Source organism: Brevibacillus sp. DP1.3A (genome assembly GCF_013284245.2).
Classification (GTDB): Bacteria; Bacillota; Bacilli; order Brevibacillales; family Brevibacillaceae; genus Brevibacillus.
In genome coordinates this window covers 4,547,672-4,660,644 of the sequence record NZ_CP085876.1, presented here as the reverse complement: position 1 = coordinate 4,660,644, position 112,973 = coordinate 4,547,672, and the positions used below count along the sequence as shown (strand labels likewise).

The window sequence follows — 112,973 nt, the reverse complement described above, 5'->3', positions numbered from 1 at the left end:
GGGAACGAGTATGTTGCAGACCTTTTACAGAGAGGACGCTCCATGGTTGAGAGGGCGACCAAAAGAAGAGCAGCAGAAGGCTACTCCTAAGACCGGGCAAAACCCGGCGGCTTGGCACCGTTAGACGCCACTTAAGCGACAGGCCTTGGCTCAGATACGTGTAGCGAGCCTGTAAGCAGGGTGGTACCGCGAGAAAATCAGTTCTCGTCCCTGAGGGGATGGGGACTTTTTTTATTTTTAGATGAGGAGAATGTAGATGAAGAAACTGACAGGCAATCAAATCCGCCAGATGTTCCTCGACTTTTTTGTAGAAAAAGGACATCGCATTGAGCCTAGCGCTCCATTGGTTCCAATCGACGATCCTTCCCTTCTGTGGATCAACAGTGGTGTGGCGACTCTCAAGAAATATTTTGACGGCCGAATCATCCCGGACAACCCGCGCATCACGAACTCACAAAAGTCTATTCGTACGAACGATATTGAAAATGTGGGACGTACTGCTCGCCATCATACCTTTTTTGAAATGTTGGGTAACTTCTCTATCGGTGAGTACTTCAAGGAAGAAGCGATTGAATGGGCATGGGAGTTTTTGACGAGCCCAAAATGGATGGGCTTTGATCCAGAATTGCTTTCCGTTACCATTCACCCAGAGGACGAAGAGGCATTTGAGCTGTGGAGCAAGAAAATCGGTGTTCCAGAAGAGCGAATCATCCGACTGGAGGGCAACTTCTGGGATATCGGAGAAGGCCCGAGCGGACCGAACACGGAGATTTTCTATGACCGTGGAGAAGCGTTCGGAAACGACCCGAGCGACCCTGAGCTGTACCCAGGTGGGGAGAACGAGCGTTACCTGGAAGTATGGAACCTGGTATTCTCCCAGTTCAACCACAATCCAGACGGTACCTACACGCCGCTGCCTAAGAAGAACATTGATACGGGGATGGGTCTTGAGCGCATGGCGTCTGTCATCCAAGGCGTAGACAACAACTTTGAGACAGACTTGCTGTTCCCGCTGATCGAAAAGACCACAGAAATCTCCGGAGTGAAGTATAAAACAAGCCCTGAGATGGATGTAGCATTGAAGGTTATCGCTGACCATGCACGTACGGTTGTGTTTGCGATCGGTGACGGTGCGCTTCCATCCAATGAAGGACGTGGCTATGTCATTCGCCGTCTGCTTCGCCGTGCCGTACGTATGGGGAAAAAGCTGGGCGTGGAGAAGCCATTCTTGTACAGCTTGACTGAGACAGTAGGCACGATGATGGGCGAATTCTACCCAGAGGTTGTCCAAAAGCGTGCGTTTATCGAAAAAGTTATTCGTGCCGAGGAAGAGCGTTTCCACGAGACACTGAACGACGGTCTGGCGATCCTGTCTGACATGGTAAAGGCAGCAAAAGAAAGCGGAAAGACACAACTGTCTGGTCAAGATGTCTTCAAAATGTACGATACGTACGGATTCCCTGTTGACTTGACAGAAGACTTCGCAGACGAGCAAGGGCTGACGGTCGATCGCGATGGCTTTGATCAAGCGATGGAAGAACAGCGTGAGCGCGCACGTGCAGCACGTCAAGATGTAGACAGCATGCAAATCCAAGGTGGTCCATTGTCTGATTTGACGGTTACGAGCCAATTTGTTGGTTATACTGAATTGGTAGCAACAGGTAAAGTTGAAGCGATTATTTTGGACAACCAGCTGGTAGAAGAAGCAGAAGAAGGTCAAACTGTACAAATCGTTCTGAGCCAAACTCCTTTCTATGCAGAAAGCGGCGGTCAGATCAATGACGAAGGTTTCCTGATTTCTGATATCGTGAAAGCACGTGTGACAGATGTACAAAAAGGACCAATGGGTCAAAATGTACATTCCGTCATCGTCGAAGCAGGTACCCTGCGCAAAGGCGATGAGGTTCGCGCGGAAGTGAACCGTGAAGCACGTCTGGCTATCACCCAAAACCATACAGCGACTCACTTGCTGCATCAAGCACTCAAGGATGTCCTGGGAACGCATGTCAATCAGGCAGGTTCCTTGGTAGCACCGGAGCGTCTCCGCTTTGACTTCACTCACATTAGCTCCATTACTCCAGAAGAGCTGGAGCGTATCGAAGCCATCGTGAATGAAAAAGTGTGGGCAAACCTGAGTGTCGAGATTTCCAACAAAGCATTGGCTGAAGCAAAAGCGATGGGCGCGATGGCGTTGTTCGGTGAAAAATACGGCGACGTTGTACGCGTTGTAAAAGTGGGCGAGTACAGCCTGGAGCTGTGCGGCGGATGCCATGTGAACAATACCGCTGAAATCGGTCTGTTCAAGCTGGTTAGCGAGAGCGGTATCGGTGCAGGTACACGCCGGATCGAAGCAGTAACAGGACGCGGCGCTTACCAGTTCTTGAACCAGCAGTTCACTACGCTCAAAGAAGTGGCGCAAGCACTCAAAGCACCGGTACTGGCAGAAGCACCTGCACGTGTAGAAGGTCTGCAACAACAATTGAAAGAAGTACAGCGCGAAAACGAGTCCCTGCGTGCAAAACTGGGGAACATCGAGGCAGCGTCGTTGACGGATAAACTCCAACAAGTAGACGGCATGAATGTACTCGCTGCACGTGTTTCCGCTGTCGATATGGACAACCTGCGCGGCATGGTAGATGAGCTGAAAAACAAACTCGGCTCCGCTGTCATTGTGTTGGGTGCGGTCGATGGCGACAAGGTGAACCTCGTTGCAGGTGTAACCAAAGATCTCATGGATCAAGGCATTCACGCTGGCAAGATCATCAAAGAAGTCGCAACTCGTTGCGGTGGCGGCGGTGGTGGACGTCCTGATATGGCACAAGCCGGTGGTAAGGATCCATCCAAGCTGCAAGAAGCACTGGATGCAGTGGTTGACTTCGTGAAGAGTCAAGCAGTAGCGAAATAGTGCGATTGCACGAGAAATTTGTATAATCGACAGGAGTAAACGAAATCCGAGTCGAATACAAAAAAGAGTAGGTAATCAAAAGAGTCTCAAAGGAAATCGAGGTGTTGATTGTGAGTTCGTTGGATAATACCATGAAATTCACGGTGCCCAAGGAAGCGAATGCGGCGGATGTGCAAGAAACATTGACAGAGGTGTACAAAGCCCTGCAGGAAAAAGGATACAACCCGATCACCCAGATCGTAGGTTACTTGCTTTCTGGCGACCCGGCGTTTATCCCACGCCACAACAACGCGCGGAGCCTGATCGGCAAATTGGAACGGGACAAAATCATAGAAGAGTTGGTGACCGTTTACTTGTCAGAGCGCAAGTAGACCTTAACGATGACACGATTGATGGGGTTGGATGTAGGCGACAAGACGATTGGAGTGGCTGTCAGCGATGAGCTGGGATGGACTGCGCAAGGAGTAGAGACCATCAAGCGACAATCCAAGGAAAAGGATTTTGCCCGCCTGAGCGAATTAGTTTCGCAGTATCAAATTGGGGCTTTCGTCGTTGGTTTGCCCAAAAACATGAACGGAACTATAGGCCCGCGTGCTGAAATGTGCCAAGCATTTGGCAAGCTTTTGGAGGAACGCACGTCTCTTCCTGTCCACATGTGGGACGAACGCTTGACGACGATGGCGGCAGAGCGTATGCTGATCTCTGCTGATGTCAGCCGTCAAAAGCGAAAGACAGTGATAGATAAAATGGCGGCCACTTTAATCCTCCAAGGATATATGGACGCGAAATCGAGGTGACCACAATGAGTGAAGAGATGATGGAAGAGTTCGAAGTGGGCGATGTGATCGCGCTAACGGAAGAAGGTACCGAGGAACCGCGAGATTTTCGTATCATGTACATTTTTGACATTGAAGACCGCAGCTATTTGGTGCTCGTACCAGTAGATCAGGAAGAGGAAGAAGAGTACGAGGTTCACTTCCTGCGTTATGATGGTACAGATATGCTCATGCCAATCGAAGATGATGAAGAGTGGGAGCAAGTAGAAGCTACCTTCGAAACTTTGATTGCTGATTTGGAGAAAGACGGAATTTAATAGATTCGTGAGAAAAGGGTCCGCAACTGGCGGGCTCTTTTTTTATGACTTTTTTCGCCAAAATCACCCATGAAGTGACAGTTGGATAAGCCTCTTGTATAATGAATGGGATGGAGATAAAGAGACCCTAAAGGGAGGATTTCTAGCTTGAAACCAATGTCAGCGAAGCCTGATTTTAACCCTGGCCGCCCTATGACGCATCGACGCAGACGCGGCGGACGAATTGTGATGTGGCTGGTTGCCTTATTGTTGTTGATTATTTTGGCTGCGGGGGGAGCAGCGTGGTACGTGTACCAGCAATTACAGCCGGTTGCAGGTGAACAGACGGTGAAAAACGTGGCGATTCCGTCCGGTTCATCCGTACAAAAAATCGGTCGATTACTGGAAGAACAAGGCCTGATCCGAAATGCCGATGTATTTAATTACTACGTGAAGTATAAAGGCGTGGCCCCTGATCTTAAGGCGGGAGAATACCAATTTACGACCGGCCAAGCCATTGACGAGATACTAACTGCCATGGTGGAAGGAAACACGGTGATCAACGCGAACCGATTTACGATCCCAGAAGGATGGAATGTCGAACAGATCGCAGATCATCTCGATAAAGAAGGCATTGTAGAGAAAGCGGCATTCTTAAAAGAAGTAAATGAAGGTGCATTCCCCGACTATCCTTTTGTCGCAGCCATTCCGAAGCATGCAGACCGAAAACACCGTCTGGAAGGGTATCTATTCCCGGAAACATATGAGGTAGACAAAGACGCTACGGCACATGATGTCGTCTCGCGTATGCTGGCTCAATTCCAAAAGGAATGGAAGCCAGAGTGGACAGAGCAGCTGAAGCAGCACGATTTAACACTGGATAAAGCGGTTAATCTCGCATCGATCGTTGAGCGTGAAGTAACAGTAGACAAGGAGCGTCCGCTTGTAGCAGGCGTGTACTACAATCGGATTCGCGATAAGTGGCCGTTGCAGGCTGATGCTACCGTCCAATTTGTTCTCGGCAAACAACGAGACCGTCTGACCTTCGAGGACCTAAAAGTAAAAAGCCCGTACAACACGTACACAAATCCTGGATTGCCACCGGGGCCGATTGCCAGCCCAGGCAGAGCTTCACTTGAAGCAGTCGTCAATCCGGCGAAACACGATTACTTTTTCTACGTGACGAAAAAAGATGGAACGTCCGAGCATTACTTTTCCAAAACACTGCAAGAGCATGAAGCAAACGATAAGAAAAGCAGGGGAAACTAACCAAGTTTCCTCTTTTTTTTTTGCATGCGATCAACAACGCTTGACGTAGCCAAGCTTTCTCAAGGTGTGCTATAATAATTCGGTTGTAACGAAAGAGGAGTGAAATCATGATTACCAATCCGGCAATTGACGACTACGTGTCAAGCCTGGTTCCCGAGCGTTCTCCGCTGCTCAAGCGACTGGAGCAGGAGGCGGCAGAGGAAAACATTCCGATTGTGCAGCTCCCGTCCGCTCAAGTCATGCGGATGTTGTTATTGCTGCATCGTCCCAAAGCGATTCTTGAAGTGGGTACCGCAATTGGCTATTCCACCATTTGGCTTGCAGAAGCTGCACCGGAAGCGCGAATTGTCACGATGGACATAGATGAAGATCGATTGGTGAGAGCACGGGAAAATATAAAAGAAGCAGGATGTGCAGAGCGTGTGGAAATACTCTCACGTGACGCCACTTTAGGGCTGCCGGAGTCGTATCAATTTGACTGCTTGTTTATCGATGCAGCCAAAGGTCAGTATCGAGTATTCCTCGATTTGTATCTACCGCTTCTTCGTGAAGGCGGTTTGGTAATCAGCGACAACGTCCTGTTCCGAGGACTGGTGGCGACCCCTGAAGAAGCGGGCAAGCGCCAGCGCCCGATGGTGGACAAGCTGCTTTCTTATAATTCACATCTGATGGAGCGGCCTGATTTAGAAACGACATTTATTCCGGTCGGAGACGGGTTGGCCATCAGTATGAAAAAGAAGTAAAAACATAGGGTCGTACATGTGTAAAGCATCATGAGGAAGGGGACATGAAGCATGGGTAACCCCGTATTGATTGGGGTAGCGGGAGGCAGTGGTTCTGGAAAAACGACTGTAGCAAAGGAGCTGTACCGCCAGTTCCAAAATGACAGTGTAACGATGATTGAGCAGGATTCCTACTACAAGGATCAAAGTCATTTGAGCCCAGAAGAGCGGGCGTTGACGAACTACGACCATCCCTTCGCTTTTGACAATGATTTGTTGCTTGCGCATTTGCAAGAGCTGATGCAAGGAAAAGCGATCCAAAAACCGATCTACGACTTCAAGGAGCACAACCGCAAGCCGGAGCAAATCCAGGTCGACCCGAAGGATGTCATCATTCTGGAAGGAATGCTAATTCTAGAGGATGAGCGGATTCGTGATTTGATGGATATCAAGGTATTCGTCGATACCGATGCGGACGTGCGTATTGTACGCCGAATCGTACGTGACATCGAAGAGCGCGGTCGTTCCCTCGATTCTGTGGTGTCACAGTACCTAAACGTCGTTCGACCGATGCATTTGCAGTTTATTGAGCCGACCAAGCGATATGCAGACGTCATCATGCCAGAGGGCGGCTACAACCGAGTAGCATTGGATCTGTTGTCCACGAAGATCAGCAATATTTTATTGGAGAAGCAACAATTCGCCAATCAATCATAAACACCTAAAAGCGCACCGTGACATACGGTGTGCTTTTTTCTTTGTTCGTTGTTTCTGTCGCGTACATTCCGGCAATACTGGTGAAAAAAGCCAGGGAGGGAATTCGATGCAGCTGGATCGACGAATCAAAAGACGTCACTTTCTTGTATTGCTGTCCATGTCGTTGTTATGGCTCGGTTTGGTCGCGCGTTTGTGGTGGATTCAACTCGGATCGCCCCATCGATTTTCTCGGCATGGCGTTGATTTGGTAAAGGCATCAGTAAAGCAAAGACAGCAAAGCATCGTGCTGCATAGCGGGCGTGGCGATATCGTGGATCGAAATGGGTATGCCTTTACCGGAGAAGAGCATCTCGCCTTGATTTTGTTCCCGTTGGCGCGTGGGAGCCTGCAAGGTACAGATGGCTTGCAGCGATTGGCTCACATAACCGGAGAATCCAAGGAACGGCTGTCGGAGACGATGGAAAAGGCAAAAGTACCGCTGCTCATGCGAGAGGATTCCGGCAAGCTGGTGATGCTCACCGAGAAGCAGGCTGAGGAAATTAATGCACTTGCCATCCCAGGAGTTGTGGCATTGGCGGTGACAGAGCGATACCGCGCGGATGAAGTAGCCAAGCATCTGATTGGTTTTATCCATAAAAATCCAGACATGGTGCAGAAGCTGTATCCAGATGAATGGACCAGCGGCAAAATGAATGCCGAGAGCACGCTGGGAGCATCGGGTCTGGAGCGAAGCTTTGACCGATTTTTACAGGGGGTAGAGCCGTCTGTCTTGTCCTATTATGTAGATGGGCACGGACAACCGCTCCGAGGGTTGGATATTCGCTATACGAAGCAGTCGAATCAATACTATCCGTTGTCATTAACGACTACCTTGGATGCAGCACTCCAAAGAAGCATGGAGGCAACAGCCGATCAAGTAGGGTTAAAAGAGGGCAGTATCGTCGTTTTGGACGTACAAACAGCCGATGTTCTTGCAGCTGTGAGCCGCCCTACCTATGATCAAACGAATGTCACGGGAAACGCAAGCGACTGGAAGAATCGCGCATTCAAACAACTCCCGCCAGGTTCTGTCTATAAAACAGTGGTAGCAGCAGCAGCCTTGGCAGAAGGAATCGTTTCACCAATTGACCGTTTCACATGTACAGGGGAGTACGGGAAGTACCAATTCTCCTGCTGGAAAAAAGAAGGTCACGGCAGTGTGACACTGGAAGAAGCGTATGCCCAGTCCTGCAACATTGCGATTGCCCATATCGCCAAGATGGTGGGCGGAGAAAAGTTGGAGGAATATGCAAAAAAGCTGGGCTTGACCACTCAAGTGGGGCATGTTACGCCCAATCTGTATAAACTGAAAAACTTCAAGCAGCTGGATGGTGAAGAGCCGGGTAGAGTCTTTGCAGAGGGAGTATCCCGCGACGATGAAGGTGTCCTGATTCAAAGCGCCATCGGTCAGCGGGATGTACGAATATCCCCTTTGCAAGCGGCCAACATGATGGTAACGATTTTGCGTGGCGGTCAAAGCTCTCAAGTAAGGCTGGTAAAAGAGATCGCATACCGAAATGGTCAGTCGTTCCATACATTCCCCGAGCAGGAGCTCTCTTTGGACGGAATTGACTACGTCACAGCCAATAAATTGCGAAAAATGATGCGCAAAGTCGTCACAGAGGGAACAGGAAAGATGCTCATGAATTCCGCTTGGCAGGTGGCAGGTAAGAGCGGAACTGCGCAAATCGGGGATGCGAATGGAAACAACCACCTGTGGTTTCTCGGGTACGCCCCGTTAGAAGAGCCGCGTTACGCCATTTGTGTCGTGGCAGAAAATCAGCCGAGCTGGGGAAAAAACCAGGCTATGGAGCTTTTTCACCGAGCTGTTGCTGAGCTTGCCGATCATACAGCTCAATCTTCCCAACCTCGCGAAGAGTATTTCCGAGGATGAATCCTCTTGCGTTAATTTGATTGTTTTTACTTAGCCCGACGATCAGCATGAGGGGAGAGGAGGACATGTACATGGATTGCGACGCTTTTGCCCAAATGGTTCTCTTGTCACCTTTGCTGGGAGAAAGACGTTTTACCGTATGGCTATGCCAATCACCAATGTATTTCCATTGTCGATGTCTGCTTAATTTGCGGACGAGCTTATTGAGATGCGTGTCATCGAAAAAAATAGAATGTGGCTGGTGAATCGCATTTGGGCCTGGTTCACTTGCATACGTAACGACCCATCTATCCTCACCAAGTGGGTATCCCATCATGACCCCTCCTGTTTCCAGCGAGGGTTTTTTTCGTACGGCTTGCTCAATCTGTTTCCACGCTTTTGGTGTGATGTACAGCGTCGTCATGAGACGTTCGTCCCTCCTTGATAAAACCACTGACATTTGCTTGATATCATATGTATGCGAATTATGAAATGTCCCGGCGTCCAGCAAAGTTATGAATTGTCGAAAAAAAGATTGTAACTCACCTTCTTCCTTTCTATAATTTGAGTAAAAGTGTGAGTTCAAAAAGTCGGCTTTTTGAACAACCTCTAAAAAGACGGAGACTGGAAAGGTTGATTGTATGCCTTTGGCACCTGTTGATCTCTCACTGATTGGACAAGTTTTAGCGGCTGATTTGTACACCGAACAAGGCATTTTGCTGCTGGGACAAAACACGACGATCACGCCTGCCCATGTGATCCTATTGCAAAAGCAACGAGTCCGTGAGGTTGACATTATACAGAGTCTGACGGAGGGAACCGGTGAGGAAGTTACTTCTCAACTATTCCAACTAGAGGCAGATTCTGAGACCGTTGCTGCTTATGTACAAGCTCTCGACAAAACGAGACTACTCTTCGATGGACTGACAGTTGGTGTGGCACCGAGCCTTGATCATTTTTCCAACATCTTTTATGAGGTAGCAGAAAAATCGACGAAGCATTTGGGTTTGTTCCGGAACTTGTACGTACTAGAAGGGGCAGACAGCTATACATACCGACATTCATTAAATGTAGGCATTCTCTGTTCGCTCATTGCTCGCTTGATGAAATGGGATGAAGAGCGAGTAGCATTCATGGGGACAGCGGGATTTTTGCATGATATTGGAAAAATGAGGGTACCCAAGGAAATATTGCTTAAGCCAGGCAAGCTAAGTGAAGAGGAATTTGCGATCATGAAGAAGCATACCGTCTACGGCTATGAAATGATCCGTGAGATGAAGGGTGGGTCTGAGTTGTTGGCATTGTGTGCCTTGCTTCATCACGAGCGACTCGACGGATCTGGCTATCCGGAGCAAAGAATAGGCGAGAGCATTCCGATCGAATGTCAGGTGCTCGCCGTTGCCGACATGTTTGATGCGATCTGTTCTGATCGAGTGTACAAAGGGAGAACGTCCCCATTCGAGGCGGCACAGCTCCTGTGGAAGGAAGCCTGTAATGGAATATTGAACGTTGAGATCGTTGCACAGTTTGTCCGCTACATTGCCTTGCTGTACGTAGGCGCGAAGGCGAGGTTGAGCAGCGGGGAAGAAGTCGAAGTGATTCTTATCCATCAGGATGAACCAATGCGCCCGTTGGTACGAAGAAAGGGTGAATTCCTCGATTTGCGGCATGATCGCAAGCTGACGATTGAAAAAATGATTGGGTAGGAAAGGCAACGCGAAAAAGGTGAAACCGCTCTTGGAAAATGAGAGCGGTTTCATTGTTGCTGATCTGTGAACGATCGTCGGAAAGCTCGATCCGCTTGGCAGATTGTGACACAATGAAAGTGTGCATGATAGACAAAGAATCAAAAAGAGTCGTGTCGTGCGAATGCTCGAAACGCAAGGAGGAAACACATGATACGCAAAGCGGAACCTACAGATGCAGCTTTTGCTGCGCCATTGATTTATGATGCCATTGGAGATATCGCGCATACGCTGACAGGTGCAACGGAGGCAGCGGATGCGATTCGCATGATGGAAGAGTTTTTTGCGAAGGAAAATAACCGACTCAGCTACGAAAACGCGGTGATTGCCATGGATGGAGATGTACCGGTAGGACTGGCGCTCTTTTATCATGGGAGCCAAACAGAGGTGCTCGATCGTCCTTTCGTTGAGCATGTCCAACGTTTGACTGGCGGGACGATTACGCTTGTAAAAGAAGCAAAGGATGACGAATTTTATTTGGATTCTGTCGCGGTTGATTCCTCATGTAGAGGGAAGGGGATCGGATCACTTCTGCTGGATGCCTTTGAAAAAGAAGCGATTCAGCGCGGGCATGACCGAATCGCTTTGCTCGTTGACGAGGAAAAACCACGTGCACGCAAGCTGTATGAATCACTCGGCTATCGTGAGGATGGGACAGTGATCGTAAGCGGGCATAAATTGAGCCATATGGTGAAGGCCCTATCGGAAAAGGCATAAGAGAACTCTATCGAGGCGGATACAAGAACAAAAAACGTTTCCCGTTGGACGTAGTACTAAAAGTCCGAGGGAAACGTTTTTTCGTACGCTTAGCTGCTAAAAGAGGGCACGCTTTCTACTTGAGGTGAGGACAGGTAAGGTGTGAGATCAAACTTCCAGTCAAATTCACGGATCGGGCTGTACTTACCCGTCAGGAGCTTCAAAATATGAGCTTCGGTTGCTTTACTCGTATTTTTGGACGCGCCTGCTTCGTCGTATAGATTGCCGCATGCATACGCAAATAAATACTCTTCCCAGCTCGAATAAGCGAGTTGGATTCGCTTGGCTACGTCCAGCATGCTTTCTACGGCATCTGCCTTGGGAAGATAGGACTGCTGGGCGCCTGCTTTGCAAATAATGAGATACCAAGCGTAATCAAAAGCGGCAATGCCTGCATGTGGGAGTCTGTTCATGTACGAGTACACGATCAACTGCCGGGCTGACTCCAGGTCGCCTTTTTTTAAGGAAGCGATGTAGTTGGGACGATTGGCAGCACTGAGTGCGGATAATACGTGGCGATGCTGATCAAACTCAGCTCTTCGCCCATGTTCCAAAAACCAAGTCAATCTCTCTTGTGTTTTCGCAGCATCTCCCGTGTCCCATCTGTTATCAATTCGAAGCCGCAGAAACGTATCGCGCAGGCGGTTGTATTCGTGGATTGCCAAATAATAAGCGAGCTGCTTCTGATTTAAGCAAACAGAGGAAAGAGCATGCAAGTAGCGGCTTAACTTTGGGTCGATCTCTTTTTCGTTTTCTGCTTCTTTTGTCATGGAATTCCTCTCTGCCTCCTTTAGTGGAATGTCAATGCTTTGCGAGTTTTGGGAATCTCGCGAATGATGCGGATGTAATACAACATGGAAATCATCGCGAGAATGCCCAGAAGCCATGATCCCGTCCAACCTTTTTCTTCCAAGTCAGGCTTGGCATTGATATACGTATCGGTCAAGAGAACCGCAGTGTGCGGATGCTTGCGTTTGTCCAAAGCATTCACAATGACAGGCAACATCTCACCATCCGGTATCGCCTTGAGCGTTCCTCGCATCGTAATGGAATGTTTGTCATGAATTTCTTTGGCATGGTCATAGTCCGTAATGACAATGATCGCTTGTTGATCCAGATAACCCACATTTACATAACCAGTGTCAGAGTTTAATAGATCTCGCTCTTCGGCATTAGCAGCAGGAATGAACTCGGCTTTTGGCTCGGGATGCTTCTCTTTGTCATAGACGCGGAGCATATTGATATAGGAAGCTTTGGTCAATGTAAATTCCACTTGGTAGCCAAGCGGAGTTTGTTTCAACTCGTCCATCGTCTTAACTTGGACAGGCTTAAAGTGATTGACCAAAGAGTCAAACATCTGCTCCGAAGTCATCTCCAGCTTCATGGATACAACAGCAAACATAGCGTAATGCAGCAGAAGGAGAAAAATAATCGTCCAAATGTTACGTCTCGTGTAAATAGCAAAAAATTGCTTGAACCTTGATAACTTGCCAGGAAGCCCGAGTGCGCGTAAGTTTTTTCTCCTAGCGGCTTTGGCTTGCTTGTTTGCAGTTGGTTCGGCCCTCTTGTTAAACGGAGACTGTATTTGTGTCAGGCATATCTTCGCATCGATATCGGAGGAATTATGCGAAAGCATCTCCTGAAAAACCTCTTGAGCCTTCTCCCATTCCCCTAGCTGAAGATAACTTTTCCCCAGCAAGCTACGAGCGTCCCACAGTTCTGGCATGCGAGTGAGGATTTCCTCGCAATCTTTGATCGCATCGGCGGCATCCCCTTTTTCAAAGAAAAGCCGAGCACGATACAAATACGCATCGATGTTATCTGGATCAAGACGTATTAATTGATCAAAGGTATGAAAGGCACGATTCTTATTCCCGGTTCGCAAAAAATATTCGCCCTGTAAACGGATCAAATCGGGGTCAAGCGCGTACAGGGCATGGGCTTTTGCCAAATAGCTCTGAGCCGTTTCCCAATCATTTTCCATGAGGGCAAATAACGCATCGCTGCGCCATTCTAGAAACGCTTCAATATCCAAGTCCTCGCGATTCTCAAAAGAGTGGTAACGCAGCGTGAAGGTCTGATTGAGCTGGCCGTTCAGGTAAGCGACAAAACGTCCTGAGAGCTGGCTTGCGAGCTTTTCCGATTTCTCCCGCCATTGAAAATGGGAATCGAGCAGCTTCCACACCTCGTGAGGCAAGTGATAGTGTTCTTCTAAAAAGTGGAGAAATTGCGTATCGATGAGTTGATGGCAGCCGACATTCCACATGGCCTCGTCATTCAGCAACTCACGCCAGTTTTCAAGCTGGATTCGTTCGTGATAGTTATCGTACAACTCTTGTGTACGGTGGAAAAAACGCTCCACCATATCATCGGGGTTCATGGAGCGTTCGGAATGATCGTAGCTCTCCGTGAAATCGTACCGCTTGGGAATGGGGATTTCTTCTTGCAAGAGTACTTCTTGCGTTGTTTCCTCTAAAAACCTGTCAAACAGTGTGAGCCGCTGCGGTGGATCGAAGTTAGGCTGCTCTTCTTCTACTGGTTCAGAATGCCACAGCTCGTAAAGACGTCTCGGCGGCTGGAGGTGAATCGCCTCTTCTTCGGAATCGGTATTCGCCAGCTCATAGCGCTGCCGTGGCGGTTGAAGGGGAACCGATTCTTCTTCCGATTCATGATTCTCGCCTTCATCCAGTTGTCTCGTCTGTCTTCTTTCAGGTAGGGGCGTTTCTTCGAACATACGATTCCGCTTGGTATTGCGTGTGTACTTTAGGGCGAGGTCATACGCCTCTCGCAATCGCTGAAAGCCTTCAGGATCAACTTCCGGATTGTGCACCTTCAACTTTTTGGCATAAGCTTTTTTTATCTGGGCAGGATTGTCCGTCGGTTCAATCCCGAGAATCTCCCAAATCCCCATTAATACTCATTCCACCCTTCAAACATGTCCAGCTGCTGCTTCAATTCCTCTGCTGCTTTGGCGATGTCTCTTTCATTTTGGGTAGAGAGGACACTTTCGAAGCGGCGTAAGTAATTCGCAATGATCATACGGTCTTCGCCCAACGCTTCCTCATACATACGCTCGCCTTTTGCCAGAAGCAATCGATTTTCGGTTCGCTCTCTGGGGTGGATCTTAATATTTTGAAGGGCCTGAAAACGCTCCTCAATTTCTTTTTTTGATAGGCTGCCCGGATTTTTTTCGATGACGGCTGTGCTTTTGACTCCTGTAGAGACGACAGTCACTTCGACTTCCAGAATCCCGTTGATGTCATATGTATAACGAACATCGATAGATTCCTCGCCTTTTTTGGCAGGGGGAACTTTTACATTCAATTCGCCAAGCTTGAGGTTATGTTCGACGCGTCGGCTTTCCCCTTGATACACGTCAACGAGAATGGAGCGTTGATAATCGACTACGGTGTATAGCCGTTCTACCCGGCTAACCGGGATTGGCGTATTGCGCTCGATGATCGGAAAGAAGTAGCCATCCTCGTGTTTGCCGTTTGCCATGGTTTGTACAATACCCGTACCGAGTGTGTATGGGCAAACATCGGTCAAAACAAGCTCGTTTAACGCCTCGTTGCGTTCCTTGAGTGCTGCTTGAATCGCTGTTCCCAATGCAACAGCCTCATCGGGATTAATATGGGAATAGGGCAGTCGCCCAAATATTTTGCTCACGATGGATTTGATAAGCGGCATCCGTGTCGCACCGCCAATAAGCACGATTGCGTCCAGTTCCTGAGGGGAGATGGATGCGTCTCGCAAAGCACGCTCGATGGGCTGACGCAGTCGTTGAAGCAGAGGAAACGCGAGATCTTCCAGCTGATTCCGGCTGAGGGTCGTTTCAACCAGCTCTCCCTGGATATTGACACTCATTTTCCCTTCTTGCTCGGAAAACAAGGCGCGCTTGCACAACTCAGCTTGTTTGTGAATGGACGAACGTGTTTTGCTGTTCAGCGTGTTGATATCGAGTCGATGGGCTTCTATAAAATAAGAGGCAATCAGATCGGTAAAGTCTTCGCCGCCCAAAAAGTTGTCTCCAGCGATTGATTTTACTTCCATCACACCTTCGAACATTTCCAAAATAGAAACGTCAAACGTTCCGCCACCTAAATCGAATACGAGGAATTGTGTTTCGCTTTCCTCCTGATGGAGCCCATAAGAGATCGCGGCGGCAGTCGGTTCGCTGATCAAACGCTCTACTTTCAGTCCAGCAAGCTCTGCTGATCGTTTGGTTGCTTTGCGTTGTGTGTCGTTGAAATAGGCAGGCACACTGATAACCGCTTCGCGAACGGGTTGCCCTAAATGAGCCTCAGCATCGGCCTTCAAAGATTTAATCACAAACGAGGAAAGGTCTTCGGCAGAAAGGGAATATCTCCCCAGTTGGTACCTTTTTTCTGTCCCCATAAACCGTTTGAAGGTAGAAGCAGTCCGATCAGGGTGAGTTAAGAGGCGCTCTCTGGCGATTTTTCCAATTAAAATCTCGCCGTTTTCATCGACGCTGACCACAGAAGGAGTCAGTGTTTCTCCGAGCGCGTTTGGAATGAGCACGGGTCCATTCTCAGTCCAGTAGGCCACCAGACTGTTCGTCGTGCCCAAATCAATTCCAATGGTGGTCATCAGCTAGGTCCTCATTTCCGTGTTTTTTCTACTAATATCGGTAAAAGTAGAGACTTTATAGATAATTTTACCACGAAAAAAATGGATATAATTGGTGCTTTAGTAGGATATGAAATCGAATTTTAGATAAAGAAAATAGAAATAGAATTCGTAAGATAGAAAACGACAAACGAGAGAGGTCGTTATGCCAATGCAGCAGCGAATGGAAAAGTGGTTTGAAGCGTGGAAGTTACTTATGCATGATATGGAGCGTCAAGGTGCCCAGGTTTGGCCGCTCACTATAGAACCACCGGCGGGGCTGGAAGAAATCGAAAGAAGAGAGGAGAGTCTCGGGGTCAGTTTTCCTGCGACGATCCGGACAATTTTGCTTGCGGGCAGCAGTCAAGTTCAAATAAATTGGTCGTTGCCATCTCGAGCGTTAGATCCTTTTTCACTCAGTGGAGATTTGGGATGGTCATTGGATGCATTTGAGTGGCCGTACTTTGGTGGAGACGAAGAGAGTGAGGACGAGAAAAGGTATCTCTGTTTTCACGTTGGCGGGAATGGCGACATGCTGCTCATCGATTTGTCGACGGGCGCGGATGACCCACCCGTCTATTCTTGGGGGCATGAGACAGACGAATTCCTACTGCTCGGCAAAAGCTTTACAGAGTTCGTAGAGCGAGTCACGGAGCTCGGCTGTATTGGGGCAGAGTGCTGGAATTATGAAGCGCTCGCAGGTGCAGAGGGACTCGATGTTGAGGGGCAAATCGCACAGGAGTGGAAAGAATGGCTGCAAACCTATCGGACGCTAACGTTTGAAGAGGCAACACAAGATTTCGAGAAGCTGGTCTTGTTTGCCAAAATGCATGGTACAGGTGATTCACGTATCCAAGAAGCATTTGCTCAGTACGATTGGGAGCCGATTTTGCATAAATGGGTAGCGCAAATCGAGCAGGAAACCTCATCAAGCAATCTGCTGCTCTGGTGCCAGCTCATTGTCGAGACAGTAGGCAAGAAGGCAGAGAGCTGGGTACGCTCGCTCTGGGAGTCCGGGCCACATTATGAACGCATAGGCTCGAGTCTACGTGCATATGTAACGGCGACTTGTTTGCCGGAAGAAGAAGGCTTGCAACGAGTTTTGGCTGAGATGGACGAAGTCGTTGCCAGAAAAGAATGTCTGGTAGGATATGCTGCCAACAGTCATTTGCATCACTTTCGCGCCCGAGGAGTCATTTTGTGGATGGAACCGCATGTGGCGTACCCGATTGAAGGCTGGGATGAGCTTTTCGCGATGTCACGTCCACAATGGGGTGATCTGATTCGTTGGCTGGACGGAAATGAAGCACAACGGCAGATTGCGTTAAGTGCTTGGGGGAAAATGCTGACGAGTGGTGAGTCTCCTTCTGGTGAAGCGAATTGGCAAGAAATCAATCGGTTGTTGGATGTAGCGTACGAAAAAGCCATTCTGCGCAAGGAAAAGGAGCGTGTAGATCGCATTCGCTCTTCCTTGGAAACAGCAAAGCATTAGATGAAGAGGCACTGACCCGTGTTTGTGCAAGGGGAATGGAGCGAGGGGGAAAGACAATGAGAAATGTGGTAACGGTATGGGGAGCAGCCTTGCAGTCTTCTGATGAACTAGCAGATTTTCTGACTCCGGTTTACGATGAGGACGGGGATGTGATACCGTCTGGCTTTTTAACAGCGTCTGGCCTTGAATGGGTGGACGAAGACTTTTTTGAAGTGCATGAGGTACAGGATGCAGAGACAAGAGCGGACTTTTTCACGTATTTGGAAAACGAATATGCGATGAATGCAACACTGGATAGAAAAGAATGGCCCAAACAGTTAACAGAGGAGATTGGCAAGTACCCACATGTCATTTTGCTGTACGGCAATGAATCGCGGTACGGTCCGATTAACGAAAAATTGTTCGATCTCACTGAGGACGGGCAAGAAAAAGATGCACCGGTTGTCCTGCTCGCCAAACTTGTATTTGAGACAGAGGAGCGGTAAGGAGCAGGGAGGAATGCCTAAGAAAGGAGAGACAGATATGGCTTACCATTTCGCAGATTTATATGATGCAGCTGAATTGGGAGACCTTGAGCTCGTAAAAAAGATCGTCACGAAACAGCCGGAATTGCTGCATGAGAAGGATGAGTATGAGTTTTCCGTACTGCATGGCGCTGTGATGACAGACGACGTTGACCTTATTGCGTATTTGGTCGCACAGGGAGCAGATGTCCATGCGAAAAACGATGAGGGTATTACCCCGTTGCATATCGCGCTCTATCCAGAGGTCGCAGAGGCGCTCATCGCGCACGGTGCAGACATACATGCCAGCGCTCATGATGGAAGTACCCCGCTGCACACACAGGTAGCCGATGGAGAGGAGCGTGTGGATGTGGTAGAGCTGCTGCTGGCTAAAGGTGCGAATCCTAACAAAAAGGACATGGAGGGGCAAACACCATACGATATAGCACGCGAGAGAGAAGACGAAGAGATGATGGCTTTATTTGAATAGGGGAAAAAGCTAAGCGTCCGTTATGATTTCGGACGCTTTATTTCTTGCTCGAGTGCTGCGACGCGTTTTTCCAGCTCCTCGATGGCTTTTTGCTTGGTTGCCGTGCGTTTTACGATGAACAAGCAGCAGGCAATGACAAGTGCTAAAGGCATGAAGAAGATAAAGAGCTGAAAGAGTACAGTACCCCATTCGATCGACACAGCGCCAAATTCTAGCATGGGTGATCGCTCCAATCGTTCGTTTTGTTCATTTTACCAAAATATCTCATTTTTTCTAAGCCTCACTCTATATTCACAAATGTGAATCCTTTACCATACAAGCAACAGTGAATTAATCGACAACAACTCCCTGCGTACAGGCACGCATAGGCAACCGCCCACATATGGATAGAAGTAAGCTATTCCAGACGTGGAGGTGGCAGCCATGTCCAGCATTATCGCGGCGCTTTCCCTTGTTTTTAAAGAACTTCTTGTTTTTGTGGCTTATGTCAAGAACAATGCCTTCCCGCAACCGCTTCAGGACACCGAAGAAGAAAAGTACCTCCGACTCATGGCCAAAGGCGACCCTTACGCCCGCAACAAGCTGATTGAGCACAATTTGCGTTTGGTGGCGCATATTGTGAAGAAATTCGAGAACACAGGTGAGGACAGTGAAGATCTGATTTCCATCGGTACCATCGGCCTGATCAAAGCAATCGAGAGTTATCAGGTGGATAAGGGCACCAAGCTGGCTACGTATGCTGCGCGTTGTATTGAGAATGAGATATTAAAGTCAAAAGAGTGTCTTTTGATCAAGAGTTATGAAAAAGGGGACCCTTATGGTCCCTTTAAACTGTTATCAAGTGATTTGGTATTCATCGTATGTTTGGCCATCAATCATTCTACCGTTACGATGTTTCTGAACGCCGCCCCATTGTTTGAAAAAGAATGCAACATTCTGATCTTTACACTGTTGCATAATACTTCGCACCCGGTCCAGATTCGCCACCAACAATTACCCAATGAATTCCTTCAAGGTTATCAATTGGGCCGATCAAAGGTTCCACAGAAAGGAATCTAGTGTATGCAGGAACCCGACGTTAATCGTCAATTCTATGAATGACACGTTCATCCTCGACACTTACCCCTTGCCATACATTCTCCGGCCGAAAAATCGCAATGGTGGCTGAACGTTTGAAGGAGATCCAAATTGAAAATAGGCCAGCTCTCCAAGTGATTGGAAGATATACACGCGAGGATCTCCTGATAGACGCCGACCCGCCGTATATCTTGGGAACCAGGAACGGGGAGATTTACTGGAACGAGATGACTGACGATGACCATTGCGACTTGTTGAAGGTCCTCAATGATCATCCCGGACCAGTGCTACTATCTGGGTATGCAAATGATTTGTACATCGATATGTTGAGCAATTGGCAATGCGAAGAACGGCAGCAAGTAATCGAAACCGGGCAGGTTCGGACAGAAGTGCTTTGGATTAACCCAGTTGCAGCAAATCATGGCAGTAGACAATCTTATCGCTGTCAGGCATTTAACACTTTGTGTACTTGGTATATTGACCATCATTAGAATGAAAAAACCCAGCAAAAAGCCGGGCGGTTGAAAACTACCTATTGTTTTCTGAAGTCGTCAGTAAGAATGCCGGAGAACCCCCAATTTTCATCATCAATTTCTTCAATAACGATGTGAGTATGTTCAGGTTTTTTGCCAAGAACGTTAACAAGAGTTTCAGTGAACTCTTTCACAATCTGAGCCTTTTGATCACGGGTTGTACCTTTTGTAATTTGAAGGTTGATATATGGCATTTGTCCACATCTCCAATCAGTTTCTTTTATAACGTAGACGGACAAGTTAACAAATAGTTTCAATCATATTAACAGATTGGGTGACACGGATTTTTTAACTTAATAGTTAGGGAGGAAACGAGGAAACTGAATTTTAAATGAGATAACCCCACGCTTTCAAACAACGTGGGGGCGAGTATTAGTAATTGAAAGGTGTCAACTATCCTTATATTTGGGAAATTTCGTAATTAAGTGTGTAAGTTATGTTGTCATTGGACTGTTTCTCAGGATGAAATCCTAAGCCCCAACTGCTATCTCTGTTCCATGTATGAATAAATCCTGGTAATTCATCATCACTAACAGTATCAATTTCATTTCCATAAACCTCGAGATGAATGATCGAATTATCAGGAACATCAAGATCATGACTAATATCAATGGCGTACGGTGTGTTTTGTGCTTTTAGATTTTTTGTCCAGGAAAAAATTGATCCATTAATAATGAAATTCCATTTCGTTTCCAAAGTGCTGTCAAATGCGCCATCATCAGATTTATGAACGACAATACTTTTAAACGTGACCCGAAATTTACCCATTGCTCATCCTCTCCCTTAGCACACAATTTGTTTGTGGAACTGGAACACAATTTAAAATTTATGAAGATTTGGTAAGTGTATGACTCAATTAATAAAAATTAATCTGTTAATAAAATTGTATAAATTCATTGAAGAAGAGGGCATGGCTAAGAGTTGAAGCGTTGGGAAGTTCTTAAGGGAGATCGGGGTATTCGCTGTTTTAAAAGTGGTCGCTTAATACAACGGTAATTGAAGAAAGCCCCCAATGTGGAGGCTCTCGTTTAACTAAAATACATCGGGACACCTAGGTTTGCCACCACCACACGAAACGGTTCCTTCTGGCTCAGTAGCAATAGCAGCACTAGACATAGAGATTACAGACAAGGTCAACATAGCAACTACTAAAAACTTTTTCATAATAAAAGCCACCCGTCAGCCAAGAAGGGTTTTAATGCACAAGACAATGAAAGCAAGAGACAGCACAGAACACACTATCAAGAAGTTATTTTTCTTCTCCAGGTATCCTAGAGCGAATATGTAAATTGCCAATACAAAAAAACTAATGCTTCTCAAGATAATACTGTCTATGTAAAACCGACTAATGATAAGTAAAATTATTGCTATTGCGGCAAGAGCAAGAAACCACTTGGGACGTGCAAGGACTTTTTGAAACATTAAGACACCTCACCTTTTTCCGGTATTTTACCATTTTACCGTGGCGATCGATCAGATGACAACATCTATGCGAACCCGGAGTTGTTTCGTTCCATTTAACAAAAGAGAAATTGTGATGAAGGGAGGCGCGTAGATGTTAAAAGAACAGGAAGAAAAGATACGCAATCTGTTCGAGAGACAAGGTTTCTGGGAAGTAGACAAGATTCGGATCAGGTACATCACCGATACATGGGTGCAGTTCAGTTGCGAGAAGAAAGTCGTCAATGGCCCTACAGAGTATTTGAATGTCCAGTACACACTGATTGATCGGATTAAAGGACGTTCCTTTGATGTGAAGGTAGAGAGCGAGTTGCAGCAATTTGTCTCCATGTTGAAACAACGCAACGAAGAGATTATCCGGCTACGCAAGAAAGAAGAACGTCTTCGTAGTCTATTGCAATCATGAGAAATTGTGATGAGGAGGTAAGGGACTTGGTAACAGGTGTGCCGTTCATTAATGTACAGATTGCAGAGGCACTGGAGTTTGACTATCGATTGATTCAACACACGGTTTGTACTCAGGGAGGGAAGCTACATGCAAGGCATCCGTTTAGGCGATCATGCTTTGGAAACACTCCAGAAGCTTAATGACGCGTCAGCTAAAAATATCGAAACGTATATCCGGACAGCGCAAGCGATTCCAGACAACGACTATAAAATATTGATCCAGTATCTTGTCGGCATGACTTCATTCGCTATAAAGGAATTGGCGGTCAGAGAACAAAACAGGAATTCCACATTGATGCAATGAGGAGGGGAACCGGATGGAAGGGTTATGCTGCCCAACGTGTGGTTGCGAAAAGCTATGTCATTACAGCGGTGCGATCGGTGTCTACGAATGCACTTTATGTGGGAGAAACGTAGACCAGCATGATTTGATTCCAACCGGGCAGTTCATGGAAATGGATATGTCGGTGGAGGAAATCAAAGAGTTGATAGATATCAAACTGGATATGATGCTGCTCTTTCCAGAGGACAAAGCATCGCTTATTGATGACATAAAGAAACTGCGAAGCCGGATAACGGAAGTCACTTAAATAGGAGGGGAACGGGATGCAAGCTGGACGGTTTATTAAATTTCGCGCATGGGACCCAGATCGAGAAAAGATGATGTTTCCGATGGTACTGAACTGGTGGCAGGATGATGGTACCCTAGCATTCTGGAGCGAGTTTGTAGACAGAGAATAACCGCATGAATGCACCTCGAAATACCTGGACGAAGTGGAGTTACTACAATATACAGGACTCCGCGACAAGAACGGCAAGGAGATTTATGAGGGAGACGTCATTCATGTCCCGGATCATGATTGGAACGGCTATGTCATGTTCACAGGCGATTGCCAGTATGCGTTGAAGGGAAAGACTGTATTGGGTAATGACGGATATCTTTTATTCACCCAGATTTACCTAAATAAGTGCGAAGTCATCGGTAACATCTACGAGAACCCTGAGCTCCTATAAGGTTCATAACAAAAGAGAAAATTGTATGTTTTCCATGTAGAGTTGTACCTTTCCCTCTTATAGGAGTTTGCATAAAGTATATACAAACTTTCAAAAAGGGGGATGAGCGATGAGGAAAAATAAAAACAGCATTCGTGGCGGAGTTTCCATTATTACTTGCACGAACCGACCACATTTTTTTTATAATATCATCGCTAATTATAAGACCCAGTTGTTTCGGGTAAAAGAGTTGGTAATTGTGATTAATAAAGATAGCATGAGCTTGGATAAATACCGAAAAAAAGTGCGGAGATATAAGAACATTTCTATCTACAAAGTTCCAGAAAGGGTCTCTTTGGGCAGGTGCTTAAATTATGCGGTCAGCAAAACGAAATACCAATTTATTGCAAAGTTCGATGATGACGATTACTACTCGCCATATTATTTAAAACAGCAAATGAATGATCTTCATCGTACAGGAGCTGACATTGTTGGGAAGCGGGCATATATGGCTTATCTCCAAGCAAGAAAGCTACTAATTTTACGTTTCCCTAAACAGCAGAATAAGTTCGTAGGGGCGCTTGCAGGGGGAACCATATTATTTAGAAAACGTGTATTCAACCGTGTACGTTTTGCTAATGTTTCACTAGGGGAAGATGGAAGATTTATAAGAGCCAGCCGAGCAAGAGGCTATAAAATTTACGCTTCTGCTCCTCGTAATTACATTGCGGTTCGTAGAAATAACAAAAAGAGTCACACATGGACCGCCGGAGACAGATATCTAATGTCGGGAAGTCGGGTTCTGGCGAAATCGATTCGGTTACGTAAACTCTCTTCCCGAAAAATAATCTAACGCACTGGCATTGTCTAAGAAGCAGATGAACAAGATTAGGAATCAACATAATATTTCAAAAAAATAGCCCCCAGCAGGGAGCCCGTATATATGTTCGGCAAAAACATTATTGCATGGGCTGCCACGAGGGGGAATTGGAAAGATGAGCGCACAAGAGCAACTGTCATTTCTGGAACCAATAGACGAAAAAGAAGTCAGAAAGGCTGTTGTAAAAGCATTAAAAGAGTATAAGGCCCTTCGTGTTGCTGTCCAAAATAAACAGGAGCGACAGGAGAAGGGGATCGATCAACTGTTTCCTCGGCTTCAAAAGTCTGAGTCCACGAATGAGTTGAAAGCACGACAGATCGAAAGAGCTTTACAGTATTCGTTGGATGAAGTAGAGCGTCAGATCATCGAAGAAAAGTATCTTAGTACATCACGAGTAAAAGACATCAATGTTTATCTTGATATGGGCTTGACCAAGGACCAATACTATACGAAAAAGAAAGATGCAATTATGCAAATCGCTACGGCACTCGGTATGATCTGAGTGCCTTTTTTGTGCAATAATTAAAGATGAATGGAATATAGATATTAGGTAAAAGACAGTCCTGGTGGATTGACACTACTTATCCATAAATGGTATTTTTTATGAAAAAGGAGGTTGGTTCCATGAAAGGAAGAAAAATACTAAAGCTTTCGACATGTATTGTTCTACTCATGACATTGGTTGCTGGGAACTATGGCGTCGAAGCTAAGGAAGTAGAGATTACTACTTCAAAGATAAAACAAGGCCCTTATAAAATCGGTGTAATTGGTGATGAAGAAAAAAGTGCAGTAGGTAAGACAATTGAAGAAGCTATCAGTGAACAGAGAGGTTTTGCTACAGAAGAGGAATCAATACAGATATTAGAAGAGGATATTCAAGAAATTCCAGATGATATCGACGCACTTTGGATATCTGAAGCTAATATAAAGAACAAAGAGGTGAAAAAACTCTATAAACAGGCAAAAAAAGAAAATAAACCTTTTTATATTTTTGGTGAAAAACTTGATGCGGAAGATATCACAAATACTTTTGAACCGAATTTAGATATTACCCCTGAATATCTTAAAGAATCAACATATTCCCTTGATATGTTTGGTTACAAATTTGAAAATAACCAAGTTAAATTGTCAGCAGTTATCTCGATTAACAGAGGAAATCAAGACTATAAGTTGGAAGACCTCGAGAATATGACGAAGAGATATAATATTGAAATAAATAAGAGCACTAAAGCACGAAAATCTCAATTTAGTTTTCTTAGTCCCAATATAGCCGCAGCTGCGGGAATAGATGTGAATCTTCCAGATTCATTTTCAAATATATATACTTGGGAAACTGAGATTAATAACTTTATTGATATTAATTCTACCCAACAGAGACTAGCAAAATCATATCATGTTTGGGAAGTTTATAAAGATGAAACCCCTGACAACCCTGATACAAAAAGCTATGTCTACTTTCGTGCTGACCAACCACTTAGTGAGATTGAAATTTTTAAGTCAAGAGAATTCGTGGACCGACTTGATGCTGATAAATCAAGTAATATCATAACAAAGGGTTGGCTTCCCGATAATTCCAGTATTTCTGGTAATGTTACTTATGATCTTACTTGGCCTCCTGGTGCGTCTGTATCCTGGGATACAAGTGGAGACATAGAAATTTATGATTCAACCGGAAGTCTTTCCGGTGATTGGCATAAATTCAAAGTAGAGGATAATGAATATCTTGATGATGTTCTGACGGAATCTGATGTTTGGGTTTCTTCACAATCGTACACTATTAGTCAGGATGCTAAGGGACACAAAATAGGTCATGATTTCGAGGCAACAATCGATGGTCATTCTGGCCGAGCTGAGCCCAATGAGGTTGATAACTGGGATACTTCTGGTAACCTGTACTTTTATTGGGTTGTTAGAAGGTAAAAATCTTATAGAATGTATTTTAATTTCCAAGGCACTCGGTATGATCTGAGTGCCATTTTTTATGTAAAAAAGCCCGACAAAACCCCGACAAAATACGGGACAAAACCCGGATAAAATCAGGGATAAAAGGCAGGACGATTTGGAATTTCATGGACGGTAATCTTAAGTCAAGAGCAAGCAACAACTGCTCTTGGGAGATACCGTCTATCCCTTATCAATGGCGTACCTGAGCGAATCTATGGGTGATGACGAATGTGACCTTACGAGAGGGGGACATTCTGAGCCTGAACGCACCAGTTGCGACGAGCGTAGCAGGGAACCATGCAATAATTTTTCATTGTATGTTTTACAGCGGTTTTCAAGTTTTGGGAACCCCTCTCGGAGCTTCGAAAAATCGCGAGCATCTTTATTCTAAAGGAAAAAGATTGCTGGATACGTATTAATGAATTGGGGAAAGTTGAGTTTTTTTACAATGAGATTCCGGAAAACCAACAGGATTCAATTGCAAATATCGAAAATGTGTTTAGAGGCTTTGTTGAGGACTTCAGGATATTACATAAAAATAAAAAAACACCTTCTCAAAGAAAAATAGGGAAGGTGCTTTTTTATTGCATTTTTTCTTTGTGTTCGCATATAATACGAACATAAGTTCTCGTTCGGGAGGTAGGAGAATTGCTATCTGATATCGAGCGGAAGGTCCTACGGGTGATCGGAAATTACTCGGCTATGAAACCGAATCCTCCGAGAATTGACGTGATATGCGTAAAGACCGGACGAAGCCGCGAAGACGTGATGACGGTGCTTGAAGCGTTGGCGCGCGATGAGTACATCGAGTGGCATAGGTCGGAACCTGACAGAATGGAAGTATTCGAAACGTGGGAAAGGAACGGTGTGATGAAATGGCCTCTAAGATAGAGAACCCCTTTTCAATGCGTTTTGTGCTACCAGAGCAACGAGCGATGTATCTACAGATGAAGGAAGATGACAAGCTTGTAGCTATGCCTATTGTTGAGCAAGACGAACTGGAAGCATTAAACTACATTATTTGTGATTCAGCCCGAGCGGATTATGCTATTACAGTAACGTGGTGGAAGCAAATAAAAGGCAACCTGGGAATCACATGCACGATGTGGGGTGTTGTTAAGTGGATCGATCAGAACGGCAGGAGAATTAAGATTGTGACCGATGAAGATAGCCAATGGATTTCTATGGATGTGATAACTGACGTAAAAGCCTAATTCGATAATGTAGAATATGTGGAGATTAACCTTCTATTCGTCGTCAGAATCAGATTCAATTTCTCCATTTAGGACCGCTGATATGAGAGCATCCACAAAGCCATTCTCTAACATGTCATTAAGTTTGACATTCTCAGATGAGGTACCCTTATGTTCAAAGGATTCAGGAGTATGCGTTACAGTCCATCGACCGTATTTGTTCTCGGCTGTTATTGTAATATCATCACGTTCTTGCACTCCATCATTTTTTCTAGGCCCACTAGTAGTTTTATTCCAAACTATACTACCTTTTAGGGTTACTTCATCATCTGAGAATGTGCATTTAGTCTTAAAGAAATGTATGTGTACTTTATAACGAAGAGTTCCTAATTCAGTCTTATCACTCGTGTCATAAGTTAGAAATTCTCCATCCCAAGAATATAGACCGAATGTTGTTGCACCTTTTTCTATCTTTTTGAAAAGTGATTTGAATTCATCAGATTGTTCGTCAGTATCTACACGTTGTAAGACATGCTCTTGAAGATAAGAAGATGTATTTGCAGCCAATTGAGTGATTTCATGTTGAGACAGGGAAGGATCATTTGCTTTTGTCCCCATTATATCCGCTTCATGCTCAAGTGTAGGATCATCATTTATCATTTTACCGTTTGGTTCTTGAGTGGTTGGAGATACTCTCCCTTGCATCTGCTGTACAACGTGCCATCCTTCGTGTGGGAGATACTTTTCTTGACCAGGGGCAATGTGAATTTCATTCTGTTCTGCAAAAGCATGTGCCTGTAATTGAGCCGGTTTATCTGAATTATAGTGCACTTTAACAGGTGATAAATCCAACCCTGACAAACGTTCTAAACCTGTTTTTAAATGATCGGGCAAGCCAGTGTTATTCCCGTTTACCATTCGATTAACTGCACGGTTACCGATAGTACTCTGAAGCTGGAGTATGTGAGAGATTCTGTTACGATTAGAAACGCTTGATGTCTGTTCTACTTTTTGTTTGTTATGCGACATCGGTTGTTGGGCTTGAGAATTGGATTTGGAATCATGTGTAAACATAATTTTCACCCATTTCACATTAGATTTATCCATTTACATTCTGCATGTGGAAATGATTTCCTCTTGGGTGAAGAATAGTAGTGAGTAATTACCAGCGCGTTGCTCATTTCGCACTAATACAATTATATCGGTGATGCTGTACAGGGTACCTCCGGCAAAACGCGGAATTACCTTGATTGACAACTATTGCTTTAAAAAAGGAAAACGCCTCGAATAATCGGGGCGTTTTTTGTATGTATAGATTATTTTACTGAATCCTTTAGTTCTTTACCTGGTTTAAACGCAGGCATCTTACTCGCAGCGATTTCAATTTCTTCTCCAGTTTGAGGATTACGACCCTTTCGAGCAGCTCGCTCCCGCACTTCAAAATTTCCGAATCCAATAAGGGATACTTTGTCCCCTTCTTTTAGCGCATCTGCAATAGCATCTAATATAGCATCTACCGCTTTTGTAGCATCTTTCTTAGTTAATTCTGTGGTTTCAGCGACTCTTGTAACCAGTTCAGTCTTATTCATGAAAACACCCTTTCCTCAAGATATCCTCATTTTACTAGAAAAATAGAGGAAATGTAAGTGCTTGGGGAACATTTGTTTGTGATTACCGTGATTAGTAGCCTGAAAAATGATATGTCCGAATGCATTCAAGAAATAACTGACCCGTCCTGTTTTGAGGAGACGTGTTTTTTTGAGTTAATTTTAATTGCATTCTAAAAGGTGAATCCCTTCTTCGGAGCAATCCGGGGAGGGCCTTTTTGTTGACATCAAGTAAAGCAAATCCCCAGAAGAAATTGGTGAACTAGTCGTGAAACAAAAGCGAGAATAATTCGTCAAAGTAAGCAAGGGGAAAAATCCCACATATTTACAGTTAGAAATTGTTATAGTATTTTATCTTTTGTAACAAAATAGAAATGGAGGAAGTAAAATGAAAAAAGGTACCTCATTGATGCTAGGATTTTTATCAATTGCCACTTTACTGTCCGTACCAAACAACGCTTCTGCTTATAACACTACAGGGTACTATTGGGATAATAGTGTAGTTAGGTTTAACTACGCTGATGATATGAGTAGTGATTATGAAGACGAGTTGAAGGACGCTTTAGCTTCATGGAATAATGCTGTAGAAAAATATATAGCCTTTGGGCGAGATACAAAAAAGAGCAAAGTGTTCATTTTTAAAGAGGATGACTATGGAAAAACAGGCTGGACTGCCGAAACATCAGTTACTCCGTACGATGGATCAGATATTATTCGAAATGCCTCTATGAGTCTCAACACTTATTACATGGACGATATGAGTGCAAGTGAAAAAGAAGGTGTTTTTGCTCACGAACTCGGTCATGTTCTTGGTCTAGACCATGTTAAAGATCCTAAACAAGTCATGTCTACTACTAAAGATGGGCGGAAAGTAAAAGAGCCTGGAAAAGATGATATTGCTGGTATTAAATCGATATACAAAAAATAGATGTAAAGTGAATTAATCTCATATCGGAAGGATGAAAAAAGTAATGAAGAACAAAAAGCAAATCATATTATCAACACTTGCATTAGGTGTTCTTGTCGGTGGGGGCTATCTATTTTTAGATTCTAATAAAATCGATACGAGTCGTGCTTACGACCAAACATCTCATAATCCAGCAAAAAGCGATAAGAAGACTATAAAAAAAGTAGATGTATCGGGAGATGTAGTAGAGGGTTTCGACAGTATCAAAAAGCTTAATGAAAGCGCTGAAGTGATTGCCGAGGTTGAAATCAATGAATCGGAGAGCTTTCAGTATAAAAACGTCGTATTTACCCTTAGTGATGCAAAAGTCAAGCAAGTGTATAAGGGTGATGTAGATCCGGAAAATGTGATCAAAATACTAGAGACCGGCGGATATAAAGATGAAACAGAGTATACTTTTGAAGGTAATGAAGTATTCGAAACAGGTGAAAAAGCGTATGTATACTTAGAAAAATATGAAGGTCCCGTTGCCGAAGACGCGTACGTAATTAAAGGGGTTTATCAAGGGAAATTCCTCGAAGAAGAAGGTAAGTTGCAGCCTCCTAACGGAGTGGCCAAAGGATTGCAGGTAGAAAGCGAAAGTCAATTAGGACTTGATTAAAATTAATGACATTAGACACTTGCCCCCGCAAACACGCGAGGGCAAGTGTTTTAATCCTGCAAGTCCCACTTAATTTTTCCCGATATGAGGAGGACACGGTGTCCTGCACAATCATCACAACAAAGCCAAACGATGTAGTTGCTGCTGATATTCATGATCGTATGCCCGTGATACTGCGACATGAAGACGAGGGAATATGGTTAGACCGTGAGAAGTTTGATTCTGACTTGCTTCAATCATTGCTTGTACCATATGATCACGAACAGATGAAAGCTTACCCTGTTCCAGCAATGGTTGGCAGTCCCAAAAACGATACGCCAGAATGTATTCAAGAAATAGCAAACCCGTCCCTATTTTGAGGAGACGGGTTTTCTTGGTGAATAACCGAATAATGGTTACACAAGTATATGTACGGTGATCCTTGGAAAGAGCAGAGGTTTGCTTGGGATTGATTGAAAAAATGGAGAGGCACCTTCCTTATGTTTAGGGAGGTGCCTCGTCGTGTTATTTGGTATATTCCATGACTTCAAAGGATTGAATCTTGCTGAAAGCTACATAGTCTTTTCGAGAGGCAAAGGGCCCCTTGTTAAAGTCCTTATCGAACATATATGTTTCTTTACCACGTCCGTCTGCACGGCCATTATACCAGTTGATAAAGTCTTGTACTTCTGATGCAGTTAATTCAAACTCCTTCTCAAGACCACTGATCATCTTGATAACCAACAGTGCTCTGTCCCCGGTAATGGGATCAACAGGATCGGTATTGCCTAATGGGGTTAGAGCTACTTCATTCGAGTTTCTAATCTCATTATCTTCATTAACTGCTGTTACGATATAGTAGTATGTAATTCCTTTTTCAACGTCTTCATCAGTGTAAGTTGTATTTGTCACTGTGGCGATGGTTTCGTATGGCCCGCCAGCATTTGTAGAACGTTTTACATTATAGCTAGTTGCCCCATTAATTGAGTTCCAGGAAAGGACATTAGATAGATCATGTGTATTACCACTAAGAACTAAATTATGGTCTTCCTCATATCCGAACATTTTTAACTCTCCAATATAAACGTAGCCTTTAAAGCCATTGTTTGCAGTAACACGAATCTGATATTTTTTGTAGGATTTTTCATTAGTAAACTGATAATTCCTAACCTCATTTATCTTCCAGTTTGTCTCGTTCTCTACAGTATGGAGAATGTTCCACGAGGTTCCGTCCCATCCCTCAAAAGTCCAGTTTTTAGCCATTTGAGTAACACCATTTGACCAATTCGGGGATTCTAAAGCGTATTTTACTACAGTTTTTTCTGTAGGAAATTCATATCCAAGAAGAAAAGGATTAAGTTTTAGATCACCCAGATCCCCACTTTGAGCGCCACCAGCATCTCCTGACGGATTTTCGCTATTTTCAATATTTAGCCCATCAAATGCACGCCATGCTTCATACTTACTAGAATACTGTGAATTTGAAAAGGCTGTTCCACTAGGTGCAGTATTACTTGTCATTTTAGGAATTAAATCTTTGGTGTATTGATCCTCCGCATGAACTATACTTTGCCCCAAAAATAAAACACAAAACATAAGTGCATAGCAAAAAAATTGTTTGTTGAACCATTTTGCCAAAATCATGATAATCCTCCTTTAATTATTAAAAATGGATAATAGATCAAATCACCTTTGAAATATATTACAATTAGTTGGATTGAGCAAAACATTAAAAGGTATAAATTCAAATCAAAGGAATGCTCAGGGAAATGTTCATAAGGCGTTCAAAAAATAGATAACCCGTCCCTGTTTTATGAAGTGCACCCCTTAAAGTAGACATTGGAAAAACCCCTGCGGTTTACCGATGAAAACTTTAGGGGGTGTATTTTTATGCCAGCAAAGAAAGGGCAGAAGTTTAAGCATTATAGTGAAGAACTTAAGTTGCAAGCAATTCAGATGAGATTAAAGGGTGTTTCCAAACGGGTGATCATGGAAGAATTGAAAATTCATGATGAGGACCGACTAAAGGTCTGGATGCGGAAGTATAGGAAACTCGGAGAGTTTGGTCTTCTAGATCAACGTGGCCGTCGCGAAGAATACATAGATGCAAACAGATATATCGAAAAGTTAAAGCGGGAGAATAAGATGCTAAAAAAGTGCTTGGAAATCTGGATGCGGGAGGTGCAGTCCATAAGTATGCCGCAATCAAGAAAGCAGCAGGAGAATACACCATCAGTGAGCTCTGTAAGCTGTTTGGCGTCTCAAGAAGTGGATACTACGCATACTTAAAACGCCAAGGAATAGATCGGGACAAGTCTATGAAAGATTTAGTCCAGGCTGTGTATAAGAAGTACCACGGTAAATATGGGTATAGACAAATCCAACTATTTCTCCTGCAAGATCATGGGGTGTGGGTCAATCATAAGAAGGTACTACGTCTCATGCAAGAAATGGGGCTCCGTTCTCGAATACGTCGCAAGTATCGTTATCACCTTGCTTCATCGGTTGGGGGGCGAGTTGCCCAAAATATTCTACAGCGTAATTTCAAAGCAGATGTGCCCAATCAAAAGTGGGTAACGGACGTCACACAGTATCGTGTCTCGGATACTTGGCTCTACCTGTCTGCTATTAAAGATTTGTTTAATAACGAAATCGTGGCCTATCACATGGATGTTCGCAACGACAATCAATTGGTCCTACGGACCTTTGAGAAAGCTTTTGAAAAGACGAAAGACGTGACTGGACTGATCGTTCACAGCGATCAAGGATTCCAATACACGTCCTACGCTTACCACGACATGCTGCCAAAGGTTGGCGCCCAAATCAGCATGTCTAGAAGAGGCAACTGTTATGACAATGCCTCGATGGAGAGCTTCTTCTCGCATCTTAAAACGGAAGGGCTCTATCCTTATGATATCCGAAGTATCGATGAGGCACAAAGGCGAATCGAGAAGTACATTGACTTCTACAACAAAAATCGCCCGCAGAGAAAATTAAAAAAGCTGACGCCTGTTGAATTCAGACGCCAGCTAGTGGCCTAACGGCCCGGGTTTTTCTTACTGTCCACTAAACGGGGCCTTGACCATTAAGGAGACGGGATTTTCAATTTACTGCACTACTTTTGACAAGCCGTTCGCGCATATCTTCTCGACAGGAGGGGATGAACGGTGCATGTAAAGATTATACCGGGAAGTTCTGCTGACAGTATTCGTTCCGCCTGTTATCATTATTTATTAAGCAAGTACAGGAGGGAGAAGCCTTATGATCGGAATATATGCCAGGGTGAGTACAGAGGAACAGGCAAAGAGCGGATTCAGTCTCGACGATCAGTTAAGGGAATGCCGGAAAAAGGCAGCGACGAGTGAAGTTGCCGAGTACATAGATGATGTATCAGGCGAGTTCCTAGATCGGCCGGCTCTCTCAAGGCTAAGACAAGATGTGAAGGATGGAGTCATTACCAAGATCGTTTGTCTTGACCCAGATCGTTTATCACGGAAGCTTATGAATCAACTGCTTATTACAGATGAATTCGATAAACGTGGTATAGAGCTTGTGTTCGTGAATGGCGAATATGCGAAAACTCCTGAAGGTCAGCTCTTTTACAGTATGCGTGGAGCGATTGCTGAATTTGAGAAAGCAAAAATTAATGAGCGTATGAGTCGTGGAAGAAGAGAAAAGGCAAGACAAGGCCGCGTCCTCCGTGACTTTCAAATATATGGGTACAGTTATGATCCTGAGAAGGAACAGATTGTAATAAATGAAGCTGAGGCAGCAGTAGTACGACTTGTATTTGATCTGTTTACTCAGCCAAATGATCTTGTTGAAGGAATAAATGGAATTGCCGTTTACCTGACCAGCAAGGGGGTTCCTACAAAGCGTGGGGCGAGTGTATGGCATCGACAAGTGGTACGTCAGATGCTCTTGAATGAGGCATACGTGGGGAGGTTTTATCAGAATAAATGGAATACAGAAGGGATGCTTGGCAACCAGTTTCGGCAACCGGATGAGAAAGTCCGTATGACAATGCGCCCAAAAGAAGAATGGATATTACTGCCCTGCCCATCCATTATTGATGAAATGAAGTTTGAACATGCTCAACGACTACTAAAGGAATCTAGAAGAAGATGGGCGGGCCGAAGCTTCAACGAATATCTTTTAAGTGGTCTCGTCCGCTGCGGTACTTGCGGAAATACGATGCCTGGGAGAAAAGCGAAAAACTGGGGTCAGGATGTTTTTGAGTACACCGACGTTAAGAACACTGCGGGTGCAAAAAACAAGGGCTGCGGTCGTCGAATCAAATGCACACAGCTGGATAATGAAGTTTGGGAAACCGTTGCAAACTGGTTGAATAATCCTGACGAGATTGCGGCAGCAATGGAAGATAAAGTGGAAACTCCATTCGAGCAAGTGGAGTTGGAACGATTGCAAAAGGATCTCGAAAAAACAAAAGCGGGTCGCAAGAGATTACTTAAATTGTTTGCTTCCGGCGAAGAAGATATTGGTGAAGAAGATATTCGCCAAGAGTTGAAAGAACTGAAGGAGAAGGAAGATAAAATAAATCAGCGTTTAAGTGAGTTGACAGAACAAACGAAACTGCAAATTAATCATGAGTATAGCCGCAACTTGATCCAGGAAGCTGCTGAATATTATTTATCGAAGGCACAGGATGAGCTAACCTTTGAGGATAAAAAAGAGCTGATTCGTCATGTGGTAAGGGAAGTAAGGGTATTTGAAGAAAGCGTGGAGATATACACGTTCTAAGTTTGTCTATGCAACCCTTTTGACATTTGGATTGAAATCCTCATGCATCTAAGAAGTCTGAAAAAAACCAAAAAAGACGTATCCTTGCACGACCCAATCGGGACGGATAAAGAAGGCAATGAAATTACCTTAATCGACGTCCTTGGCACTGAAACCGACGAAGTGGTCGACGCAGTACAGCTCAAGCTGGAGTCCAATAAAATTTACCAGCACATTCACATCCTTGATGAGCGCGAAAAAGAGGTCATCATCGGCAGATTTGGGCTTGATCAGGACAAAGAAAAGACACAGCGCGAAATTGCGCGTGAGCTGGGCATTTCTCGTTCGTATGTATCCCGTATCGAAAAGCGAGCGTTAATGAAGTTGTTTAATGAGTTTTATCGGACGAAACAGCCGCAGAATCGGTAGTTTGTTCGTAGCGGAGGACACTATTTTGAGGGGAATTACAAAAGTTTACACAACAAGTGTTTTTAATGGTTAGAATTCACACTCGTAAAATACAGACAAATAAATAGGATGAAGCCACTCGGATGCCGGGTGGCTTTTCTATTTGCTTGCTGATCAAGAGGCTCTTATTGGATCAGTCAAAGCGCAGGGGGAAGGGGTAATTGTACGAATCAAAAGAATGGAGGACCAAAAGAAATGAGCAAGGGCGGCGGTTATGTAATTTGTTTGCCGCTATCTTGTTCCTGTGTAGTATGGATGGAAACGTCTCACAAGAGCAGATCAGAGGCGATCACGGCAGTTGGGATGCAAGTTGTCGCCGTCTTTCAGTGAAGAACAAACGATGCTACTGGTGAGCAATCAATGGCAGAAGGGACAGAAAAGCAGCGTGTCAGGAAGCCAGGTTGATCGGTTAGCCTGGAGGTACTGCTATATATTTTGCCCATGAATACATTTTTCTGCTTTCGAAGTCAGAACGATACTACTACGACAAAGATGCCATCAAGGAACCAGGCGTACAGGACGAGTGGGCAAACGGATTTCGGGGCGGTGCCTACACAGAAGGCAGTAAATTTGGCAATCAGGCAGGGGTAAGAGGAAAACACGTGGCAACTTCAAGATTCCTGCAGGGTGGGATACAGAGCCGGCATCTCACGGTACGATCCACAGAACAGGACGTTTAAGGGCAAATTCATTCGCAGAGAGTCGTATTCAGAAAGAAACAGCTCAGATGAACATATTCGAATTTGGAACTTAACACGATGTGTAATTTGAAAAGAGGTACTGAGTAGCACCTCTTCCTCCTAATCTTTTGCAATCAAGTAAAAAGATATTCTTCTTTGCAAATTGGATTGATTGAAAATAGTCATATGCCACAAATTCACATCTAAAGGAAGGCTCTCCATAGCATAAAGTGGGGCGTAATCTGATACACCATATCCAGCACTGATTACCTTCCTGTTCCCCGCATTAATTCTAACAACTAAATATTCATCGTTATTTATAGACAAGCCTTCCCACACATAACGATGAAATCCGTTTCCTAAATCGTTATGTGTCGTTATGTCAAATGTACTTAACTCGACCCCTCTTCGCTGTGACACAAGTTGAAAATAAGACATCGGCACTTGGTAACCTAAATCAGTTTGATATTCATACACGCAAGCTCAACTCCTCCTAATTTCTTACAGTTACAGGATATTACCTAAAAATTGTTAGGTGATTGACTTAATTTTTTCGGGCTTTAACCAAGTAAGGATATTCTCAAGTAATTTGGCTTTTAACTAAATTGTTAGGGAGGAAAGATGGATGTCGAGGACAACTAACTGCCGATATTGCGGGCACAACATCGACGTGGCGATTGCTCTTCACAACACTTGCACGCCAGACGTTTGCGACAATTCCGCAATCGAACAGATGGCTAAGCGTAGGAAGGAACAAGAACACGTCATCAACATGCTGGCAACGAAGGTGATGGGATGGGAAAAGCATGAAGTAGAGCTTGATCTAACCGATGGAGGGACGAAAAAGTTCTTTGACTCTTGGCGGAAGAATGGAAAAGAGGTTGCAACTCACTGGCAGTCACTCTACAACATAGCCGATGCGTGGATGATTGTTGATAGATTCAAGAACGAGTCAGATGCATACATCAGATTTACATTCGAATCTCATGTTCCACCACTCATATTCGCTATTGATCCAGCGGTCATTTGTGAAGCAGCCAAAAGGACGATTGAAGCGATTGAGACGCGTGCTTAACACAACGGTAATTTTGTTAAGAAGGAAGAGACTTTCAGTAATGAAAAAAATACACCCCTGGATATCCCAAGGGTGCGTTAATGGAATTTCTGCATTTACATGATCATGAAGCACCAGAAATGGCTAAAACATATCGACTTGGAAAGCATCCCAGACCGTTGCTCCTTTGGTATCAGTGGCTGTGATTGTCACTGTAACGATACCCATTTGACTGGGAAATCTAGAAATTTGTACGATTCCCGATGCATCTACAGTGGCTGTAGCTGTACTTCCATCAATAGAGGAAACCGAGAAGGTCAAAGGTTCTCCATCCGGGTCGGAAAAATTCCCTGCCACGTTAACAGTGATCATAGGTATCAGAGGGTGCATTATTTGATCCGGAATGGGACTAACTACTACAGGTGGTCGATTGCTATTCTCGACTTATCCCCTTCTCTTAGTAAGGGTTTTCATTCGAGCCTACACCGTGCGGGCGACTTTCATCGCACACGGCGTTCCATCGACGGATAAAAAGGATATTTACAACGGGCAACATTAGATTAAAATGCATTGAGATTTCAAGTCAACTAACCAAAGTTAGTAATTTACGAGTTTTTGAACAGAGTCTGCAGTAATTAACACAACAGTAATTGAGGAAAATGGACTCAATTACCTACTCAAGACAAAACAAAAACCGACTGTCTCCAGTGAGTTGAAATTTTTTGTATTCCGACTTATGTTAAAAGACTGCTTTTCTCAACAGGCCAAGCTGCCGCTTCCAACAAATGTTACGCACCATTGTGTCATATTAGGCTCGTGCAAGTCTGGTTTCTCATGAGGATACACAATGTGTATTCAGAAGATGGAGGGAAAAGGTAAATGCAGCACTTAAAAGACATTCGTTAATTGTTAATCGCTATTGATTGTAACTAGAATGCGAGCGACATCCAGACATTCAGCGAACGGACGATTATAAATTTCGTCATCGAAGTATTCGATGAAAATGCTTTCTACATGTTTGGCCAACTCTTCAGGGGTGCTGTAGTTAGATTGAAGAAGTTTAATAATCTCATTTATTTCAAATCGGTAATGATCGTGTTCGGGATCTATACCAACTAACCCAATCGGGTCCCATCGATCAATAATGTTTTTTACTTTAGCGTAAATCAATTGCTTCACCTCAAAATTTGTCAGTCAAAATACAATACCATAAATAAGGACCGACTTTAACTCATTAGTTATTTAGTAAAAAGAGACCCCTAGGATTTCCTAAGGGTTCGTCGATGGAAACTACTCAATAACTTTAAAAATGAAACTATAAGATACTTCACCACTAATTCCATCACTCGCTGTAATAGTACCAGTAGTTTGGCCTGCTTTTAATGCGGTGAAGTTAGCATAACCAGTTGAACTGTCAATGGATACTTGAGCAATACTACTGTCACTTAGAGTAATGGAATAAGTTAGAGGATCATCGTCGGGATCCCTAATAGAATCCGAAAACGCGTGTAGTCCATTCGGGAATCTCAAAGTTAATTGGAAAACATCGAGTTGCTTGATAATTTTTGGTTTGTGATTGCTATTCTCGACTTATTTCCTTCTGTTTGTGAGGGTTTTTGTTCGAGCCTACACCGTGCAGGCGACTTTCATCGCACACGGCGTTCCATCAACGGAAAAAGGTGAAAAATTACAACGGGCTATATCAGTATATATAACACTACTGAACAAAAGCTAAACAAATTTACAAAACACACGATTTGTACAAACGTAGTCCAAGCGATAAAAATAACCCCCGGACTATCCCCGAGGGCCGTTGATGGATTACATTACTGTTTGAGTAATAACATTTGATTCGCCTTCGTTCTTACCACCTGTAATGACAACCTTAAATAGATAGGTTTTTCCTGCCTCTAACTGAGCAGCACGTACAGAATGCATGGGAATCCCATTAGAGGAGCCGGATTTAATCCCTAATGGCAGGTAAGCATCCTCCCAAGTTTCTCCATTGTCCGTAGACTGTAAGACTTTCTCAGATGCGGCGTCCTGTGGGGCGGTATAGTAAAAATCAACAAATCTTCCATGAGACACATGCCAACCAGACCCAGAAATTACAACATCATTAATTGGTTTCGTTTCGCTATTCTCGTCTTATTCCCTTCACTAATCGAAGGTATTCGAACGAGCCTACACCGTGCGGGCGACTTTCATCGCACACGGCGTTCCATCAACGGATAAGAAAGTTTTTACAACGGGCAACTTTAACATAGGTCACATATTCAAATCTGTCTTCTAACTAAAGTTAACCCATTTAGTGGCAGCTTTAGAACTGAACCCAGTTAAACACAACATTACTTGTGAATACAGGCTAGGGAGGAAATGAACAAGGTTGGCTTATCGAGGAACGAAGGGGAATTTAGATATGGACACTTTAAGAACCCTAATACCGAGGAACAAACACGATTTGGAGAATGTGAAGAGACTAAAGGAGTTAGATCCGGTAGATTAGGGTCCCACTTAATTTTCAAGACACCATCCAAAGTACTGGACAAATGACTATAATGGCTATGGTAAGGATCCTCTATCAATGTTTGATCCCGGTACTTCCATGAATGATATTGAAAAGATCATTCAAGATGTAATTAACTACAAAAATAATCCTAAATGGATCACAGAGCAGCTTGATGAGGATAAATTTAGCAAAAAAGCATATAGAGGTAAATCCGACGGTGATGAATATAAGTTAGTAATAGAAGACGGTAGTATTACCACTCTTTATCCATATGGTTGGAATGAAGTCGAAGATTAATATATAAGTAACTAAAGTAGCCCTGGTTTTTCCCCCTAGGGCTACTTCATTTTCCAACTAGGAAGATTGCCCCACTGGGTTTACACAAGACTGATGAAAGCTCCCTCGCGTACCACTATTTGTGATTTAATACATGTTGTATAAGCTTTTGTAATCGTGTAAAAATAAGGGTCTTCTTATAGGGGGTATTTATGAATAAACAACAAGTGTATGCTGCTGCCTCAATAATCGAATCAACCTACTATAAGTATCAACATACAAATTGGTTGAATTTTTCTATTAAAAATCAAACAATCGCACGAATTCATATCAAATTAGAAATACCGCTTATCGAAGCCAAAACAATATACCGTTTTGCTATAGAGAACAAAATTCCTAGGGTATGGTATGCACTGATAGAGAGAAGTGAAATATTCGAGTTCCCTTCGAAAGAACTTATACCTGAGGCAGTACGTTTTATCAGTGAAGATTCACTGAATGAAATTATTGCTAAAAGACTTCGACTAGATGAAATTGAGGTTTCAGAAGAGAGTGAGGATTGAGTATCCAGGTACATATAAAAACTACTACTGCAGTGTTTAATTCATCGCGAGCCTTTCATTTCAAGATACCAAAGGCACTTCCTCCACTCCCTCTATAGGTTGAGGAGGAAGTGCCTTTTACGAAGCAAAACAATTGGAAGCAAAACAAAGGAAAACTGGGAACCATATGCACGATGTGGGGCGTTGTTAAATGGATCGATCAGAACAGCAGGAGAATTAAGCTTGTGACCGATGAAGATAGCCAGTGGATATCTATGGATCATATAACGGCTGTAAAAGCGGATTATGGAGGACTCTATGGCAAAGTCAGCTACACCAAAACGTCCTACAAGAGATGAATTTGAATTAGAGGAGTTAGGGAATCAACTCGTTGAAGCAAAAGAAGATGGTGATGAAAGGGCATTGACTGTTTGGGGAATGCCTGAGAAAATCCGCGGGCGGATCACTTTACTTGACTCGCGAACAAGGCTAGTTCATGTAGAGGAAAACGGAACAACACGGAAAATACCATTCTTGGACATTATGAAGGTGAGTTACGAATAGAGGTACATAAGAAGATCGAGGATATGGTAAGGCGATGACTGAACAGAAAAAAAGCGGTAGCTAGGATGAGAATGACGTCCTAGAATGCCGCTTGTCTTACCTCATTATTCTACTATCGAACCCCGTAGTTTAACGTAGGCTGCCGATTACCAGCTGCTTCTTTTTGTGTTTATTGCACAATCGACTCCTGTTAATTCAGTATAGTTCATAAGGAATCAATATTTAATAAACGTCTGTATTTTTCTTCTCTTTCTATTTTCAGCCTATTCCTGTCTACATTACATAAGAGATCTAATCTCATCTTTGATGAAAAACCTGTCTCTTCAAGTACGTTTAATTCTACATTAAAAACCCAACTACTCACATTAAGGCTAGATGAGGTGGAGTGTTCGATTAGACCTGGCTCCTGCTCTGAATCTACTTGAATAAAAGAACCATCTTCAAGAAAGAATTTATAACTTAGTCCATAAGCTAATATACCTAGTACCTCGCCCAAATCACTATGAGATATCTTAACGACCTCAGCAAGCACTTCCTTATCTTCAGTAGAAGCGAAACCATTTGCAAATCCTGTTCCATTGTTATTAAGATAAAAAAAGTCTTTATCACCTACGATGATCGGTTGGTCAAGGTCGTACCAATAAGGTTCCCATTTCAATTCCAATGTTAAGCCCCCTTCAAGATAATATTAAACTATCCTGCCCGTTAGTTTAACGTTGCTGACGAAGTAATTACCAATTAATATTTCACGACTGATTGATACAATTATATCGGTGATGCTATATAGGGTACCTCCGGCATAACGCCGAATTACCTTGATTGACAACTATTGCTTTAAAAAAGGAAAACGCCTCGAATAATCGGGGCGTTTTTTGTATGTATAGATTATTTTACTGAATCCTTTAGTTCTTTACCTGGTTTAAACGCAGGCATCTTACTCGCAGCGATTTCAATTTCTTCTCCAGTTTGAGGATTACGACCCTTTCGAGCAGCTCGCTCCCGCACTTCAAAATTTCCGAATCCAATAAGGGATACTTTGTCCCCTTCTTTTAGCGCATCTGCAATAGCATCTAATATAGCATCTACCGCTTTTGTAGCATCTTTCTTAGTTAATTCTGTGGTTTCAGCGACTCTTGTAACCAGTTCAGTCTTATTCATGAAAACACCCTTTCCTCAAGATATCCTCATTTTACTAGAAAAATAGAGGAAATGTAAGTGCTTGGGGAACATTTGTTTGTGGTGACCATGCTTAGTAGCCTGAAAAATGATATGTCCGAATGCATTCAAGAAATAACTGACCCGTCCCTGTTATTGAAGTGCACCCCCTAAAGTTCATCGGTAAACCACAGGGGTTTTTCCAATGTCTACTTTAAGGGGTGCACTTCATTTTAGGAGACGGGTTTATGTATCCCATATCGAACAGCGAGCGTTAATCGCTAATCTGTTGTTCCCAGGTACGCACCAATAGCAATTGCCCGAAAGATACACTTTGCAAAAAGTGACAATCTTACGGGCGAATTTTCGCTACCTTGCGTGTGTAAGGGATACCTCAAAGGCATCTAAAATCTCTAGAAAATGCGAGGCTTCTCTAAATACATGGTCAGCGAGCAATGGGGGGATTATGCTCTTAATTTTGCATTCCTCAATTAGATCACGAGCTGTTTTTTTGAAGTCACGCAATTGACGGACGGATACGCGATTTTGATCGACAAATTGATTCAGTAGCGGTTGCGTTTGAGACTGGGGGCGCATGGAATCAAGATCCTGAGCTTGGAACAATAATTGATCAAAATCATGACTAAACTCTCTAGCTTGATCCACTAGCTTTCTTTCGGAAGGATCGAGCAAATGGTTAATAAATTTCGCATGGTCAGCCATGATTCGTAGGAAGAAGACATTTTCATTAATCACCGCATCAGGTAAGGGATCAAGGTTTCCTGTATTCAGTTGTTCTAATCGATTTCGAAAATAGTTGGCTTCCCTGCTCACGTGATCGACCAACAGCGGAAAGTTGTTACCACCGATCTTGCAACGAATAATGAGTCCGAGTACTTTGCGTTTAAAGGCCCAAATATAGGAAACGGCATTGTGAACGATTTGATTAAATTCATAGATTCGTTGAGGGTCTACGTCAGAAGAAAAGGCAAGTGCTTGGCTTTCAATTTCTTCAAAAATGCTGTAAAAGCGATTCGCTTCTTCAATTAATTTTGTGTCTTCGCAGTTAAAGCCCAATTTGAGAAACAGGGAGTGTTCTTTCATGATGCGAGACCAAAAACGTATTTCCTCTAATGATCGTTCAACAAATACATTTGTCATGTAGTACCTCCGCATAAGGATTTGGGCAGATCATAGCCCATTTTCCACTTTTGATCACACATGATGTATGTCTATGCGTTTACCCAGTTTCGTGAATGGGCATGAGCACAGAATCCACATAAGAACGAAGCCCATTTCTTCATACGATTGTCTCGGGCGTTCATTTGACTTGTCCCACAAAAAAAACTCCCTGTAATGGGAGTTTCAATGTTAATAACGACGCATCGAATGCATTTGCGTTCTGTGGTGATGGGCCCGCATGCGATGGAAGTGTTCTCTTTCTCGAAAGGTATGATGACGCATGCGATCATGGCGATGTTCAAAAGCTAAAGAGCGATAACGTTCTGCTTGCCTCATGTGGTGATGCATTCGCTGCCTATGATGCTCAATCGGATCCATGACACTCCCCCTTAACGGTTGGTACTTTATAGGATATGAGGACAGCTTCCTGCTTGCTTATGTATGAGTGGATATCGCAAAGAAAGAATGATAAAGAGGCGTAAAGCCTTTAGCTTTCGCCCCGTTCTGAACATGGTGAATTTTTTACTCGATTCGCGGTCTGGTCGGGAAACAGTCTGGTGGCTGCATGCCCTACCGCATCGGAAAGCTTGTAAGATTCGTTCATGTTCTTCTAGCTCATTGACCATGTGGTTCATAAACGTGGTTGGAAGACTGATGGAAATTTTACTGATGAGATGTCTTTCTAGAATATGAAGTTTAAAATCACGGAGTTGTTGGGTGAGCGACGGATTGACCTTGACTCGCAAATGGACATAAATGGTAAAATGCTTGTAGGAGGAGCAGCAGAAAGGGGGGAGAATATGAAGAGACCAATCATAGATATACCAAAGACAGGCAGCGAATGGTTATGGGATGTAGTTGGTTGTTTATTTTTCGTGGGATCGCTACTCTTTTTAGTCTTTGCATGGAATAAGCTTCCTGACGAGGTGCCTGCCCATTACAATGCATTGGGGGAAGTAGATCGCTGGGGATCAAAATGGGAACTGCTTCTTTTACCTGGGATTGGCGTCTTTATCATTTTCCTCATGCAGGTACTCGAAAAACATCCGGAGCTGCATAACTATCCAGGACGCTTCACTGAATTGAATGCCGAGCAGTTTTATTTGCACAGTCGAAAAATCGTGAACCAAATAAAAAATAGCTGCTTAATTATTTTTTCCGTAATCTTGTTGGAGTCGGTTTCCATTGCTCTAGGATGGGGAGGCGGCTTTGGGAAATGGTTTCTGCCGATCACCATCATTGGGATGATCGTTCTGCTTGTGATAGGAATCGTGAAACAAAAAAAGATTCAATGAGAAGAATGAGCGAGGGGTCCTTCTAACGGGAAGGTCCTCTCCTTTGTTTTTGCAACGAAAATCATGAGGACATATGTCCTTCCCTATCCACCTTGCGATCCTTTTTAATTAGGAGCAGATCAGTGTGAGGTGAGAGGATGAAAGGGATTATTTTTGCTATTTTGGGCGGCGTTTTTATTACCTTGCAAGGTGTAGCGAATTCAAAAATCAGTCAGGATATTGGTACTTGGCAAACCGCGACACTTACGCAGTTAACGGGCTTCCTCACAGCTTTTTTACTCCTGTTGTTTTTTCGAGATGGAAAATGGCAGGCATACAGGCGAGTGAAACAGTTATATTTGACAGGTGGGGCATTCGCTGCGTTTATCATTTTTAGCAATGTTACGGCCATTCACCATATCGGGGTAACCATGACGATTTCCGCCCTCTTGATTGCGCAGCTAAGCCTGACTTTTCTCATTGACAGTAATGGGTGGTTCGGTGTCGATAAACAAAAGATGAGGCTGCCGCATTTTATTGGGATCGGGATGATGATTCTGGGGGTACTAATACTGAGGGCCTGATGACGAGAGGGTGAAACAGAGGAATGAAGGAAATCGAAAATCGTGAGCTTTTGCAACAATATCTCCGTGACCATCAGTTAGCGTCTGTTTTTCATGAGCCTTTTTTGCCGCATTTGTCCTTGTTCCAATTTGATCAAGGGGAGCTCATTTGTGCTCAGGGCGAAACGGCCTGTCATCTGTATGTTTTAGTTGAGGGAAAAGTAAAGATTTTTACGACTTCCCCCGAAGGAAAAACCCTGATCCTTTCCTTTAAAAAGCCGCTTGAAGTGATCGGAGATATTGAGTACGTAAGGGGAATTTCTTATCTGAATTCGGTGGAAGCGGCCTCGTCTGTTCAGATGATCGGGATTCATTATCGCTGGTTGAAGAAATACGGTACAGACTACGCTCCACTCCTGCAGTTTTTACTGCAAATCATTACGCATAAATTTTGTGTGAAGTCCAACTCATTAAGCATCAACCTTCTGTACCCAGTAGAAGTACGTTTCGCTCGTTATTTGTTGTCCGTTTCGATAGAAGAGTGGAATTCTGCCAACAAAGAACAGATTAGTACGAGCAATCTCTTGGATGCAGCGAATATGATTGGAACGAGCTACAGACATTTGAATCGGGTCATCCAGCAGTTCTGCAAGGAGGGGCTGATTGAGCGTGCCAATGGATTCCTTCTGATTAAGGATAGGGAAGGTTTAGCTAAAATGGCGAGCGAGACTCCGAACCAATAATGAGACAGGAGTGTCAAAAACATGGTAGTCGGGCTATTTTTCGCGTTAGTGGCTGGCTTGTTGGTCAGCTTGCAAAATATTTTCAACAGAAAAGTAAGTGAACAGGCAGGAACATGGACTACGACGACACTTGTGCTTGGGATGGGATTTCTGTCGTCTTTGACGATGGGGCTCATATTCGAAGGAAATCAGTTGTTTTCGCTTCCAGTTATGCAGCCGTGGTACTGGTTCAGCGGCATGATCGGTGTCGGGGTGGTCTTTTGCCTGGTGCAAGGGATGAGACTGCTTGGCCCAACGTATGCCATCTCCATTGTTCTCACTGCCCAGCTTGGCTTTGCTTTATGGTCGGATTCAATCGGCTGGTTAGGGTTAGTTCAAGTGCCAATTACTTTTACGCAATTGTTTGGGGTTCTGGTCATTGTCGGGGGTGTGATCGTATTTAAACTAGGCGGCGAATGGCAACAGAAACGCTCAATGAGTAAGATGTAAATTTTTTATTGACTTGATTTTAAACGTCATGATAAAATAAAAAATTTTAAATTCGATATTTGTGTTATAATGGTTATAGATTGCTTTGAAGGAGGTGGACGTATGTTTCAAGTTGGAGACAAGGTTTTTTATCCGATGCACGGAGCAGGCGTAATCGAGGCGATGGAGGAGAAAGAATTTCTGGGTGAAAAACACCTCTATTATGTGCTCAACATGCTGCTGAAAGAGTTAAACATCATGGTCCCGGTTGAAAAGATGTCCGCTCTTGGTATTCGAAAGGTGGTCGAAGCCGACATTCTGGAGAATGTTTTGGCCGCCATGCGAGAGGGGCAACGCGACACCGCCTTGAATGCAGCGCAGCGCTACAAGCTTCATACAGAAAAAATGAAGAGTGGCGATATTTACGAGCAATCTGAGGTCATTCGCGATTTGGTTGGTATGAGTAAAGAAAAAGTGTTGGGAACGAGTGACAAAGTGATGCTGGATAATGCGCAGCAGCTACTCATTAGTGAGATCGAATTGGTAAAAGACGTAGATACGGAACAGGCAACAGAAATGCTAAAGCAAGCTGTATGCCCAGAAGAAATGTCTGAGATTGTCCCATAAATATTGTCCAAACAGGGGAAGCAGGGGGGAGTGATTGCTATTGCAATCGCCCCCTTTTTTGTATGTCTGTTAGAGCAACAAGCTGCGATCCAGGGAAAATTCTTGGCGACTGGCAAACTGGTGGTATCCAGCACGTAAAAAGGCTTTGGCCATTGGCGTGTTTTTTACATCGGTATCTGCGCGGATGTACGTTTCTCCTGCTTGTACAAGAACGTCTGTGGCCTGCTTCAGCAATCGATCTATATAGCCGTGTCCTCTTTGCTCGGGGAGAACACCTATGTATCCAATCGTGGCAAAGGTAGGGCTGACCGTAGGCATCAAAAAACCAATAAGCTCATTTTTTGCTGTATAGGCAAGCTGCCACCATTCCGGTTCGTACTTCATTTGTTGTAAATCTTGGAACATTTCCTTTGCTTGGGCTAGTGGGCCTTTTTCCATGCGCTCCTCTGCAATTTGTTGATCGTGGGTGAATTGTGAGACGCGCATGATGGCATCCATAAATGCAGCCTCGCCAACCTCAGGAAGACTGCGATACACGATGGGATCATGCGTTTCGTTTGATGGTATAACAGTTGCATCAATCGGAGCATGCCATTCGAAGCGGTTTGTTTCCCGGCTAATTCGAAAGCCGAGCGCTTCCAGAACATTTCTCCGCTCCTGGTGATCCGTTTGCCATTGGGGAGAGGAGGAAGGTGAATCCAGAACATAACCGATTTTCTCCGAAAGATTCCCTGCCATGAGTGTAAAGACTTCGCGTAAGAAATGAGCACCGAGCGAAGGACATTCTGTTTCTTTCCATGGAAGCTCCCACAATACCAAATCAGTCGCTTGATTACTGCTAGGCAATGTCCAGAAGGCAAGACGACCAGTGATCTCACCCTGTACCTCCAGAACGAAGCACCAGTCCTGACGCATGGCTCCTTGTGTGAACATTTTGTCGAGGTAAGCAGCTACATCATCCTGAACGGACGCAGGATGGTACGGGTAGGCAAGAAATGCAGGTAAATCCTCCGAGTGGATACGGCGAACGGTGATCATGCAGGTCATCTCTCCTTTGTAACTATCTAAAGTAAGTTTGTTAGTTACAAAAGAATTTTACCAAAATGTTCTGTGAATCGTCAATCCGGATCTATAAAGGAAAAGAGGAAGGGTAGGGAGCAAACTGCCCGCTCCCTCGTTTGCTCCGGTGTTATTCAATCAATACGCCCCGCGCTCTACCTATGATGCGGATGGCGCGATTCCACAGCAACTGGAGCTTTTTTCTCTGCAGGGGTCGCCCATACAGATCAGGGCTTTTTAGATACGAACGCATGGGGATGACACGAAAGCATATACGCCCTTGACTTACATATCGTTGCGAAAACGTCGGGATGACCGAAATTTGCTCGAGTGAAATCTGATTCCTCTCATCCTTCTCGACAGTAAATCGCAGGATTGCTCCGCACTGAGATTGATCAAACGAGAGCATTTTCTCTGATGTGAAATTGCCCAATGAATACGCGACTAGTGTTTGTCTCTTGGTTCCGTGAGCAGTCGTGATACTCGGGGTGACAACAGGCTGCAGAACATGTGGATGAGCTCCGAGGATGATATCAGCGCCGTTGTCGAGCAGGCTTTGTACGAGCTGTCGCTGGCGCATCGTTGGTGTATAGCGGAATTCAATCCCAAAGTGAAGGGAGATGATCACAACATCGACGAGAGGACGGACTTTTCTCAGGTCGGATAATATCGTGTCAAGATGAAGAAGTCGGACGATCCATGGCGTATGAGCGGGGATCACCTGCTTGTTTGTCCCGTAGGTGTATGCAAGCATAGCGATGCGAATGCCGTTTACCTCCTTAATCAGGTAGGTATTTGCCTCCTCACGGCTTCGATAGGTTCCGGTATGAGCAAGCTTGTATCGATCCAAAACATCAAGGGTTCGGCAAAGTCCGGTTACTCCGCCATCCAGACAGTGGTTATTCACTGTAGTCAATACGTCAAAGCCAGATGTTTTCAAGTCCCGAGCCAATTCATCTGGACAGTTGAAGCGAGGGTAACCGGTTCGTGCCGAACCGATTTGATAGGGCTGCGTTTTCCCGGAAAAGGTGGTTTCTAAATTGCCAATCGTGAGATCTGCCGCTGAGAGAATCGGTGTCACGGGATGAAACATATCCGTAAAAGTGAATTGATCTGTACCAGGCAGTCTGGCAGTTGCCACCTGTTCTTTCCACATCAGGATGTCGCCTACAGCGGCGATGGTGGCCTTTTTTTTCATGCGCTTCACCTCCCCTCCTACTCTATTCCAGAAGTCGTCCGTCTGATTTGGATAGTAGCGGAACGTTTTCATAGATAATGGTCTATACAGGCTGTCTATGCCGTTCATACAATAGGAAAGCTGATCGAGAGAAGAACGAGGCAAAGGGGTGATGCCCGTGAAAAAGAAGAGAAGAGCTGCTGTACCGGTAAAGACACTGATTCTCGACAAGCCCGTTATCGCTGTGACAGGAAGTGCAGGGAAGACCACGACAAAGGAAATGATCTATACCATCCTGAATCAACGCATGCCCACATATAAATCGATGTACAACAAGAACTTCCTGGGAAATACAAGAGCGCACACCAAAAGAATTCGGGACGAGCACAAGGCCGCAGTGCTTGAGTATGGTATTTATCGACGTGGTCATTTGCGACAGCATTGCAAAATCATACAGCCGTCGATGGGAGTCATCACGAACATTGGCACGGCTCATATCGGAAATTTTGGCGGTGATGCTAGGCAGCTGGCATTAGCAAAAACGGAGTTAATTCGTCATATGAAACCCACGGGAACCATTTTTCTGAATGGGGACTGTCCCTTTTCTCGCGAGTTCATTCAACAGCCTTACCTGGGTTCGTTCACGGGAAAAGTCGTGACATTTGGCAAGGAGCAGGAGGCGGACTATAAGGCGGGGCGAACGAAAATAGAGGGCAATGGGTTTCGATTCGAATGTTCTTTGCGTGGAGAGAAGGAGTCATTTTTTGTTCCTATTCCCGGCGAGCATAATTTGTACAACGCGTTGGCTGCTATCGCAGTCGCGCATACGATGGGGATTCCCGTCGATGATATTCGTCGCGGGTTAAGCCAGTTTCGCGGACAACGAAAACGACTAACCAGCTATCGATTCGCGAATAACATTCAGGTGCTGGATGATACCTACAGCTCGAATCCGGATGCGGCCAAGGCAGCGATTGATGTATTAAGCCAGGTAGGACATACCACAAAGATCGCGGTGCTCGCCAGTATGCTGGAAATGGGCAAATACGACGTGAAAGGTCACGAGGATGTCGGGAAATATTTGAGTCAAAAAAATGTAGACTACTTATATACGCTGGGGAGAAGTGCTAGGTATATTGCCAGAGCAGCGATTCTCTCCGGTTTTCCGGCAAATCGGGTCAGGCATTGTTTGAGCAAGGCAGGCTTGCATCGTCGTCTAGCAAAACAGCTGAAGCCAGATACAGCCTTCCTCGTAAAAGGATCGAATCGGTTGAAAATGGGAGAGACTGTACAATTTTTGTGCAGAGTAACAGCCAATCTAAGCAATCGGAAAGGATGAAAGAGTGGGGACGCCTGAAAGGGTGCGGACAAGGGATTTGCATACAGGCTATTGCGGAAAAAATAGGTGAATGACGGCGGGCAAACGCACATACCATCTGTGCGTTTGCTGCATTTCCTATAGGGAGACTAGTAGGAGGTGACACGTCATGTCATATCAATTTCCCCCTGGCGGTCCAGAAGGTTCCCCAGGTTATCAAGGTTCCCCTGGTTCACCGGGAGGTTTTCCCCCTCCGCCACCAGGTCCTCCACCGAGCAGGACGCCAAGTGCACCGGGAGCAAGAGGCTATGGGGGAACACGCCGGATCGATGCTGGCGGATTTTACCCCTGTTTATATCGTTACACGTATGTTTGGCTGCGAAATGGTCGCTCTTTCTGGTTTTACCCCGTCTATGTCAGTCGTAACTCTGTATCCGGTTATCGCTGGAGAGGGAATCGATGGCAGTATTACGGGACAGACTTGGATCGAATCGCTTATTTTACATGTTGACTCCATTTACGAGCAAAAAGGCCATTCCCGGGGAGGATGGCCTTTTTATTTTGAAGGACTTATTTTATGGAGAGTGAGAAATCCTTGTGATCATGAATGTCTCCTTTTTCCACATGAACCTTCACTGTATAATCTCCGGCAGTGGGGAACTGTACGTTGCCTTCATACTGGCCTGTCGCAGTTTCCGTTGCATCGACGAAGCTGTGCTTCTCGTCATTTCCCAGCCAGAACTCGAATTTGACTGTCGCTTTGTCCAACGCTTTGTTGTCTTTCATCAGATGAACGGTGAGAGCAGCTGGTGTTGCCACTTGAATATTGTCGGCTGGAGAGAAATGATAATCAACTGTTTCACCATTCGCGTGACCTGCCGCCCCATGATCATGTGACTGACCTGCGTCAGCTGGAGGTGCGGATGGCGTTGCCCCAGTCGTCTCGCCAGTCTTGTTGTTTACGGTAAACGGTGTCTTCTGCATATTGTGGAAATCACGTGCCGTTACATGGTAGTAGACAAAATAAGAACCTGGCTCGCTAATGGTTTGTTGGGCCGTGTAGACACCGTCTCCTTGTAGCAAAGCCGGGATCGTTTCATGCTTTTCTTGCCCATCTTTCCACCATTCGAACTTCACTTCCTTGGCATCATCCACGGGTTGGCCATCTTGTGTAACTTTAACGGAGAAGGTAACTGTGTCGCCCGCTACAAGCTCCTTTGGTTCCAATGTAAAGGCAGCCTCGACGGGAGATCCAGGTAGCAAAGCTTGTTGCTCGTTCTCTTTTCCACAAGCGGCTAAAAGGAGCATAAGCATGGATAAGAGCAGAATCATCGTACGTTTCATGTTGGATTACCCTTCCTTCTTCAATTTCAACAGTTCCTGATAAATTTGTTCGGGATCGAAATCGTCTCCCATGCCGAATTTTTGAATGACGGCATTGTTATCATCCACGAGATACGTACTCGATGTATGAGAGATAAATCCATCATCCATCTTATTGGCAAAAAAGCCAAGCGAATTTGTAACCGTTTTGATCGTTGTCTCATCACCCCAAAGCAGGGTCCAGCCTTGTTCTTGTATCCCCAACTGCTTGGCATAGTAGCGCATGACATCAGGGGTGTCGTTTTGTGGATCAATCGTGATGGTCAAAAACTCAACGTCTTGCCCCATCAAGTTTGCTTCGAGCAAGCGCTTTTGTAGCTGAACCATTTTTATCGTTGTCGTGGGACAAATATCCGGGCAACGGGTATAAATCAGCTCTACCAAGCGAAACGTTTTCTTTTGCGGTGCTAGCGAATAGGATTGTCCATCGATGGTTTGCAAAGTCACATCAGGTAATTTCGCCTGGGCGTTTTTGGGCCCGAACCAAACCCAAGAAGCGACAAGAGCAACAAGCACAAGGACGGGTAACAACAAGAGCAACCGTCGGATTCGGATAGCGGTAGCAGGGGCGATATTCACGTGTGTGTGGCGCCTCCTTTCTGTTTCTTTTTGGCTATGGCGTCATGAGGCCGTCCTCTTCCTGATTCTTTTCTTTTCGATACCAGGTAGAGAAGATGTAAGCCAGGACGACTCCGTACGTCAGTTCCTGCATGAGCTTCATCACAATTCCGCCCAGCCGTTGATCCTCGAGAGGGAGAAGAGGAACGGCAAACATCGATTTGTCGATCGGCGTGGAAAAGAATGGAGCGCAGAGCATGGAAGGACCGTCTACATATGTCGTATACAACGGTGTTGCTGAAAAAATAATCAGTGCGCATGCAGGCGTAATTAAAACGCCGTTAGCAAAGATGTAGGCAAGCTTTTGCAGTTCCGACAGACGGTGAATTTCCGGTATCGGTGCGACAACCGGCATCCACATCAAAATCGCAGTCACCAGCAGCAGTAAATGAATCAAATTATGTAGGGCCAGGTTGTTCATTGCCAAGTCTAAAATAACGGGCATGTGGTAAAAAGAGAACAGGGCATTGAACATGAGAATAGCTGGTATCGGGTGACTCGCTATGCGCATGAACAGCTTGAGCCCCCGGCGATAGAACAGACCGCGGATCAACCATGACGGGGTCCCTGCCAAGAGGAGCAAGGGCATTACGAGATAGAGCAACGATTGCTGCAGCATGTGGGCACTAAACAAAAAATGCCCAGCTACGTTCAAAGGACTCCCCATACTAAAGTAAAAACCAAGTAAGCCGAGGGTGAAAAAAGTCTTTTGCTTTCGTGTAACAGGTGTGGAATCTTGAAAAGTTTGGCGTAATGGTCCGGTCAGCGAGAAATAAGCCAGACCGATCAAGAAGGTCAAAAGAATCAGCTCTGGATTCCATGTCGCCCGAAAGCCAAAGGTTTCAGTGAAATAAGTGAGGGTCATGCGATTACCTCCGTTTTCAAGGATTATCCCCAGTACTCATTATAGGCAAATAACTGGAAAAGCCTAATGACTCGTTCGGGCTATTTCTTCCAAGGGAACGGAAAACTTCACATATTTGTCACGTGTGTCCAATATGAAAAGAGCCTCCCGCAAAGAATTGTGGGAGGCTACCAAATGTTATGATTTTTTCTGTTCTTCCAACCAATTTTTCCATTCGCTTGCTTCACGCCCACCGACGAGTCGAGCTACTTCCTTGCCGCCCTTGTAATGAACGAGGGTCGGAGTGAATTCGATGTTGTATTCACCATAGCTGGCGTTAAATTCCAGCAAATTGAGCTTTTTCATATCGATGTCCAAGCTTTTCACGATTGGTACAAGGACGGGGGTAGTTGCTTTGCAATGTTCACAAACCGGGCTGTAAAAGTAAACAAACGCGTCCTCCTGATTATCGAGCTTACCTTTGAGCTCATTAGGCATAATGAGATTATCGTACAGCGGGTCACTCAATTGATCGAGAGTAGCGGGGTGCAAATTGGCTTTACCGTAAGGGTTTCCTTCCGCAAGCTGACGGTTCGAAATGTCAGCGTACACAATCGCACCAATCAGGAGCGCAGCCACAAGGATGGATAGAAAGATGACTTTCTTCATGAATCATTTCTCCTTTGCATTTTTCATAACGATGACAAGCAGGATGCTGATCAAGGTGAAGGCAATGAGAGCAAGGAACGGAATTGTGATAAAGCCTAGCCAGTTAATATAGTCCGTGTTGCATGGTACAATGCCGCAAGCGCTACCCAGATCTTGCAGGGCAGGTATTTTTTGAATCGAGTAATGATACAGCGATGTGAGACCTCCTATGATGGAGAGAATCAAGGCGTACGACGCGATCTTGTCATCTTTCTTCGCGGTGGCAACCCCGAGTAAGATGACGAGCGGGTACATCAAGATTCGCTGGTACCAGCACAGGTCACACGGTATGTACTTTAACACCTCTGAAAAAAACAAACTGCCTCCGGTTGCGATCAGGGAGACTCCCCAAGCGGCAAACATGGCTTGTTCCACGATTTGCTGACGTTTCATATAAACACCTCGTCCATATCTTAACATATTACAAATCGAAAGTAGATTATAAAAAGTAATAATTTGTTGAACGAATGGGCTTGTCTCCCGCATCATACTGGATGCACTACCCGATGCGCTTGCAGCAGGTAGGAGCACCAGTGCGAAAGCTCCCAGTTTTCCGAGCATGATCAGTAGACCCTTACTTGTGGAGAGGATTGCCTATCCCGAATCGGTACGAAAATGGATTGAAGAGAAGGCCATTCGACGAGCATGACGCCTCGCCAATATCCTGCGCCACCATCAATGCCGACGATATTGTCTCTGCGCCAAGGACCGCTGCCTGTGTATTGAGGCAATCCTGGAACAGGGGTATGACCAAAGATGACAGGGAGTTCTCCATCATAATAAAGGTAAAAAGGCTCGCGAATCCATAGTAAATCTTGCGGATTTTGTTCCTGCAAGGGGATGCCGGGTCGAATACCTGCGTGTACCAAAAGTGCGGCTGGAGCTCCTGTTCGCGGATCGGCTGGCAGCTCTATATACAAAGGAAGAGACGACAAGGCTGGCAAAATTGTTGGATAGCGAGAAAGGATGAATTGCCGCGCTTCTTCTTGTTCCTGCATAGAAGGCATCCGGTTAAGAAAAGCTCGCCGAAGCGGGTGATTCCCTAAGAAAGAACGTATGGTGGCATCGCCGCCATTGTAGCGCAGGTATAACTCCGGATTGCCGTTGCCGGATAGCCAATCCTCGAGCATCTGCTCGTGGTTGCCTTTTATGAGATAGATTTGGTTCGGATACGCCTGCCGAAGAGCGAGTAGATCGAGCAATACTTCCTTTGATTCCGGTCCTCGATCAATCATGTCCCCCAATACGTACAGACGATCACCAGCTTGGGACGAGAAGGAAACGTCCCGCAGCGCCTTTTGAAAAGCCTGATTCTGACCATGTATGTCCGAGACTAAATAAGTAGTCAAACAAGTTCACCCTCCTCGAGTACCCGTTTTGCCTTTTAGTAGGATATGTTTGTGTAAAGTGGAGGGTGAAAGGTGTGTCTCTTTCTTGATGGAATAGATGGGTGCACATATTTTGTGAACTGGAATAGAGATGCATAATGAGTCAAATACCCATACGGTGGGAGGATCAAACGACAGATGGCTACTCCCTATCGCGACTATACATCGCCAAATACTCAGTTCACGTACGATATGAGAAATAATCTGTTTTTCAAAAAGGACGATCGGAATTTCATCGATGCCTTGGGGATCGCACAATTAAATACATTGGGCAACAGCTCACTGCTAGATATTTTCCTGACAACGGGAAATGTTGTTGAGCCACACATTCATCAAAATGCAGCGGAACTGGTGTATTGCATCGCTGGTGAGGCCATTGTGTCCTTAATCAATCCTTTTACCAATCAATTGCTCAACTACAATATTAAACCGAGACAAGTTGCCAATATCCCGCAGGGCTGGTGGCATTATGAAATGGCTTTGACAGATGATACGCATCTACTGGCTATTTTTGATGCGCCTGTTCCTGAGGTGATCTTTGGCTCCGATATTTTACGGTTGACTCCAGCAAGTGTGTGGGCACATACGTATTGTTTAGACGAAGCAAAGGTAAAAGAAACATTTGCGCCTCTTACAAAAACAGTTGTGATTGGCCCACCAGTAGGATGTCAGCAGCAAGGGCAGTTGCCAGATAGAGCTGCCGCAAGTCAGTACCCTTACCATGGCTACTCGAGCCAGTTGCCAGACAGTTACGGTTATTACGATGCCAACTATGTGCAGCAGGGTGGGTATGGACAGCACCCAGTCTATCAACAGCCGACTGGTTATTCGCAATATGGCACGAATCCCTACCATACCGGATACCCGCCCCAACCCGTTTATCCATCCTATTGAATGGAAAGACAGCTAGTGTCTTGATGGGCAGGTCTCCCAAATCCGGCATTCTTCTATTACAATCAGGAGAAGAACATTTTCAAAGAAGAAGGGGAGACCATGATGGATCATCTGGCACACTGGTTGCGGACATCTTCCTTTGCAGTTGTATTCACCGGAGCAGGCATGTCGACAGAGAGTGGCTTGCCTGATTTTCGTTCACAGTCCGGGCTATGGCGCGGCAAAGATCCGATGCAACTCGCGAGTACACGCGCAATGATGGAGAATCGGGAAGCGTTTGTGGAATTTTATCAGATGCGTATTCAAGGACTGCTGTCTTGCAAGCCACACGCCGGACACGAATGCTTAGCTGAATGGGAGCGGCTTGGATTGGTTCATGGGATCATTACACAAAATGTAGATGGCTTTCATCAAGCGGCGGGAAGCTTGGCAGTAGCCGAACTCCATGGCTCCCTTGCGAAAATCCGCTGTCTTGCCTGCGGGACCGAATATGCCAATACATATTATCAGGAGGATCAAGGGACGATTTGCGCATGCGGAGAATTTTTGCGTCCGGGTGTTGTCTTGTTTGGTGAATCTTTGCCGCAATCGCAAGTCGATCAAGCCATCTCGTGGACCGAACAAGCCGATTTGTTCATCGTATTAGGTTCTTCGCTTACGGTGAGTCCAGCCAATTGGTTTCCGCAGCATGCAAAAGAAAGAGGAGCCAAACTAGTCATTGTCAATCAGGAACCAACCCCATTGGATGCGTGGGCAGATGAGGTCATCCAAAATGAACGGATCGGCGACGTGCTGCAAAGAGTAGGACAGTCGTTAGGAGAATAAAAGCAGGCGTGCTCGATGAAAAGAGTACGCTTCTTCTGTTTGGGCTCGTTTACATGCCTTATTGCTGGTGACGCTTCCTATTTTATTTTTATACAGGTGTCATTATTACTTAATATTCAATATTTTACCATTAGTGAGATAACATTCCAATATTTGTTCGATCCATTTGAATCACCCTAGAGCTTGCGCGAAAAACATGATACCATCGAGTGTAAGATTCATATGGCTTCTCGATAAGCAAATAGAAAAGTACAGGTGACGTTCATGCAAATATTATCAGTAGAAAACCTCTCCAAAGGCTATGGAGAAAAAGTATTGTTTGAAAACATTTCCTTTCATATTGCCGAGCAAGAGCGCATTGGTCTGATCGGCGTCAATGGTACGGGAAAATCCTCGCTCTTGAAAATCGTGGCGGGCTTGGATACAGCGGATAGCGGGAAAATTGTTCACGCGAATCATTTCCGTGTGGAGTATTTGCCGCAAAATCCCGATTTTGACGAAAACTCCTCCGTACTGGAACAAGTATTTTACGGCGATTCTCCGCTCATTCAGCTTTTGCGTGATTATGAAACTGCGCTAGAGGCTGTTCAGGAATCTCCTGACGACGAGAAAAAGCAGGCGCGATTGTTTGCTGTTCAAAACAGGATGGATGCGGCTGATGCGTGGGAGAGCAATACGCAAGCCAAAATGATCCTGACCAAGTTTGGCCTGCACAATTTCTCACAAAAGGTAGGAGAGCTCTCTGGTGGACAAAAAAAGCGGGTAGCAATGGCACGTGCTCTGATCCAACCAGCAGACCTGCTCATTTTGGATGAGCCTACGAACCATATTGACAATGAGACAGTCGAGTGGCTGGAAGAGTATTTGTCCCGCTACAAGGGTGCATTGCTGCTCGTCACCCATGATCGTTACTTCCTGGATCGTGTGACGAACCGCACGTTTGAGCTGGATCGCGGCAAGCTGTACAGCTATGAAGGCAACTACGCGATGTTTCTGGAGAAAAAGGCGGAGCGTGAAGAAAATGAAGCGGCCGTAGAGAGCAAGCGACAAAATCTGCTTCGACGTGAGCTGGCATGGCTTCGTCGTGGAGCAAAAGCGCGGACGACCAAACAAAAGGCGCGTGTGCAACGGGCTGAGGAGTTGCGAGATAAAGTCGTAGATGGACCTGCTAACAAGATGGAAATGGCACTCGGGGCCAGCCGTCTCGGTAAAAAGGTGATCGAGCTTACAAGCATCCATAAAGCGTACGGTGAGCGAAAACTGATCAACGATTTCAGCTATATTGTCCTGCCGGGTGATCGTGTGGGGATTATCGGGCCAAACGGAAGTGGAAAAACGACACTCTTGAACATGCTAGCAGGAAGAATTCAACCGGATAGCGGTTCATTGGAAATCGGGACGACCGTTAAAATCGCCTACTACACGCAAGATAATGTCGAGATGGACGAAAAGCTGCGCGTCATCGAATATGTAAAGGAAGCAGCAGAGGTCATTCAGACGAGCAATGGCGAGTCAATCACGGCTTCGCAAATGCTGGAGCGGTTCCTGTTTTCGCCGCATATGCAATGGACACCGATTTCCCGCCTGTCTGGGGGAGAGCGCAGACGTCTCTATCTGCTTCGTACGCTAATGGGAGAGCCGAATGTGCTGTTTTTAGATGAGCCTACGAATGATTTGGATATTCAAACGCTCAGTATTTTGGAAGACTATCTCGAGCAGTTCCCAGGGGCAGTTATCACGGTATCGCATGACCGCTATTTCCTCGATCGTACCGTTGACCATTTGTTTGCTTTTGAGGGGCAAGGAAACATCCGTCAATACTACGGCAATTACTCCGAGTATCTGGAAGAAAGACGTCAGGAAAAAGTAACTCAGGTGCAAGAAGCGGATCAACAGGCAGAAAAGACGCAAAGCAACAGCGGGGCTAATCGCGGCAACAACCGCACACGCAAGCTGTCTTACAAGGATCAGAAGGAATGGGATGCGATTGAAGGCAAGATCGCGGCTTTGGAAGAGCGCAGCGTCAAGCTAAAGCAAGAGATTGCAGCGTCTGGCAGCGATTATGGCAAAATTGAAAAGCTCTATGCAGAAGAACAGCAAGTGGCGACAGAGCTGGAGGCAACCATTGAGCGTTGGGCGGAATTATCAGCATTGGTAGAGGAATTGGAGCAAGGGAAATAATTAGTGGCGTAGCCAGTAATTGAGGGCTGGGAAAGCGACGCTTCCACCTGTAGACTAGAGTAGATTACTAGAGTAGAGGAGTCGCTGTCGTTGCCTGCCTATAAGTTAGACCCGGAATGGGTGATGTCTTACCTAGAGCTGCAAGAACAGCAGCTCTCTTCCGAAGTGCATCCAGAGGATAAAGAAGTGATCATGAACAAGATCAGGGAAATGACGTTATCGATCATGTATAAGCAAGCGAGAAGATTTCTTGTATACTTGGAAGCGGATGAAACGGAAGCAGAAAGAACGAAAAAGACTCATCTTATGTAAAGAAGACCCGCCTTGGTTTAAGAGAGGCGGGTCTTTGCATGTCTATGTTTATATTTATTGCTGTCTGATTCGAACGGGCGTACCAATGGGCACGATTTTTGCCAGCGCATTCACGTCCTCATTGAACATGCGAATACAGCCGTGAGATACATACTTGCCGATAGAAGAAGGATCGTTCGTACCGTGAATACCATAGTGTGGTTTGCTTAGTCCCATCCAAAAGGTGCCGAAAGCACTCAAAGGACCTCCCGGATAAGAATTCGGATAGGGGACTTTGTTGATGATGGTAAAATTCCCTCGTGGTGTCGATGTGGCAATTTTGCCCAAGGCAACAGGATAAGAGTGGATGAGTCGGTTTCCATCGAACAGATCAAGACGTAGCTTCGCAATCGAGATGCGAATGTTGTAGGACGGCAGCTTCTTCACCTCCCCCACAGACGATACGAAATGCTGCTCTTACTATGTTATGAAAACCAACGGAACCGGTCCCTTTTCTCTCATGATTAATGTAGTTTGAAATCTAACGAAAACGTATCCGGATAGCGCAGGCCGTCACGATAGAACAAGGTTCGCACCCAGACGTACATCCGTAAAGGAATGGAAGGAAAGACGATGGCCAGCTTACCTTCTTCCAAGACAGGCAAATCGAGCGGGGATTGAATTTCATAAGGGACTCCTTCTTGATCAAGCAACGTTTTGTAATGTTGGGCCTCGCTCCAGCTAACAGGGTAATAAAATGATTTTTCCATCCAATTCCAACACCTTTCCAGGTTTCACTGCTTTCCATTGTATGTAAAACATTTGAGATAAAAAAAGAAACAAACGCCACAGACATTGAAAAATAGGCAGTCCAATTGAGGTTTCAAAAGTGTTGTCGGGGCAAAAAACGTCATGATTTTCCCAGGAAATGCGTGTAAAGTGGAAGTAGCACAAACTGGAGGGACATGGGAATGAAGCAGACGCACTTGCACTTTAACATGCAAATAGGCAGAAAAAAGCCAGTGAGTGTAAACAACACAGAAACGGCTTGTCCTTTTTGTGATCGAAACAGTCTCACAGACGTTTTGGAGCAGCGGGGCTCCATGATTTGGCTCAAAAACAAATTCCCTGTTCTGGAGGATACGCATCAAACTGTTTTGATTGAGTCGGATGAATGCCAAGGGGATTGGTCTGTCTATTCCAATGAGCATGTACGAGCATTGCTGGCATTCGGGGTAGAGAAGTGGCTTGAAATGGAGCAAAGTAAGTCTTATCGTTCTGTTCTGTTTTTCAAAAACCACGGCCCGTATTCCGGGGGGAGCATCCGTCATCCGCACATGCAGATCGTCGGATTACATGACTACAACTATCTGGATCAGGTAAAAGACAGTGATTTTATTGGCATGAGCATCGATCAAGAGGCAGGGATTGAATGCAATCTGTCTACGCATCCGCGTGCAGGTTTTTTTGAATACAATGTCATTCTATCGGACTTTGATCGATTGTCGAAAATGGCAGATTACTTACAAATTTTAGCACATTGGATACTGACTCATGTCAATCCACGTAACCAAAGCTACAATTTTTTCTTTTACCATTGGGGAGAAAAGCTGATCGCCAAAGTAGTTCCGAGATTTGTTACCTCACCTCTTTACGTAGGCTATTCTATTCCGCAGGTCGCCAATAATTTGGAAGAGATGGTCGCTGAGTTGCAACGACGATACTTCTGATCATAGAAAGGGTGCTTACGCTATGACGTATACGATCACGGCAAGAAAAACACTCACCTCAGAGGAACTGGCACAGATTAAAGAATTGGTTGCGATTTGCAATGAGCAGGATGGCATTGATCTCAAAGTAAACCCGGGTATGCTGGAAAAGCGTTCGGGAGAGCATGAAGAAGATTTTGTATGTTATATGGATGGAAAGCTGGTTGGCTTTCTAGGGCTCTACGTGTTTCACGGCGGTGAGGCAGAAGTGAGCGGCATGGTCCATCCAGCCTACAAAAGAAAAGGCATATTCACAGCGTTGCAAGCACAAGCCGCAGATGCATGCAGAAGAAGAGACATTCCGTCGCAGTTGTTTATCGTTCAGCGAGATTCGCAAAGCGGCAAGTCATATATGGAGCGAATCGGCGGGGAATATCAATTCTCGGAATATTGGATGGATTTAGGGGAGAAGCAAAGAGCAACGGTATCTGGGAACGTGCTGCTTCGACCGGAGATCGCCAGTGACTACGAAACATTGATTTGGCTGAACATCCATGGATTTCAAATGGAGGAAGAACGCGCAAGGGAAATGGCCGAAAACATGGCGGGTGATCCCAAGTCCACCACGCATTTGATGATTGTCGATGATAAGGCCGTTGGCAAAATAAGTGTGAACAAGGATGAGAGCAAGGCGTTTATTTATGGATTTTGTGTCCACCCAGATCACCAAGGGAAAGGATATGGACGCCAGGCTTTAGCACAAACAATCGAGATGCTGGGGAAAGAAGGATACCAGAACGTATCACTCGAGGTCGCCTGTGAAAACAGTAATGCTTTGGGGCTGTATGAATCATGCGGCTTTTTTGTAAAGTCGGCCAATGATTACTACAAGCTGGCGTTGTAGCGGGCAAACTGCTTTTGACCATCTCTCAGGTTGGAAAACATATCAGGATACATGCTACGATAGAAGAGAAAGCAAGTGTGCTGTAAAAAGGAGTGACTCACTATGAAACTGTTGTCCATCGAACCGACGCCGAGTCCAAACGTCATGAAGCTGAATGTAGACGAGCGTTTGCCGGATGGGGTCCAACATGTCTATACAAAGAAAGATGCGAGTAAAGCACCAGAACTCATGAACAAGCTCTTGGAGATCGAAGGGGTTACCTCCATTTTTCATACAGCAGATTTTCTCGCGCTGGAGCGAAAGTCCAATGCAGATTGGCAGCGTATTTTGACTGTCGCGCGCGAAGTTTTGCAAGCAGGTGGAGGCGCGGCTGTTCCTGACATGTCTGCGGAGGAAGCGGGGGCATTTGGAGAGGCGCAAGTGTACATTCAAATGTTCCGCGGTGTACCGATGCAGGTTAAGGTGACTATGGGAACGGAACAGATTCGTGCAGCACTGCCAGAGCGTTTTGGACAGGCAGCGGTGCGTGCAGGCTCTGCGTCTCCTAACCTCATCATGGAGCGAAAATGGGTCGAGCATGGCGTGCGCTATGGCGATTTGCGCGAGATTGGCGAGGAGGTCGCATTGGAAGTCGATGCCTCCTATCCAGAGAGCCGTGTGGAAGAAATCGTGGAACAGGCCATGGCGCTTGGTCCCGGGGAAACCCCAGAGCCAGTCGTACGTGAAAAGAAAGTCGTTACGCTGGAGATGCTCGATGATCCGGATTGGCAAAAAAGATATGAAGCGCTGGATCGGATGGAGCCTACCGAAGAGGATTTGCCTGTTTTGGAAAAAGCGCTTCGTGATAGCAAGCCGTCGATTCGCAGGCTTGCGGTTGTGTATCTGGGCATGATCGGTGGCGATAATGTCTTCCCGCTGCTGTTTGAAGCGCTCCGCGATGATTCTGTCTCTGTACGACGCACAGCAGGCGATACCTTGTCCGACTTGGGGGACACGCGCGCGATTCTACCGATGTGTGAAGCGTTGAAGGATAAAAACAAGCTGGTACGCTGGCGTGCTGCTCGCTACTTGTTTGAGGTGGGGGATGAAACTGCCTTGGACGCTTTGCGTGCCGCACAGAACGATCCCGAGTTCGAGGTCAGCTTGCAAGTTCAAATGGCCGTGCAGCGCATTGAAAGCGGCGAGGCGGCTAGCGGTACCGTTTGGCAGCAAATGACTCGCCGAAACGATTAGTTCGCTGTTTCCAATTGGGTAAAAGCCCTCTATCAAGCAGATTATTGCTATAGAGGGCTTTTTTGTCGTGGTTTCGTAGTTGGATATACGGCGAATAGCAGGGCATACTGCTTCAAGAAGAGCGGTAAACAAGTTGGTTCATTAGGTAAATATTGGTATAAGCCAGTATAAAAATAGACACAGTTCAATAATGGTTGACTTCCACCTTATCCATCCCTTAGACTAGGATAGGGTTTAGCTTATGTATTCAACATCGCTAGTGCGTAGGGGAGATTGTGTATGACAACCAATCACTATGACGTTGTTATTGTAGGTGCAGGACTTGCTGGTCTATCCAGTGCCGCCTACCTGTCGTCGAAAGGCAAAAAAGTTGCAGTTTTGGAACGCGGTCAATTGGGTGGACGTGCCGTTACACTGAAGATCAAAGGATTTAACTTCAACTTCGGTGCCCACGCCATTTATGCTCGCGACAGCTCCGTTTTGAGAACGTTTGAAAAAGAATTGGGTCTGAACATCGATTGGCAGGATTTCAATCCGACAAAAGCCAAGTACGATATTGGTAGCGATCTGACTGCAGTTCCGGCGAATGTACAAGGACTTTTCCAAACGAAGCTCTTAAAAGGCATGGACAAAGTATTGTTCACCTTTGAGATTTTGAAAACGATGCTAAAAATGGAGAAAGGCCATCCACATATGTCGATTCAAAAGTGGATGGAGAAAAAGCAAGTCAACGAAGAAGTGCGAGAAATGATGTTGACGCTTGCTTCTTCCAACTTCTTCACACGTGAGCCTGAAAAGATTCCTTCTGACGTTTTCTTTTCTTACTACAGCCGTTTGTTTACAACGAATAAACCGGTATCCTATATCGGCGGCGGCTGGCAAGCATTGATCAATGAATTCGTGCGTGTGATTGAAGCAAATCAGGGTACGATTCTGATCAAAACCAAAGTAGAAAAGTTCCAAGTAGAGAATGATCGTGTGGTTGGAGTGGTGACACCGGAGGGAGAATTTACGGCGGATGAATTTATTTGCTGTATTCCGCCGAAGGAGATGGCGAAGGTCTTTGCGGAGACGCGCCTGGAACATGCGATTGCACAGCATGCTGAATACGAGCCAACTGTTGTTATGGTGTATGACATTGGCTTGAAAGAGCGTATTGACGTACCGTTCTCCTACATCTACGAAAAAGCAAACAATATTTTCATTACCGATATTTCGTATTATGACCGTACTTGTGTACCTGAAGGCGGGCAGTTGCTGCAGGCGACTGCTTACATGCGTCAGGATGAAGTAGGGAACAAGGAAGCGGCTGAAATTCGCAAACAAGAGATTGAAAACCTGTATGACAAGCATTTCCCAGGCTGGCGTGAGCAACTGGTTGTGCCGCGCGTTTCTGCTCGTGCAATTGTACAGGAGATCAAATGGACCATGAATCAGAAGCCAATGCCTACTTTCCTGCCAGATTATCGCAACCTGTTCTTTGCGGGTGACTGGTGTGAAGGACAAGGCCAGCTGTCTGAGCTGTCTTTCTCTAGCGCGATGAACGTTGCCAAGCTGATTTTGGAAAAAGAATAGGTTAATGACGAGCGGGTGTTCCTTGGAGAAAGGAATGCCTGCTTGTTTTTTCTCATTCAACGTTTCAAAGAGAAAAGCCCGCCAATGGAGATGGCAGGCCACATGGATTACGCTTTCTGACTATATGCGTGATAAACGAGATTGCCGATTTGCGCCATGACGTCGGCAGCATCTTTTTGCTCGAGTCCCTTGTTTAAAATGGACAAGGTGACAGCATGAGAACCGATGTAGAGGATGCCAACATCATGCGTGATTTTGGTCACAGAGCCAGTCTTGCTGGCGAATTCCCATTTCGGAATCATCCCGATCACATCACCGTCTGGGTCAGGCAAAAGGGAAGGGATGCGGTCACGATGCTGCTGAGACTTCAAGATGGCGACCATTTTCAAACAGCTGTCGTAGGAGATCACTTTTCCTGTTGCCAAATATCGGAGGTGGCTTCCCATGTCTTTTGCCGTCACTTCATTGTATCCTTCCAATTCAGCTGGGACGACCATGAGCTTGTTGTAGAAGTGACTGTTTGTCATTTCTGTTTTTTGCATTGCGTTGCGAATGCTCTCTGTTCCGACGAGATCAATCATCATGTTCGTCGCCGTATTGTCGCTTTGGATGATCATCAGGGTAACCAGGTCACGAATCGTAAATTCAGTGCCGGGAGTCATATGCTGAAGAACACCTGCACCGCCAACGAGATTCTCTGCACGCAGCTTGATTTTGTCCTCCAAGGCAAACTTGCCAGCGTACGCCTCAGCAAAAACAGCTGTCATGATCGGGACTTTGATCACACTGGCTGCATAAAAGCGTTGATCTTCGTTGAGGGATAATGTTTCACCGGTTTGCAAATCTTCGAAAAAGATTCCCCATTCCCCGCCAGCGTCCTTGATCAGGCTGGATATTTGGGCAAAAAGACTGGATAACATGTAGACCCATCTCCTTTTGTTTCGATGTAGACAAAATTTTCTCAAGATAATATTATTTAGTCATGCTCCTAACAATCAAGAAGAATTATTCCTAAGATGGGGGTTTTGCTGTTGCATAAGTGGAAGAAACTATCATTTTGTGCTGTTCTGTTAACCAGTTTAGCATTCGCTGGTTGTGGAACACCGCAAGCAAGCACCACGGGGGAGACGACAGGTGCGAAGCAGGAGCAGAGTAGCGCCCCCCAAACGATGCAGGTCAACCTGAATTCTGGTGAGCCCAGCACGATCGACCCTGGACTGGCAGAAGATATCCCTTCGATGTCTGTTGCCCGTGCAGCATTTGATGGCCTCCTGCGCTTGAATGAAAAAGGCGAGCTGAAAGAGGCGGTCGCAGAGAAGTACGAGGTTTCCGCTGATGGTCTCACGTACACCTTCCATCTGCGGGAGTCCAAATGGACCAATGGAGATCCGGTTACCGCTCATGACTTCGAGTACGCATGGAAACGGGTTCTCGACCCGAAAACCGCATCCGGTTACGCGTACCAGATGTACTATTTGAAAAATGGGCAAGCTTTTAACGCCAACAAGGCAAAAGCCGAAGATGTTGGTGTGAAGGCAACTGACGACAAGACACTGGTTGTTACGCTGGAAAACCCGGCACCGTTTTTCCCGGAACTGGTTGCATCTGTTACCTATTTCCCGGTTAACAAAAAAGCGGTTGAGGGCAACAAAGAATGGGCTTCGAAGCCAGAGACGTACCTGACAAACGGGCCATTCAGCTTGAAAAATTGGGAGCATAAATCAAAGATCGAACTCGAGAAGAGCGATTCTTACTGGGATAAGGACGCTGTCAAATTGTCCAAGCTGACCTTGAACATGATCGAGGATGCCAATACGGAGCTTTCGATGTTTGAAAAAGGTGATCTGGATTGGGCAGGATCACCACTGGGCGATTTGCCACTGGATGCGTTGGATGCTCTGAAGCAATCCGGAAAGATGCAAGCTCAAGCGACAGCGGGTACGTACTGGTACATTTTCAATACGACGCAAAAGCCGTTTGACAACAAAAAGATTCGTCAGGCATTTGCTACGGCAGTCAATCGTCAGGAAATCTCCGATAATGTCGTACCATACAAGAGCACGCCAGCGACGGGTATTCTCCCGCCAACTATGGCACTCACACCAGAGGGCTACATCAAAGACGGCGACATAGAAACCGCGAAGAAGCTCTTGGCAGAAGGCATGAAAGAAGCGGGGATCAAAGAGTTGCCACCGATCACGATTGCATACAATACGTCAGAGGTCAATTCACGTATTGCGACAGTCATTCAGGATCAATGGCGCAAAGCATTTGGCATCGAGGTCAAACTGGTAAACAAAGAGAACAAGGTTCACCGTGAGGACATGAAGCAAGGAAACTTCACTATCGGTCGTGGTAGCTGGATTGGTGATTTCAACGATCCGATCAACTTCTTGGAAGTCTTCAAGGGTGGACTGAATACATCTAAATGGGAAAACAAGGAGTTCCTCGATTTGCTCGCGCAGTCTGCCAAAGAAGGGGATGTAGCAAAGCGCAAGGAAATCCTCAAGAAAGCTGAACAAATCGTCATGGATGAAATGCCTGCGTTGCCAATCTACTATTTCACCTATGCGTGGGTGAAGCAAGATAGCGTAAAAGATGTGGTAGTAGATGCACTCGGGTTCATCGACTTCAAGTACGCTTCCAATCAAAAGTAATCATGAGTCTATAAGGGAGTGACTGGCGTGCGTCCGATCATTGGTGTGGCATGTACGAAAATGTATTTTCCGAAGAACGATCTCGACCAGTTTTTCTATGTAAGTTCAGGCTATGTGAACGGAATTGCGCGCAGTGGCGGTACTCCACTGATCTTGCCATTGCTGACGATTCAGGAAGCTCCGTTTCGTGAGATGATCGAATCGCTGGACGGCTTGATTTTGTCCGGCGGTGAAGATCCTGCGCCGCATTTGTACGGCGAAGATCCGCTGCAAGGGCTGGGCGATATCAATTACGAAAGAGACATCACAGAGCTTGAGATTATCAAGATTGCGCTGGAGCTGAAAAAGCCAACCCTGGGCATTTGCCGCGGGATGCAAATTTTGAATGTGGCGTGTGGCGGCACCCTTATTCAAGATATCCCGAGCCAAGTACCAGGAGCATTACAGCATGCGCAGAAGGGTTCACGGCAATACGGGGCGCACAAGATTACTTTGCAACCTGGCTTTGTAGCGGATGCCCTTGGAAAGACAGAGGTGCTCGTGAACACCTCTCACCACCAAGCAGTCAAAGACATAGCACCGGGCTTCAAAGTCACAGGATGCGCGGCTGATGGTGTGATTGAGGCGATGGAAAGCCTCGACGGGCTACATGTGGGCGTACAGTGGCATCCAGAACGGATGTGGGCACACGACGACGACATGTTGAAGATTGCCGAGGCATTTGTTGCTCGGGTAAAGCAGTTGAAGCTGCAAGCGACTAACTAGAATAGAAATGAGAGAAACCGTTCTGGGATTGCCCAGAGCGGTTTTTTGCATGCAGGAGGGCTTCCTAATCTAGTGAAAAAGGGCGTTTCAACCAGACTGGTGCAGTACTGCAACCAAACTAAGAGGCCACTATAGGGTGATCAAAAGCAGGCGTAAAACATGAAGGTGATGGTAGGGCCTCACGTATCGCAGCGGACACGTGGGGTCTATTAGTGTTAGCGTGGTGAAACAAGGATAAATGATAGGCAGAATCGAACTTCACGTAAGAGAATTGATTCCGTGAGGTGAGTTTTTGAAGAAAATAATTGTTGTTTTTTTGCTTTTTCTACTTGTTTTTCCACGGTTCCTCTTCGCAGAGTTTTTTGCTGAACGTGAAATGAAAATGATAACCACAAACTATTATCAAGCGCTTATCGATGAAGACTATGAAAAAGCATTCCACACCCTTTATCTTTATGATGTTGCGGAGGGTAAGCATCCAACTGATGGCACAACGTTAAGTGACCAGGAAGCGAAAGAATTTTACATGAAAAAGATCGCTTTCTTAAAAGCTCATCATTACAAACTGAAAGATTATGAGATCAAAAAGATTAGATACGAAGATGGGCATACCGCCTTTCTTGAAATGAAGCTTGAAGTTGAGCACGATGGACAAAAATTTCAATATGCTGAAACCGTACATGTATGGGAAGAAAAGGTATGGATTATGGGGGAGGAGGACGATCCGTTCAGAACGTATCGGGATGGGAAAATGAAATTTGAAATTCCGGTAGCCCCAGTAAACTAAGCATAGAGGTGAGTGAAATGTTAAAGGTTGGAGACTTGGCTCCCGTCTTTACGGCGACGAGCACAAAAGGAACCATTGATCTTAGGGATCACATCGGCAAAGAAAATATCGTCCTCATCTTCTATCCGGGAGATGATACCCCGATTTGCACGAAGCAGCTATGTGCGGTTCAGGATCACTACACCAAAATCGAACAAGCAAACACAGTCGTTTTTGGCGTCAATCCAGGCGGCATTGACAAGAAACGCTCGTTTGCTGATAAGTTCCGTTATGAATTTCCATTAATCGTGGATGAAGACGAATCGATTCGAAAAGCATACGATGTTGGCAAGGTTCTCGGACTGTTTTTCCAGCAACGCATCGTGTACATCATAGGCAAAAACGGAACTATCATCTACGCCAAAAAAGGGAATCCTCCAGTATCAGAGCTGCTACAGGTAATCGAAAGCCAAGTCTAGGACGTTCTCGCTTGCGTCAATGGAACAAAACAGGGATAATAGAAATGAGAATGTATGTTTGGTGGGTATCCCTATGAAAAAAATTCTTCACTTGGATATTGACGCATTTTTCGCTAGTGTAGAGCAGTTAGATCGCCCCGAATTGCGGGGGAAGCCGGTCATTGTCGGGGGAACGGGCAATCGCGGTGTCGTATCGACGTGCAGCTACGAGGCGCGCAAATACGGGGTTCGCTCCGCAATGCCTGTCGCCATGGCGAGGAAAAAATGTCCGCAAGGCTTTTATTTGCCTGTCCGCTATAGCCGTTATATCGAAAAATCTGCTGAGGTCAGACAAATATTTACTTCTTATACAGAGCGTTATCAAACAGTGGGTCTAGACGAGGCTTATTTAGACGTGTCCCATTATGAGAATGCGGTACCCATCGCCCGCGATATTAAGAGGCGAATCAAACGGGAGACCGGACTTACTTGCAGCATCGGACTTTCTTACAATATGTCGTTGGCTAAGATTGCCAGTGATTTGAAAAAGCCGGATGCCTTAGTAATCATTCGACCTGAGCAGGCTTTGGATGTGCTGCGGTCGTTGCCAATTGGCACCTTGCATGGAGTCGGCAAAAAGTCGCAAGAACTGCTAGCGAAAAAGGGGATTGAGACGGTAGAGGATTTTTGGAGGCTTTCACTCGATGAGGCCACTACATTATTTGGGAAGTTCGGTCGTTCCCTCTATTACCGGGCGAGGGGAGAAGACAATCGCGAAATCGAAATGGACCGCGCGCCGAAATCATCGAGCCGCGAAACGACACTCCCCTTTGATTTGTTTGACAGGGATGCGATTGCTCCTATTGCCACCTCCCTCTTGCGTGAGGTCGAAGAGGACATCCGCGAGGAAGGGGTCGAGCCCCAGACGATAACGCTAAAAATCAAGTACGCGGACTTTACCCAGCGGACCAAGCAGCACAAGGCTGTGGCTGGAGCCAATTGGCAGGAGTTGTTGGACGATTTGCTCGACGCCTTTGACTACACGGCAGGCGTTCGATTGGTGGGCGTAGGCTTTTCGAATTTTGCCGAGCAACAAGGAGAGCGGTACGAACAGCTCTCTATGTTTTCGTGGAAGCTGGGGAAGTAAGGGAGGGAGAACGGTGGAGACAGAGAATGCCTTTCATTGCTGTGCGACCTGTATTCATTTTCGCGTGGAGAAAGGTACGGGAGGAGTCAGCTATCGATGTTCTCGTCTAACCTATGAGACACGTCCGGACTATCGATTCCAATGCTGGACTCCGACAGAGAAGGTCAAGCGACTGATGGAAGCACGTAAAAGCCAATGATAGCTACAAAAAGAGGCACCCCCTTCGTCAGTATCGACAGAGGGGGTGCCTTTTCTATTCATTTGTCAGGTTGAGGACCATCACTTCCTCCGGACCATCCATTTCGCCGTTTGAGGTAAAGCCGAACGACTTATACAGCGTCCGAGCGAACTCATTTTCAGGATGAATACTCAAGTAAATGCGCGTACAACTGTAGCGTTTGTGCATTTCATCAACGAGCATGCGCAGAAACTTTTTGGCGTACCCCTTACCCTGATAGCGAGCATCAATCATAAAGCGATCCAGCCAAATTCGACCATTCTCTACTTCGATTCCATGCATGGCATAACCGACAGCGATATCCTTGTCATACAGACCGCATGATATCCATTCCGGTTCAAAACCTGATTGGGCGATGGAAAAAGCGTTGCTCTCGATGAAGGAATGTTGGCCTTCCGTTACAGTCAAACAGGCAATTTGGCGCCAATTTTCTTTTGTAATTTCACGAATAGACAAGCTCAAAATTTCATCTCGCTTTCATTGGTGCTGAGACGGGCTGATTTGCTTGCTTTTAATTGGACAAAAAGTAAAATGCCGAAACCAAGGATGGACGCTGCCACGATCAGGAGGACAGAGGATACAGGCAGTAAATCCGTCAAAATTCCCCCTGCGAGTGGGCCTGCAACCATTCCGATTCCGTGAAACATATTAAAGAGAGAGTATGCCGTGCCGTATGCACCGCTTCCTCCTTGGTCAATGATGGCCCCCAACGTACCCAAGGTTGGCGATAAGGTAAAGCCAATACTAGCCCCGACCAAGGCCATTGCGAGCATTGCCTGCCAGAGGGAATCTGCCCACGCCAAAAATGGCAGAAACACAGCCAGCGTAATGATCCCGCCAAGCATGAGCTTATACGGATTCATACGGCTGGAAAGAGAGCCGGCAACTGGGGCGATCAGTCCGTAGGCGAGTGTCATGACCCCAAACAAAAGACCAATCGTTGTCGGTGTCATGCTGAGTTTCTCTGTAAAAAATACGGGCAACGTCGGTTCCAGCAAACAAAGGGAAATCTCAGCCAACAATACGATTCCAGCGATAAAGATGACTTGCGGATTTCGGATGAATCCACCGACATGAAGCTTTTCACTGACAGTTCTCGTCGTGTCTTCCTTCAAGAACAAGTAAACCAGCACAATATTGATCACGGTAAAGGCTGCTGCTGCCAGGAAAGGCATGCGATGGTCACTAATTTCAAACAACCATCCGCCAATCGGCGCTCCGAGCAATGTACCGGTCGAAATCGCCGTCAATGCAATTCCCATTACAGCTCCGCGCATTTTGGATGGGAACAAATCCGCCAAGAGGGCAAGGGCAGTTGGCCATGTAGCCGCAGCAGCAATACCTTGAACAAAACGAGCGGTAATCAACAAGGCCATTGTCTCAGAGAAAGCAAACAATAACGTGGAGGCGGCGAGACCGAGCAAGCCGATCAAAAGCATGGTCCGTCTGCCGATCCGATCGGATATCGGCCCGAAAATAGGGGTGGCAATGAGCATCGCGACCGCATAGCTACTAAACAGCACGCCCATCATGGTGGAGGAGGGCGCAAGCTTTTCGGTAAAATAAGGAACAATCGGAATCAACAAGCTGTACAGTAGCATGTCGATAAAAAGGATCAGGATGACAAACAAAAGTCCTATTCGTTGTTGTTTGGTCATTTGTGTAAAAATGGACATAATGGAACACCTCTTAACTATAAAAACTATTTTTGTTTTATTGGTTTTCTTACAAAAACGATATCGTGGTCTTCCAAAGTTAGTGGAATGACCACGAGTCATGTGTTACCTTTTTTCCGTCGGCACCAATCCGAACAAGAGGACATCTACAATGGCGGAAAGCGCCTCTGAGACTGTAATCTGGTTTTTTGTATAAAAACGCAGATCAAGAGTGGAATTGAGGGCATCGACAATCACCTTCAACATGAGTGTAACGTTCATATTGACGATTTGTCCTTCTCGAATACCCTGTTCGATGAGTACGCGAAGCGTCTGCCAATCCTCGGATAAAGAAGCCTCGACTTGGGCATATTGCTCAGGATAATATCGCTTCATCTGTTCGAGGATGCGCAAATCATAAAATTCATAGTGTGTCGGTAAAACCATCATGACGCCTTTGATTTTATCGATAAGAGAGAGACTGTCGTCTGCGAGAATTTGCTGTGTTTTTTCATCGCCCTCTTCAAAGGACTGCTGAATGATTGTTTCCAGAATTTCTACCTTAGATGAGAAGTGCTCGTATAACGTGCGTTTGCTAATCCCGAGCCGCTTCGCCAAATCATCCATGGAAAATTTCATGCCTTTATCACGAATCTCTTCAATAAAACCTTTCATGATCCGGTTTTTAATTGCAATCGACCCCCAGCCAAAACAACGTAATAGAAAACTACAAAAACAAAAATAGTTTTCTTGGTAACGCTATTCTACACAGGATGCCAGAACAATGCAAGCAGTGATCATGCTTTTTGTTTTGCAACCAAGTGGTCGATTATGGTATAGTAGGTGCCGAAATCGCGGTTGATTGCTTCACATCATTTGGAGGTGCCCCGTGTTTTTAGAGAAGCTGATGCCTAGTCAGTTCGTCGAATCAATCCATCACATTGACATAGATCAATTGAAACGAAATAACATCCGTGCGGTGATTACAGACTTGGATAATACCTTGGTGGAATGGGACAGGCCACATGCAACAGAGGAGGTCATCAACTGGCTTGCTCGCATGCATGAGGTAGGCATACAGGTCACTGTTGTCTCCAACAACAACAAGGAGCGTGTAGACCGCTTCTGTGCCCCATTAAATCTCGGGTTTATTTATGCGGCCAAAAAGCCGACAAACCGTGCCTTCTTACAGGCAGTGCGGCAGATGAATGTAACCATCGCTGAGACTGTTGTCATTGGCGATCAATTGTTTACCGATGTGCTGGGAGGAAATCGATTAGGATTTCATACGATCCTGGTTGTTCCTGTGGCCCAGACGGATGGTTTTTGGACGCGCTTTAATCGTCAGATGGAGCGTGTGGCCCTTATTTGGATGGAGAGGAAAGGAATGGTTTCGTGGAGGAGAAAAGCATGACGGAACAAATGCATGGCTCTTGTGCTGGATGTGGGATTGCCATTCAGACAGCAGATGCAAAAAAGCCTGGCTATGCACCTGAATCCGCGCTTGGCAGAAAGGTAATTATTTGCCAGCGTTGTTATCGCATCAAGCATTATAATGAAGTTGCTCCCGTAGGAATGGGCGATGACGACTTCCTTAAGATCTTGGACGGCATCGGCTCTACGCAGGCGCTTGTTGTGATGGTTGTCGATATTTTTGATTTCCAAGGCTCCTGGCTCAAAGGGTTGCCGCGCTTTGTCGGGAAAAACCCGATCTTGCTCGTAGGTAACAAGGTTGATCTGCTGCCAAAAAATATCAATCTAAACCGCGTACGCAACTGGATGCAGCACGAAGCAAAAGAACGCGGACTGCGCCCAGAGGATGTCGTACTTATCAGCGCGCAAAAAGGACTTCATATCGATGAACTGTTGAATCGCATTGGAGAGCTGCGCAAAGGTCGAGATGTTTACATTGTCGGTGTGACAAACGTAGGAAAGTCGACCATGATCAACCGCATCTTGCATGACTACGGTGCGGCTGAGCTGGAGATTACGACTTCGCCATTCCCGGGTACGACACTGGACAAAATCGAGATTCCGCTCGAGGATGGCCGCTCTATTTTTGATACGCCGGGAATCATTAATCGTGACCAGATTGGACATATGGTATCCCCGACTGATCTGAGAAAGATTACCCCGACCAGCCGGATCAACTCCAAGGTGTATCAGCTCGATAATGGACAATCACTCTTTTTGGGTGGTTTAGCCCGTATCGACTTCGTACGCGGAGAGAGACAGCCGTTAATCGTCTATGCGGATAACGACCTGTACATTCATCGGACGAAGCTGGAAAAAGCGGATGAAGTGATGGAGAAGCATCACGGAACCTTGCTGGTACCGCCAACAGGAGAGGAAGCTGCGAAAGCACTTCCACCATTTGTGAAGCACACCTTTAAAATCAACAAGTCCACCACGACGACTGACATCGTAATTTCCGGTTTGGGCTGGGTCAGCATCCAAGGAAAACACGAAGCGAGTGTTGTCGTGCATGCACCTAAAGGCGTAAGTGTTGGGATGCGCAAAGGGCTGATCTAGCTTAAGCAAGAAAAGTCGAGTTAGCCTTGCCCCTTGCCATATGCTATAGAGAGACGTCCGGGGAGGAAAAGCTCCATGATTACAAGCAAAACAAAACTGGTTGGCCTGTTTGGACATCCAGTTTCCCACTCGCAATCACCGATGATGCACAATACAGCTTTTTCAGAGACCGGGTTGGGATTTGCCTATGCTGCGTTCGATGTTGAACCGGAAAATCTGGAAGATGCAGTCGCGGGTATTCGCGCCTTAGGCTTGAAAGGGATTAACGTCACGATCCCGCACAAGGTCGCTATCATGCCGATGCTGGATGAAATCGATCCGCTTGCCAAACGAATCGGGGCTGTCAATACCGTCGTTTCTCGTGATGGACGCTTGATTGGCTACAACACAGATGGTATGGGCTATGTTCGTTCGCTTGTGGAAGAGACGGGAATTGTTCTTGAAAAGCAAGTGGTAACCATGGTAGGGGCTGGAGGCGCTGCGCGTGCAGTGGCGTTTACCTTGGCTGAACAAGGAGTCAAGGAAATTCGCATCATCAATCGTTCCCGGGAAAGAGCCGCAGTATTGGCTGAGCATGTCGGGACGATTGTACCAACGAAAATCGTAGAACAGGGCGAAGGGGCAGCTGCCATCGCAGACTCTTCGCTGTTGATCAATACGACATCGATCGGAATGCTGCCAAACGTACAGGAGACACCTGTGCCAGCAGAATGGCTTCATTCTGGTTTAACCGTTAGCGATCTGATTTATAACCCGCTCGAAACGCGTCTGCTCAAAGAAGCGCGTGCCATCGGTGCCACTGTTCATTCCGGAATCGGCATGTTCGTGAATCAAGGTGCACTAGCTTTCGAGCTGTGGACGGGCGAACGAGCACCAACTGGGGTTATGCGTGAGGTCGTCTTGCAACAATTACAGAAAACAACCTGATTGGCAGGATGTAAAAGGAGGCATTGCCGATGTTGACTGGCAAGCAAAAGCGCTTTTTGCGCGCAGAAGCACATCATCTCACCCCCATTTTCCAAGTAGGAAAAGGCGGCGTAAACGAAAACATGATCACTCAGATCAAAGAAGCGTTGGAAGTACGTGAATTGATCAAGGTAGCGATTTTGCAAAACAATAATGACGATAAACATCAAGTGGCAGAAGATCTGGCAGCAGGTGCTGGAGCAGAGCTTGTGCAATTGATTGGCCATACGGTTGTCTTGTACAAAGAGTCCCGGGAGAACAAGACGATCAAGCTGCCATAAGTGACCTACATGCGATGAGACAGCCAATCAAGCAAGTAGGGATCATGGGAGGAACGTTTGACCCGATACATTGCGGGCACTTGCTGGCGGCAGAACAAGCCAGAGAGCAAGCGGGCCTGGATGAGGTCTGGTTTATGCCTACACACGTTCCACCGCACAAAAAGAGAGAGAGTCTGACGCTGGCGCATCACCGCTTGCAAATGGTTCAGATTGCCGTGTCTGATCACGAGGTCTTTCGTGTAACAGATGTAGAGTTCGCAAGAGAAGGTCCATCGTACACCTATGACACGATGGTTCAGCTCGTCAGGCAGTTCCCGGATTGCCGGTTTTCCTTTATCATGGGAGGAGATATGGTAAAAATCTTGCCCAAATGGTACCAGTACCAAGAGCTGATTCATATGGTACGCTTTATAGGTCTAGCGAGGCCAGGAACCGAACTGGACCTGAAATCGAGCGAGGACGTCACATTTGTGGAGATGCCTGCTTGGGACATTTCCTCCACGATGATTCGCGAGAAGGCAGCTACCAGGAAAAGCATCCGTTATCTTGTACCTGATGCCGTGGAGCGCTATATAAAGGAGAACCGAATCTATGAGACTTTTGGATAATCGGGAAGAGCTTCTCGTTCGCGTACGGCAACAAATGCATGAAAAACGCTACAATCACACGCTAGGGGTGGCTGCGTCGGCTCGCGAGTTGGCTGAGAGATTCGGGGCTGATCCTGACAAAGCCGAGCTTGCTGGACTGTTGCACGATTACTGTAAGTGCTGGCCTGTGGAAAAAATGTTCGAGATTCTCGTTCGCCACGATATGCCTACAGAGCTTTTGGAAGGGGAAAAAGAGCTGTGGCACGCCTTTGCAGCTGCTATTGTGATCCAGACTGATCTGGGTGTAACGGATGCAGATATTTTACAAGCTGTTCGCTACCATACAACGGGTCGGGCTGGCATGTCCCTGTTAGAAAAAGTAGTCTGTGTGGCAGACTATATAGAACCAAACCGGGTTTACCCTGGTGTTGATTTTATTCGCGCCAAAGCCATGCATGATTTGGATGCCGCCCTGGCACTCGCCTTGGGAGGCACGATTCAATTTTTGATAGAGAAGCAAAAGACGGTTTTCCCGTTGACATTGACTGCATATAACGATTTGGTTTCCCGCAAAGGGAGAGAAGGAGGGTTTTAGTGGTTAAAACAGTAGAAGATTTGGCACAGTTGGTTGTGAAGGCAGTAGAGGACAAGAAAGCAGAGAACTTGAAGGTGCTCGATATTAAAAAGCTGTCCGTGATCGCAGACTATTTCATGATTTGCCACGGAAACAACGAGCGTCAAGTACAGGCAATTGTTCGCGAAATCCGTGATCAAGCCCACAAAAACGGCTATGATGTCCGCGGTATCGAGGGAGCGGATGAAGGTCGCTGGGTACTGGTTGATCTGGGCGATATCGTTATTCACGTTTTCCATCGCGAAGATCGCGAGTTTTACAACCTGGAGCGCCTGTGGAAGGACGCAGAGGAAGTTTCCTTCAGCGCGCAAGGGTAAGGACAGATGGCATACGCACATATGGCCGCTGTATATGACAGGCTGATGGCGGATACTCCTTATGACCAGTGGCTCGATTGGGTCGAGCGTCATTGGACAAAGGGAGAGAAGCCTGTGCGGGTCATTGATCTTGGCTGTGGGACTGGCACGATTGCGATCCCACTCGCCAAGCGGGGATACCGTGTTACTGGAGTGGATCTCTCAACAGAAATGCTTGCGATCGCCTATGATAAAATGAGGCAGGAGCAAGTAGAAGTAGCGTGGGTGGAGCAGGATATGCGGGAGCTGTCCTTGCCCGAAGCGGATGCGGTCATCTCCTTGTGTGATTCATTGAGCTATCTTACAGAGGAAGCGGATGTGCAGGAAACGTTCAAGCGCGTTTTCGCTCATCTCGCGCCTGGTGGGAGCTTTCTGTTTGATGTGCACAGTCCGTACAAGATGCTGCACATTTTCGGAGACGAGACGTTCACACATGTAGAAGATGAAGTTTCGTACATTTGGCAATGTTTTTGCGACCCGCTGCGACTGGAGGTAGAGCATCAGTTAACGTTTTTCATTCGTCAGCCAAACGGATTGTACGAGCGGATGGAAGAAGAGCATTGGCAACGGGCTTACCAGCCTGTCCAACTGATGCGCTGGCTGACAGATGCCGGCTTTACAGACATTGTCATCACCGCTGATTACTCGGATATGCCGCCACAAGAAGCGAGTGAGCGCCTATTTTTTTCAGCCCGCAAGCCGAAAAGTTTGACATGATTGGTTCGGATTGACTATAATGGCGTTATAACTACAGATTTCGACGCGTTTAAGAGGAATAGTAGGAATTGGATTCGAGCATTCACAGAGAGTTGACGGATGGTGCAAGTCAACCCGGATCTATCTGAACTCACCTCCCAGCACTTGCCCCCAAGGTCATTCAAGCAATGACTGCGTAAGGGTGAGCGGCTTATCCCCGATACGGATGAAACAAGTGGGTGAATGCTTAGCATTTGCCAATCTGGGTGGTACCGCGGGAATGTAAACAACCTCTCGTCCCTTTCGCAAAAGCGATCTGGGATGTGAGGTTTTCTTTGTTTTCACCTATTTTAAGATGGGAGTGCTTTACCATGGTATTCAGTCATCAAAATGTCGAAAAGAAGTGGCAGCAATATTGGGAGCAGAACAAGACCTTCAAAACCTCCGAGGATGAGGGAAAGAAAAAGTTTTACGCACTCGACATGTTCCCGTATCCATCTGGAGCTGGCCTGCACGTAGGACATCCGGAAGGCTACACGGCTACTGATATATTATCCCGCATGAAGCGGATGCAAGGATATAACGTTCTCCATCCAATGGGTTGGGATGCGTTTGGTTTGCCAGCGGAGCAATACGCGCTCGATACAGGAAACGATCCGGCGGAATTTACCGAGCACAATATCAACACGTTCCGTCGCCAAATTAAGTCACTCGGATTTTCCTATGACTGGGATCGCGAAATCAATACGACCGATCCGCATTACTACAAGTGGACACAATGGATTTTTACGAAGCTGTATGAGCACGGCTTGGCTTATATTGACGAGGTAGCTGTAAACTGGTGCCCTGCTTTGGGAACGGTTTTGGCGAACGAAGAAGTCATTGACGGAAAAAGTGAGCGTGGCGGACACCCGGTAGAACGCCGCCCAATGAAGCAATGGGTCTTGAAAATTACTGCGTATGCGGAAAGACTGCTCGCTGACCTGGATGAACTGGATTGGCCAGAAAGTATCAAGGAAATGCAACGCAACTGGATCGGTCGTTCTGAAGGGGCAGAAGTAACCTTTGGAATCGAAGGTCATGACGAATCCTTTACCGTCTTTACGACTCGTCCAGACACTCTCTACGGGGCAACCTATGCGGTACTGGCTCCTGAGCACAAGCTGGTTGAGCAAATTACCGTACCAGCTCAAAAAGAAGCAGTGGAAGCGTACCTGGATCAAGCGAAGCACAAGAGCGATCTGGAGCGTACCGATCTGGCGAAAGAAAAGACAGGAGTATTTACCGGAGCGTATGCGATCAACCCGGTAAACGGCGAGCGTCTGCCAATCTGGATTGCAGATTATGTGCTGATCAGCTACGGAACAGGCTCTATCATGGCGGTACCAGCGCACGATGAACGTGACTATGAGTTCGCGAAAACATTCGATCTGCCAATCAAGCAAGTAATCGCTGGTGGAGATATCTCCAAAGAAGCGTATGCAGGCGACGGAGAGCACATCAACTCCGGCATGCTCGATGGTTTGAACAAAGAAGAGGCTATCAGCAAAATGATCGAGTGGCTGGAAGCGGAAGGCAAAGGAAATCGCAAGGTAACGTACCGTCTGCGCGACTGGCTGTTCAGCCGTCAACGCTACTGGGGTGAGCCAATTCCGATTCTCCATCTGGAAGACGGCACGATGAAAGTCGTTCCAGAATCCGAACTGCCAATCATGTTGCCAAAAACAAAAGAAATCAAACCATCCGGTACAGGTGAATCGCCACTGGCAAACATCGCGGAGTGGGTAAACACTGTCGATCCGGAAACAGGCATGAACGCACGTCGTGAGACAAACACGATGCCACAATGGGCGGGTAGCTGCTGGTACTTCCTGCGCTTCATCGATCCACACAATGACAAGGCATTGGCTGATCCAGACAAACTGAAAGAATGGCTGCCAATCGACATTTACATTGGTGGTGCAGAACATGCGGTACTGCACTTGCTGTACTCTCGTTTCTGGCACAAGTTCCTGTACGATATTGGTGTCGTACCAACCAAGGAACCATTCCAAAAGCTGTTTAACCAAGGGATGATCCTGGGTGAAAACAACGAGAAAATGAGTAAGTCCAAAGGCAACGTCGTAAACCCAGACGATATCATCACCAGCCATGGTGCCGACACACTGCGCATGTACGAAATGTTCATGGGACCACTGGATGCTTCGATCGCTTGGTCGACAAAAGGCTTGGATGGCGCACGCCGCTTCCTGGATCGCGTATATCGTTTGTTTGTGGGTGACAACGGTGAGCTGAACGAAAAAATCGTGGAAACCTCCAACGTGGCTGGCATGGAGCGCGCGTACCATCAAACGGTGAAAAAAGTAACAGAAGACTATGAGGGCCTGCGTTTTAATACAGGTATCTCTCAGTTGATGGTATTCGTAAACGAAGCGTACAAAGCAGAAGTTCTGCCGAAGAAATTCATGGAGGACTTTGTAAAAATGCTGTCTCCAATCGCTCCGCACTTGGGAGAAGAGCTGTGGGAAAAACTGGGCCACAGCGAGAGTCTGGCATACGCAGCATGGCCTACGCATGACGAAGCGAAGCTGGTTGAAGACGAGGTAGAAATCGTCCTGCAAATTAACGGCAAAAACAAAGAAAAGCTGCTCATCGCTTCTGATTCGACGAAAGAACAGATGGAAGAGATGGCGAAAAACAACGAGATGATTAAAGAACTGATCGAAGGAAAAACGATCGTCAAAGTCATCGCTGTTCCAGGCAAACTGGTGAATATCGTCGTTCGTTAAGAAAAGGACGGCAAGAAATGAGAAGAGGAGTGGAGCCTGTGAGTGACAGGTATCCACTCCTTTTTTCGTAAATCAACGCTTCTTCGTCTTGCACTAATGCGGCTGATTATTTAAATTTCGTGCAACCAGTTCCTGGTCCTCGGCAAACTTCGCTTGTGTCCGACGAAATACTTGGGCGAAAAGACCGGGAATACCGTCTTGCAAAGGAATTAGTCCTTGCCCAGTAATTCCTCCGGGCACGCAGACTCTCTTTTGCAGAGTAGGGAGGGTGAACGCTTCTTCGCGTAAAAGATCTGCGATCCCAATTAGCATTTGCGTAGTCATGTAGGTAGCAGCTTCTGCGGAAATGCCAGTTTCTTCAACAGCTTCTTGAATCATTTGCTGCAAAATATAGCTGATGAACGCTGGCCCACAACTGACAATGTCAGAAGTAATTCGTAAAAAGGGCTCTGAAATCTCAATAGGGGAGCTAATGTGGGCAAACAGACTTCGTATAAAATGACGTTGTTCCTCTTGGATTCGTGACCCGAATTCACATAAGCTGACACCACTCATGACGGCATTTGTTATAGAAGGAACGACTCTTGCAACCGCACAAGGAACGTGAGACTCCAAATCCGCAAGCTTGATCGGACTGGTGATCGTAATCAGTAGGTGGTCTTGCGTTAAGGCAGGAGCAATTTGTTCGAGCATCACGCTATATTCCAGTGGCTTGACGCACAGCACGATCGTTGTAGCTTCTTTGACCAAATCGGCATTGCTGTGCGCGACAATGAGCCCGGGATGTTTTTCTGCCAGTTGCTGCGCCTTCGAAAGGGTTCTGTTGCTGATAATGACATGACCAGGAGTCAGCGCCTTGGCTGACAGTAATGATTCAATCAAGATACTGCCCATGCTGCCCGTACCAATGAACCCAATTCTATTCATGGGCATACCTCCCTCCGATATTCTTTTCCCATTCTATGTAGGAGTGTCTATGATCATGACCGGATGCTGAGCACTCATTGTACCAACAGCCGATCCTTTATCCGTGCAAACATCTTCTCGCCAATTCCCTCAATCTGTTTCAGGTCATCCGCTGAACGAAATGGTCCTTGTTTTGACCGGTAATCCACGATTGCCTTGGCACGAGCTTCTCCAATCCCGGGAAGGCTCATGAGCTGTTCGACAGTTGCCGTGTTGAGATTAATCCCTGAGGAGGCACCAGTGGTGGATACGCTGGTAGTAGATTGTACAAGGCCAATGGATGCGGAGACTGGCGCGGCTGCCCCTTTAGCCGGGATGACAAGAGCAGCTCCATCTGTGAGCGGCGCTGCCAAATTGATCTGGACAAGGTCAGCATCAGGTAATGCTCCTCCTGCTTTTTCGATGGCATTTGCGACACGGGTACCTGGTTCGAATTGGTATAAACCGGGACTTTTCACTTGCCCTTTCACATCGACATAGAGAGGAGTGGGGAGTGATTCCTTTTCTTTCTCTTTTTCAGGTGTCGTTTTTACAGGTTTGGCAGGTTGAGCAGTTGTTGAATCATCTGTCCGTTCTTTTGTTTCAACATTCGATGCAGCATAAGCAGGAGCATGCAACGGTAGTTCGTCAGTCTTATGCGATTGGTCGCGTTGATAGAGCAGATAGCTACAACCGACAAACAGAGCAGCCGCAGTCAGCAAGATGAAACGACGATAACGCTCCCACCACTCCAGCACCATAACAAAAAACCCTCCCGTCCTTCACATAGCGATACGTTCATAGAGTGAACTTGTTCTCTATCAACGATGCTACGAAAAGTAAGAGAGGGTCTGCAAATCTATTTATTGCGTTCTCGCTGTTAGCCGATATGCAGCAGCGAATTTTTTTTGCGGCGAAGGTCTACATTCGGGCTGACATAAGGCTCAAAATTTTGCTTTTGCTCAATGAAGATTTGATGCCACAGCATGAAGACCAGGATCGTCCAGATTTTGCGACTGTAATCCGCATTGCCTTCGCGGTGTTCATCGAGCATGTACAGCACGTAGGCCTTATTGATCAAATTATCCACCTTGGATTCGAAAATGATCTCTTTTGCCCATTTGTAAAATTCGTTTTTGAGCCAATGACGAGTTGGAACAGGGAAGCCCAGCTTCTTTCTCGTTTGGATCTCAGGTGGTAAGAAGTCTTTCATCGCTTCACGAAGCACGTGCTTGGTCGTGCCGTTGGCAATTTTGTACTTCGTTGGAATGGTAGCGGCGAATTCAAATACCTTCAGATCAATGAAAGGCACTCGCAGCTCCAAAGAATTGGCCATCGTCATCTTGTCGGCCTTCATCAAAATGTTGCCTCTAAGCCAAGTGTGAATGTCCAAGTATTGCATCTTGGTCACATCGTCATATTCGGAAGCACGTTTGTAAATATCTTCTGTAATGGTGAAAGGAGATACATACGCTTCCGAACGGGTAATATCTTCCATGACGACACGCTTTTTCATCTCTTCGCTGAAAATCAGTGCGTTTCCGAAAAAGCGTTGCTCAACCGTTTTCGATCCGCGGATAAGGAAGTTTTTCCCTTTTACCTGATCAGGGAGGCGTTCAGCCATGTATCCGATGGATTGGCGCATCCAGCCAGGCATCCCGGAAAACATTTTGAGTGAATTTGGCTCTCTGTAAATATTGTATCCGCCAAAAAATTCATCTGCACCTTCACCGGACAATACAACGGTCACGTGTTCACTCGCCATCTGCGCTACGAAATAGAGCAGGATGGCAGATGGGTCCGCTACCGGTTCATCTTGATGCCAGATCAGTCGCGGCAATTCATCCATGTACTGTTTGGCGTTTATCACGCGCTCGAAATGCTCCGATCCCAAATATCCGGCGGTTCGCTTTGCATAATCGAGCTCGCTGTAACCAGGAATATCTGAGCCGACAGAAAAAGATTTGACTGGCTCGAATGTGCGCAACATCCCAACGATACTGCTAGAGTCAACACCACTAGACAAGAAGGCTCCACGCGAAACCTCGCTAATCCGGTGTTTGTCGACAGATTCGAGCATGACACTGCGCGTACCCTCAACAAAATAAGAGAACGGTTTGCTTTCATCAGGCTTGAATTCTACATCCCAGTACCTTTCCAGCTTGATCTGGTCGTTTTCAATCACGAACGAGTGCGCAGGGGGTATACGGTAAATACCAGCAAACATCGTATCAGGATCAGGTACATATTGGAACGTCAAATAGTGATAAAAAGCGGTTGGATTCACTTCGCGCTTGAATCCTGGTATCTCCAGCAAGCTTTTAATCTCGCTGGCAACCCCGATCGAATCATTCGTCTCGACATAGTAGAGCGGCTTGATTCCAAAATGGTCGCGTGCCCCAAACAGACGTTTTTTACGGGAGTCGTAGATCGTAAAGCCAAACATCCCGCGCAAATGCTTAGGTGCATCTGTTCCTACTTCTTCATAAAGGTGGAGGATGGTTTCAATATCAGAATCGGTATGGAAAACGTGACCGATGTCCTTTAACCATTGCTGTAACTCTTTGTAATTGTAGATTTCACCGTTACCAATAATCCAGATGTCACGTGTTTCGTTAAACAGCGGTTGATGTCCGCCTTCCACGTCAATGATGCTTAAACGACGAAAGCCCAGGGCGATGTTGTCTTCAAGGTGAAAACCATCGTCATCTGGACCACGGTGCAGGATGACACCCGTCATTGCACTAATCGCTTCTTGTTGAACAGGCATTTGCCGCTTGTTATAGAGTGATACGATTCCGCACATAAGAAATGACTCTTCCTCTCACTGGATTGCTCCTGCTAACTCTATCATGTATCGACCATCAGCGCAATCTCTTATGAGTGCCAGTGATTGACCTCAAAACGCTGATTCCACAAGGAAATTAGCCTTTCTTCTCTTCTATTTTTGTCCCCATTCGGTTAGATATACTCCCCTAGGAGACCATGAATCGTTCGACAAAACGTCTCATGAAAGAACAGGACGGGGGGATTGCAGTGTCAGTATGGATAGCAAGCCTAGCGATGATGATCGGCCTCATTTTCTCCGCCTATTTGCATCCTGCTTGGCTCCTGTTGGCTGCAGGCGTATCATGGGCACTCGTTGCATGTATCCGGTTACCTTACCGCAAATACGTTGTTTGCTACTCACTGATTTGTATTCTAGCAGGCCTCTTTTTTTATGGGTACGAGAATCTCCACAGCTCTGAAGTGAAACCAATGGCAGAAAGGGAGCAGAGGATCTGGATAGAAGGTGTCATTGATTCACCTGTGAGACGGGATGGGGATGTAGCACGATTTTTTGTCACGATAACATCCTGGGGTGAAAATCAGCCTGATCAGCAAGAGCATCGGTCTATCGAAAAAATTGCGCTTCGTGTTAAGCTTGCTTCTTTCCAAGAAGCATCACAAATAGAGCAGTGGAGACGTGGCAGTGTGATCGTGGCTCCGATCCGACTATCCTTACCAGCTACTGCGCGCAATCCTCATGCCTTCGACTACGCCAGCTATTTGTATCGGCAAGGTGTCCATGTCACAGGAGAAACAAGCTATCAAGCGGTTGATATGACACCTGCTTTTTCCGTGTCGGCGAGCTTTCAAGAATGGCAAGACTCCGGTGCCAAGAGAATTGAATCATTATTTACAGATGTAGAAACAGCGGGTTACATGAAGTCGCTGCTGCTTGGTCTTGGACAAGAGGTAAATCCTGAGCTTGCGTCGATGTATTCGAATTTGGGCTTAAGCCATATCCTCGCGATTTCTGGTTTGCATGTGACATTGGTTAGCTCCATGTTTATGTGGTGTTTGGAACGGATTGGAATCAGACGTAGACTCGCATTTGTCGTAACGATTTTGTTCTTGATTGGGTATGTACTCCTGGTGGGAGCCAGCGCGTCCGCAATCCGATCCGGGCTGATGGGGAGTGTGGGTCTTCTCTGTCAGGTATTTGGAAAGAGGTTGGACGGCAAGGACGTTTGGGCAGGTGCACTCATTCTGATGCTGGTGGTGAATCCCTATCAGCTGTGGCATGTCGGTTTTCAGCTTTCCTTTGCGGTGACACTTGGTCTGATTATTTTTGTGCCATACAGCTTGCATGTGTTTGTGCGAGTACCCGTCTGGATTCGTACTCTCGTGGCGGTTACTTTGTCAGCCCAGCTCATTTCTTTTCCGTTTCTCATCTACCATTTTCATTTATTTTCACCTGTGTCTTGGCTGGTCAATTTGGTGGTGACACCGATTCTCTCGGCTATAGCGCTACCGTTCGGGTATATCGCGGTTGTCCTCGATTTCGTCCATCCATTTTTGGCGGTGATCCCTGCTTGGGTATCGACGGCTATGCTGAAATGGATTCATCTCCCACTGTTTGCTATTGAAAAAATGAGGCTCCCCTTCACATATTGGCCGCATCCTTCGTGGTGGTGGCTTGTTTCGTATACCTGCTTTTTAAGTGTTCTACCCATTTCATGGAAGTTGGGCTATCATCGAAAGCGTGATATAATGCTTACTTTCGTTATATTTCTGTTGTTCATTGTAGCGGCCAGACAGCCGTTTTCCGGAGTCGAAGAAGTGCGAATTACCTTCCTTGATGTCGGACAAGGGGATTCCATCGTTGTCGAAATTGGTGATCAGAAGGTATACTTAATGGATGCGGGTGGGACAATGCGGTTCCCAGCTGCTGAACCATGGATGGAAAAGCGTGACCCATTTGAGGTGGGGAAAGACGTCGTTCTGCCGTTTCTGATGGCCAGAGGAATCGAGAAAATCGATCGTGTCATCATGACGCATGGCGATCTGGATCACATCGGGGGAGTAAAATCGCTCATTCCTCATTTTTCTTTTGGAGAGGTATTAGTGAATGGAACAGCACCTTCCAAATTAGAGGGCGAGATTGTCCAGCTCTTCCAACAAGAAGGGGTTCCGATTTTAACTGGGCTCCCAGGTCAATCTTGGTCAGATGGGCCGGGAATCGAGTGGAAGTGGCTACACCCGGGTGAATCGACCTTCTCAGGAAATGATGCATCCGTAGTACTCCAGCTGACTGCTTTCAACAAGACTGTATTGTTTACGGGTGACATTGAAAAGGATGGGGAAAGTCAGCTTGTTCAAAACGGTTTGACTTCTGTGGATGTTTTGAAAGTAGCCCATCATGGAAGCAATACCTCGAGCACCGAAGAGCTCCTTGCAGTCACAGCACCAAAAGTTGCTGTAATCTCTGCTGGGGTGAAAAATCGGTACGGGCATCCATCATCCGAAGTACTGCATCGATTAAAAAAAACGGGTTCAGCCGTGTACAGGACTGATGCTCATGGAGCGATTACGCTGGTTATTACACCTGCGGGATTATATTGGCAGGCCCAAATATTGGATACATAATCTGTTTGCAACTTTTTCAATGAGCGAACCGTCTGTAGGGGGGAGAAGAGAATATGCCAGAAGCAGAGTTGATCAGGATGGCGCAATCCGGGGATCATGACGCGCTAGTCGAACTGCTTCGATCTATTGAGACCTCCGTTTACCGAAGCGCTTATTACATTCTAGGGAACGAACAAGACGCGCTTGATGCTTCCCAGGAAGTCCTCATTCGAATTTATCGAAAGTTGGACACCTATCAGGAAAAAGCAAAGTTCTCAACCTGGGTACAACGCATTGTCAGCAACGTCTGTATGGATAAATTTCGCGCGAAGAAGGAAACGGTCTCAATTGACGAGCACGAGTTGATCATTCCTGATCGTAACAACGTAGAAGAAGAAATCCTTCTCACCGGGCTGTCGAATGACATCCAGGAAGCCATCGGAAGATTGCCAAAGCAATACCGGATGGTTGTAGTACTCCGCTATCTAGAGGATTTGTCCTATCAAGAAATAGCGGAGGCACTAGATTTGCCGCTTAACACGGTAAAGTCGTATTTATTTCGGGCTAGGCAACAGTTACAGGAGCTGTTATACGACTACCAGAAAGGGGGGATCGGTTGATGACCAACGAAGAGATTTTTGAACTCATGCAGCGGGATCTGGATGGAGATCTGTCGGAGTCAGAGCAGCAACTGCTCTATCGTATGATCCAGAAAGATGCTGATCTGCAGCTTATGTACAACCGTTTGAAAGATGTGTCACAACAATTAGAACATCTGCCCCCTGTCGTACCTCCGTTCAGCATCGTAGATTCTATCCTGCCCAAGCTGGAGTTAGCCGCTGCAAAGCCTGCTGCGGTGAAATCTGCGGTGAACGAGGAAATCCTGCCCACTCTGGAAGTTAAGCGCGAGTCGTCTTCGCTGCCGGAATCAAAAAAGTGGAAGCGGATGAAAGTGTGGATGGCAAGTCTTGGTAGTACGGCCGTCGCTGCCAGCTTATTGGTTGGCATGCTTTTCTCGGGCGGTGATGGTAAGAAGCAAGACGTCGATTCGTTCCAGAACGGAACGGACATGACGCCTGCGGCCGTGGAACAACCTAAAACGCCTGGGCCAGATACTCCCACTCCTCCAAGCAATAATCCAATATCATCGAATTCAAAAGAGGAAGAGGACAAGACAAAAAAGTCTACTGGATCGGCTACTCAGACGAAGAGTAAAAAGCCACCGGCAAAGAACGTTCAAAAGCAAACACCGCCACCGAAGAAAACGAATCCGACACAGCCACCAAAGAAAGCTGTACCTCCAACGCCAGTAATGACAGATGATCAACCATCGGGCTGGCCGATCGGACTGGAGGAGAATCCGGACAGAGAAGACAAAGAACCTGCTAATGACGATAAGGACGACGGCAGGGACAAGCAAGAGGAGAAAGACAAGGGAAAAAATAAAGAGAAGAAAAAAAATAAAGATAATGACTAACTTTTTCCGCGTATGGACCGGCACCGCTTGCGGGGATTTTGCGTATAGTACATTATCAAGCACCCCCTGCTTACCGTTTGGGGAGGAGGAATCCCGGGGCTTTTCCCTAAACGTTTACATAGAGGTGCCAACGGATGAAAAAACCGCTACCGATTCACTGGTGGCGGTTTTTTTTCGCTTTGCTCTGATCAACATGTGCTATAATAACGCAGGTAATAAGAAGGAAAGGGGAGAAAACGTATGCCACTCCTATCGGCTATTCGCGAAATACGGCAAAAACAATTCTCGCCGATCTACGTCTTATACGGTCCGGAGTCTTTTCTGGCCGAAGATTTTTTGGCGTTGGCTCGTAAAGAAATGATTGATCCAGAATTTATGGATTTGAATATGAGCGTGTATGATTGTACCGAAACAGGATTGAGTGAAATTCTGCAGGATGCGGATACCTTGCCGTTTATAGGCGAGCATCGATTGGTGATTGCCAGACAAGCCTACTTTTTAACAGGAAGTAAGCCTTCAACTAAGGTAGAAAGCGACCCGGATGCTCTGCTCGATTATTTGCAAAATCCGCCTCCCTACACCACGCTTATTCTACATACAGAAGCTGACAAGCTCGATGAACGAAAAAAGCTGGTCAAAACGCTGCAGCAAAAGGCGAAAGTGATCCCTTTTCCGTTGCTAAAAGACGGAGATTTGTACGGTTGGGTAGAGCGGCAAACGGGTAAATACGAGGCGAAAATCGATCGTCAGCAAGCCATGAAGCTTGTGGAGCGAGTGGGAGCCGAGCTGCGCCTTCTGAACAAGGAAATCGAAAAGATGGCCCTGTTTGTCGGGGTGGGTGAAAGCATCACGGACGAGGTCATTGAGCTGCTCGGAGCACGTACGCTGGAGCAGGATGTATTCGCGCTGATTGAACAGGTCGCTTCGGGGAGATTGGACAAGGCACTCAGGATGATGTATGACTGTATGAAAACAGGAGAGGAGCCGATCAAGCTGCTGGCTCTCTTGGCGAGGCAGTTCCGTATGCTGCTGCATGTGAAGCAATTGGCTCCACGTGGTTATTCGCAGCAACAGATGGCAGGCATGATAAAAATGCATCCTTACGCGGTGAAAAAAGCAATGGAGCAAGCGCGTCATTTTTCTGAGGAGTCGTTGAAAAAACTGCTGGGCATTCTGGCGGAAGAAGATTTTCGGATGAAGTCAGGGCAAGTGGACAAGCGTCTCGCCCTCGAATTATTCATTGCACGTGCACATGACGAACGAACAAAACAGTCGTGACGATTTTCACAGAAAAAAACCCCTAGAACAAGATGTTCACGGGGTTTTTTGGCGCTTGGTCTCTTACGCTACAGGAGCGCTCAGAACGTTAAGCTTTTTCATCAAACGAGACTTTTGACGGTTTGCTGCGTTTTTATGAATGAGACCTTTCGAAGCGGCCTTGTCCAGCTTTTTCACAGCCACCAGAAGAGTAGATTTCGCCAATGCTACATCGGAAGCAGCGACAGCTTTCTCATAGTTCTTGATGGAAGTACGCAGATCAGACTTTTGAGAAGCACGGTGTGCGCGACGCTTTTCGATTGTTTTGGTGCGTTTAATCGCGGATTTAATGTTTGGCATGTGTGTCACCTCCTTAATACGACCATAGACATACAGTCATACAACAAAGTAATTCTAGCATGGGGCGAACCCATTTGCAAGAAAGGATTCGGAATAAAAATGAAGGATTCAAGCAAGCTAGTAGCAGGAACAAAATGGTCAGTAGTTTTTTCACTTCGGATCAAAGGAGCTGATGAACATGGCACATAACATTGATTTATCTGGTTATTCCATTCGTACGGATCTGGCCTTGGAGGCCCACGAGCTTGCCCAGCAGCAGAATCAGAGCGGCATTGAGGGCGTTTGGCTGCAAGCTGACGACAGCGAGCCCAATGTGAAAGTAACGAGATTACATGTGGAAACAGAGGAAGCGGGGAAGGAAATCGGCAAGCTCCCAGGGCATTACCTTACGATTGAAGTGCCTAAGCTGCGGGATAATGATACATCGATCGAGGAGCAGGTGGCCAAGCGATTCTCCGTCGAATTTGCGATGTTTCTCAAACAGCTGGGAATCACGGAGGACAAAAAGGCTCTCGTCGTTGGTCTCGGTAACTGGAATGTGACCCCAGATGCGCTGGGACCGATGGTTGTGGAAAATTTGTTGATTACACGCCATCTGTACACACTGGCACCTGAAACCGTCGGAGAAGGGTATCGGGAAGTTAGTGGGCTATCACCGGGTGTCCTTGGGATTACGGGTATAGAAACGAGTGAGATCATTTTTGGTGTCGTGGAAAAAAGCAAACCCGATTTTGTCATCTGTATTGATGCTCTTGCGTCCCGCGCTCTGCACCGGGTCAATACGACGATTCAAATATCGGATACAGGCATTCATCCCGGATCAGGGGTCGGAAACAAGCGCAAAGCGATTGATCAGGCGACACTTGGTGTGCCTGTGATTGCGATAGGAGTCCCTACGGTCGTTTTTGCCTCGACGATTGTAAATGATGCGATTACGTATTTGCTGGGGCATTTTGGACAATCGATGGTGGAGAGCAAGCGGGCGTTTAACAAACTGGCATTGAGTACGCTGCCGGAGCGTAAGGAACCGTACACGGAAGAGGATTTGCCTGACTTGGAATCCCGAAAGACATTTATGGGATTGGTAGGTTCCTTGCCGGAAGAAGAGAAACGGCAACTGATTCATGAGGTCCTTCGACCGCTGGGACAGGATCTGGTCGTCACTCCAAAAGAAATTGATGATTTTATTGAAGGCGTGGCGAATGTGATCGCAACAGGTTTGAATCGCGCCTTGCACAGTGCCGTAAATGAAGAAAATAGCGGCTCGTATACCCACTAACCCACTAAGTCGTGAAAAGCTAGAGTGAGAGAGAAAAGCTAGAAAAGGGTTCTATCGTCTCTATGAGCCTCATAAGCTAAAGCATAGACAAGCACGAGGGGAAGTTCTCCCGACGTGCAACCATGCAACAGCTAGAGGAGTGAGACAGATGGCGACCCTCATTCAACGCCAATTCGTTGTTCTTTCCTTTATAACTGCCTTCCTGTTTGTCATGACAGGAGTGCTTTCGCTCGGTGGGAACCGAATCGCAATTTCTTCCTCCGCCATACAACAGGCCGCTTCTCATATTTCCAGTCTGGCGATTTTGGGGTGGATGGGGCAGGAAATTCCGGTTTTGTCCGAAACGGTGCAAGCACAGGCTGATGATCGCACAAATAGCGTAACGGGTTTTCTCTTTCGCTTGGCAACCAATATACAGCCGGGAGACTTGCGTAGCTTGCTAGGCAGGGAGCTCCCAGGGATGGTGACGACAGAGGATGCCAGGTTTGTCGTACAGGGAAAAGGAGCTTCTCTCGCAGATTTTTATTTGGAGTATCCCGCCCATCCGAGACAGGTAGCGGATCAATCGCAAGTAGTTCCGATCGTAGAGCCAAAGCCGGAGGATACCACGAAGTCAGGCGAAACAAAGCCAGCTCCAGTGCCCAATTCAGTCACAAACGGCAAAAAAATCGTTTACGTCTACAACTCGCATAATCGGGAATCGTGGTTTAGTGAGACGAAGCCAGTAGGAACCTCCGTCGATCATCCTACAAGAAATATATCGTTAATCAGCAAGTATTTATCAGAAGCGTTGAATGACAAAGGAATTGGTTCGGACGTGAGCACCGATGACATCTATCAGGAGCTGTTGAACAAAAAAATGCATTACTCCTTCTCCTACGCGGAATCTTTGCAAGTGGTCAAGGCCGCAACGGAGAAAAACAAGGAACTGTACTACTTCTTCGATCTGCATCGAGACACAGCGCCACGAGATCGTACGACGGTCACGATCAAAGGAAAAACGTATGGAAGAGTATTGTTCGTCATCGGAAAAAGAAACAAAAGCTACGAAAAAAATGAGGCGTTTGCAACAGAGCTTCATGAGCTGATGGAAAAAATGTACCCAGAGCTTTCACGTGGCGTGATGGAAAAAGGCGCAAAAACGGATCATGGCGAGTATAATCAGTCCCTCTCCCCGGGAAGCCTGTTAATAGAAATAGGTGGTACGGAAAACAGCGTGCAGGAAAGCAAGAATACGGCAGAAGCATTGGCTGATGTTTTCGCAGCCTATTATCAGCAAGCTGAAAAAGTAGGCAAAACAGTTTCTGACGAGCCTGCAAAGAGGTGACGGGCATGAACGTGACGATGAAGCTGACTGGATTGTTAATCATCTTGCTGGTCGGGGTAGTTTTGGGATTGCAAACGGCTGAGCGTGGAATATCCAAGGTGAGTGGAGTGCCTGAGGGGCAGGCGCAAACCTTTTCCATCAAAAAAGTGGACCAAGGGCAAGTGGAGATCGCGGTAATGGGCAAGCAGGTTCAGACTGCCAACCCGAAGGAAATGGTCAACTACGTCAGTCGGATTGGTTTGACTTTGGGTGGAAGCATTAAAAGTGGGGCGCAGAGTTTTGTCGATTGGGTAGGGAGTTATTTTGAACCGTGAAAATGGTTTATGCGCAAAAAGAAGGGGTGCAGAAAGCCCCAGTGACAAAAGACCCGTACAGGCGGGTCTTTTGCATGTGACCACAGATGCTTCACTCAATCTGCTTAAACAGTGCAAGTAAGGCTACATCAACAATGAAAGGGCTATCATATAATTCTTTTACATAATTTTAAAACGCGAGTCAAATTTTCTTTTTAATCAGTAAAGAGGTAATAGTTTGAATTTATTGTGTTGCGAAAAAATTGAATAAATGTCATAATGTCTACTGAAAGGTCTATTTTGGAAGTATATATCGGTGAGAGAGGTGAGCCACGTGTCACATCCTGTCCTACAAATCGAAAACCTGCAAACGCACTTTTTCACGGACCGCGGCCAAATCCCTGCCGTTGATGGCGTGACGATCACGGTACAAAAAGGAGAAGTAGTCGGTATCGTAGGCGAATCCGGCTGCGGAAAGAGCGTTACCTCCCTTTCCGTTATGAAGCTAGTACCCAATCCCCCAGGGAGAATCGTGGGAGGCTCGATTAAATTCAAGGGGGAGGATCTCGTATCTGTCGACGAAAAGCGAATGAGAGACATCCGTGGAAATGAAATTGCGATGATCTTTCAGGAGCCGATGACATCGTTAAATCCGGTGTTTACGATTGGAGACCAGATAGGAGAATCAGTCCGATTACATACGAAGGCGAGCAAAAAGGACGCAAGAGCACGTGCCATTGAGATGTTGAAAAAAGTCGGAATTCCTCGAGCGGAAGCTATCGTCGATGAATACCCGCACCAGCTTTCTGGGGGCATGCGACAACGCGTCATGATTGCGATGGCAATGGCTTGCAATCCAGCGCTTCTAATTGCAGACGAGCCTACTACCGCGCTCGACGTGACGATTCAAGCGCAGATTTTGGACCTGATGCGCCAACTCAACCGGGAAGCAGACACAGCCATTCTCCTCATTACCCACGATCTTGGGGTCGTTGCGGAAATGTGTCACCGCGTCGTGGTGATGTACGCAGGCAACGTGATTGAACAAGGCGATGTTCGTACGATCTTAAAAAATCCGAAGCATCCTTATACGATCGGCTTGTTGAATTCGTTGCCGAAGCTGGAAGAATCACAGGAGCGTCTCTATTCAATTCCAGGCAACGTCCCGATTCCGGGTTCGCTTACTGTCGGATGCCGTTTTGCACCTAGATGCGATAAAGTATCAGACCGATGCCGCAGTGAGATGCCAGAATTAAAAATGGTAGGGGACAATCACCTTTCCCGCTGCTGGCTGTCCGAATAACCCGAGAGGAGCATGCAGGTGGCTGAAGATCTTCTGATCGTAAAAAATTTGAAAAAATACTACCCAATCACAGGCGGTGTTCTTGGAGGGGAAGTAGGTGTAGTAAAGGCGGTAGATGATGTATCGTTTACCGTTAAGAGTGGAGAAACTTTGGGGCTGGTAGGTGAGAGTGGCTGTGGGAAGTCCACGACTGGACGTTCCTTGCTGCGACTGATTGAACCTACTTCCGGTGAAATCAACTTTGACGGGACAGATGTCATGTCGCTTTCCACAGATGCGATGAGAAAGATGCGACGTGACATGCAAATTGTTTTTCAGGACCCGTTTGCTTCACTCAACCCTAGACATAATATTGAGAAAATTTTGGAAGAGCCCTTGATTGTACATGGTTTGGGTTCTTCGGCAGAGCGAAAAAAGCGCGTGCAGGAAATGCTGGAGATCGTTGGTCTGAGCAGCTATCACGCGAGTCGCTATCCGCATCAATTCAGCGGAGGACAGAGGCAGCGGATCGGCATTGCGAGAGCGCTGATGCTCAAGCCCAAATTGATCGTTGCGGATGAGCCTGTGTCTGCACTGGACGTGTCCATTCAGTCGCAGGTGCTCAATCTCATGCAGGATTTGCAACGCGAATTCGGCCTTACATACTTGTTCATTGCCCACGATTTGAGTGTAGTGCGTCATATCAGTGATCGGGTAGGCGTGATGTACCTTGGCAGAATTGTCGAGCTGACGACGAGTAGCCAATTGTATTCCAATCCGCTCCATCCGTATACGAAAGCACTGCTGTCGGCGGTACCTTCGCCAGACCCTGATGCGGTACGAGAAAGAGTCATCCTCCAGGGAGATGTGCCGAGCCCTGCAAAGCCTCCAAGTGGCTGTACATTCCATACGAGGTGTCCCCATGTAACAGAGGAGTGCCGTACTGTGCGACCAGAATTTATGGACGCAGGCGACGGACACTTTGTTGCTTGTCACTTATACAAGTCCTAATCGACAAAAGGGAGTCTGCCTGCCGAATAGGAAGTCTTGTAAAGGGGGGATGCAAAGCAGGAGGTATTGTATCGACCATCTACCAAAAAGGAACATGCGACCATTATTAGAAAAAGGGGGATGATTTCATGAAGAAGAGAGTTCTCTCCGCAACCATGACCAGCCTAGTGGCGCTGGCCATGCTGATTGCTGGATGCTCAAGCACTTCTACGACACAAACGCCGGCAGAACAACCAAAGACAGAAACTCCGGCACCTGCAACTGAGCCTGCAAAAACTGGACCGAAGCAATTAATCGTCGGTCGCGGTGCAGACACAAAGGGGCTTGACCCAATCACTCAAACAGATGGTGAGACATTCAAAGTAACAGAGAACATCATGGATACTTTGATCGGTTTCGCTGACGGCTCAACAGAGCTCGCTCCATCGTTGGCTGATAAATGGGAAGTATCTCCTGATGGTCTTGTTTATACGCTGACATTGAAATCTGGCGTCAAGTTCCACGACGGTACAGATTTCAATGCAGAGGCGGTCAAATACAACTTTGAGCGCTGGAGCGACAAGAGCCATCCACAGCATTCACCAGAGGGCTTCGAGTATTACATCAGCCAATTCGGTGGATACAAGGGTGACGCGAATCACATTATCAAATCTGTGGAAGCAGTCGATCCTACCACTGTAAAGTTCACCTTGACTCGTCCATTGGCTCCATTCCTTGCTAACCTCGCGATGTCTCCTTTCGCGATTGGTTCTCCTGAAGCATTGAAGAAGGATGTTAAGAAATTCAATGAGCACCCAATCGGTACAGGGCCTTTCAAATTCGTAGAGTGGAAGCGCAACGACACCATCACTCTCGAGAAAAACCCTGATTACTGGAACAAAGGGTTCCCGAAATTGGATAAATTGGTATTCAAGGTCATTCCAGAAAACACGGCGCGTCTGACTGCTTTGGCATCAGGTGAGATCGATTTGATGGATGGTTTGAACACAGATGATATCCCAGCAGTAAAAGACAACAAAGAGCTGCAACTATTCCTCCGTCCTACTAATAACATTGGTTATATTGGCTTTAACGTAGAGAGGAAGCCACTCGACAATCCAAAAGTTCGTGAAGCCATTGCTTATGCAATTAACAAACCTGAAATCGTAACGGCCTTCTTCGATGGCGTTGGAGAACCAGCAGTCAACCCAATGCCAAAGACCATGTGGGGACATAACAACGATATTAAAGATCGTGAGTTCAACCTCGATAAAGCAAAACAATTGCTTGCAGAAGCAGGACATCCAAACGGTTTCAAAATCAAATTCTGGGCAATGCCAGTACCGCGTCCATACATGCCTGAAGGTGTGAAGATTGCAGAAGCAATCCAGCAAGACATGAAGAAAATCGGGATTGATGCTGAGATCGTGACGATGGAATGGGCAACGTACTTGGAAAAGACTCGTTTGGGTGAGCAAGAAATGTTCATGCTTGGTTGGACAGGTGACAATGGCGACCCTGACAACTTCTTGGCTGTCTTGCTCGACAAAAACAGCATTGGCAGCAACAACTATACACGCTGGGCAAACGACGAAGCTTCTCAATTGATGATGAAAGCTCAATCCACTCCAGTGCAAGCAGAGCGTGAAAAACTGTACAAACAAGTACAAGAGATCATTTTCAAAGACGTGCCAATGGTTCCGCTGGCACACTCTACACCAGCATTGGCAGGAAAAGCGAATATCGTAGATTACAACCCGCATCCAAAAGGGACTGAAAGTTTGGAAAAGGTAGATATCAAGTAAGCTGATTCATAGTAAAAGGGTAAGAGGAGTGCATACCTCTTCTTACCCTCCTTTCATTATTAAGCGATTATTTTATGCAGGAAGGCGAGGAGATGGCATTGCTAGCTTACAGCATTCGAAGAATTTTAATGCTCATTCCTGTCTTAGTGGGCATGTCAATCATCGTTTTTTCCATTATTCGTGCCATCCCTGGTGATCCGGCTTTGACGATTTTGGGAGAAAAGGCAACACCACAAGCGATTGCAGACATACGAGAAGCATTGGGATTGAATAATCCGTGGTACATACAGTATTTCGATTATATGAAAGATATTTTGAGCGGAAATCTTGGGGAATCATTGCAAACGAATGCGCCGATTTCAGATGAAATCATACCTTATTTGGCGGCGACGACTGAACTTACGATTGTGAGTATGCTGATTGCGGTGTTTATCGGTGTAAATGCAGGGATTCTTTCTGCGTGGAAGCAAAATTCCTGGTTTGACTACAGTGCGATGTTGATCGCCTTGGTTGGTGTATCCATGCCAATTTTTTGGCTAGGTTTGATGGAGCAGTGGGTGTTTGCCCAAGAACTGAAATGGCTGCCATCAGTTGGTCGCGACAATTCGCGTAATCCCGTAGAGGCCATTACGCACTTTTATATACTGGATACGATGATTGCTGGTCAGTGGGATCAGCTATGGGAAGTCATCAAGCATTTGATCCTGCCGGGAATCGCGTTAGGTACGATCCCAATGGCGATCATTGCGCGCATCACTCGTTCAAGCATGCTGGAAGTCATGCGTGCCGACTATGTCAGAACCGCTCGTGCAAAAGGACTGACACAGTTCTGGGTCGTGTACAAGCATGCGCTGAAAAATGCGATGATCCCTGTCTTGACGGTAATTGGTTTGCAAACAGGGTTGCTGCTGGGTGGAGCCGTTTTGACAGAGACAATCTTCGGATGGCCAGGTGTCGGTCGTTATATTGTGACCGCCATTGGAAACCGTGACTATCCGGTTATCCAATCCGGTATCCTTGTGATCGCGACGATTTTCGTCCTGATCAATCTCTTGGTCGACCTTCTGTACGCCTATATCGATCCACGCATCAAATATCGCTAAGGAGGGACGAAGAGACATGGCACAATCACAATTACAACCACGAGATCAGGTAGTACCTTTAAAAGTGAAGCAAGAAGAAGTAGTCTCTCCTTGGAAGGATGCATGGAGGACGCTACGAAAAAACAAGCTGGCGCTGGTGGGCTTCGGGATTATTTTGTTTTTCATTGTTGTGGCGGTTTTAGCTCCATGGATTGCTCCGTATCCGTACGACGAAGGCCAGCTCGTGATGAAAAACAAGCCGCCTTCCGAAGAACATTGGTTTGGAACAGATTACAATGGTCGCGATGTGTTTAGTCGCGTTATTTATGGGGCTCAAATCTCCTTGTGGGTAGGGACGTTCTCTGTCATTGGCTCCGTTCTCGCAGGGACCTTGCTCGGGCTGTTGGCAGGATATTATGGCAGATGGATTGATACGATCATTTCGCGTCTCTTTGATATTATGCTTGCCTTTCCAAGTATTCTTTTGGCGATTGCCGTTGTTGCCATCTTGGGGCCTTCTTTGCAAAACGCCTTGATTGCAATTGCGATTATTAACATTCCGACATTCGGACGGTTAGTGCGCGCCCGTGTATTGAGCTTGAAGGAAGAAGAATTCGTCATGGCCGCACGGGCAATTGGGATGAAAAATTCCCGGATTATCATGCAGCATATTTTGCCGAACAGCCTTGCGCCAATCATTGTGACCGGGACGATGGGGATCGCCACAGCGATTATCGAAGCAGCAGCACTTGGCTTTCTCGGACTGGGAGCACAAGCGCCAGAACCGGAATGGGGAAAAATGCTCGCTGATTCACGACAGTACATTCAGAAAGCACCATGGACTGTTATTTTTCCAGGGCTCTCTATCATGCTGACAGTTCTCGGCTTTAACTTAATTGGGGACGGCTTGCGCGATGCACTCGACCCACGGATGAAGAGCTAGTCCAATCGTAAAAAGACAGAAGGGGGCTGGAGATGCCCGTCCTTCTGTCTTTTCTTGGTTTAGCCTTCTTCCATGAAGGTGCGGCACAACTGATTGAAAACAGGAGCAGCTTTCGTGATGACTTGATGTTTCACGTTAGGGATCATCTCGAGTTTTGTTTTTGGCAATTTCATGGTAAGCATCTGCGCATAATGGTGCATCCGTTGATCTTGTTTGCCATAGGCAAGTAAAATCGGAAGCTGGATGTTGCCCAAACGCTCCGTACATTGATAACGATGTCCCGCAGCATAAAGGTATTTTAAGCTGTTGGGATCTGTTTTGGAGGCGTGCGCCGTCCATTTTTCCCGCATTTCTGGGTCATCGACATGTGAGGAAGCAATCGAACGGGCAAGAAGAGGAACTCCGTGAAGCATCGACAACGCCTGCCCCATCCAAAATCGTCCATGTAAATACAGGTCATTCACTTCAGAAAAACCGCTCACGAGTATACCGCCTTGTGCATGATCAGGATATCGAAGACAATATTCAAGGGCGATAGAAGCACCTTGGGAGTACCCCAAAATAAAGGGACGTTCAATGCCGAGGGACCGGACAAGCTTATGGAGCTGTTCTGCCAGCTCCTCAATGGAAAAGGGCTTCTCCATCGGAGAACTGTCGCCATGTCCGGGCAAATCAGGGACAATGAGCTGATATGTATCTGCGAGTGTTTGCTGATAAACAAAATTGATAGAGCCGATGCATGGCGCATGGATACACAATAACGGCTTGCCTTTTCCCGATATGTGAAAAGCAAACTGCTTGCCATCCTGATGAACGAGTATTTGTTCCATTTTCGTTTTCACCCCACCCTTAGGTTGTCCGATACGAAGTAGATTTTTCAATTGCAGTCTTCTTTTTTTGATGGGGAAGTGGTATTCTCGCAATAGAATAATTGGTGAAAGCAGGGTGAAGAAGTTGTTTCAAGAGCGCATTTCGAAGCTCCACACGTTTTTGACAGAGCAAGAGCTGAACGCGGTGTTGATTACCTCTCCCAAGCACGTCTACTATTTGACCGGATTTTTTACAGACCCGCATGAACGTTTTATGGGTCTCGTTATTCCTGCTGAGGGAAAACCTTCTTTAATTGTACCTGCTCTTGATCGTGAGGCAGCGGCAGAGGCTTCGTTCGTTCAAGATATCCATACACATACGGATATCCAAAACCCGTATGAAATCCTCAAGCAAGTGTTACCAGCGAATTTGACGAAGCTCGGTATTGAGAAAAGTCATATGACTGTCGAGCGCTATGAAGCACTTGGACAAGTTGTTCTGGCGTCGAGCTATGTGGACGTGGAAGAGCCACTGCGTGAAATGCGTTTGATCAAATCCGCGGATGAAGTGGATCGTCTGAAGCATGCTGTTCAGTTGGTCGAGGATTCCTTGCGGGAGACCCTGAAAAAAGTCAAGACAGGCATGACCGAGACGGAAATCGTAGCTGAGCTGGAATTCCAGATGAAGCGCTTGGGTGCGGAAGGTCCATCCTTCACGTCCATGGTATTGGCAGGGGAGAAGTCGGCACTGCCACACGGGAAACCAGGAACGCGCCAGGTGCAAGAAGGCGACTTGCTTTTGTTTGATATTGGAGTAGCAGCGAACGGATATGTATCCGATATTACCCGTACCTTTGCTGTAGGCGAGATCAGTGCCCAGCTTCAAGAAATTTACGAGACAGTATTGGCTGCCAACGAAGCGGCAATTGCTGAGATTCGTCCGGGTGTGACCTTTGCGCATTTGGATAAAACCGCTCGCGATGTCATCACTGCAAAAGGCTACGGAGAATACTTCATGCACCGTCTGGGGCATGGACTTGGGATGGATGTACATGAATATCCGTCTGTTCACAGCCAGAACCAAGAAGTGCTTCGTCCAGGGATGGTCTTTACGATCGAGCCGGGCATCTATCTGCCAGGTGTAGGCGGAGTGCGGATTGAAGATGATGTATTGGTTACGGAAACGGGCGTTGAAATTCTCACGCAGTTCCCGAAAAAACTGACTTCTATCAACTAATGAATAAATCGTAAAAATTGAATACGTATCGAATGGTGCTGGATGGCATATGCCGTCAGCTTAAAAGGGAAGTCCGGTGAGAAACCGGCGCGGTCCCGCCACTGTAACGAGGAGCGCCTAGCGTATAGCCACTGTTTTTTGCGAGACAAAAAATGGGAAGGTAGCTGGGTGTGTTGATCCGTAAGCCAGGAGACCTGCCATGCGATCATTTAAAATCGACCCACGAGGATGGGGCAGATGTGGAAGCAGTCTATGAAAGGGCGCCTTTGTGCCTGCTTATAGCTATATCTACGTTTGTCATGCACCTCCCGATAGAAATGGGGGGTGCTTTTTTTGTGGAGGATTTGGTTCAACCCATCATATACATAGAGAAAAGGGGATTACAGATGGTTAAGGCAAACAAATCACATACAGTAATGAAAGGACTAGCTTTCGGTATCATGACAGCTGCCATGCTTTTGGTTTCGGCATGCGGCTCCACTACGACAACACAGGCTCCAGCCAAAACAGAACAAACAGCTGCACCAGCAGCAGAGGGCAAGGCTGTAACACTCACCAATAATGGTATCGAAATGACTTATCCAACAGCACCTGAGCGTGCTGTGACATTGAACCAACACGTCACCGAAATCATGTTGACATTGGGCCTTGCTGATAAAATGGTCGGAACCGCTTACCTAGACGATGAAATCCTTCCAGAGTTAAAAGCAGATTACGACAAGATTCCGGTACTGTCTGATAAGTATCCTACGAAAGAAGTGCTGCTGGCAGCGAACCCAGACTTCGTGTACGCCGGATGGAAAAGCGGATTCGGCGAAAAGGGCGTAGGATCGATGCAGGATTTGGAAAAAGTCGGCATCAAATCGTATCTGCAAACGTCATCTAGTATGCCTGGCCCGACAATCGACGATGTGTTTGCAGACATTACGAATATTGGACGCATTTTCCGTGTGGAAGACAAAGCTGATGATTTGATCAACAAAATGAAGAGTGAAATGGACCAAACGCTTAGTAAAATTGGCAAGGTGGACGAGCCACTTAAAGTGTTCGTGTACGACAACGGGGAAGACAAACCATTCACAGCAGCCAACAACTACATGACGTCCTTAATCAAGACTGCTGGCGGTAAGAACATTTTTGATGACATTCAAAAGGGTTGGGCAGAGGTTAGTTGGGAACAAGTAGTGAGTCGCAATCCAGACGTGATTATTATCGTAGACTACGGTGATAGAACCGTTGAGCAAAAACGTAATTTCCTTTTGACAAAAAAAGAACTGGCGGATATCCCGGCGATTAAAAATCAACGACTAATGGTATTGCCATTGTCTGCGGCTTCTGAAGGCGTTCGAGCACCGATTGCGCTAAAAATTTTGGCGGAAGGACTCTACCCGGATAAATTCAAATAGAGTACACCCCTTTTAAGGGAGGGAATAGCACTGCAACAGATCAAGTTACCTTATATCATCATTACTCTACTGGTCGGACTCTTCCTCTCCATTACGTTCGCAGTTACCTTGGGATCAGTGGAGATTAAGCCGACAACGGTATGGAAAATCGCCTTATCAAAAATTCCGATATTGACCCAATGGATTGAGATGGATTGGTCCAAAGGGGAGCAAACGATTATTTGGGATATTCGCTTTCCGCGTGTACTTTTGGGGGCGATCGTCGGAGCAGGTCTATCTGTCGTGGGAGTAGCGATCCAGTCGTTGGTTCGCAACTCCCTGGCTGACCCGTATGTGTTAGGTGTATCTTCAGGTGCTTCGGTTGGAGCTACCTCGGTGATTATATTCGGAGCATTCAGCATGTACGGGCAGTATGCGCTATCCTTTGGCGCTTTTACAGGCTCCCTTGTGTCAATCATTCTCATTTTTACGCTATCCCGTATCGGAGGACAAAACTCGACGGTACGCCTGCTCATGGCCGGAATTGCGATATCTGCGATCTTGTCGGCCATTACTAGTCTCCTTGTTTTTTCAGCGCCAAATGAGCATGGAATTGGGACGGTCCTGTTTTGGTTAAGTGGTAGTTTGGCTGGTGGGAAATGGGAGTACCTGACGATCCCAACAATGATTGTCGTCATCTGTCTCATCGTCTTAATGGCCCAATATCGCTCGCTCAATGCGATGTTGATGGGCGAGGAGTCAGCGGGGACATTAGGGGTTAATACGGTACAATTCCGCAAGCTTCTCCTGGTGATCACGGCACTGCTCACGGGGGTGATCGTGTCCATAGCGGGATCAATCGGTTTTGTTGGATTAATGATGCCCCACATCGTCCGTGTAATGGTCGGATCAGATCACAGACGTGTTCTTCCTGTCAGCGCTTTGTTTGGCGCGATATTTCTCATCTGGGTTGATGTAGTCGCCAGGCTTGCATTTGCACCGGAAGAGCTGCCGATTGGTATTTTGACAGCGCTGTGTGGAGGCCCATTCTTTATCTGGTTGATGTTGCGGAGTTCTTATTCCTTTGGAGGTAGCGGACGATGAATTTACTGGTTGAGAATATATCGGTCGAACTGGAGAAAAAGGGAATCCTTCGCAACGTCAGTCTGGAGGTACGCTCCGGAGAGTTTGTGGGGCTGATCGGGCCGAATGGCAGCGGGAAGTCCACGTTGCTAAAAAGCATTTATCGCGTACTGAAGCCGCGTTCGGGATGGATCTCGCTCGATGGCGATGACGTGTACAAGTTAACCTCACGTCAAAACGCTCAGCGAATGGCGGCAGTACGGCAGGAGACCTCTGTGGAATTCGATTTTTCGGTAACCGAAATCGTGAATATGGGACGTGCCCCGCATAAGCGACTATTTCAGTCCGATAACGCAGAAGACGTTCAAATTTGTGAAGAAGCACTACAGCGAGTAGGGATGCATACATACGCTGATCGCAGTTTTTTCAGTTTATCGGGTGGGGAGAAGCAGCGGGTGCTGATTGCCAGAGCTTTGGTGCAACAAGCCCAGTTTCTTGTCCTTGATGAACCGACGAATCATTTGGATGTTCGATATCAGTTGCAGGTGATGGATCTGGTCAAAAATCTTGGGATTACGGTCTTGTCCTCGTTGCATGATCTCAATATCGCTGCGATGTACTGTGATCGGCTGTACGTGATCTGTGAGGGGGAAATCGTTACAGCGGGGACGCCAGAGGAAGTCTTGACACCCAATCTGATACGGGATGTTTTCGGAGTAGAGACAGAAGTGACGACGCATCCCATGACAGGCAAAAAACATGTGTATTTCTACTCGGAAGCGATCCGTGTGAAGCCATCTATCCAGAAGGTAATGAGTGGGGCCAACTGATAGGGTCAAGTTGAGTATCTTTGATTTTCATAAGAGGGGATGCCTAGTCGGCGTCCTTTTTTGTTAAGTGGACGGCACTTGTTTTTCAAATAAATTTTTTATCATACAAAAAATTGTTGAAGATGAATTTGCAGAATAGTATGTTTAAAGAAAGGAATGAAATTGATGATGAGGTGATGGCCTTATGTCCAAAGTGGAACAACGTTTAAAAGAGTTAGGGTATGAGTTGCCGCCAGTTCCTCCAACCATGGCAAATTATGTGTCATGTGTACAGACTGGCAATGTCATTTATACATCCGGTGCGGGGTGTTACGTAAATGGGAGCCCGATGTATCTGGGCAGGCTGGGATCGGATGTGACGATCGAGCAGGGCTACGAGGCTTCGAAGGTCACGGTTCTTAATCTGTTAGCCATTTTGAAAAGCGAGATTGGTGATTTGGATCGAATCACACGGATTGTCAAGCTGTTCGCACTCGTCAGCAGCGCTCCTGATTTCTACGAGCAGCCGCGGGTGATTAATGGAGCTTCTGATTTTCTTATCGAAATTTTTGGTGAAGCGGGCAAGCATGCGAGAGCGGCAGCTGGGACATCTGTTCTTCCGTTTAACAACCCAATCGAAATTGAGATGATTGTGGAAGTGAACGAGGGGTAATATGAAAAACGTACATCCGATATTAGCAAGCTACATTCCGGTAGTAGAGGGACTGGCACGGACATTTGGCGAGCATTGTGAAGTGGTGTTACATGATCTAACAGGCGATATTTCATCATCGATCATTGCCATTTCCAACGGCCATGTCAGTGGCAGGCAGATCGGTTCACCAGTTACGAATCTGGCACTGCAAGCTTTACGTACGGCGAAGGTCAGTGAAGAAGCTTTTGACCTCAATTACCGCAACGATACCATCAAAGGTAAACAGATCAAATCGAGCTCCATTTACATCAAGGATGAACAAGGAGAGGTCATTGGCAGTCTGTGCATCAATCTTGATATCACTCATCTCGCAATGGCGCAATCATTCATCGAATCGATGATGGTGATCCAAGACAAGCGTGATGCAGAAAAAGCGGAAGAGAACTTCGCTCCGACTGTCGGGACTTTAATGGAGCAAATGATAGAGGACTGCCTGAAACGGACAGGCAAACCAATCGCCCTGATGCAAAAAGAAGAGAAAATTCAATTTATCCACCAGTTGGATGAAATGGGTCTCTTTTTGATCAAAGGAGCCGTGCAATACGTCGCGGATTTGTTGGATATATCCAAATTCACGGTTTACAACTATCTCGATAAGAAAAATCCATAGAACAAGATGGGAGTTGACCCGTATGACGGAAGTAACGAGAGAACAGGCGCGCAAATTTCATGACGGTGTTCACGTATTGGATGGGCATTTTGATCTGCTGATGGATGTGGAGATACAGCGTGGATACGGTCGAACCAAAATGATCGAGACGGAGTATTTGCCACGGTTCCAGAAGGGTGGCGTGCATTCCATCGTGGCAGCCGTGTTCGTAGAGGATGCGTTTGTACCAGAGATGAGTCTGCGCAAGGCGCTCAACCAGATCAGCGCCCTGCACGCAGAGGCGGCAGAGTCTCCCGAGCACATCGTCATCGCCAAAAATCTGGATGATTTGCAACGGGCAAGAGTAGAGCAAAAAGTATCGTTCATCCTCTCGTTGGAAGGGGCAGAACCGCTGCATAATGACCTGAGTCTCTTGCGTGTCTTTTATGAGCTCGGAGTACGGATGATGGGGCTGGTTTGGAGTCGGCGCAACTTCGTTGGGGACGGCAGCTTTTTTGCACCGGTACGCGAAGGGAAAAAAGGGGGCATCACTGATTTCGGTGTTCGTCTCATCGAGGAAGCGGAAAAGCTGGGCATCGTCATCGATGTGAGCCATTTGAATGACGAAGGATTCTGGGACGTGATGGAAATCGCTAAAAAGCCAGTGATTGCTTCTCATTCCAACAGCCGAACAGTCGTGCCGACGATGCGCAATTTGACAGATGAGCAGATCAAAGCGATTGCGGAAAAGGATGGGCTTGTCGGGCTGAATGCATTTAGCATGTTCACAGCCACTAACAGCGCTGACGCAACTATCGAGAGACTGATTGATCATGTTGACTATATGAAAAAGCTTGTCGGAGCAAGGTACATCGGTATTGGCTTAGACCTGTGCGATGATTTGACGAAATATTTGCCCTTGGACAAGATTGCCAAAACCAAAGAAATGCCATTTGATGTAGTGAAAGGCCATGCGTCACTTCCGGAAATTACGCGTGAGCTGATGAAGCGCGGGTACACGGATGCAGAAATCGAAGGAATCTTGGGTGGTAATTTCCTCAGAGTGTATCAGGAAGTGTGGAAGTAGATCAGATAACAGGAGGAATGACGGATGGCACAGACTGGGCTCAAACAAGCTTCTTTTGGCTATTATCAATCTGGCATCAAGGTAGCTGATATACGCTTTGGGGATGGGGAAGTTTGGCATCGGGGCACAGGCTGGGATACGGGTGGTGCAGCTGAAGGTCTATTTGCACAACTGGCTGAAGGGGAAGCAGCCTACGAGTTGCCTCTCCTCACCCTGGCACAAAAGCTGCCCGTATGGGAGCAAATCGACTGGGAGAGCGAACAAGTCGTGTTTCCGGAAAGCGGAGGGCACTACCAACGCCACCAATCCATCGAAGGAACAGGTCCCGCAGGGCAAAAGCAAGCGTGGATCTGGGCGGTGCGCGAAGCAGCGCAGCCAATTGACTTGATCATTTGTGAGAATGAAGTCATCGCGTTTGTGCTGACGGGTCGTGGCGATAGTGTCGTATTGGCAAAAGCAGGGTGGGAGGATTTGACGCCGCTTTCGATGTGGCAGGACCCTCTGCTGTCCGAAGTTAACTACGGTGTACATCATTTGGGCAGGCATGATGTAGAGATGAGAGATGGCATTCGTTTGGCGACCGAGGTTTGGCTACCCGCGGGTATGACAGAAGGACAGCGAGTCCCAACTATTTTCATGCGCACTCCCTATGGACGAATGGATGGCATTTTTCGACGTTTACCCTTTGTAGCTCGCGGATATGCGCTGGTTGTTCAGGATACGCGGGGACGTGAAGATTCCGAGGGAGAGTGGATTCCACTCGTTCACGAGCGCAATGATGGAGACGACAGCCTCAACTGGATCGCGAGTCAGAAGTGGTCGGATGGCAACATCGGGATGCTCGGCGGCTCGTATGTCGGGTATGTGCAGTGGGCTGCGGCCGCAAGTGGAAATCCACATCTTAAGGCGATTTTCAGTTACGTGACAGTAGGGACACCTTACGTGGACATCCCACGCAAAGGGGGAACGATTCTTGGTGGCCTGTCATGGATTTTCATGATGGCGGAGAAGCATCGAAATGTCGCGGCCCTCTCTCGGGATGATTGGAGTGAGGTCATCAAGGTGCGCCCGATCAAGGAAATCCCGCAAAAAGTGCTGGGAAAAGAAATCCCGTTTTGGACAAAATGGATGGAACATCCGGACGGAGACGAGTTCTGGGGTATGTCAGACTGGAAACGGCATGCGGATCAGGTAAAGGTGCCTGCACTTCTCGTATCAGGCTGGTATGACGACAACGGGATGGGGACGAGCGAATCGTGGGAGGTTGTCTCGCGAAATGTGCCAGAGCACGCCAGACTCATCTTGGGGCCGTGGTATCACAAGGCGAATACGACGCGAGAAATCCATCATGTGCCCTTTGGAAACAACGCAATCCGCTACGATCTGGATGTGACACAGCTCCGCTGGTTTGACCGCTATTTAAAAGGAGTAGAAAATGGCGTCGATCAAGAGGCACGTGTTGAGTACTACATGGTGGGAGAAAACGAATGGAAGACCTCGCAGACTTGGCCGCCAGCGGAGACGACGCCGACGCATCTGTATCTAAGCAGTGGGGGAAACGCCAATACGAGCAGCGGAGATGGAACATTGACCCTGTCTATCCCAGGTGAACAGGCGGCGGATACATACAGCTATGATCCACTAGACGCAGCACCGTATCTGCTGGATTTGTCCGAGAATGAAAACAGCGTTCCGGAAAACTATCGTGATGTGGAAGAACGGGCAGATGTCCTAGTCTACACATCAGAGCCATTGGAAGAGGACGTCGTCATCGCGGGAGAAATCTCAGCTGTTATCTATGCATCCACTTCAGCGCGTGATACAGATTGGCTGGTCCGGCTATGTGATGTAGATGAGGAAGGCAATTCGATTCGTCTATCGGACGGGATTATTTGCGCGCGCTATCGTCACTCATTCGAAGAGCCCGAGCTACTTTTTCCTGGACAAATCGAATGCTATGAGATTCGCATGACTAAGATCGCCAATGTCTTCCGAAAAGGTCATCGCATTCGCGTCTCGGTTACTTCTGGCGCCGAGAACTTCTCGTTCCCCAATCCGAATACAGGCAACGATCTGGCAACGGAAACCGAGACTGTCATCGCCTCGCAACGTGTCTATCATGACAGCCAGTATCTGAGTCATATCAAGCTCCCTCTCTTGCGTTCTGGGGGAAGCAAGCAATCTTCAGGAGGTATCTAAAGCATTATGACTGTGTACAGTTGCAGAATATGCAAGTTCCGTTACGACGAGTGGCTAGGTGATACGAAAAATGGCGTCCCGCCCGGGGTGCCTTTTCCTCATTTAGCAAGTTCGGTGTGTACCGATTGTGGGATGAACGAGGAAGGTCGGCACTTGCCGCTTCCTGAAACCAAGTACACAAATGTAGAAGCTACGTATTACGATCAATTTGCCGGGAAGGCCAGCATCGCTTTTTATCGAAACTGGTTGCTGCGAGAAGCGGAGCAATCACCGGTCTCCGTGCTGGAGCTGGGTGTCGGAACAGGGAGAATTGCCATTGAGCTGGCACGGAATGACTTGTCAGTCTGCGGGATCGATTGGAGCCCGGATATGCTGGAGATGGCCTCCAAAAAGAAACGGCGCATGTTAAAAGGGAAAGAAGAACGACTGGAGCTGGTAGAACAAAATATGTGGGAGCTGGAGCTTGATCGGCAATTTACGCATGTGCTTCTTCCGGAAGGGATTTTTCAGCAGGCCACCTGTAGAGACAAGCAACGTCAATTGCTTTCGGTCATCCACGATTACATAACAGAGGACGGAACAGTGGCAATTGACTTACTCTTGCCGCCAGTAAAAAAACAATGGACAACGATGCAACGCAAATTCGTTTTCCCGGACCGTATGGTGTATCAAAAGGTGGAGGGGGAAACCTCGCTTTTGGATCAAAAGTTCCGCTACACGCTTACTTATGAGACTTTTCTTGATCAGATTGAGCAGCCAAGGTATCGCGTAGAGCGCGAGATGGCGCTGCTTTTGCCTACTGAGCTTGAGCTGTTATTGGAAGGAGCAGGCTTTCACGTCACTCATAGCAAAGAGAATGTATTCCACAAGCAAGACTTCGAGCCGAGTCAGGCGGACGAGGGTTATGATATGGATCGTTGGCAGCATGGTGGGTATCCATTCGCTGAACCTGTCGGGACACCGGGTGGAGCTACTCGCTGGACGATTTTGGCGAAAAAAATATCTTCCTCCACTTTGTAACAAAACGTCTGCTGCTGCATCTAACCAGTATGAATGCGAGTAAAGGAGGTCGCGCCCTTGGAAAAATTGCAGCCAACGACAGATGCTGCGTTTGAACAAATCATGAGGGAATATGGGACCCGTGTGCTTCGACTCGTCACTTTTCTGGTCAAAGATCGTAGCTTGGCAGAGGATATTACGCAGGATGTATTCGTTACGGTGTATCGGCATCTTCCCCGATTTCGGCAGGAGAGCAGTGTGCACACGTGGTTGTATCGAATCGCGGTTAATGAGTGCAAAGGTTATTTGCGTTCTTGGTCGTTCCGTCATATCCTTCCCCGCTCGTGGATTAGACAGGATGGGAAGCTTTCCACAGAAAGTCTTGTGCTCGATCAAGCCGAGAGGGACCAGCTCGTATTAGAAGTGTTGCAGCTTCCTCCGCTCTATCGTCAAGCGATTGCCCTTCATTACTATGCGGATTTATCTATCGGAGAGGTGGCGGATGTGCTTGGGGTAACGGAAGGAACGGTCAGAACTCGGTTGCATAGGGCCAGACAACAGCTTCGGCAGGGTATGGGAGAAGGGAGGGACTGGGAATGGACGAAAACCGATGGCTCACGGACTTAAAGGAACGGGCAGATCAGACCATTTTTCGTGATGTACAGTTCACTGCATCGATGGAAGAGCGAGTGCGGCAGAGGATGAGACCCCAGACAGGGTGGTTGACTGGCTGGAGGAAGCTAGCCTTGCCGGGCGTTATTCTGACTATGGGCTTGCTATTGTGGTTTGAGCTCCCCATTCAGGAGGAGAGACAATCTGCACAGCATGAGGTGAGACCATCACAACAAGAGGTACAAGTCCCCTCCTTGTTGCCAGGGGGTCAAATCGTCGAAGCGGATTTGTGGAAGTTGTCGCCTTCGTTGTCTTCCACTTACGACAATCAGTCCTTTTCTTATTTGGGAGAAAAGCCTATCCGCATCATGACAGATCAGGACGGTTTCTACGAAGGGCAGACGCAGCGGGTGATATGGCTGTTAAATGGGGACTTTGCACAAAAAGTAGAGATCACTGCTTACAACACCGATGGGACCCGTCTGTCATTGGGCAGCTACGAGGTTATGGACCCGTTATACGATGCAGATGGTCATTTTCCATCAGGGATCGTGTTACCTGAACCGGGAAAATGGAAGCTGGAAGTAAGATCGGGAGGCAAGCATCTCGGACAGGTGTTTGTAGAGGTGAAAAAAGGGATAGCACCTGCGAATCGTCAACTGGTCGGGCCTATCATTCAGCAGTATTTGGAGACGGAAAGCGATGAGCTGGGGTGGCTGGGAAAACAACGCGAGATTAACGTCGAGCTCCTCGGAGTGGAAGCGCCAGATGCGGCGAAGCGAACCGTATACGCTTGGGTGAAAATAACGGGAAGCAATTCTTCCGCGCTCAGTGCACCGATGGTCTTTCATATCGTCTACAATGGAAATGCTTATCGGGTAACGGACTTCCAAATGCCTGAGGACGGCAGCAACTACCAGAGCAGCCTGCAAAAACTGTTTCCACCTAAAGTGCTGGAGCAAGTTCACAATCGATCAAAAACAAAGTAAGAATGACAAAACGGACCTTTTCTTAACAGAAGGTCCGTTTTTAGCTATGGATGTCTATCCGTATATTTGAGCGCCTATCGCCCAGTACGTCCCAGCACGGCGTGGCAGGTTATCAGCATTCGCAACCATCACTGGGGGATGAGAAACCTGTGTGAAGCCGTTTTTCTCCAAATAAGCGTGAAACGCTGCTTGTTCATCCGGTACGTCTATCCGCACACGTCCCGTATGATGTTGCGTCAGCTTGAACAGGATGTGTTCAGCCATGATGGCATTTTCTGCGACGATCGGCCCCGCGATAAGATTGACCGGGCCTTGAACGGCGAAGCCATATCCGATAATCTTGCCGGAGCGATTTTTGGCTACCAGACAGGTAGTAGCTTGTCCTATGCGTGTCTCGAGAAAATGAGTGCGTCTGCTACCTAGTGCTGCTTTGTCCAATTCAACCACGCTCGAGAAATCGTCCAACTCCATTGGTCCAATTTCAAATTCGTCATTGGCTTCGTTTTGCAGTGGTGCTTCAGTTACAAAGCGTTCAGCAATAAACTTTCGAATACGATCCACTGTCTGGAACCCTAGGGTTTTGTACAATGGTTCTCCTTCTGGAGTTGCAATGAGCATGATCGTTGTATCGGTAGAAACAGACGCCATGCACGCCT

General features: G+C 46.5%; 124 protein-coding genes, 5 pseudogenes and 1 riboswitch (1 of these 130 cut by a window edge). Of the genes and pseudogenes, 91 read left to right on the top strand and 38 right to left on the bottom strand.

What is annotated here, in order from left to right; all coding sequences use genetic code 11:
- Positions 1-256 precede the first annotated feature (256 nt).
- The 8 genes from alaS (at position 257) to HP399_RS21285 (ending at position 8,618) form a co-directional block, all read left to right on the top strand.
- Positions 257-2,905 carry an alanine--tRNA ligase gene (alaS, locus tag HP399_RS21320; protein ID WP_173618884.1) on the top strand — a complete coding sequence of 883 codons (2,649 nt, stop codon included), beginning with the start codon at positions 257-259 and terminating at the stop codon, positions 2,903-2,905.
- Positions 2,906-3,015: 110 nt separating this feature from the next.
- Positions 3,016-3,276, top strand: a complete 261-nt coding sequence (locus HP399_RS21315; protein WP_007727936.1) for an IreB family regulatory phosphoprotein — start codon at positions 3,016-3,018, stop codon at positions 3,274-3,276.
- Positions 3,277-3,285: 9 nt separating this feature from the next.
- Positions 3,286-3,702 (top strand): Holliday junction resolvase RuvX, encoded by a 417-nt coding sequence (gene ruvX, locus HP399_RS21310; RefSeq protein WP_064200790.1) that lies wholly within the window; start codon positions 3,286-3,288, stop codon positions 3,700-3,702.
- 5 nt (positions 3,703-3,707) lie between these two features.
- Positions 3,708-3,998: a DUF1292 domain-containing protein gene (locus HP399_RS21305; RefSeq protein ID WP_007727932.1), complete on the top strand. Its 291-nt coding sequence runs from the start codon at positions 3,708-3,710 to the stop codon at positions 3,996-3,998.
- Between the two features lie 147 nt (positions 3,999-4,145).
- Positions 4,146-5,246, top strand: coding sequence for an endolytic transglycosylase MltG (mltG, locus tag HP399_RS21300; RefSeq protein ID WP_173618883.1), 1,101 nt, complete (start codon positions 4,146-4,148; stop codon positions 5,244-5,246).
- A 107-nt stretch (positions 5,247-5,353) separates the two neighbouring features.
- Positions 5,354-5,989: an O-methyltransferase gene (locus HP399_RS21295; protein WP_173618882.1), complete on the top strand. Its 636-nt coding sequence runs from the start codon at positions 5,354-5,356 to the stop codon at positions 5,987-5,989.
- 51 nt (positions 5,990-6,040) lie between these two features.
- The gene (gene udk, locus HP399_RS21290; protein WP_173618881.1) at positions 6,041-6,685 is read left to right on the top strand and encodes a uridine kinase; all 645 of its coding nucleotides are present in this window, start codon (positions 6,041-6,043) and stop codon (positions 6,683-6,685) included.
- Positions 6,686-6,791: 106 nt separating this feature from the next.
- Positions 6,792-8,618: a peptidoglycan D,D-transpeptidase FtsI family protein gene (locus HP399_RS21285; protein ID WP_173618880.1), complete on the top strand. Its 1,827-nt coding sequence runs from the start codon at positions 6,792-6,794 to the stop codon at positions 8,616-8,618.
- On the opposite strand, the gene HP399_RS21280 is transcribed toward HP399_RS21285, so the two are convergent.
- Positions 8,530-9,021: a Mov34/MPN/PAD-1 family protein gene (locus HP399_RS21280; protein ID WP_173618879.1), complete on the bottom strand. Its 492-nt coding sequence runs from the start codon at positions 9,019-9,021 to the stop codon at positions 8,530-8,532. The two genes, HP399_RS21285 and HP399_RS21280, sit on opposite strands and share 89 nt — an antisense overlap.
- Positions 9,022-9,238: 217 nt before the next feature.
- Between HP399_RS21280 and HP399_RS21275 the strand changes: the two genes are divergently transcribed.
- Both HP399_RS21275 and HP399_RS21270 read left to right on the top strand, forming a co-directional pair.
- On the top strand, positions 9,239-10,303 hold the full coding sequence (locus tag HP399_RS21275; RefSeq protein ID WP_173618878.1) for an HD-GYP domain-containing protein: 1,065 nt from the start codon (positions 9,239-9,241) through the stop codon (positions 10,301-10,303).
- A 189-nt stretch (positions 10,304-10,492) separates the two neighbouring features.
- On the top strand, positions 10,493-11,059 hold the full coding sequence (locus HP399_RS21270; RefSeq protein WP_173618877.1) for a GNAT family N-acetyltransferase: 567 nt from the start codon (positions 10,493-10,495) through the stop codon (positions 11,057-11,059).
- Between the two features lie 89 nt (positions 11,060-11,148).
- Here the strand turns inward: HP399_RS21270 and HP399_RS21265 are convergent, their stop codons facing one another.
- Genes HP399_RS21265 through HP399_RS21255 form a run of 3 tightly spaced genes read right to left on the bottom strand, consistent with a single transcriptional unit; the run spans position 11,149 to position 15,709 of the window.
- Positions 11,149-11,868, bottom strand: a complete 720-nt coding sequence (locus HP399_RS21265; protein WP_173618876.1) for a DUF1266 domain-containing protein — start codon at positions 11,866-11,868, stop codon at positions 11,149-11,151.
- Between the two features lie 20 nt (positions 11,869-11,888).
- Complete coding sequence (locus tag HP399_RS21260; protein ID WP_173618875.1) at positions 11,889-14,009, bottom strand: J domain-containing protein; 2,121 nt, start codon at positions 14,007-14,009, stop codon at positions 11,889-11,891.
- Positions 14,009-15,709, bottom strand: coding sequence for a molecular chaperone HscC (locus tag HP399_RS21255; protein WP_173618874.1), 1,701 nt, complete (start codon positions 15,707-15,709; stop codon positions 14,009-14,011). The genes HP399_RS21260 and HP399_RS21255 overlap by 1 nt, the downstream gene beginning before the upstream one ends.
- 184 nt (positions 15,710-15,893) lie before the next feature.
- Here HP399_RS21255 and HP399_RS21250 point away from each other — a divergent pair, with 184 nt between their 5' ends.
- Genes HP399_RS21250 through HP399_RS21240 form a run of 3 tightly spaced genes read left to right on the top strand, consistent with a single transcriptional unit; the run spans position 15,894 to position 18,212 of the window.
- On the top strand, positions 15,894-17,219 hold the full coding sequence (locus HP399_RS21250) for an SMI1/KNR4 family protein (protein ID WP_173618873.1): 1,326 nt from the start codon (positions 15,894-15,896) through the stop codon (positions 17,217-17,219).
- Between the two features lie 56 nt (positions 17,220-17,275).
- Complete coding sequence (locus HP399_RS21245) at positions 17,276-17,704, top strand: immunity 22 family protein (protein WP_173618872.1); 429 nt, start codon at positions 17,276-17,278, stop codon at positions 17,702-17,704.
- 13 nt (positions 17,705-17,717) lie between these two features.
- A complete protein-coding gene (locus HP399_RS21240; protein WP_228088311.1) occupies positions 17,718-18,212 on the top strand; it encodes an ankyrin repeat domain-containing protein in 495 nt (164 codons plus the stop codon).
- Positions 18,213-18,232: 20 nt separating this feature from the next.
- Here HP399_RS21240 and HP399_RS21235 read toward each other — a convergent pair whose 3' ends face one another.
- Positions 18,233-18,430: a hypothetical protein gene (locus HP399_RS21235; RefSeq protein WP_173618871.1), complete on the bottom strand. Its 198-nt coding sequence runs from the start codon at positions 18,428-18,430 to the stop codon at positions 18,233-18,235.
- A gap of 205 nt (positions 18,431-18,635) precedes the next feature.
- On the opposite strand from HP399_RS21235, the pseudogene HP399_RS21230 reads away from it, so the two are divergent.
- Positions 18,636-18,977, top strand: a pseudogene (locus tag HP399_RS21230) (sigma-70 family RNA polymerase sigma factor); the annotation flags it as partial.
- A 72-nt stretch (positions 18,978-19,049) separates the two neighbouring features.
- Here the strand turns inward: HP399_RS21230 and HP399_RS21225 are convergent.
- Positions 19,050-19,257 (bottom strand): annotated as a pseudogene (locus HP399_RS21225) (DUF5131 family protein).
- A gap of 127 nt (positions 19,258-19,384) precedes the next feature.
- On the opposite strand from HP399_RS21225, the gene HP399_RS21220 reads away from it, so the two are divergent.
- Complete coding sequence (locus HP399_RS21220) at positions 19,385-19,780, top strand: DNA adenine methylase (RefSeq protein ID WP_173618870.1); 396 nt, start codon at positions 19,385-19,387, stop codon at positions 19,778-19,780.
- 41 nt (positions 19,781-19,821) lie between these two features.
- On the opposite strand, the gene HP399_RS21215 is transcribed toward HP399_RS21220, so the two are convergent.
- Both HP399_RS21215 and HP399_RS21210 read right to left on the bottom strand, forming a co-directional pair.
- Complete coding sequence (locus tag HP399_RS21215) at positions 19,822-20,016, bottom strand: tautomerase family protein (protein WP_173618869.1); 195 nt, start codon at positions 20,014-20,016, stop codon at positions 19,822-19,824.
- A 205-nt stretch (positions 20,017-20,221) separates the two neighbouring features.
- Complete coding sequence (locus HP399_RS21210) at positions 20,222-20,590, bottom strand: hypothetical protein (protein WP_173618868.1); 369 nt, start codon at positions 20,588-20,590, stop codon at positions 20,222-20,224.
- Positions 20,591-21,377: 787 nt separating this feature from the next.
- Between HP399_RS21210 and HP399_RS21205 the strand changes: the two genes are divergently transcribed.
- The 9 genes from HP399_RS21205 to HP399_RS21170 all read left to right on the top strand — a co-directional run bounded on the left by HP399_RS21205 (position 21,378) and on the right by HP399_RS21170 (position 26,761).
- A complete protein-coding gene (locus HP399_RS21205) occupies positions 21,378-21,689 on the top strand; it encodes a hypothetical protein (protein ID WP_173618867.1) in 312 nt (103 codons plus the stop codon).
- A gap of 129 nt (positions 21,690-21,818) precedes the next feature.
- The gene (locus tag HP399_RS21200) at positions 21,819-22,034 is read left to right on the top strand and encodes a hypothetical protein (RefSeq protein WP_173618866.1); all 216 of its coding nucleotides are present in this window, start codon (positions 21,819-21,821) and stop codon (positions 22,032-22,034) included.
- 13 nt (positions 22,035-22,047) lie between these two features.
- Positions 22,048-22,320 carry a hypothetical protein gene (locus HP399_RS21195; RefSeq protein ID WP_173618865.1) on the top strand — a complete coding sequence of 91 codons (273 nt, stop codon included), beginning with the start codon at positions 22,048-22,050 and terminating at the stop codon, positions 22,318-22,320.
- A gap of 16 nt (positions 22,321-22,336) precedes the next feature.
- Positions 22,337-22,471, top strand: a complete 135-nt coding sequence (locus HP399_RS31035) for a hypothetical protein (RefSeq protein WP_255653728.1) — start codon at positions 22,337-22,339, stop codon at positions 22,469-22,471.
- Between the two features lie 33 nt (positions 22,472-22,504).
- A complete protein-coding gene (locus HP399_RS21190) occupies positions 22,505-22,744 on the top strand; it encodes a YopX family protein (protein ID WP_370642525.1) in 240 nt (79 codons plus the stop codon).
- Between the two features lie 109 nt (positions 22,745-22,853).
- A complete protein-coding gene (locus HP399_RS21185; protein ID WP_173618864.1) occupies positions 22,854-23,576 on the top strand; it encodes a glycosyltransferase in 723 nt (240 codons plus the stop codon).
- A 142-nt stretch (positions 23,577-23,718) separates the two neighbouring features.
- Positions 23,719-24,105: an ArpU family phage packaging/lysis transcriptional regulator gene (locus tag HP399_RS21180; RefSeq protein ID WP_173618863.1), complete on the top strand. Its 387-nt coding sequence runs from the start codon at positions 23,719-23,721 to the stop codon at positions 24,103-24,105.
- Positions 24,106-24,227: 122 nt separating this feature from the next.
- Positions 24,228-25,523 (top strand): hypothetical protein, encoded by a 1,296-nt coding sequence (locus HP399_RS21175; RefSeq protein ID WP_173618862.1) that lies wholly within the window; start codon positions 24,228-24,230, stop codon positions 25,521-25,523.
- Positions 25,524-26,398: 875 nt separating this feature from the next.
- Positions 26,399-26,761 carry a YolD-like family protein gene (locus HP399_RS21170; protein WP_228088309.1) on the top strand — a complete coding sequence of 121 codons (363 nt, stop codon included), beginning with the start codon at positions 26,399-26,401 and terminating at the stop codon, positions 26,759-26,761.
- A gap of 33 nt (positions 26,762-26,794) precedes the next feature.
- Here the strand turns inward: HP399_RS21170 and HP399_RS21165 are convergent, their stop codons facing one another.
- Positions 26,795-27,847 carry an eCIS core domain-containing protein gene (locus HP399_RS21165; RefSeq protein ID WP_217367669.1) on the bottom strand — a complete coding sequence of 351 codons (1,053 nt, stop codon included), beginning with the start codon at positions 27,845-27,847 and terminating at the stop codon, positions 26,795-26,797.
- Positions 27,848-28,056: 209 nt separating this feature from the next.
- Positions 28,057-28,329 (bottom strand): HU family DNA-binding protein, encoded by a 273-nt coding sequence (locus HP399_RS21160; protein ID WP_173621504.1) that lies wholly within the window; start codon positions 28,327-28,329, stop codon positions 28,057-28,059.
- A gap of 406 nt (positions 28,330-28,735) precedes the next feature.
- On the opposite strand from HP399_RS21160, the gene HP399_RS21155 reads away from it, so the two are divergent.
- The 3 genes from HP399_RS21155 (at position 28,736) to HP399_RS21145 (ending at position 30,274) form a co-directional block, all read left to right on the top strand.
- Positions 28,736-29,275, top strand: coding sequence for a matrixin family metalloprotease (locus tag HP399_RS21155; RefSeq protein ID WP_173621497.1), 540 nt, complete (start codon positions 28,736-28,738; stop codon positions 29,273-29,275).
- A 43-nt stretch (positions 29,276-29,318) separates the two neighbouring features.
- Complete coding sequence (locus HP399_RS21150; RefSeq protein ID WP_173621496.1) at positions 29,319-29,915, top strand: hypothetical protein; 597 nt, start codon at positions 29,319-29,321, stop codon at positions 29,913-29,915.
- Positions 29,916-30,013: 98 nt separating this feature from the next.
- Complete coding sequence (locus HP399_RS21145) at positions 30,014-30,274, top strand: SOS response-associated peptidase family protein (protein ID WP_255653725.1); 261 nt, start codon at positions 30,014-30,016, stop codon at positions 30,272-30,274.
- A gap of 145 nt (positions 30,275-30,419) precedes the next feature.
- Here the strand turns inward: HP399_RS21145 and HP399_RS21140 are convergent, their stop codons facing one another.
- Positions 30,420-31,538: a fibronectin type III domain-containing protein gene (locus HP399_RS21140; RefSeq protein ID WP_228088308.1), complete on the bottom strand. Its 1,119-nt coding sequence runs from the start codon at positions 31,536-31,538 to the stop codon at positions 30,420-30,422.
- A 246-nt stretch (positions 31,539-31,784) separates the two neighbouring features.
- Between HP399_RS21140 and HP399_RS21135 the strand changes: the two genes are divergently transcribed.
- From HP399_RS21135 to HP399_RS21115, 5 genes and pseudogenes are all read left to right on the top strand, one after another.
- Complete coding sequence (locus tag HP399_RS21135; protein WP_228088307.1) at positions 31,785-32,183, top strand: helix-turn-helix domain-containing protein; 399 nt, start codon at positions 31,785-31,787, stop codon at positions 32,181-32,183.
- Positions 32,099-32,935, top strand: a complete 837-nt coding sequence (locus HP399_RS21130) for an IS3 family transposase (RefSeq protein WP_228088537.1) — start codon at positions 32,099-32,101, stop codon at positions 32,933-32,935. Before HP399_RS21135 ends, HP399_RS21130 begins: the two co-directional genes overlap by 85 nt.
- Before the next feature lie 126 nt (positions 32,936-33,061).
- Positions 33,062-33,259 (top strand): hypothetical protein, encoded by a 198-nt coding sequence (locus HP399_RS21125; protein ID WP_228088579.1) that lies wholly within the window; start codon positions 33,062-33,064, stop codon positions 33,257-33,259.
- Positions 33,177-34,655 (top strand): recombinase family protein, encoded by a 1,479-nt coding sequence (locus tag HP399_RS21120; RefSeq protein WP_228088567.1) that lies wholly within the window; start codon positions 33,177-33,179, stop codon positions 34,653-34,655. Before HP399_RS21125 ends, HP399_RS21120 begins: the two co-directional genes overlap by 83 nt.
- A 33-nt stretch (positions 34,656-34,688) precedes the next feature.
- A pseudogene (locus HP399_RS21115) lies at positions 34,689-35,063 on the top strand (sigma-70 family RNA polymerase sigma factor); the annotation flags it as partial.
- Positions 35,064-35,902: 839 nt separating this feature from the next.
- On the opposite strand, the gene HP399_RS21110 reads toward HP399_RS21115, so the two are convergent.
- Positions 35,903-36,259, bottom strand: coding sequence for a hypothetical protein (locus tag HP399_RS21110; RefSeq protein ID WP_173621489.1), 357 nt, complete (start codon positions 36,257-36,259; stop codon positions 35,903-35,905).
- 148 nt (positions 36,260-36,407) lie between these two features.
- On the opposite strand from HP399_RS21110, the gene HP399_RS21105 reads away from it, so the two are divergent.
- The gene (locus tag HP399_RS21105) at positions 36,408-36,857 is read left to right on the top strand and encodes a hypothetical protein (RefSeq protein ID WP_228088305.1); all 450 of its coding nucleotides are present in this window, start codon (positions 36,408-36,410) and stop codon (positions 36,855-36,857) included.
- Positions 36,858-36,980: 123 nt separating this feature from the next.
- Here HP399_RS21105 and HP399_RS31185 read toward each other — a convergent pair.
- Both HP399_RS31185 and HP399_RS31180 read right to left on the bottom strand, forming a co-directional pair.
- Positions 36,981-37,268: pseudogene (locus HP399_RS31185) on the bottom strand (Ig-like domain-containing protein); the annotation flags it as partial.
- A gap of 477 nt (positions 37,269-37,745) precedes the next feature.
- Complete coding sequence (locus HP399_RS31180; protein ID WP_370642524.1) at positions 37,746-38,015, bottom strand: DUF1871 family protein; 270 nt, start codon at positions 38,013-38,015, stop codon at positions 37,746-37,748.
- Positions 38,016-39,420: 1,405 nt separating this feature from the next.
- Between HP399_RS31180 and HP399_RS21100 the strand changes: the two genes are divergently transcribed.
- From HP399_RS21100 to HP399_RS21085, 4 genes are all read left to right on the top strand, one after another.
- Positions 39,421-39,642: a hypothetical protein gene (locus HP399_RS21100; protein ID WP_173621491.1), complete on the top strand. Its 222-nt coding sequence runs from the start codon at positions 39,421-39,423 to the stop codon at positions 39,640-39,642.
- Between the two features lie 191 nt (positions 39,643-39,833).
- Positions 39,834-40,184 (top strand): hypothetical protein, encoded by a 351-nt coding sequence (locus HP399_RS21095; protein ID WP_173621492.1) that lies wholly within the window; start codon positions 39,834-39,836, stop codon positions 40,182-40,184.
- Between the two features lie 110 nt (positions 40,185-40,294).
- Positions 40,295-40,522, top strand: a complete 228-nt coding sequence (locus tag HP399_RS21090) for a YolD-like family protein (RefSeq protein ID WP_228088303.1) — start codon at positions 40,295-40,297, stop codon at positions 40,520-40,522.
- On the top strand, positions 40,482-40,727 hold the full coding sequence (locus HP399_RS21085; protein WP_173621493.1) for a YolD-like family protein: 246 nt from the start codon (positions 40,482-40,484) through the stop codon (positions 40,725-40,727). Before HP399_RS21090 ends, HP399_RS21085 begins: the two co-directional genes overlap by 41 nt.
- Positions 40,728-40,932: 205 nt before the next feature.
- On the opposite strand, the gene HP399_RS21080 is transcribed toward HP399_RS21085, so the two are convergent.
- From HP399_RS21080 to HP399_RS21070, 3 genes are all read right to left on the bottom strand, one after another.
- On the bottom strand, positions 40,933-41,391 hold the full coding sequence (locus tag HP399_RS21080; protein WP_173621494.1) for a hypothetical protein: 459 nt from the start codon (positions 41,389-41,391) through the stop codon (positions 40,933-40,935).
- A 221-nt stretch (positions 41,392-41,612) separates the two neighbouring features.
- Positions 41,613-41,885, bottom strand: coding sequence for an HU family DNA-binding protein (locus HP399_RS21075; RefSeq protein ID WP_173621504.1), 273 nt, complete (start codon positions 41,883-41,885; stop codon positions 41,613-41,615).
- A 366-nt stretch (positions 41,886-42,251) separates the two neighbouring features.
- Positions 42,252-43,043: a DUF2935 domain-containing protein gene (locus tag HP399_RS21070; RefSeq protein WP_173620614.1), complete on the bottom strand. Its 792-nt coding sequence runs from the start codon at positions 43,041-43,043 to the stop codon at positions 42,252-42,254.
- 207 nt (positions 43,044-43,250) lie between these two features.
- On the opposite strand from HP399_RS21070, the gene HP399_RS31030 reads away from it, so the two are divergent.
- Complete coding sequence (locus tag HP399_RS31030) at positions 43,251-43,373, top strand: hypothetical protein (protein WP_255653722.1); 123 nt, start codon at positions 43,251-43,253, stop codon at positions 43,371-43,373.
- A 263-nt stretch (positions 43,374-43,636) separates the two neighbouring features.
- Here HP399_RS31030 and HP399_RS21065 read toward each other — a convergent pair.
- Positions 43,637-43,786 (bottom strand): annotated as a pseudogene (locus HP399_RS21065) (DUF2935 domain-containing protein); the annotation flags it as partial.
- A 78-nt stretch (positions 43,787-43,864) separates the two neighbouring features.
- Between HP399_RS21065 and HP399_RS21060 the strand changes: the two are divergent.
- From HP399_RS21060 to HP399_RS21040, 5 genes are all read left to right on the top strand, one after another.
- A complete protein-coding gene (locus tag HP399_RS21060; RefSeq protein WP_173620615.1) occupies positions 43,865-44,359 on the top strand; it encodes a DUF1648 domain-containing protein in 495 nt (164 codons plus the stop codon).
- A gap of 137 nt (positions 44,360-44,496) precedes the next feature.
- Positions 44,497-44,922: a DMT family transporter gene (locus tag HP399_RS21055; RefSeq protein WP_173620616.1), complete on the top strand. Its 426-nt coding sequence runs from the start codon at positions 44,497-44,499 to the stop codon at positions 44,920-44,922.
- Between the two features lie 23 nt (positions 44,923-44,945).
- On the top strand, positions 44,946-45,644 hold the full coding sequence (locus HP399_RS21050; RefSeq protein WP_173620617.1) for a Crp/Fnr family transcriptional regulator: 699 nt from the start codon (positions 44,946-44,948) through the stop codon (positions 45,642-45,644).
- A 21-nt stretch (positions 45,645-45,665) separates the two neighbouring features.
- Positions 45,666-46,133 (top strand): DMT family transporter, encoded by a 468-nt coding sequence (locus HP399_RS21045; RefSeq protein WP_173620618.1) that lies wholly within the window; start codon positions 45,666-45,668, stop codon positions 46,131-46,133.
- Between the two features lie 102 nt (positions 46,134-46,235).
- Entirely contained in the window at positions 46,236-46,739 is a 504-nt protein-coding gene (locus HP399_RS21040; protein WP_173620619.1) for a CarD family transcriptional regulator, read from the top strand.
- Positions 46,740-46,808: 69 nt separating this feature from the next.
- Here the strand turns inward: HP399_RS21040 and HP399_RS21035 are convergent, their stop codons facing one another.
- Together HP399_RS21035 and HP399_RS21030 are read right to left on the bottom strand one after the other, a co-directional pair.
- Entirely contained in the window at positions 46,809-47,777 is a 969-nt protein-coding gene (locus HP399_RS21035) for a GNAT family N-acetyltransferase (RefSeq protein WP_173620620.1), read from the bottom strand.
- Between the two features lie 151 nt (positions 47,778-47,928).
- Complete coding sequence (locus HP399_RS21030; protein WP_228088302.1) at positions 47,929-48,996, bottom strand: CapA family protein; 1,068 nt, start codon at positions 48,994-48,996, stop codon at positions 47,929-47,931.
- A gap of 151 nt (positions 48,997-49,147) precedes the next feature.
- On the opposite strand from HP399_RS21030, the gene murF reads away from it, so the two are divergent.
- Together murF and HP399_RS21020 are read left to right on the top strand one after the other, a co-directional pair.
- Complete coding sequence (gene murF / locus HP399_RS21025) at positions 49,148-50,314, top strand: UDP-N-acetylmuramoyl-tripeptide--D-alanyl-D-alanine ligase (protein ID WP_173620622.1); 1,167 nt, start codon at positions 49,148-49,150, stop codon at positions 50,312-50,314.
- Positions 50,315-50,462: 148 nt separating this feature from the next.
- Complete coding sequence (locus HP399_RS21020; protein ID WP_173620623.1) at positions 50,463-50,804, top strand: transporter; 342 nt, start codon at positions 50,463-50,465, stop codon at positions 50,802-50,804.
- Between the two features lie 59 nt (positions 50,805-50,863).
- Here HP399_RS21020 and HP399_RS21015 read toward each other — a convergent pair whose 3' ends face one another.
- The 6 genes from HP399_RS21015 to HP399_RS20990 form a co-directional block, all read right to left on the bottom strand.
- Complete coding sequence (locus tag HP399_RS21015) at positions 50,864-51,637, bottom strand: FixH family protein (protein ID WP_173620624.1); 774 nt, start codon at positions 51,635-51,637, stop codon at positions 50,864-50,866.
- Between the two features lie 6 nt (positions 51,638-51,643).
- On the bottom strand, positions 51,644-52,255 hold the full coding sequence (locus tag HP399_RS21010) for an SCO family protein (RefSeq protein WP_173620625.1): 612 nt from the start codon (positions 52,253-52,255) through the stop codon (positions 51,644-51,646).
- 34 nt (positions 52,256-52,289) lie between these two features.
- Positions 52,290-53,159, bottom strand: coding sequence for a cytochrome c oxidase assembly factor CtaG (gene ctaG, locus HP399_RS21005; protein WP_173620626.1), 870 nt, complete (start codon positions 53,157-53,159; stop codon positions 52,290-52,292).
- A gap of 177 nt (positions 53,160-53,336) precedes the next feature.
- The gene (locus HP399_RS21000; protein WP_173620627.1) at positions 53,337-53,807 is read right to left on the bottom strand and encodes a thioredoxin family protein; all 471 of its coding nucleotides are present in this window, start codon (positions 53,805-53,807) and stop codon (positions 53,337-53,339) included.
- A gap of 3 nt (positions 53,808-53,810) precedes the next feature.
- Positions 53,811-54,239: a disulfide oxidoreductase gene (locus tag HP399_RS20995; protein WP_007727820.1), complete on the bottom strand. Its 429-nt coding sequence runs from the start codon at positions 54,237-54,239 to the stop codon at positions 53,811-53,813.
- A 170-nt stretch (positions 54,240-54,409) separates the two neighbouring features.
- Positions 54,410-55,195: a metallophosphoesterase family protein gene (locus HP399_RS20990; protein ID WP_173620628.1), complete on the bottom strand. Its 786-nt coding sequence runs from the start codon at positions 55,193-55,195 to the stop codon at positions 54,410-54,412.
- Positions 55,196-55,372: 177 nt separating this feature from the next.
- Here HP399_RS20990 and HP399_RS20985 point away from each other — a divergent pair, with 177 nt between their 5' ends.
- From HP399_RS20985 to HP399_RS20970, 4 genes are all read left to right on the top strand, one after another.
- Entirely contained in the window at positions 55,373-56,128 is a 756-nt protein-coding gene (locus HP399_RS20985; RefSeq protein ID WP_173620629.1) for a cupin domain-containing protein, read from the top strand.
- A 102-nt stretch (positions 56,129-56,230) separates the two neighbouring features.
- Complete coding sequence (locus HP399_RS20980; RefSeq protein ID WP_173620718.1) at positions 56,231-56,953, top strand: NAD-dependent deacylase; 723 nt, start codon at positions 56,231-56,233, stop codon at positions 56,951-56,953.
- Between the two features lie 264 nt (positions 56,954-57,217).
- Complete coding sequence (locus HP399_RS20975; protein WP_173620630.1) at positions 57,218-59,134, top strand: ABC transporter ATP-binding protein; 1,917 nt, start codon at positions 57,218-57,220, stop codon at positions 59,132-59,134.
- A gap of 90 nt (positions 59,135-59,224) precedes the next feature.
- On the top strand, positions 59,225-59,446 hold the full coding sequence (locus tag HP399_RS20970; protein WP_007727805.1) for a hypothetical protein: 222 nt from the start codon (positions 59,225-59,227) through the stop codon (positions 59,444-59,446).
- A gap of 54 nt (positions 59,447-59,500) precedes the next feature.
- Here the strand turns inward: HP399_RS20970 and HP399_RS20965 are convergent, their stop codons facing one another.
- Together HP399_RS20965 and HP399_RS20960 are read right to left on the bottom strand one after the other, a co-directional pair.
- A complete protein-coding gene (locus HP399_RS20965) occupies positions 59,501-59,872 on the bottom strand; it encodes a L,D-transpeptidase (RefSeq protein WP_173620631.1) in 372 nt (123 codons plus the stop codon).
- Between the two features lie 77 nt (positions 59,873-59,949).
- Positions 59,950-60,195, bottom strand: a complete 246-nt coding sequence (locus HP399_RS20960) for a hypothetical protein (protein WP_007727802.1) — start codon at positions 60,193-60,195, stop codon at positions 59,950-59,952.
- A gap of 201 nt (positions 60,196-60,396) precedes the next feature.
- On the opposite strand from HP399_RS20960, the gene HP399_RS20955 reads away from it, so the two are divergent.
- The 4 genes from HP399_RS20955 to HP399_RS20940 all read left to right on the top strand — a co-directional run bounded on the left by HP399_RS20955 (position 60,397) and on the right by HP399_RS20940 (position 64,846).
- Complete coding sequence (locus HP399_RS20955) at positions 60,397-61,155, top strand: DUF4931 domain-containing protein (RefSeq protein ID WP_173620632.1); 759 nt, start codon at positions 60,397-60,399, stop codon at positions 61,153-61,155.
- Positions 61,156-61,177: 22 nt separating this feature from the next.
- Positions 61,178-62,038: a GNAT family N-acetyltransferase gene (locus HP399_RS20950; RefSeq protein WP_173620633.1), complete on the top strand. Its 861-nt coding sequence runs from the start codon at positions 61,178-61,180 to the stop codon at positions 62,036-62,038.
- Positions 62,039-62,140: 102 nt separating this feature from the next.
- Positions 62,141-63,271, top strand: coding sequence for a virulence factor (locus HP399_RS20945; protein ID WP_173620634.1), 1,131 nt, complete (start codon positions 62,141-62,143; stop codon positions 63,269-63,271).
- Positions 63,272-63,550: 279 nt separating this feature from the next.
- A complete protein-coding gene (locus HP399_RS20940; RefSeq protein ID WP_173620635.1) occupies positions 63,551-64,846 on the top strand; it encodes a phytoene desaturase family protein in 1,296 nt (431 codons plus the stop codon).
- 107 nt (positions 64,847-64,953) lie between these two features.
- Here HP399_RS20940 and HP399_RS20935 read toward each other — a convergent pair whose 3' ends face one another.
- Positions 64,954-65,766, bottom strand: coding sequence for a serine hydrolase (locus HP399_RS20935; RefSeq protein WP_173620636.1), 813 nt, complete (start codon positions 65,764-65,766; stop codon positions 64,954-64,956).
- A 111-nt stretch (positions 65,767-65,877) separates the two neighbouring features.
- Between HP399_RS20935 and HP399_RS20930 the strand changes: the two genes are divergently transcribed.
- The 6 genes from HP399_RS20930 to HP399_RS20905 all read left to right on the top strand — a co-directional run bounded on the left by HP399_RS20930 (position 65,878) and on the right by HP399_RS20905 (position 70,838).
- Positions 65,878-67,503, top strand: a complete 1,626-nt coding sequence (locus tag HP399_RS20930; protein WP_173620637.1) for a peptide ABC transporter substrate-binding protein — start codon at positions 65,878-65,880, stop codon at positions 67,501-67,503.
- A gap of 27 nt (positions 67,504-67,530) precedes the next feature.
- Positions 67,531-68,268 carry a gamma-glutamyl-gamma-aminobutyrate hydrolase family protein gene (locus HP399_RS20925; protein ID WP_173620638.1) on the top strand — a complete coding sequence of 246 codons (738 nt, stop codon included), beginning with the start codon at positions 67,531-67,533 and terminating at the stop codon, positions 68,266-68,268.
- Positions 68,269-68,560: 292 nt separating this feature from the next.
- Positions 68,561-69,055 (top strand): nuclear transport factor 2 family protein, encoded by a 495-nt coding sequence (locus HP399_RS20920; RefSeq protein WP_173620639.1) that lies wholly within the window; start codon positions 68,561-68,563, stop codon positions 69,053-69,055.
- Positions 69,056-69,072: 17 nt separating this feature from the next.
- A complete protein-coding gene (locus tag HP399_RS20915; RefSeq protein ID WP_173620640.1) occupies positions 69,073-69,513 on the top strand; it encodes a peroxiredoxin in 441 nt (146 codons plus the stop codon).
- A gap of 73 nt (positions 69,514-69,586) precedes the next feature.
- The gene (locus HP399_RS20910) at positions 69,587-70,639 is read left to right on the top strand and encodes a DNA polymerase IV (RefSeq protein ID WP_173620641.1); all 1,053 of its coding nucleotides are present in this window, start codon (positions 69,587-69,589) and stop codon (positions 70,637-70,639) included.
- A gap of 13 nt (positions 70,640-70,652) precedes the next feature.
- Entirely contained in the window at positions 70,653-70,838 is a 186-nt protein-coding gene (locus HP399_RS20905; protein ID WP_007727789.1) for a hypothetical protein, read from the top strand.
- Between the two features lie 54 nt (positions 70,839-70,892).
- Here HP399_RS20905 and HP399_RS20900 read toward each other — a convergent pair whose 3' ends face one another.
- From HP399_RS20900 to HP399_RS20890, 3 genes are all read right to left on the bottom strand, one after another.
- Positions 70,893-71,339 (bottom strand): GNAT family N-acetyltransferase, encoded by a 447-nt coding sequence (locus HP399_RS20900; protein ID WP_173620642.1) that lies wholly within the window; start codon positions 71,337-71,339, stop codon positions 70,893-70,895.
- Positions 71,336-72,553, bottom strand: coding sequence for an MFS transporter (locus HP399_RS20895; protein ID WP_173620643.1), 1,218 nt, complete (start codon positions 72,551-72,553; stop codon positions 71,336-71,338). Before HP399_RS20895 ends, HP399_RS20900 begins: the two co-directional genes overlap by 4 nt.
- A 105-nt stretch (positions 72,554-72,658) precedes the next feature.
- The gene (locus tag HP399_RS20890) at positions 72,659-73,207 is read right to left on the bottom strand and encodes a TetR/AcrR family transcriptional regulator (protein ID WP_173620644.1); all 549 of its coding nucleotides are present in this window, start codon (positions 73,205-73,207) and stop codon (positions 72,659-72,661) included.
- Between the two features lie 214 nt (positions 73,208-73,421).
- Here HP399_RS20890 and HP399_RS20885 point away from each other — a divergent pair, with 214 nt between their 5' ends.
- The 9 genes from HP399_RS20885 (at position 73,422) to leuS (ending at position 81,373) form a co-directional block, all read left to right on the top strand.
- Positions 73,422-73,946 carry a YqeG family HAD IIIA-type phosphatase gene (locus HP399_RS20885; protein WP_173620645.1) on the top strand — a complete coding sequence of 175 codons (525 nt, stop codon included), beginning with the start codon at positions 73,422-73,424 and terminating at the stop codon, positions 73,944-73,946.
- Positions 73,943-75,064: a ribosome biogenesis GTPase YqeH gene (gene yqeH, locus HP399_RS20880; protein ID WP_173620646.1), complete on the top strand. Its 1,122-nt coding sequence runs from the start codon at positions 73,943-73,945 to the stop codon at positions 75,062-75,064. Before HP399_RS20885 ends, yqeH begins: the two co-directional genes overlap by 4 nt.
- Positions 75,065-75,139: 75 nt before the next feature.
- Positions 75,140-75,991, top strand: coding sequence for a shikimate dehydrogenase (locus tag HP399_RS20875; protein WP_173620647.1), 852 nt, complete (start codon positions 75,140-75,142; stop codon positions 75,989-75,991).
- Between the two features lie 29 nt (positions 75,992-76,020).
- Positions 76,021-76,311 (top strand): ribosome assembly RNA-binding protein YhbY, encoded by a 291-nt coding sequence (gene yhbY, locus HP399_RS20870; RefSeq protein WP_007727776.1) that lies wholly within the window; start codon positions 76,021-76,023, stop codon positions 76,309-76,311.
- Positions 76,312-76,325: 14 nt separating this feature from the next.
- Positions 76,326-76,919: a nicotinate-nucleotide adenylyltransferase gene (locus tag HP399_RS20865; protein WP_173620648.1), complete on the top strand. Its 594-nt coding sequence runs from the start codon at positions 76,326-76,328 to the stop codon at positions 76,917-76,919.
- Positions 76,903-77,493 (top strand): bis(5'-nucleosyl)-tetraphosphatase (symmetrical) YqeK, encoded by a 591-nt coding sequence (yqeK, locus tag HP399_RS20860; RefSeq protein WP_007727774.1) that lies wholly within the window; start codon positions 76,903-76,905, stop codon positions 77,491-77,493. The genes HP399_RS20865 and yqeK overlap by 17 nt, the downstream gene beginning before the upstream one ends.
- Positions 77,493-77,849, top strand: coding sequence for a ribosome silencing factor (rsfS, locus tag HP399_RS20855; protein WP_007727773.1), 357 nt, complete (start codon positions 77,493-77,495; stop codon positions 77,847-77,849). Before yqeK ends, rsfS begins: the two co-directional genes overlap by 1 nt.
- 6 nt (positions 77,850-77,855) lie before the next feature.
- Complete coding sequence (locus HP399_RS20850; RefSeq protein WP_173620649.1) at positions 77,856-78,605, top strand: class I SAM-dependent DNA methyltransferase; 750 nt, start codon at positions 77,856-77,858, stop codon at positions 78,603-78,605.
- 350 nt (positions 78,606-78,955) lie between these two features.
- The gene (leuS, locus tag HP399_RS20845; RefSeq protein ID WP_173620650.1) at positions 78,956-81,373 is read left to right on the top strand and encodes a leucine--tRNA ligase; all 2,418 of its coding nucleotides are present in this window, start codon (positions 78,956-78,958) and stop codon (positions 81,371-81,373) included.
- 93 nt (positions 81,374-81,466) lie between these two features.
- Here the strand turns inward: leuS and comER are convergent, their stop codons facing one another.
- The 3 genes from comER to asnB all read right to left on the bottom strand — a co-directional run bounded on the left by comER (position 81,467) and on the right by asnB (position 85,124).
- The gene (gene comER / locus HP399_RS20840; protein ID WP_173620651.1) at positions 81,467-82,300 is read right to left on the bottom strand and encodes a late competence protein ComER; all 834 of its coding nucleotides are present in this window, start codon (positions 82,298-82,300) and stop codon (positions 81,467-81,469) included.
- Positions 82,301-82,374: 74 nt separating this feature from the next.
- Positions 82,375-83,079 carry a ComEA family DNA-binding protein gene (locus HP399_RS20835; protein WP_173620652.1) on the bottom strand — a complete coding sequence of 235 codons (705 nt, stop codon included), beginning with the start codon at positions 83,077-83,079 and terminating at the stop codon, positions 82,375-82,377.
- Between the two features lie 119 nt (positions 83,080-83,198).
- The gene (gene asnB, locus HP399_RS20830; protein ID WP_173620653.1) at positions 83,199-85,124 is read right to left on the bottom strand and encodes an asparagine synthase (glutamine-hydrolyzing); all 1,926 of its coding nucleotides are present in this window, start codon (positions 85,122-85,124) and stop codon (positions 83,199-83,201) included.
- 203 nt (positions 85,125-85,327) lie between these two features.
- Between asnB and HP399_RS20825 the strand changes: the two genes are divergently transcribed.
- The 4 genes from HP399_RS20825 (at position 85,328) to holA (ending at position 90,464) form a co-directional block, all read left to right on the top strand.
- Positions 85,328-87,730, top strand: a complete 2,403-nt coding sequence (locus tag HP399_RS20825) for a DNA internalization-related competence protein ComEC/Rec2 (RefSeq protein WP_173620719.1) — start codon at positions 85,328-85,330, stop codon at positions 87,728-87,730.
- Between the two features lie 53 nt (positions 87,731-87,783).
- On the top strand, positions 87,784-88,329 hold the full coding sequence (locus HP399_RS20820) for an RNA polymerase sigma factor (RefSeq protein ID WP_007727758.1): 546 nt from the start codon (positions 87,784-87,786) through the stop codon (positions 88,327-88,329).
- A complete protein-coding gene (locus HP399_RS20815) occupies positions 88,329-89,186 on the top strand; it encodes an anti-sigma factor family protein (RefSeq protein WP_173620654.1) in 858 nt (285 codons plus the stop codon). Before HP399_RS20820 ends, HP399_RS20815 begins: the two co-directional genes overlap by 1 nt.
- A 240-nt stretch (positions 89,187-89,426) precedes the next feature.
- Positions 89,427-90,464 carry a DNA polymerase III subunit delta gene (gene holA / locus HP399_RS20810; RefSeq protein ID WP_173620655.1) on the top strand — a complete coding sequence of 346 codons (1,038 nt, stop codon included), beginning with the start codon at positions 89,427-89,429 and terminating at the stop codon, positions 90,462-90,464.
- 63 nt (positions 90,465-90,527) lie between these two features.
- On the opposite strand, the gene rpsT is transcribed toward holA, so the two are convergent.
- Complete coding sequence (gene rpsT, locus HP399_RS20805; protein ID WP_007727753.1) at positions 90,528-90,803, bottom strand: 30S ribosomal protein S20; 276 nt, start codon at positions 90,801-90,803, stop codon at positions 90,528-90,530.
- A 178-nt stretch (positions 90,804-90,981) separates the two neighbouring features.
- Between rpsT and gpr the strand changes: the two genes are divergently transcribed.
- The 8 genes from gpr to HP399_RS20765 all read left to right on the top strand — a co-directional run bounded on the left by gpr (position 90,982) and on the right by HP399_RS20765 (position 99,804).
- Positions 90,982-92,082 carry a GPR endopeptidase gene (gpr, locus tag HP399_RS20800; RefSeq protein ID WP_173620656.1) on the top strand — a complete coding sequence of 367 codons (1,101 nt, stop codon included), beginning with the start codon at positions 90,982-90,984 and terminating at the stop codon, positions 92,080-92,082.
- 148 nt (positions 92,083-92,230) lie between these two features.
- Positions 92,231-93,409, top strand: coding sequence for a stage II sporulation protein P (gene spoIIP, locus HP399_RS20795; protein ID WP_173620657.1), 1,179 nt, complete (start codon positions 92,231-92,233; stop codon positions 93,407-93,409).
- Positions 93,410-93,414: 5 nt separating this feature from the next.
- Positions 93,415-93,723, top strand: a complete 309-nt coding sequence (locus HP399_RS20790) for a YqxA family protein (RefSeq protein WP_173620658.1) — start codon at positions 93,415-93,417, stop codon at positions 93,721-93,723.
- A gap of 313 nt (positions 93,724-94,036) precedes the next feature.
- Complete coding sequence (locus HP399_RS20785) at positions 94,037-95,005, top strand: ABC transporter ATP-binding protein (protein ID WP_173620659.1); 969 nt, start codon at positions 94,037-94,039, stop codon at positions 95,003-95,005.
- 18 nt (positions 95,006-95,023) lie between these two features.
- Positions 95,024-95,995, top strand: a complete 972-nt coding sequence (locus HP399_RS20780; protein WP_304502531.1) for an ABC transporter ATP-binding protein — start codon at positions 95,024-95,026, stop codon at positions 95,993-95,995.
- A 128-nt stretch (positions 95,996-96,123) separates the two neighbouring features.
- A complete protein-coding gene (locus HP399_RS20775; protein WP_173620661.1) occupies positions 96,124-97,779 on the top strand; it encodes an ABC transporter substrate-binding protein in 1,656 nt (551 codons plus the stop codon).
- A gap of 92 nt (positions 97,780-97,871) precedes the next feature.
- Positions 97,872-98,882 carry an ABC transporter permease gene (locus HP399_RS20770; protein WP_173620662.1) on the top strand — a complete coding sequence of 337 codons (1,011 nt, stop codon included), beginning with the start codon at positions 97,872-97,874 and terminating at the stop codon, positions 98,880-98,882.
- Between the two features lie 16 nt (positions 98,883-98,898).
- Positions 98,899-99,804 carry an ABC transporter permease gene (locus HP399_RS20765; protein ID WP_173620663.1) on the top strand — a complete coding sequence of 302 codons (906 nt, stop codon included), beginning with the start codon at positions 98,899-98,901 and terminating at the stop codon, positions 99,802-99,804.
- A gap of 59 nt (positions 99,805-99,863) precedes the next feature.
- Here the strand turns inward: HP399_RS20765 and HP399_RS20760 are convergent, their stop codons facing one another.
- Positions 99,864-100,634 carry an alpha/beta fold hydrolase gene (locus tag HP399_RS20760; RefSeq protein ID WP_173620664.1) on the bottom strand — a complete coding sequence of 257 codons (771 nt, stop codon included), beginning with the start codon at positions 100,632-100,634 and terminating at the stop codon, positions 99,864-99,866.
- A gap of 124 nt (positions 100,635-100,758) precedes the next feature.
- Between HP399_RS20760 and HP399_RS20755 the strand changes: the two genes are divergently transcribed.
- The 11 genes from HP399_RS20755 to HP399_RS20705 all read left to right on the top strand — a co-directional run bounded on the left by HP399_RS20755 (position 100,759) and on the right by HP399_RS20705 (position 112,317).
- A complete protein-coding gene (locus tag HP399_RS20755) occupies positions 100,759-101,850 on the top strand; it encodes a M24 family metallopeptidase (protein WP_007727724.1) in 1,092 nt (363 codons plus the stop codon).
- Positions 101,851-101,866: 16 nt separating this feature from the next.
- A riboswitch (cobalamin riboswitch) is annotated at positions 101,867-102,067 on the top strand.
- Positions 102,068-102,236: 169 nt separating this feature from the next.
- Entirely contained in the window at positions 102,237-103,256 is a 1,020-nt protein-coding gene (locus HP399_RS20750) for an ABC transporter substrate-binding protein (protein WP_173620665.1), read from the top strand.
- 69 nt (positions 103,257-103,325) lie between these two features.
- Complete coding sequence (locus HP399_RS20745; protein WP_173620721.1) at positions 103,326-104,339, top strand: FecCD family ABC transporter permease; 1,014 nt, start codon at positions 103,326-103,328, stop codon at positions 104,337-104,339.
- Positions 104,336-105,148: a heme ABC transporter ATP-binding protein gene (locus HP399_RS20740; RefSeq protein WP_173620666.1), complete on the top strand. Its 813-nt coding sequence runs from the start codon at positions 104,336-104,338 to the stop codon at positions 105,146-105,148. The genes HP399_RS20745 and HP399_RS20740 overlap by 4 nt, the downstream gene beginning before the upstream one ends.
- 184 nt (positions 105,149-105,332) lie before the next feature.
- Complete coding sequence (locus HP399_RS20735) at positions 105,333-105,800, top strand: RidA family protein (protein WP_173620667.1); 468 nt, start codon at positions 105,333-105,335, stop codon at positions 105,798-105,800.
- A gap of 1 nt (position 105,801) precedes the next feature.
- On the top strand, positions 105,802-106,452 hold the full coding sequence (locus HP399_RS20730) for a helix-turn-helix transcriptional regulator (RefSeq protein ID WP_173620668.1): 651 nt from the start codon (positions 105,802-105,804) through the stop codon (positions 106,450-106,452).
- Positions 106,453-106,474: 22 nt separating this feature from the next.
- Positions 106,475-107,518, top strand: coding sequence for a dipeptidase (locus tag HP399_RS20725; protein ID WP_173620669.1), 1,044 nt, complete (start codon positions 106,475-106,477; stop codon positions 107,516-107,518).
- A 24-nt stretch (positions 107,519-107,542) separates the two neighbouring features.
- Positions 107,543-109,717, top strand: coding sequence for a CocE/NonD family hydrolase (locus HP399_RS20720; protein WP_173620670.1), 2,175 nt, complete (start codon positions 107,543-107,545; stop codon positions 109,715-109,717).
- Between the two features lie 6 nt (positions 109,718-109,723).
- Positions 109,724-110,737: a methyltransferase domain-containing protein gene (locus tag HP399_RS20715; protein ID WP_173620671.1), complete on the top strand. Its 1,014-nt coding sequence runs from the start codon at positions 109,724-109,726 to the stop codon at positions 110,735-110,737.
- A gap of 57 nt (positions 110,738-110,794) precedes the next feature.
- The gene (locus HP399_RS20710) at positions 110,795-111,343 is read left to right on the top strand and encodes a sigma-70 family RNA polymerase sigma factor (protein WP_173620672.1); all 549 of its coding nucleotides are present in this window, start codon (positions 110,795-110,797) and stop codon (positions 111,341-111,343) included.
- The gene (locus HP399_RS20705) at positions 111,313-112,317 is read left to right on the top strand and encodes a hypothetical protein (protein ID WP_173620673.1); all 1,005 of its coding nucleotides are present in this window, start codon (positions 111,313-111,315) and stop codon (positions 112,315-112,317) included. Before HP399_RS20710 ends, HP399_RS20705 begins: the two co-directional genes overlap by 31 nt.
- Positions 112,318-112,371: 54 nt before the next feature.
- Here the strand turns inward: HP399_RS20705 and HP399_RS20700 are convergent, their stop codons facing one another.
- Positions 112,372-112,973, bottom strand: partial view of a GNAT family N-acetyltransferase gene (locus HP399_RS20700; RefSeq protein WP_173620674.1) — the 3' portion only. Its footprint extends 277 nt past the window's final position; the window shows 602 of its 879 coding nt (coding positions 278-879); its start codon lies off the right edge, out of view — the gene reads right to left on this strand; its stop codon occupies positions 112,372-112,374.

What these genes read in the sequence shown, in the direction of transcription:
- HP399_RS20890 (WP_173620644.1), bottom strand. Translation starts at nt 73,207, where the DNA reads ATGAAAGGTTTTATTGAAGAGATTCGTGATAAAGGCATGAAATTTTCC.
- spoIIP (WP_173620657.1), top strand. Translation starts at nt 92,231, where the DNA reads ATGGCGACCCTCATTCAACGCCAATTCGTTGTTCTTTCCTTTATAACT.
- yqeK (WP_007727774.1), top strand. Translation starts at nt 76,903, where the DNA reads ATGAGACTTTTGGATAATCGGGAAGAGCTTCTCGTTCGCGTACGGCAA.
- HP399_RS20835 (WP_173620652.1), bottom strand. Translation starts at nt 83,079, where the DNA reads ATGGTGCTGGAGTGGTGGGAGCGTTATCGTCGTTTCATCTTGCTGACT.
- yqeH (WP_173620646.1), top strand. Translation starts at nt 73,943, where the DNA reads ATGACGGAACAAATGCATGGCTCTTGTGCTGGATGTGGGATTGCCATT.
- HP399_RS20815 (WP_173620654.1), top strand. Translation starts at nt 88,329, where the DNA reads ATGACCAACGAAGAGATTTTTGAACTCATGCAGCGGGATCTGGATGGA.
- HP399_RS21100 (WP_173621491.1), top strand. Translation starts at nt 39,421, where the DNA reads ATGTTTGATCCCGGTACTTCCATGAATGATATTGAAAAGATCATTCAA.
- HP399_RS21155 (WP_173621497.1), top strand. Translation starts at nt 28,736, where the DNA reads ATGAAAAAAGGTACCTCATTGATGCTAGGATTTTTATCAATTGCCACT.
- HP399_RS21015 (WP_173620624.1), bottom strand. Translation starts at nt 51,637, where the DNA reads ATGAAACGTACGATGATTCTGCTCTTATCCATGCTTATGCTCCTTTTA.
- HP399_RS21105 (WP_228088305.1), top strand. Translation starts at nt 36,408, where the DNA reads ATGTCGAGGACAACTAACTGCCGATATTGCGGGCACAACATCGACGTG.
- HP399_RS20715 (WP_173620671.1), top strand. Translation starts at nt 109,724, where the DNA reads ATGACTGTGTACAGTTGCAGAATATGCAAGTTCCGTTACGACGAGTGG.
- HP399_RS20725 (WP_173620669.1), top strand. Translation starts at nt 106,475, where the DNA reads ATGACGGAAGTAACGAGAGAACAGGCGCGCAAATTTCATGACGGTGTT.
- holA (WP_173620655.1), top strand. Translation starts at nt 89,427, where the DNA reads ATGCCACTCCTATCGGCTATTCGCGAAATACGGCAAAAACAATTCTCG.
- HP399_RS21285 (WP_173618880.1), top strand. Translation starts at nt 6,792, where the DNA reads ATGCAGCTGGATCGACGAATCAAAAGACGTCACTTTCTTGTATTGCTG.
- HP399_RS20770 (WP_173620662.1), top strand. Translation starts at nt 97,872, where the DNA reads ATGGCATTGCTAGCTTACAGCATTCGAAGAATTTTAATGCTCATTCCT.
- HP399_RS21075 (WP_173621504.1), bottom strand. Translation starts at nt 41,885, where the DNA reads ATGAATAAGACTGAACTGGTTACAAGAGTCGCTGAAACCACAGAATTA.
- HP399_RS21020 (WP_173620623.1), top strand. Translation starts at nt 50,463, where the DNA reads ATGTCATATCAATTTCCCCCTGGCGGTCCAGAAGGTTCCCCAGGTTAT.
- HP399_RS21165 (WP_217367669.1), bottom strand. Translation starts at nt 27,847, where the DNA reads ATGGATAAATCTAATGTGAAATGGGTGAAAATTATGTTTACACATGAT.
- HP399_RS21160 (WP_173621504.1), bottom strand. Translation starts at nt 28,329, where the DNA reads ATGAATAAGACTGAACTGGTTACAAGAGTCGCTGAAACCACAGAATTA.
- HP399_RS21150 (WP_173621496.1), top strand. Translation starts at nt 29,319, where the DNA reads ATGAAGAACAAAAAGCAAATCATATTATCAACACTTGCATTAGGTGTT.
- HP399_RS21045 (WP_173620618.1), top strand. Translation starts at nt 45,666, where the DNA reads ATGGTAGTCGGGCTATTTTTCGCGTTAGTGGCTGGCTTGTTGGTCAGC.
- asnB (WP_173620653.1), bottom strand. Translation starts at nt 85,124, where the DNA reads ATGTGCGGAATCGTATCACTCTATAACAAGCGGCAAATGCCTGTTCAA.
- HP399_RS20995 (WP_007727820.1), bottom strand. Translation starts at nt 54,239, where the DNA reads ATGAAACGTCAGCAAATCGTGGAACAAGCCATGTTTGCCGCTTGGGGA.
- HP399_RS21235 (WP_173618871.1), bottom strand. Translation starts at nt 18,430, where the DNA reads ATGCTAGAATTTGGCGCTGTGTCGATCGAATGGGGTACTGTACTCTTT.
- HP399_RS21055 (WP_173620616.1), top strand. Translation starts at nt 44,497, where the DNA reads ATGAAAGGGATTATTTTTGCTATTTTGGGCGGCGTTTTTATTACCTTG.
- HP399_RS21095 (WP_173621492.1), top strand. Translation starts at nt 39,834, where the DNA reads ATGAATAAACAACAAGTGTATGCTGCTGCCTCAATAATCGAATCAACC.
- HP399_RS20940 (WP_173620635.1), top strand. Translation starts at nt 63,551, where the DNA reads ATGACAACCAATCACTATGACGTTGTTATTGTAGGTGCAGGACTTGCT.
- HP399_RS20720 (WP_173620670.1), top strand. Translation starts at nt 107,543, where the DNA reads ATGGCACAGACTGGGCTCAAACAAGCTTCTTTTGGCTATTATCAATCT.
- HP399_RS21000 (WP_173620627.1), bottom strand. Translation starts at nt 53,807, where the DNA reads ATGAAGAAAGTCATCTTTCTATCCATCCTTGTGGCTGCGCTCCTGATT.
- udk (WP_173618881.1), top strand. Translation starts at nt 6,041, where the DNA reads ATGGGTAACCCCGTATTGATTGGGGTAGCGGGAGGCAGTGGTTCTGGA.
- HP399_RS21295 (WP_173618882.1), top strand. Translation starts at nt 5,354, where the DNA reads ATGATTACCAATCCGGCAATTGACGACTACGTGTCAAGCCTGGTTCCC.
- HP399_RS21280 (WP_173618879.1), bottom strand. Translation starts at nt 9,021, where the DNA reads ATGACGACGCTGTACATCACACCAAAAGCGTGGAAACAGATTGAGCAA.
- HP399_RS20765 (WP_173620663.1), top strand. Translation starts at nt 98,899, where the DNA reads ATGGCACAATCACAATTACAACCACGAGATCAGGTAGTACCTTTAAAA.
- HP399_RS21265 (WP_173618876.1), bottom strand. Translation starts at nt 11,868, where the DNA reads ATGACAAAAGAAGCAGAAAACGAAAAAGAGATCGACCCAAAGTTAAGC.
- HP399_RS21175 (WP_173618862.1), top strand. Translation starts at nt 24,228, where the DNA reads ATGAAAGGAAGAAAAATACTAAAGCTTTCGACATGTATTGTTCTACTC.
- comER (WP_173620651.1), bottom strand. Translation starts at nt 82,300, where the DNA reads ATGAATAGAATTGGGTTCATTGGTACGGGCAGCATGGGCAGTATCTTG.
- ruvX (WP_064200790.1), top strand. Translation starts at nt 3,286, where the DNA reads ATGACACGATTGATGGGGTTGGATGTAGGCGACAAGACGATTGGAGTG.
- HP399_RS20975 (WP_173620630.1), top strand. Translation starts at nt 57,218, where the DNA reads ATGCAAATATTATCAGTAGAAAACCTCTCCAAAGGCTATGGAGAAAAA.
- HP399_RS20760 (WP_173620664.1), bottom strand. Translation starts at nt 100,634, where the DNA reads ATGGAACAAATACTCGTTCATCAGGATGGCAAGCAGTTTGCTTTTCAC.
- HP399_RS21195 (WP_173618865.1), top strand. Translation starts at nt 22,048, where the DNA reads ATGGAAGGGTTATGCTGCCCAACGTGTGGTTGCGAAAAGCTATGTCAT.
- HP399_RS20955 (WP_173620632.1), top strand. Translation starts at nt 60,397, where the DNA reads ATGAAGCAGACGCACTTGCACTTTAACATGCAAATAGGCAGAAAAAAG.
- HP399_RS20865 (WP_173620648.1), top strand. Translation starts at nt 76,326, where the DNA reads ATGAGACAGCCAATCAAGCAAGTAGGGATCATGGGAGGAACGTTTGAC.
- HP399_RS21215 (WP_173618869.1), bottom strand. Translation starts at nt 20,016, where the DNA reads ATGCCATATATCAACCTTCAAATTACAAAAGGTACAACCCGTGATCAA.
- HP399_RS21260 (WP_173618875.1), bottom strand. Translation starts at nt 14,009, where the DNA reads ATGGGGATTTGGGAGATTCTCGGGATTGAACCGACGGACAATCCTGCC.
- leuS (WP_173620650.1), top strand. Translation starts at nt 78,956, where the DNA reads ATGGTATTCAGTCATCAAAATGTCGAAAAGAAGTGGCAGCAATATTGG.
- HP399_RS21035 (WP_173620620.1), bottom strand. Translation starts at nt 47,777, where the DNA reads ATGATCACCGTTCGCCGTATCCACTCGGAGGATTTACCTGCATTTCTT.
- ctaG (WP_173620626.1), bottom strand. Translation starts at nt 53,159, where the DNA reads ATGACCCTCACTTATTTCACTGAAACCTTTGGCTTTCGGGCGACATGG.
- HP399_RS20980 (WP_173620718.1), top strand. Translation starts at nt 56,231, where the DNA reads ATGGATCATCTGGCACACTGGTTGCGGACATCTTCCTTTGCAGTTGTA.
- HP399_RS21185 (WP_173618864.1), top strand. Translation starts at nt 22,854, where the DNA reads ATGAGGAAAAATAAAAACAGCATTCGTGGCGGAGTTTCCATTATTACT.
- HP399_RS20850 (WP_173620649.1), top strand. Translation starts at nt 77,856, where the DNA reads ATGGCATACGCACATATGGCCGCTGTATATGACAGGCTGATGGCGGAT.
- HP399_RS21250 (WP_173618873.1), top strand. Translation starts at nt 15,894, where the DNA reads ATGCCAATGCAGCAGCGAATGGAAAAGTGGTTTGAAGCGTGGAAGTTA.
- HP399_RS21070 (WP_173620614.1), bottom strand. Translation starts at nt 43,043, where the DNA reads ATGACAAATGTATTTGTTGAACGATCATTAGAGGAAATACGTTTTTGG.
- alaS (WP_173618884.1), top strand. Translation starts at nt 257, where the DNA reads ATGAAGAAACTGACAGGCAATCAAATCCGCCAGATGTTCCTCGACTTT.
- HP399_RS21205 (WP_173618867.1), top strand. Translation starts at nt 21,378, where the DNA reads ATGTTAAAAGAACAGGAAGAAAAGATACGCAATCTGTTCGAGAGACAA.
- HP399_RS21270 (WP_173618877.1), top strand. Translation starts at nt 10,493, where the DNA reads ATGATACGCAAAGCGGAACCTACAGATGCAGCTTTTGCTGCGCCATTG.
- HP399_RS20790 (WP_173620658.1), top strand. Translation starts at nt 93,415, where the DNA reads ATGAACGTGACGATGAAGCTGACTGGATTGTTAATCATCTTGCTGGTC.
- HP399_RS21040 (WP_173620619.1), top strand. Translation starts at nt 46,236, where the DNA reads ATGTTTCAAGTTGGAGACAAGGTTTTTTATCCGATGCACGGAGCAGGC.
- HP399_RS21210 (WP_173618868.1), bottom strand. Translation starts at nt 20,590, where the DNA reads ATGGGTAAATTTCGGGTCACGTTTAAAAGTATTGTCGTTCATAAATCT.
- HP399_RS20945 (WP_173620634.1), top strand. Translation starts at nt 62,141, where the DNA reads ATGAAACTGTTGTCCATCGAACCGACGCCGAGTCCAAACGTCATGAAG.
- HP399_RS31030 (WP_255653722.1), top strand. Translation starts at nt 43,251, where the DNA reads ATGTTAATAACGACGCATCGAATGCATTTGCGTTCTGTGGTGATGGGC.
- HP399_RS20750 (WP_173620665.1), top strand. Translation starts at nt 102,237, where the DNA reads ATGGTTAAGGCAAACAAATCACATACAGTAATGAAAGGACTAGCTTTC.
- HP399_RS21275 (WP_173618878.1), top strand. Translation starts at nt 9,239, where the DNA reads ATGCCTTTGGCACCTGTTGATCTCTCACTGATTGGACAAGTTTTAGCG.
- HP399_RS20915 (WP_173620640.1), top strand. Translation starts at nt 69,073, where the DNA reads ATGTTAAAGGTTGGAGACTTGGCTCCCGTCTTTACGGCGACGAGCACA.
- HP399_RS20820 (WP_007727758.1), top strand. Translation starts at nt 87,784, where the DNA reads ATGCCAGAAGCAGAGTTGATCAGGATGGCGCAATCCGGGGATCATGAC.
- HP399_RS20985 (WP_173620629.1), top strand. Translation starts at nt 55,373, where the DNA reads ATGGCTACTCCCTATCGCGACTATACATCGCCAAATACTCAGTTCACG.
- HP399_RS20960 (WP_007727802.1), bottom strand. Translation starts at nt 60,195, where the DNA reads ATGGAAAAATCATTTTATTACCCTGTTAGCTGGAGCGAGGCCCAACAT.
- HP399_RS20910 (WP_173620641.1), top strand. Translation starts at nt 69,587, where the DNA reads ATGAAAAAAATTCTTCACTTGGATATTGACGCATTTTTCGCTAGTGTA.
- HP399_RS21030 (WP_228088302.1), bottom strand. Translation starts at nt 48,996, where the DNA reads ATGAAAAAAAAGGCCACCATCGCCGCTGTAGGCGACATCCTGATGTGG.
- gpr (WP_173620656.1), top strand. Translation starts at nt 90,982, where the DNA reads ATGGCACATAACATTGATTTATCTGGTTATTCCATTCGTACGGATCTG.
- HP399_RS21245 (WP_173618872.1), top strand. Translation starts at nt 17,276, where the DNA reads ATGAGAAATGTGGTAACGGTATGGGGAGCAGCCTTGCAGTCTTCTGAT.
- HP399_RS21240 (WP_228088311.1), top strand. Translation starts at nt 17,718, where the DNA reads ATGCCTAAGAAAGGAGAGACAGATATGGCTTACCATTTCGCAGATTTA.
- murF (WP_173620622.1), top strand. Translation starts at nt 49,148, where the DNA reads ATGCCCGTGAAAAAGAAGAGAAGAGCTGCTGTACCGGTAAAGACACTG.
- HP399_RS20825 (WP_173620719.1), top strand. Translation starts at nt 85,328, where the DNA reads ATGAAAGAACAGGACGGGGGGATTGCAGTGTCAGTATGGATAGCAAGC.
- yhbY (WP_007727776.1), top strand. Translation starts at nt 76,021, where the DNA reads ATGTTGACTGGCAAGCAAAAGCGCTTTTTGCGCGCAGAAGCACATCAT.
- HP399_RS20935 (WP_173620636.1), bottom strand. Translation starts at nt 65,766, where the DNA reads ATGTTATCCAGTCTTTTTGCCCAAATATCCAGCCTGATCAAGGACGCT.
- HP399_RS21085 (WP_173621493.1), top strand. Translation starts at nt 40,482, where the DNA reads ATGGCAAAGTCAGCTACACCAAAACGTCCTACAAGAGATGAATTTGAA.
- HP399_RS20705 (WP_173620673.1), top strand. Translation starts at nt 111,313, where the DNA reads ATGGACGAAAACCGATGGCTCACGGACTTAAAGGAACGGGCAGATCAG.
- HP399_RS21050 (WP_173620617.1), top strand. Translation starts at nt 44,946, where the DNA reads ATGAAGGAAATCGAAAATCGTGAGCTTTTGCAACAATATCTCCGTGAC.
- HP399_RS20875 (WP_173620647.1), top strand. Translation starts at nt 75,140, where the DNA reads ATGATTACAAGCAAAACAAAACTGGTTGGCCTGTTTGGACATCCAGTT.
- HP399_RS21255 (WP_173618874.1), bottom strand. Translation starts at nt 15,709, where the DNA reads ATGACCACCATTGGAATTGATTTGGGCACGACGAACAGTCTGGTGGCC.
- HP399_RS21180 (WP_173618863.1), top strand. Translation starts at nt 23,719, where the DNA reads ATGAGCGCACAAGAGCAACTGTCATTTCTGGAACCAATAGACGAAAAA.
- HP399_RS20895 (WP_173620643.1), bottom strand. Translation starts at nt 72,553, where the DNA reads ATGTCCATTTTTACACAAATGACCAAACAACAACGAATAGGACTTTTG.
- HP399_RS21135 (WP_228088307.1), top strand. Translation starts at nt 31,785, where the DNA reads ATGCCAGCAAAGAAAGGGCAGAAGTTTAAGCATTATAGTGAAGAACTT.
- HP399_RS21140 (WP_228088308.1), bottom strand. Translation starts at nt 31,538, where the DNA reads ATGATTTTGGCAAAATGGTTCAACAAACAATTTTTTTGCTATGCACTT.
- HP399_RS31035 (WP_255653728.1), top strand. Translation starts at nt 22,337, where the DNA reads ATGCAAGCTGGACGGTTTATTAAATTTCGCGCATGGGACCCAGATCGA.
- HP399_RS20735 (WP_173620667.1), top strand. Translation starts at nt 105,333, where the DNA reads ATGTCCAAAGTGGAACAACGTTTAAAAGAGTTAGGGTATGAGTTGCCG.
- HP399_RS21200 (WP_173618866.1), top strand. Translation starts at nt 21,819, where the DNA reads ATGCAAGGCATCCGTTTAGGCGATCATGCTTTGGAAACACTCCAGAAG.
- HP399_RS20775 (WP_173620661.1), top strand. Translation starts at nt 96,124, where the DNA reads ATGAAGAAGAGAGTTCTCTCCGCAACCATGACCAGCCTAGTGGCGCTG.
- HP399_RS20730 (WP_173620668.1), top strand. Translation starts at nt 105,802, where the DNA reads ATGAAAAACGTACATCCGATATTAGCAAGCTACATTCCGGTAGTAGAG.
- HP399_RS21305 (WP_007727932.1), top strand. Translation starts at nt 3,708, where the DNA reads ATGAGTGAAGAGATGATGGAAGAGTTCGAAGTGGGCGATGTGATCGCG.
- HP399_RS20950 (WP_173620633.1), top strand. Translation starts at nt 61,178, where the DNA reads ATGACGTATACGATCACGGCAAGAAAAACACTCACCTCAGAGGAACTG.
- rpsT (WP_007727753.1), bottom strand. Translation starts at nt 90,803, where the DNA reads ATGCCAAACATTAAATCCGCGATTAAACGCACCAAAACAATCGAAAAG.
- HP399_RS21060 (WP_173620615.1), top strand. Translation starts at nt 43,865, where the DNA reads ATGAAGAGACCAATCATAGATATACCAAAGACAGGCAGCGAATGGTTA.
- HP399_RS20740 (WP_173620666.1), top strand. Translation starts at nt 104,336, where the DNA reads ATGAATTTACTGGTTGAGAATATATCGGTCGAACTGGAGAAAAAGGGA.